The sequence below is a fragment of the Flavitalea antarctica genome (assembly GCF_054461535.1).
In genome coordinates this window covers 1-115343 of the sequence record NZ_JBTLQG010000014.1, presented here as the reverse complement: position 1 = coordinate 115343, position 115343 = coordinate 1, and the positions used below count along the sequence as shown (strand labels likewise).

At 44.6% G+C, this 115343-nt stretch carries 96 protein-coding genes (1 of these 96 running past the window's edge); 25 read left to right on the top strand and 71 right to left on the bottom strand.

Annotation, left to right across the window (positions count from 1 at the left end):
- Positions 1–598, bottom strand: partial view of a BNR-4 repeat-containing protein gene (locus tag ACX0G7_RS14695; protein WP_458924250.1) — the start only. The gene continues 788 nt to the left of window position 1, outside the view; the window shows 598 of its 1386 coding nt (coding positions 1–598); it begins with the start codon at positions 596–598; its stop codon lies beyond the left edge, outside the window.
- A gap of 14 nt (positions 599–612) precedes the next feature.
- Positions 613–2496 (bottom strand): heparinase II/III domain-containing protein, encoded by a 1884-nt coding sequence (locus ACX0G7_RS14690; protein ID WP_458924249.1) that lies wholly within the window; start codon positions 2494–2496, stop codon positions 613–615.
- A 393-nt stretch (positions 2497–2889) separates the two neighbouring features.
- Here ACX0G7_RS14690 and ACX0G7_RS14685 point away from each other — a divergent pair, with 393 nt between their 5' ends.
- Entirely contained in the window at positions 2890–3921 is a 1032-nt protein-coding gene (locus ACX0G7_RS14685) for a LacI family DNA-binding transcriptional regulator (RefSeq protein ID WP_458924248.1), read from the top strand.
- A gap of 167 nt (positions 3922–4088) precedes the next feature.
- Positions 4089–5276 (top strand): glucuronyl hydrolase, encoded by a 1188-nt coding sequence (locus tag ACX0G7_RS14680; protein ID WP_458924247.1) that lies wholly within the window; start codon positions 4089–4091, stop codon positions 5274–5276.
- A gap of 83 nt (positions 5277–5359) precedes the next feature.
- Here the strand turns inward: ACX0G7_RS14680 and ACX0G7_RS14675 are convergent, their stop codons facing one another.
- Positions 5360–6367 carry a LacI family DNA-binding transcriptional regulator gene (locus ACX0G7_RS14675; protein ID WP_458924246.1) on the bottom strand — a complete coding sequence of 336 codons (1008 nt, stop codon included), beginning with the start codon at positions 6365–6367 and terminating at the stop codon, positions 5360–5362.
- A 119-nt stretch (positions 6368–6486) separates the two neighbouring features.
- Here ACX0G7_RS14675 and ACX0G7_RS14670 point away from each other — a divergent pair, with 119 nt between their 5' ends.
- Complete coding sequence (locus tag ACX0G7_RS14670; protein ID WP_458924245.1) at positions 6487–8394, top strand: AAA domain-containing protein; 1908 nt, start codon at positions 6487–6489, stop codon at positions 8392–8394.
- 74 nt (positions 8395–8468) lie between these two features.
- Positions 8469–9818, top strand: a complete 1350-nt coding sequence (locus ACX0G7_RS14665) for an O-antigen ligase family protein (RefSeq protein ID WP_458924244.1) — start codon at positions 8469–8471, stop codon at positions 9816–9818.
- A 415-nt stretch (positions 9819–10233) separates the two neighbouring features.
- Here the strand turns inward: ACX0G7_RS14665 and ACX0G7_RS14660 are convergent, their stop codons facing one another.
- From ACX0G7_RS14660 to ACX0G7_RS14615, 10 genes are all read right to left on the bottom strand, one after another.
- Positions 10234–10974 (bottom strand): ABC transporter ATP-binding protein, encoded by a 741-nt coding sequence (locus ACX0G7_RS14660; protein ID WP_458924243.1) that lies wholly within the window; start codon positions 10972–10974, stop codon positions 10234–10236.
- Complete coding sequence (locus tag ACX0G7_RS14655) at positions 10971–11768, bottom strand: ABC transporter permease (protein WP_458924242.1); 798 nt, start codon at positions 11766–11768, stop codon at positions 10971–10973. The genes ACX0G7_RS14660 and ACX0G7_RS14655 overlap by 4 nt, the downstream gene beginning before the upstream one ends.
- Before the next feature lie 12 nt (positions 11769–11780).
- On the bottom strand, positions 11781–13973 hold the full coding sequence (locus tag ACX0G7_RS14650) for a glycosyltransferase (RefSeq protein ID WP_458924241.1): 2193 nt from the start codon (positions 13971–13973) through the stop codon (positions 11781–11783).
- The gene (locus ACX0G7_RS14645; RefSeq protein WP_458924240.1) at positions 13970–14869 is read right to left on the bottom strand and encodes an FHA domain-containing protein; all 900 of its coding nucleotides are present in this window, start codon (positions 14867–14869) and stop codon (positions 13970–13972) included. The genes ACX0G7_RS14650 and ACX0G7_RS14645 overlap by 4 nt, the downstream gene beginning before the upstream one ends.
- A gap of 2 nt (positions 14870–14871) precedes the next feature.
- A complete protein-coding gene (locus ACX0G7_RS14640; protein ID WP_458924239.1) occupies positions 14872–15579 on the bottom strand; it encodes a rhamnan synthesis F family protein in 708 nt (235 codons plus the stop codon).
- 2 nt (positions 15580–15581) lie between these two features.
- Positions 15582–21137, bottom strand: coding sequence for a glycosyltransferase (locus ACX0G7_RS14635; RefSeq protein ID WP_458924238.1), 5556 nt, complete (start codon positions 21135–21137; stop codon positions 15582–15584).
- Between the two features lie 5 nt (positions 21138–21142).
- Complete coding sequence (locus ACX0G7_RS14630) at positions 21143–21529, bottom strand: hypothetical protein (RefSeq protein WP_458924237.1); 387 nt, start codon at positions 21527–21529, stop codon at positions 21143–21145.
- A gap of 37 nt (positions 21530–21566) precedes the next feature.
- Positions 21567–22676 (bottom strand): glycosyltransferase, encoded by a 1110-nt coding sequence (locus ACX0G7_RS14625; RefSeq protein WP_458924236.1) that lies wholly within the window; start codon positions 22674–22676, stop codon positions 21567–21569.
- Positions 22677–22704: 28 nt separating this feature from the next.
- Positions 22705–23541, bottom strand: a complete 837-nt coding sequence (locus ACX0G7_RS14620) for a glycosyltransferase family 2 protein (protein ID WP_458924235.1) — start codon at positions 23539–23541, stop codon at positions 22705–22707.
- 393 nt (positions 23542–23934) lie between these two features.
- Positions 23935–24192 (bottom strand): hypothetical protein, encoded by a 258-nt coding sequence (locus ACX0G7_RS14615; RefSeq protein WP_458924234.1) that lies wholly within the window; start codon positions 24190–24192, stop codon positions 23935–23937.
- Between the two features lie 226 nt (positions 24193–24418).
- Between ACX0G7_RS14615 and ACX0G7_RS14610 the strand changes: the two genes are divergently transcribed.
- Entirely contained in the window at positions 24419–26818 is a 2400-nt protein-coding gene (locus ACX0G7_RS14610; protein ID WP_458924233.1) for a PAS domain-containing sensor histidine kinase, read from the top strand.
- Here the strand turns inward: ACX0G7_RS14610 and ACX0G7_RS14605 are convergent.
- The 9 genes from ACX0G7_RS14605 to ACX0G7_RS14565 all read right to left on the bottom strand — a co-directional run bounded on the left by ACX0G7_RS14605 (position 26813) and on the right by ACX0G7_RS14565 (position 35826).
- A complete protein-coding gene (locus tag ACX0G7_RS14605) occupies positions 26813–27304 on the bottom strand; it encodes an RrF2 family transcriptional regulator (protein WP_458924232.1) in 492 nt (163 codons plus the stop codon). The two genes, ACX0G7_RS14610 and ACX0G7_RS14605, sit on opposite strands and share 6 nt — an antisense overlap.
- A gap of 9 nt (positions 27305–27313) precedes the next feature.
- Positions 27314–27625: a DUF59 domain-containing protein gene (locus ACX0G7_RS14600; RefSeq protein WP_458924231.1), complete on the bottom strand. Its 312-nt coding sequence runs from the start codon at positions 27623–27625 to the stop codon at positions 27314–27316.
- Between the two features lie 4 nt (positions 27626–27629).
- Positions 27630–28067 carry a SufE family protein gene (locus ACX0G7_RS14595; protein WP_458924230.1) on the bottom strand — a complete coding sequence of 146 codons (438 nt, stop codon included), beginning with the start codon at positions 28065–28067 and terminating at the stop codon, positions 27630–27632.
- 9 nt (positions 28068–28076) lie between these two features.
- Positions 28077–29321, bottom strand: coding sequence for a SufS family cysteine desulfurase (locus ACX0G7_RS14590; RefSeq protein WP_458924229.1), 1245 nt, complete (start codon positions 29319–29321; stop codon positions 28077–28079).
- The gene (gene sufD, locus ACX0G7_RS14585; RefSeq protein ID WP_458924228.1) at positions 29318–30622 is read right to left on the bottom strand and encodes a Fe-S cluster assembly protein SufD; all 1305 of its coding nucleotides are present in this window, start codon (positions 30620–30622) and stop codon (positions 29318–29320) included. The genes ACX0G7_RS14590 and sufD overlap by 4 nt, the downstream gene beginning before the upstream one ends.
- 14 nt (positions 30623–30636) lie before the next feature.
- Complete coding sequence (sufC, locus tag ACX0G7_RS14580; protein WP_458924227.1) at positions 30637–31404, bottom strand: Fe-S cluster assembly ATPase SufC; 768 nt, start codon at positions 31402–31404, stop codon at positions 30637–30639.
- A 28-nt stretch (positions 31405–31432) separates the two neighbouring features.
- Positions 31433–32875, bottom strand: coding sequence for a Fe-S cluster assembly protein SufB (gene sufB / locus ACX0G7_RS14575; protein ID WP_458924226.1), 1443 nt, complete (start codon positions 32873–32875; stop codon positions 31433–31435).
- Between the two features lie 283 nt (positions 32876–33158).
- On the bottom strand, positions 33159–34061 hold the full coding sequence (locus tag ACX0G7_RS14570) for a magnesium transporter CorA family protein (RefSeq protein ID WP_458924225.1): 903 nt from the start codon (positions 34059–34061) through the stop codon (positions 33159–33161).
- Between the two features lie 49 nt (positions 34062–34110).
- On the bottom strand, positions 34111–35826 hold the full coding sequence (locus tag ACX0G7_RS14565) for a GH39 family glycosyl hydrolase (RefSeq protein WP_458924224.1): 1716 nt from the start codon (positions 35824–35826) through the stop codon (positions 34111–34113).
- Positions 35827–35887: 61 nt separating this feature from the next.
- Between ACX0G7_RS14565 and ACX0G7_RS14560 the strand changes: the two genes are divergently transcribed.
- The 3 genes from ACX0G7_RS14560 to ACX0G7_RS14550 all read left to right on the top strand — a co-directional run bounded on the left by ACX0G7_RS14560 (position 35888) and on the right by ACX0G7_RS14550 (position 40817).
- On the top strand, positions 35888–36394 hold the full coding sequence (locus ACX0G7_RS14560; protein ID WP_458924223.1) for an ArsR/SmtB family transcription factor: 507 nt from the start codon (positions 35888–35890) through the stop codon (positions 36392–36394).
- Between the two features lie 10 nt (positions 36395–36404).
- On the top strand, positions 36405–37244 hold the full coding sequence (locus ACX0G7_RS14555; protein ID WP_458924222.1) for an SRPBCC family protein: 840 nt from the start codon (positions 36405–36407) through the stop codon (positions 37242–37244).
- Between the two features lie 153 nt (positions 37245–37397).
- Complete coding sequence (locus ACX0G7_RS14550; RefSeq protein WP_458924221.1) at positions 37398–40817, top strand: HEAT repeat domain-containing protein; 3420 nt, start codon at positions 37398–37400, stop codon at positions 40815–40817.
- A gap of 82 nt (positions 40818–40899) precedes the next feature.
- On the opposite strand, the gene ACX0G7_RS14545 is transcribed toward ACX0G7_RS14550, so the two are convergent.
- From ACX0G7_RS14545 to ACX0G7_RS14460, 18 genes are all read right to left on the bottom strand, one after another.
- Positions 40900–41985: a porin gene (locus ACX0G7_RS14545; RefSeq protein ID WP_458924220.1), complete on the bottom strand. Its 1086-nt coding sequence runs from the start codon at positions 41983–41985 to the stop codon at positions 40900–40902.
- Between the two features lie 408 nt (positions 41986–42393).
- A complete protein-coding gene (gene dinB, locus ACX0G7_RS14540; RefSeq protein WP_458924219.1) occupies positions 42394–43737 on the bottom strand; it encodes a DNA polymerase IV in 1344 nt (447 codons plus the stop codon).
- 75 nt (positions 43738–43812) lie between these two features.
- On the bottom strand, positions 43813–46785 hold the full coding sequence (locus tag ACX0G7_RS14535) for a DNA polymerase III subunit alpha (RefSeq protein ID WP_458924218.1): 2973 nt from the start codon (positions 46783–46785) through the stop codon (positions 43813–43815).
- A gap of 257 nt (positions 46786–47042) precedes the next feature.
- Positions 47043–48332: a sensor histidine kinase gene (locus ACX0G7_RS14530; RefSeq protein ID WP_458924217.1), complete on the bottom strand. Its 1290-nt coding sequence runs from the start codon at positions 48330–48332 to the stop codon at positions 47043–47045.
- Between the two features lie 3 nt (positions 48333–48335).
- Complete coding sequence (locus ACX0G7_RS14525) at positions 48336–48659, bottom strand: circadian clock KaiB family protein (RefSeq protein WP_458924216.1); 324 nt, start codon at positions 48657–48659, stop codon at positions 48336–48338.
- A gap of 1 nt (position 48660) precedes the next feature.
- Positions 48661–48996 (bottom strand): circadian clock KaiB family protein, encoded by a 336-nt coding sequence (locus ACX0G7_RS14520; protein ID WP_458924215.1) that lies wholly within the window; start codon positions 48994–48996, stop codon positions 48661–48663.
- Positions 48965–50710, bottom strand: coding sequence for a circadian clock protein KaiC (gene kaiC / locus ACX0G7_RS14515; RefSeq protein ID WP_458924214.1), 1746 nt, complete (start codon positions 50708–50710; stop codon positions 48965–48967). Before kaiC ends, ACX0G7_RS14520 begins: the two co-directional genes overlap by 32 nt.
- A 121-nt stretch (positions 50711–50831) precedes the next feature.
- Positions 50832–52718, bottom strand: coding sequence for an ABC transporter ATP-binding protein (locus ACX0G7_RS14510; protein ID WP_458924213.1), 1887 nt, complete (start codon positions 52716–52718; stop codon positions 50832–50834).
- Between the two features lie 223 nt (positions 52719–52941).
- Positions 52942–53982 (bottom strand): ABC transporter ATP-binding protein, encoded by a 1041-nt coding sequence (locus ACX0G7_RS14505; protein ID WP_458924212.1) that lies wholly within the window; start codon positions 53980–53982, stop codon positions 52942–52944.
- 5 nt (positions 53983–53987) lie between these two features.
- Positions 53988–54821 carry a sialate O-acetylesterase gene (locus ACX0G7_RS14500; RefSeq protein ID WP_458924211.1) on the bottom strand — a complete coding sequence of 278 codons (834 nt, stop codon included), beginning with the start codon at positions 54819–54821 and terminating at the stop codon, positions 53988–53990.
- Between the two features lie 12 nt (positions 54822–54833).
- Positions 54834–55289 (bottom strand): cold-shock protein, encoded by a 456-nt coding sequence (locus tag ACX0G7_RS14495; RefSeq protein ID WP_458924210.1) that lies wholly within the window; start codon positions 55287–55289, stop codon positions 54834–54836.
- Positions 55290–55456: 167 nt separating this feature from the next.
- Complete coding sequence (locus tag ACX0G7_RS14490; RefSeq protein ID WP_458924209.1) at positions 55457–55993, bottom strand: dihydrofolate reductase family protein; 537 nt, start codon at positions 55991–55993, stop codon at positions 55457–55459.
- A gap of 94 nt (positions 55994–56087) precedes the next feature.
- On the bottom strand, positions 56088–57842 hold the full coding sequence (locus ACX0G7_RS14485; RefSeq protein WP_458924208.1) for a GMC family oxidoreductase: 1755 nt from the start codon (positions 57840–57842) through the stop codon (positions 56088–56090).
- Between the two features lie 216 nt (positions 57843–58058).
- The gene (locus tag ACX0G7_RS14480) at positions 58059–59306 is read right to left on the bottom strand and encodes an MFS transporter (protein ID WP_458924207.1); all 1248 of its coding nucleotides are present in this window, start codon (positions 59304–59306) and stop codon (positions 58059–58061) included.
- Between the two features lie 25 nt (positions 59307–59331).
- The gene (locus tag ACX0G7_RS14475) at positions 59332–60102 is read right to left on the bottom strand and encodes a 3-ketoacyl-ACP reductase (RefSeq protein WP_458924206.1); all 771 of its coding nucleotides are present in this window, start codon (positions 60100–60102) and stop codon (positions 59332–59334) included.
- A 29-nt stretch (positions 60103–60131) separates the two neighbouring features.
- Positions 60132–61289 carry a Gfo/Idh/MocA family protein gene (locus tag ACX0G7_RS14470; protein WP_458924205.1) on the bottom strand — a complete coding sequence of 386 codons (1158 nt, stop codon included), beginning with the start codon at positions 61287–61289 and terminating at the stop codon, positions 60132–60134.
- 44 nt (positions 61290–61333) lie between these two features.
- On the bottom strand, positions 61334–62128 hold the full coding sequence (locus ACX0G7_RS14465) for a sugar phosphate isomerase/epimerase family protein (protein ID WP_458924204.1): 795 nt from the start codon (positions 62126–62128) through the stop codon (positions 61334–61336).
- A gap of 32 nt (positions 62129–62160) precedes the next feature.
- Positions 62161–63543 (bottom strand): glycosyl hydrolase, encoded by a 1383-nt coding sequence (locus ACX0G7_RS14460; RefSeq protein ID WP_458924203.1) that lies wholly within the window; start codon positions 63541–63543, stop codon positions 62161–62163.
- A gap of 163 nt (positions 63544–63706) precedes the next feature.
- Between ACX0G7_RS14460 and gloA2 the strand changes: the two genes are divergently transcribed.
- Positions 63707–64138 carry an SMU1112c/YaeR family gloxylase I-like metalloprotein gene (gene gloA2, locus ACX0G7_RS14455; protein ID WP_458924202.1) on the top strand — a complete coding sequence of 144 codons (432 nt, stop codon included), beginning with the start codon at positions 63707–63709 and terminating at the stop codon, positions 64136–64138.
- Between the two features lie 131 nt (positions 64139–64269).
- Here gloA2 and ACX0G7_RS14450 read toward each other — a convergent pair whose 3' ends face one another.
- From ACX0G7_RS14450 to ACX0G7_RS14430, 5 genes are all read right to left on the bottom strand, one after another.
- Positions 64270–64944: a YciE/YciF ferroxidase family protein gene (locus ACX0G7_RS14450; RefSeq protein WP_458924201.1), complete on the bottom strand. Its 675-nt coding sequence runs from the start codon at positions 64942–64944 to the stop codon at positions 64270–64272.
- A gap of 50 nt (positions 64945–64994) precedes the next feature.
- A complete protein-coding gene (locus ACX0G7_RS14445; protein WP_458924200.1) occupies positions 64995–66020 on the bottom strand; it encodes a hypothetical protein in 1026 nt (341 codons plus the stop codon).
- 662 nt (positions 66021–66682) lie between these two features.
- On the bottom strand, positions 66683–68809 hold the full coding sequence (locus ACX0G7_RS14440; RefSeq protein ID WP_458924199.1) for a xanthine dehydrogenase family protein molybdopterin-binding subunit: 2127 nt from the start codon (positions 68807–68809) through the stop codon (positions 66683–66685).
- A gap of 99 nt (positions 68810–68908) precedes the next feature.
- Positions 68909–69922 (bottom strand): FAD binding domain-containing protein, encoded by a 1014-nt coding sequence (locus tag ACX0G7_RS14435; RefSeq protein ID WP_458924198.1) that lies wholly within the window; start codon positions 69920–69922, stop codon positions 68909–68911.
- Positions 69923–69944: 22 nt separating this feature from the next.
- On the bottom strand, positions 69945–70733 hold the full coding sequence (locus ACX0G7_RS14430; protein ID WP_458924197.1) for a 2Fe-2S iron-sulfur cluster-binding protein: 789 nt from the start codon (positions 70731–70733) through the stop codon (positions 69945–69947).
- 463 nt (positions 70734–71196) lie between these two features.
- Between ACX0G7_RS14430 and rhaM the strand changes: the two genes are divergently transcribed.
- Positions 71197–71511: an L-rhamnose mutarotase gene (gene rhaM, locus ACX0G7_RS14425; RefSeq protein WP_458924196.1), complete on the top strand. Its 315-nt coding sequence runs from the start codon at positions 71197–71199 to the stop codon at positions 71509–71511.
- Between the two features lie 83 nt (positions 71512–71594).
- Here the strand turns inward: rhaM and ACX0G7_RS14420 are convergent, their stop codons facing one another.
- The gene (locus tag ACX0G7_RS14420) at positions 71595–72521 is read right to left on the bottom strand and encodes a glycoside hydrolase family 43 protein (protein WP_458924195.1); all 927 of its coding nucleotides are present in this window, start codon (positions 72519–72521) and stop codon (positions 71595–71597) included.
- A 485-nt stretch (positions 72522–73006) separates the two neighbouring features.
- On the bottom strand, positions 73007–74158 hold the full coding sequence (locus ACX0G7_RS14415; RefSeq protein WP_458924194.1) for an AI-2E family transporter: 1152 nt from the start codon (positions 74156–74158) through the stop codon (positions 73007–73009).
- 78 nt (positions 74159–74236) lie between these two features.
- Between ACX0G7_RS14415 and ACX0G7_RS14410 the strand changes: the two genes are divergently transcribed.
- Positions 74237–75022, top strand: a complete 786-nt coding sequence (locus tag ACX0G7_RS14410) for an endonuclease/exonuclease/phosphatase family protein (RefSeq protein ID WP_458924193.1) — start codon at positions 74237–74239, stop codon at positions 75020–75022.
- 7 nt (positions 75023–75029) lie between these two features.
- On the opposite strand, the gene ACX0G7_RS14405 is transcribed toward ACX0G7_RS14410, so the two are convergent.
- Positions 75030–75332: a hypothetical protein gene (locus ACX0G7_RS14405; RefSeq protein WP_458924192.1), complete on the bottom strand. Its 303-nt coding sequence runs from the start codon at positions 75330–75332 to the stop codon at positions 75030–75032.
- Between the two features lie 149 nt (positions 75333–75481).
- Between ACX0G7_RS14405 and ACX0G7_RS14400 the strand changes: the two genes are divergently transcribed.
- Positions 75482–75868: a response regulator gene (locus ACX0G7_RS14400; RefSeq protein WP_458924191.1), complete on the top strand. Its 387-nt coding sequence runs from the start codon at positions 75482–75484 to the stop codon at positions 75866–75868.
- Positions 75869–75897: 29 nt separating this feature from the next.
- Here the strand turns inward: ACX0G7_RS14400 and ACX0G7_RS14395 are convergent, their stop codons facing one another.
- From ACX0G7_RS14395 to ACX0G7_RS14355, 9 genes are all read right to left on the bottom strand, one after another.
- Positions 75898–76839 carry a D-2-hydroxyacid dehydrogenase gene (locus ACX0G7_RS14395; protein WP_458924190.1) on the bottom strand — a complete coding sequence of 314 codons (942 nt, stop codon included), beginning with the start codon at positions 76837–76839 and terminating at the stop codon, positions 75898–75900.
- A gap of 244 nt (positions 76840–77083) precedes the next feature.
- Positions 77084–77449, bottom strand: a complete 366-nt coding sequence (locus ACX0G7_RS14390) for a hypothetical protein (protein WP_458924189.1) — start codon at positions 77447–77449, stop codon at positions 77084–77086.
- Positions 77450–77549: 100 nt separating this feature from the next.
- Positions 77550–79964, bottom strand: coding sequence for a hypothetical protein (locus ACX0G7_RS14385; RefSeq protein ID WP_458924188.1), 2415 nt, complete (start codon positions 79962–79964; stop codon positions 77550–77552).
- 122 nt (positions 79965–80086) lie between these two features.
- Positions 80087–81025, bottom strand: a complete 939-nt coding sequence (locus ACX0G7_RS14380; RefSeq protein WP_458924187.1) for a DMT family transporter — start codon at positions 81023–81025, stop codon at positions 80087–80089.
- Between the two features lie 55 nt (positions 81026–81080).
- Positions 81081–82100 (bottom strand): glycoside hydrolase family 43 protein, encoded by a 1020-nt coding sequence (locus ACX0G7_RS14375; RefSeq protein WP_458924186.1) that lies wholly within the window; start codon positions 82098–82100, stop codon positions 81081–81083.
- Positions 82101–82113: 13 nt separating this feature from the next.
- Positions 82114–83262 carry a glycoside hydrolase family 172 protein gene (locus tag ACX0G7_RS14370; protein ID WP_458924185.1) on the bottom strand — a complete coding sequence of 383 codons (1149 nt, stop codon included), beginning with the start codon at positions 83260–83262 and terminating at the stop codon, positions 82114–82116.
- 113 nt (positions 83263–83375) lie between these two features.
- Entirely contained in the window at positions 83376–84206 is an 831-nt protein-coding gene (kduI, locus tag ACX0G7_RS14365; protein WP_458924184.1) for a 5-dehydro-4-deoxy-D-glucuronate isomerase, read from the bottom strand.
- Positions 84207–84221: 15 nt separating this feature from the next.
- Complete coding sequence (locus tag ACX0G7_RS14360) at positions 84222–84995, bottom strand: SDR family NAD(P)-dependent oxidoreductase (protein WP_458924183.1); 774 nt, start codon at positions 84993–84995, stop codon at positions 84222–84224.
- A gap of 7 nt (positions 84996–85002) precedes the next feature.
- Positions 85003–85437, bottom strand: coding sequence for a nuclear transport factor 2 family protein (locus ACX0G7_RS14355; protein ID WP_458924182.1), 435 nt, complete (start codon positions 85435–85437; stop codon positions 85003–85005).
- 184 nt (positions 85438–85621) lie between these two features.
- On the opposite strand from ACX0G7_RS14355, the gene ACX0G7_RS14350 reads away from it, so the two are divergent.
- Entirely contained in the window at positions 85622–86653 is a 1032-nt protein-coding gene (locus ACX0G7_RS14350; RefSeq protein WP_458924181.1) for a LacI family DNA-binding transcriptional regulator, read from the top strand.
- 12 nt (positions 86654–86665) lie between these two features.
- Here ACX0G7_RS14350 and ACX0G7_RS14345 read toward each other — a convergent pair whose 3' ends face one another.
- Together ACX0G7_RS14345 and ACX0G7_RS14340 are read right to left on the bottom strand one after the other, a co-directional pair.
- Positions 86666–88549: a hypothetical protein gene (locus ACX0G7_RS14345; RefSeq protein WP_458924180.1), complete on the bottom strand. Its 1884-nt coding sequence runs from the start codon at positions 88547–88549 to the stop codon at positions 86666–86668.
- Positions 88550–88649: 100 nt separating this feature from the next.
- Complete coding sequence (locus tag ACX0G7_RS14340) at positions 88650–89045, bottom strand: hypothetical protein (RefSeq protein WP_458924179.1); 396 nt, start codon at positions 89043–89045, stop codon at positions 88650–88652.
- 172 nt (positions 89046–89217) lie between these two features.
- On the opposite strand from ACX0G7_RS14340, the gene ACX0G7_RS14335 reads away from it, so the two are divergent.
- Entirely contained in the window at positions 89218–89511 is a 294-nt protein-coding gene (locus ACX0G7_RS14335; protein ID WP_458924178.1) for a hypothetical protein, read from the top strand.
- A 291-nt stretch (positions 89512–89802) separates the two neighbouring features.
- Here the strand turns inward: ACX0G7_RS14335 and ACX0G7_RS14330 are convergent, their stop codons facing one another.
- Positions 89803–89949, bottom strand: a complete 147-nt coding sequence (locus tag ACX0G7_RS14330) for a lmo0937 family membrane protein (RefSeq protein WP_458924177.1) — start codon at positions 89947–89949, stop codon at positions 89803–89805.
- Between the two features lie 134 nt (positions 89950–90083).
- On the opposite strand from ACX0G7_RS14330, the gene ACX0G7_RS14325 reads away from it, so the two are divergent.
- Positions 90084–91013, top strand: coding sequence for a YihY/virulence factor BrkB family protein (locus ACX0G7_RS14325; RefSeq protein ID WP_458924176.1), 930 nt, complete (start codon positions 90084–90086; stop codon positions 91011–91013).
- Positions 91014–91147: 134 nt separating this feature from the next.
- Complete coding sequence (locus ACX0G7_RS14320; RefSeq protein ID WP_458924175.1) at positions 91148–91822, top strand: porin family protein; 675 nt, start codon at positions 91148–91150, stop codon at positions 91820–91822.
- Between the two features lie 175 nt (positions 91823–91997).
- On the opposite strand, the gene ACX0G7_RS14315 is transcribed toward ACX0G7_RS14320, so the two are convergent.
- The 4 genes from ACX0G7_RS14315 to rpoN all read right to left on the bottom strand — a co-directional run bounded on the left by ACX0G7_RS14315 (position 91998) and on the right by rpoN (position 98520).
- On the bottom strand, positions 91998–93488 hold the full coding sequence (locus ACX0G7_RS14315) for a two-component system sensor histidine kinase NtrB (RefSeq protein ID WP_458924174.1): 1491 nt from the start codon (positions 93486–93488) through the stop codon (positions 91998–92000).
- Positions 93489–93520: 32 nt separating this feature from the next.
- Positions 93521–95506, bottom strand: coding sequence for a PAS domain-containing sensor histidine kinase (locus tag ACX0G7_RS14310; protein ID WP_458924173.1), 1986 nt, complete (start codon positions 95504–95506; stop codon positions 93521–93523).
- 6 nt (positions 95507–95512) lie between these two features.
- Complete coding sequence (locus ACX0G7_RS14305; protein WP_458924172.1) at positions 95513–96997, bottom strand: sigma-54-dependent transcriptional regulator; 1485 nt, start codon at positions 96995–96997, stop codon at positions 95513–95515.
- Between the two features lie 107 nt (positions 96998–97104).
- On the bottom strand, positions 97105–98520 hold the full coding sequence (gene rpoN / locus ACX0G7_RS14300; protein WP_458924171.1) for an RNA polymerase factor sigma-54: 1416 nt from the start codon (positions 98518–98520) through the stop codon (positions 97105–97107).
- A gap of 380 nt (positions 98521–98900) precedes the next feature.
- Here rpoN and ACX0G7_RS14295 point away from each other — a divergent pair, with 380 nt between their 5' ends.
- On the top strand, positions 98901–99332 hold the full coding sequence (locus tag ACX0G7_RS14295) for a response regulator (RefSeq protein ID WP_458924170.1): 432 nt from the start codon (positions 98901–98903) through the stop codon (positions 99330–99332).
- Between the two features lie 196 nt (positions 99333–99528).
- On the opposite strand, the gene ACX0G7_RS14290 is transcribed toward ACX0G7_RS14295, so the two are convergent.
- The 3 genes from ACX0G7_RS14290 to ACX0G7_RS14280 all read right to left on the bottom strand — a co-directional run bounded on the left by ACX0G7_RS14290 (position 99529) and on the right by ACX0G7_RS14280 (position 100557).
- Positions 99529–99891 carry a hypothetical protein gene (locus ACX0G7_RS14290; RefSeq protein WP_458924169.1) on the bottom strand — a complete coding sequence of 121 codons (363 nt, stop codon included), beginning with the start codon at positions 99889–99891 and terminating at the stop codon, positions 99529–99531.
- Positions 99884–100225, bottom strand: a complete 342-nt coding sequence (locus tag ACX0G7_RS14285; RefSeq protein ID WP_458924168.1) for a phage holin family protein — start codon at positions 100223–100225, stop codon at positions 99884–99886. Before ACX0G7_RS14285 ends, ACX0G7_RS14290 begins: the two co-directional genes overlap by 8 nt.
- 62 nt (positions 100226–100287) lie before the next feature.
- Positions 100288–100557, bottom strand: a complete 270-nt coding sequence (locus tag ACX0G7_RS14280; RefSeq protein WP_458924167.1) for a YtxH domain-containing protein — start codon at positions 100555–100557, stop codon at positions 100288–100290.
- A 188-nt stretch (positions 100558–100745) separates the two neighbouring features.
- On the opposite strand from ACX0G7_RS14280, the gene ACX0G7_RS14275 reads away from it, so the two are divergent.
- The 3 genes from ACX0G7_RS14275 (at position 100746) to ACX0G7_RS14265 (ending at position 103557) form a co-directional block, all read left to right on the top strand.
- Positions 100746–101099, top strand: a complete 354-nt coding sequence (locus tag ACX0G7_RS14275; protein WP_458924166.1) for a response regulator — start codon at positions 100746–100748, stop codon at positions 101097–101099.
- 77 nt (positions 101100–101176) lie between these two features.
- Positions 101177–102490 carry a gluconate:H+ symporter gene (locus ACX0G7_RS14270; protein WP_458924165.1) on the top strand — a complete coding sequence of 438 codons (1314 nt, stop codon included), beginning with the start codon at positions 101177–101179 and terminating at the stop codon, positions 102488–102490.
- A 26-nt stretch (positions 102491–102516) separates the two neighbouring features.
- On the top strand, positions 102517–103557 hold the full coding sequence (locus ACX0G7_RS14265; protein WP_458924164.1) for an oxidoreductase: 1041 nt from the start codon (positions 102517–102519) through the stop codon (positions 103555–103557).
- Here the strand turns inward: ACX0G7_RS14265 and ACX0G7_RS14260 are convergent, their stop codons facing one another.
- On the bottom strand, positions 103558–104553 hold the full coding sequence (locus tag ACX0G7_RS14260) for a LuxE/PaaK family acyltransferase (RefSeq protein WP_458924163.1): 996 nt from the start codon (positions 104551–104553) through the stop codon (positions 103558–103560). It lies immediately after the preceding gene.
- A gap of 51 nt (positions 104554–104604) precedes the next feature.
- On the opposite strand from ACX0G7_RS14260, the gene ACX0G7_RS14255 reads away from it, so the two are divergent.
- From ACX0G7_RS14255 to ACX0G7_RS14245, 3 genes are all read left to right on the top strand, one after another.
- On the top strand, positions 104605–105072 hold the full coding sequence (locus tag ACX0G7_RS14255; RefSeq protein WP_458924162.1) for a hypothetical protein: 468 nt from the start codon (positions 104605–104607) through the stop codon (positions 105070–105072).
- Positions 105073–105139: 67 nt separating this feature from the next.
- Positions 105140–105976: a UbiA family prenyltransferase gene (locus ACX0G7_RS14250; RefSeq protein ID WP_458924161.1), complete on the top strand. Its 837-nt coding sequence runs from the start codon at positions 105140–105142 to the stop codon at positions 105974–105976.
- Between the two features lie 32 nt (positions 105977–106008).
- Positions 106009–107127 carry a M42 family metallopeptidase gene (locus ACX0G7_RS14245; protein ID WP_458924160.1) on the top strand — a complete coding sequence of 373 codons (1119 nt, stop codon included), beginning with the start codon at positions 106009–106011 and terminating at the stop codon, positions 107125–107127.
- Between the two features lie 199 nt (positions 107128–107326).
- Here the strand turns inward: ACX0G7_RS14245 and ACX0G7_RS14240 are convergent, their stop codons facing one another.
- Complete coding sequence (locus tag ACX0G7_RS14240; RefSeq protein ID WP_458924159.1) at positions 107327–109207, bottom strand: glycoside hydrolase family 127 protein; 1881 nt, start codon at positions 109205–109207, stop codon at positions 107327–107329.
- A gap of 143 nt (positions 109208–109350) precedes the next feature.
- Between ACX0G7_RS14240 and ACX0G7_RS14235 the strand changes: the two genes are divergently transcribed.
- On the top strand, positions 109351–110718 hold the full coding sequence (locus ACX0G7_RS14235) for a methyltransferase domain-containing protein (RefSeq protein ID WP_458924158.1): 1368 nt from the start codon (positions 109351–109353) through the stop codon (positions 110716–110718).
- Between the two features lie 96 nt (positions 110719–110814).
- Positions 110815–111798, top strand: coding sequence for a biotin synthase BioB (gene bioB, locus ACX0G7_RS14230; protein ID WP_458924157.1), 984 nt, complete (start codon positions 110815–110817; stop codon positions 111796–111798).
- Between the two features lie 43 nt (positions 111799–111841).
- Here bioB and porQ read toward each other — a convergent pair whose 3' ends face one another.
- Together porQ and lon are read right to left on the bottom strand one after the other, a co-directional pair.
- Positions 111842–112885 (bottom strand): type IX secretion system protein PorQ, encoded by a 1044-nt coding sequence (porQ, locus tag ACX0G7_RS14225; protein WP_458924156.1) that lies wholly within the window; start codon positions 112883–112885, stop codon positions 111842–111844.
- Between the two features lie 199 nt (positions 112886–113084).
- Positions 113085–115343 (bottom strand): endopeptidase La (gene lon, locus ACX0G7_RS14220; protein WP_458924155.1); only part of this gene is annotated, 2259 nt, incomplete at its 5' end.

The following is a 115343-nucleotide window of genomic DNA, read 5'->3' as shown; positions in this document are numbered from 1 at the left end:
CATCGGCGCTGGTTGACCAATAGAGTTCTCTTCCGTTGGTATATTTAGTAAAAAGATAAAAAAAGCCTTTACCCTCCACCCACCATGGCTGGGGATAAGTCATATCCGCTTCCCGGATCTTTTCGAAAGCATCAATCTCATACGGCTTACGGCTTTTGAATAATAATCCAGGCCTGCTTGTGTTGCGGCCACTGACAAAAATCCATATGAATCCTTTCTCGTCAATGGAAATGGAAGCGTTATCATGGGGATCATCCACACCCATCTTGTCATAAACGATCACGGGTTTAGGTACCTGTTTTTTTGAATGATCAAAATATGACAACATAATCAACAAATGCTTTGCATCTGCTTTGGTGGTACCACCATAAACAAAAAAAGTCTTGTTCGCTTGCGGTGAATAAACCGCAATGGGAATATGGCTGGATGTATAGGTTCCCAGTCCCCCGGAATACTTATCTCCATATTGAGAAAACTGACCGAGTGTAAACCAAATGCCTCTATAACCATTTACGGTTGGCAGTTGTGCGTAAGCCCGCGTAAAGAGAACGATTGCGAAAAATGCAAAGAAAGTCCTTATCAATATGCTTTTTATCATCTTATCTCTGCATGTTACTTCCACGACTTAAGAGCAGGTAATTTTTTTGTTGCAACCGCCTTCGAACCTTGCGGTACCAGGGTCACTTCCAGGGCATTTTCGCTGTTAGCCGGAAGCATCACTTCAAAGCCAACGAGGATAGTGCCGGGATTTGGGGCATCATAACTGTTCGGCGGATCTGTTGACCAGGTTTTCATTGTTACTTTGACGGGTGACCTGACCTCTAGTATCAGCTTTTTACCATCCTTTGTGAGTTCAAGTGAATTGTCGGAGATTATCTTTACTTCGGCGGGTGTAAGCATCGTCCACCGCACCTTTGCAGATTTATCACCGGTTTTAATTTCATCCCTTACAACCACATATGATTTGTCAACGATCGCGATACCCCTGACTGATTTGGCCACCATACCCTTATAAACTTCGGACATATCGGTAACCGCATTCATATTTGCGGGGGATGTTCCTGCGCTCACAATCGGTGCATATCCTTCCACCAGCTGATGCTGGCTGTCGATAGCAAGCGTATTGTGAACGAGGTTCGTGTACCGAAACACGGTCCAGCGCTGAGCGTCCTGTGTTCTGCCGAATAACTTGATGCCCTTTGATTCGAGTGACTCATAATTCTGCATACCGAAATCCATCGCCCATCTCACTCCGTTTGCATCCATCACGAATGAGCCGATATCCATATGTGCATGATTAACACCTACAGATCCGCCCTTAAAGCCTACATAGATGGCATTGGTATCCGTCCAGGAAGTACGCATCAGGGCAACGGGATTTTTTCCCTTACCCACCCACATTGTTTCCTTTGGTGGTTTGATATTGTTTATTGAGATGCCATTACTCCAGATCAGGGCCGCCGGAAGCAGGCGATTGTTTACAAATCTTGTCGCTGAGCCCGTCAGGAGGTGACTGCGTTCGACCCATAACAGCGATGGATCCTTTACTTTGGATGCGAACCAAAACATGGCGGGTTGGAAACCACCCTCGTTCCCTGCATCAGAATAATTAAACGGTTTGCCTGAAGGGCCTGTCATATTCTGCAGAAAACCTGCCGTGCGAAGAAACCCGGGCCTGGCTGAGAGGCCAAAATCCTTTCCAAACAATTTTTCAATAGCACTTACGAACATTACATTAAAGCTTGTTCCGTATCCCCAATAGCCATAACCCTCAGGGTATGCACCATCAGGTCCATAATCGGCCATTGATATCACAATAGTCTCCAGGGCGCGGTTGATTATTTTACGGGCGAGTTCCGGATTATCCTCATAAATGGCCATGGCTCCATAAGTCATGCCGGCATTGCACACCTGGTTCCAGTTGTGTTCAGCCCTCAGGAATGAATTGTTTTTGGGATCAAGCGAAGGTTCGATTCCTTTCTTGATAATTGCTGCCTTTATTATGGTTTTTGTTGCTTCAGGCAGGTCTGCATACAACCAATCGTATCCTATAGCCGCAGCCATAGTCATCTCCGCTACATCCAGGAAATGCGAAGGGTTCCAGTCGCTGAATTTTGAAATGGCAAGCAGTTCCTGCTCGGCCCTTTTTAGGAAGGCCGGATCTTTCGTCATCCGGTAACCATAAGAAAGCATGAAAATTCTCCGGAGCGCCTCACGGGATTTGTCAAGCAAACGCCTGCCTATTTGTATACGCTCAACCGGTGGCTCATTTACCAGTCGCCTGCATTCATTGACAATGCCAGATTGCATATTTTGCCAGATCTGGTCACTTTCGATAGTTCTTTTGATTACATTCTCCTCATCTTTAGCCAGCAGAATCCGCGGATGTTGGGGTAATTTGAAATTTTGGCCTATAAAATCGGTTTGACCGGTAGCTTTACCTACACAACAAATCATTGCGAGGACTAACACGGGTAAAGTGCAGCGTAGTTTCATATAGCAAATGTTTCTTCCTGATGCAGGATCGCAATCTGAATTAAAAAAGAGCCTTAACCAAGGCAAAGCAGTGATTAGCACCACATAAAAAAGGAAATTAGCAATTAACAATCACAATAAACAGAAGCCGGATTATTTGACAACGAAATTTCTACGAAAACGTTTCAGTAAATAAATCAAGAATTTCTGAAAACGTTTCCAGCTTTTTTTACCAAGTTTGACCCTGCTGTATTTAAAACCTAAAAACGAATTGCTTATGCCTGCACAAGCTGCCTGCGGCCTTGTCCCACCTCGTTGTTATGTTTCCGTAATCCGAACCATATAACAAAAATGACTTAATTGAAATCGATTTCAGCAACAATCGCAGAAATCACCGGGACAATAAAGCACCACATGAAAAAAAAGATCGAGAAGAAAAATGGTATACAGGATATAGCCGAAGCACTGCATTTATCACCCGCAACTATATCGCGTGTTCTGAATAAACACCCCCACGTACACGAGGCTACGCGCACAAAGGTGATGGCTATGGTAGAACAGATCGGGTATCGTCGCAATGTCATGGCATCGGGTCTGAGGACCAATAAGACGCATACCGTTGGCCTCATCGTGCCAAGGATCTCCATGTTCGTTCATGCTGAGATTATTACCACCATCCAGAATGGGCTGCACGGTCATGGTTACAACCTTATTATCTGCCAGTCTAATGATTCAGTTGAAATGGAAAAGGATCTTGCAGAAACTTTATATGCAAGCCGTGTTGACGCCGTAATCGTTGCCTGCACATTATATACATCAGATTTCAGCCACTTCGATATCCTGATGAAAAATGATATCCCGGTAATTTTTTACGACCGGGTGCCGGTTAAACCATACCCTGGTTGTATCATAAAGGGCGACGACTTCAGGGGAGCCTATCTCGGCACTTCTCATCTGATTGAGCTTGGATGCAAACGTATCGCTTATATATCTGGTCCATTGATCTGCAGTATATATGTGGACCGTTATTCAGGTTTCAAAAAAGCCATGGCGCAGCATGACTTACAGGTCGATAAAGACATGGTCTTTTACCAGGAGCTGAATGCAGATAATGCCCGCAAAGCAATGCACATGTTGTTTGCAAAAAAGCCATATCCTGAAGCCATCTTTGCCGCTAACGATGTGACCGCGCTGGCTGCTTTAGGTTTTGCCAAGGAGATCGGGATCCAGGTACCGAAAGAACTTAAGATCGTGGGATATTCAAATGATCCGCGTTCCGCTATAGTATCACCCTCCATTACCACCATTGAACAGTTCCCGACCCAGATAGGGAAAATAATCGTGCAGGAACTACTCAAAATTTTGAAAAATGGAACGGGCGGAATTGCCATAGACCCAAGCCCGATTATAACACCGGTTGAGCTGATCCGGAGAATGTCAACGTAATTGATGTGATGAAAGCATTATTGGGTGATGAGTTTTGAGTGATGAGTTATGAGTGATAATATTGAAAGATGCACTTTGAGAGACAAATACAGATTCGTTTTTGACGACAAACTGTAATGGGGGCGAGGAAATAATGAGAATTGAAAACAACTGAAATACTATAAATGATGAAAAAACTAATCGTAAGTGCATTCGCGTTGTTCATTGCTGTTGCAGTATCAGCGCAGCCGTCGAAAAAGGTGATGAAGAAACTTATAGATGAAAATATGCAGTTTGCGGCCCAGCAATATAAGTTGCTGATGAAAAATACGCCGGACACTGTTATGCCAAGATCATATAATGCAGAAAAACAGCAGTTGATTACCAGCAACACAAAGTGGTGGTGCAGCGGCTTCTACCCTGGCACCCTATGGATGATCTATGATGAAACGAAAGACCTCGCAATAAGAACAGAGGCGTTAAAAAGACTTGCCCTGCTGGAACCCACAAAAAATTATACAGGCAACCATGACCTTGGGTTTATGATGTACTGCAGCTTCGGAACTGCTTATGCTATAACTAAGGAACCGGCATATAAAGATGTAATTTTTACTGCCGCATCTTCACTTTCCACGAGGTACCGCCCCTCCATCAAGGCCATCCAAAGCTGGAACACCAGTGAAAAATTTAAATGCCCGGTGATCATTGATAACATGATGAATCTCGAGTTACTCGAGTGGGTCACCCAGAATGGTGGCGATAAAAAATTCCATGAGATAGCCGTGAATCATGCCAATACAACGATGAAAAATCAGTTTCGTCCTGATTTCAGTTCCTGGCATGTTATTGATTACGATCTTCAGAAAGGAGAGGTATACAAGAAGCTGACCCACCAGGGCTATTCAGACGAATCTGCCTGGGCAAGGGGCCAGGTCTGGGGACTGTACGGGTACATTGTAATGTATCGTTTCACAAAAGATCCCGCATATCTTTCCCTGGCAAGAAATATTGCAAAGTTCGTGTTGAAGCACCCGAATCTTCCGGCAGATAAGGTTCCATACTGGGATTTTAATGCACCTGATATTCCAAATGCAAAACGCGATGTATCCTCTGCCTCTGTGCTGGCTTCGGCATTGCTTGAATTATCGCTGTACACCAATGGCAGGGAAAGCAAGGACTATGTTTCAACTGCAGGTGATATCTTACAGGTATTATCAACCCCCGCATACCGTGCCAAAGCCGGTACGAACGGAGGGTTCATCCTTGAGCATAGTGTTGGACATCTGCCCGGCAAATCAGAAATTGACGTGCCCCTGACCTATGCTGATTACTATTTCATCGAAGCGCTCCAACGCTATAAGAAATGGGCGTTATAGGGAGTGATGAGTTATGAGTTATGAGTGATGAGTTATGGGTGTTAGTGTTGTCAACTCATAACTCATCACTCATAACTCATAACTCATCTCGTGCTTTCCCTTTGAATTAGTGTGGACTGAAGAACGATGTTTTCATCTTTTAGCTGGAACATCTTTTTATCCAGCGCCTTGAACAGCATGGTGGCAGCTTCACGTCCCATCTCATATGCGGGTTGTGTAATAGTGGATAGCGAAGGGTTCAGGAAGTCAACCGTCTCAAGATTCGAAAAGCCAATGATTTTTACATCATTAGGGATATTCAATTTCAGTTCCCGGCAAACAGCATATGCTGTCATAGCATACTTTTCAACTGAAGCAAAAATTCCATCCGGCTGGTGCTCGTTAAGAAGTGATTTTATCAGGTTGAAATCAATGCCATGCTCATTTGTACATTCAATGATGAGAGACTCGTCGACCGGTATATTAAGATCGTTCAGCGCCTTAAGATAACCACGTAATCTCTTGCTGCCGATCGACAGATTCTTTGAAATTCCAAGGTGGGCTATCCTTTTACAGCCCTGTTCAACAAGGTGCCTGGTGGCGAGTTGGCCGCTTTCAAAGTCGTCTGTGGTAACCTTTACAGTATCGAAGTCTTCGCATACCCTGTCAAAAAAAATGATCGGAAGTCCTTTTTTCTTGAGGTCATGGAGATGGAGAAAATCTTTGTCATTATGTGCCACCGAAATCAGTACCCCGTCCACTCTCCCACTATTAAGATGGCGGGTAAACGCTATCTCATTTGCAAAATCATCATGGGTCAGATAGATCAGAACGTGATATCCCTTTTCACGGGCCACAAACTCGATCCCATTGATGGCCAGGGCAAAGTAGTTGTTGGCTATCTCGGGAACTATCACCGCGATGGTTTTGCTTTTGTGCTTTCTTAAACTGCTTGCATGGGGATTAGGCTGATAGTTCAGTTCATTGGCCAGATGTAGAACCTTTTCCTTTGTCTCCTTGCCAATATCATGGCTATCCCGCAAGGCTTTGGACACGGTTGAAATAGAGAGATTGAGAAGTTGAGCAAGTTTCTTGATATTTACTGATTCCATAAATGGGCCTTAACGGCTTCAATATAATTAAATTTCAGGCAAGTAGAAATGTTTTTGTAAGGTTACACCTGTGGTGGTTAAGAGTTGGCATGCATCGGGGGGAACGTTATTTTTGTACGATGGATTATTTCAAAAAGCTGGAGGAGTTATTAAAGATTGAACGGAATGAAGACCAGCAACAATTCAGCAGGCAATCTCAAACCTTATCGATAGCTGAAAAACGGGCAAACGGTGTCGCCTGGTTCCCCGTGGCGATCAGGGATACCGAAATAGGTCGCGGCGATTATATTACGGTTGAAGTAGAGCGTACTACACATCATGAGCTACCTCACCAATTGCGATTTGGTTCCGCAGCAGTATTATTTTCCAATCATAACCCGGCTGAATACAAGGTTGAGGGTGTGATTACTTTCCAGGGGGGCAACCGGCTAAAGATTTCATTAAGGACCGATGAGTTGCCGGATTGGACGCGGGATGGGAAGCTCGGTATAGACCTGTTATTCGACAATAACAGCTATGAAGAAATGCAACAGGCGATACGCGAGTGTGCTTCACGTGTTGAAAAAAACCAGGATGCTTCCCTTATCAGGATTCTTATCGGAGAAAAAGAACCGGAATTTTCTGATGTGAATCCCGGGCATGATCTCGCTTCATTGAATACCTCTCAACAGCAGGCTGTAAAAAAGATAGTTGATGCAAACGAAATTGCAATTGTTCATGGTCCGCCGGGAACCGGCAAAACCACAACGCTTGTGCAAGCGATAAAATCGATGTACCGGCTAAACCCGGAACAAATACTTGTAACTGCGCCAAGTAATACTGCAGTTGATCTGCTCAGTGAAAAATTGTCCGAACAGGGATTGAACGTGTTGCGGGTCGGTAATCCCAGCCGGGTCTCGGAACGGCTTACTTCCTTAACACTGGATAGCAAGATGCAGGCGCACAGCAGCATGAAGGAGATGAAGAAGTTAAAAAAGCAGGCGAGCGAGTTTCGTAACATGGCCCACAAGTATAAACGGAACTTCGGCAAAGCAGAGCGGGATCAGCGAAAGGCTCTTTTTGATGAGGCCCGTAACATCATGAAAACAGTTGAAAGAACTGAACAATACATTGTGGAGGACCTGATATCCCGCGCCCAGATCATTACGGCTACGCTGGTTGGTACAAATCACTATACTGTAAGGCATCTTAAATATAACACGGTGGTTATCGACGAAGCGGGCCAGGCGCTGGAACCAGCTTGTTGGATACCAATACTCAAAGCAAAAAAAGTTGTCCTTGCAGGCGATCACTACCAGTTATCTCCCACGATCAAATCGGATGAAGCTGCCAAACGTGGCCTGCGTCATACCCTGCTCGAAAAAAACGCAGCGCTGCATCCGAAAGCAGTTAGCCTGCTGGAGGTTCAGTACCGGATGCATGAAATGATAATGTCTTATTCGTCAAGGGTTTTTTACGAGGATAAACTAAAAGCAGCCGACCCGGTGGCGGGCCATCTGTTATTTCCCGGGGATCAACCTTTTCAGTTCATAGATACAGCGGGATGCGGCTTCGATGAAAAGTCTTCCGGGACCAGTGTTACGAACCCCGAAGAGGCCACTTTTATGCTCAGGCACCTGGCAAACTTTGTTACAAAACTGCATGAAATATATCCCCTTGCTTCATTCCCTACCATTGCCGTGATATCCCCGTACAAGCAGCAGATCGAAATATTGAAAGAGCAGGCACTCGGCATACCAGTCCTGGTGGAACACCTTGACAATATCTCTGTGAATACCATTGATAGTTTCCAGGGGCAGGAAAGAGATATTGTGTATATCAGTATGACCAGGAGCAATACGGAAAATATCATCGGTTTCCTTAGTGACGTCCGGAGAATGAATGTGGCTATGACCCGGGCCCGGAAAAAATTGGTTATTGTCGGGGACAGCAGTACGCTCGGTCAGTCGGCCTTTTACGGGGGTCTTATAGACTATGCAGCAGGAATTGAGAGCCACCTGAGTGCCTGGGAATTCATGGAAACATAACATTCTGTTAATAGCAATAGCATTCATGTTGCAGGGTAAGAACCTTTGCGGGGTTGCATGGTTATTGTAATGGTATGGTTGCAAAGACTATGACCACCGAATTATTTTATCCAGGTGCGGGAACTATAGGCCGTGGGAAAGAAACGGCTCTCGTGATGCTGACCGGTATTTTCTTTTTTACATTTTATCTGCCTGCACCTCCCATAGTAAATAACCTGGCGATCGTGTCACTGGCAATGTTTTGTGGGTTCTATAATAGTGGTGCTGAAAAATTGCGGCTGCTGAAGCAAAGACCAGCTATCCTATTCATTGTGCTGTTTTATATTTTACAGATCCTGAGCCTGTACTTATCAGAAGACAGGAACAAGGCCTGGTTATACCTGCAGGTAAGAATACCTTTGTTGCTTTTCCCCATCTCACTGGGCCTCATCTACATAAGGCATTCGGTGAAACTAAGGATCTATTTTATATATGCTTTGATAACAACACTGGCCGCATTGTTTAGCATGGTTTCTGCCATGGTGATATATTATCGGACCGGCGATTCAGGTTTTATATATAATGATAGCCTTACAGATGCGATCGGCAAGCAATCTGTGTATTTCGCACTGATGGTAAACATCGCGATCTTTAGTTACGCTTACCTCCTGCTAAACAATTACATCGCAAGGCGCTACAGGATCATTGTAATATTTTTCATTGCGTTCCTTGTCATTTTCCATTTTATGCTTGCAAGCCGAATGGAGATTTTGTTTTTATATACTACGGTTGTAGTTTACGGACTGCATTATTTTCTTATAAAAACGAAAAACCGGAAAGCGGGATTTATCCTGATCGGTGCTATCTCGCTTTGCGCAGTTGCGTTTGTACAGGTGTTTCCAAAAACCCTGAATCGGTTTAATGAACTGTTATATCCAGGCTACGATTTTAAAAGCGATGCTGCCGAAAGCCATTATAACATGCGCCTCACCCCGGAGCAATGGAACGGTCTTAACATCAGGCTGGCCATCTGGAATTGCGGATCAGAGATCGTAAAAAAATACCCGGCTCTGGGCGTTTCACTGGGCGACAAGGACCAGGCTTTGCTCGATGTATTCGAAGAGAAGGAATTCAGGTTTGGGATCAGAACCAACAAAAACATGCACAGTACCTATCTCGATATATTGTCAAGCATGGGAGCGATAGGATTATCTGTTTTTTTGGTGGGATTTATTATACTGCCCCTGATCTCGGGTGCCAGGGCAGGCGATATCATCGGTACCCTCGTAATCATAAATTTTATGCTCTCATTCATAACCGAAACCTATCCAGACAGAAGCATGGGATGTGTAATTTTCGGTTTCTTTATTGCCTTTATTATCAGCTATAAAAACAATGATTCTAAATATCTGAAGTTCCAACGCAAGCACAACATCGATCTGTAAAGCGGGCAGGCCTTCGTTTTACGATCTCGTAATCCACCTTATCCGGTCAAATGTAATTACAGCATATATCCCATTTCTTATAACTATATGACGTCACCGAATCACGTTTGACTACATTACTTAATCGCATCGCGTGTAACTACATTTCATCATACACGTGTATCAAACGTCATTATACCCGTGTCTTCAAATTTGATTATATCCGTCTATTCAAATTTGATTATACCCGTCTATTCAAATTTGATTATACCCGTCTATTCAAATTTGATTATACCCGTCTATTCAAATTTCATTATACCCGTGTATTCAAATTTGATTATACCCTTGTCTTCAAATTTCATCATACCCTTGTATTCAAATTTCATCATTGCGTTGCGTGTTATTACATCATAGTATCGCATCACTGATAATCAGATTATATGTTATCATTCATATAATGCTCAATCGCCTGCTTTGTTTCACCAAAAAATACCAACCGGCCCTGTTTCATATACGCCGTTTTCGGACAGTATTTCTGAACAACATCAAGGGTATGGCTCACCAGTATAACTGTTTTACCGTTGATCCAGCTTGATTCAAAAACAGCCACTGCCTTTTGCTGGAACTTCATATCTCCCACTGCAAAGATCTCGTCTAGGAACATGATATCTGCTCCGCCGTTTACGGCAATGGAAAACCCAAGACGGGCAACCATACCGGAAGAAAAGTATTTTATCTTGGTATCAACGAAATCGCGCAGTTCAGCGAAGTCAATGATCTTATCGAAGATCTCATCGATCTCTTTGATCTTTAGACCGAGGATCGATCCTGATATATATACATTCTCCCTGGCGGTGAGCTGGTGGCTCATCCCAATGCCCAGGTTCATTAATAAGGTTGAACCATAGATGTCGATAGTGCCGGTATCGACAGGATAAACGCCGGCAAGCAAGCGGATAAGTGACGATTTACCGCTGCCGTTTCTACCGATAAGTCCAATGCATTCTCCCTTCTGCACATCAAAATCCATTGGTTTGATCGCTTCTACTTTCTTCGCACGCGGAGGATTAAAGAGGTTGAATAACCGGTGTTTTACTGTATTATGGCTATCCTCGGCGATAGTAAATGTTTTACTTATGTTTCTTGCCCTGATGGCTAATGAATGTTGTTCGGTCATAACTTTTCAGCTGCTTTAGCTCCCAGTTTGTTTAATAAGAAAACGCCAAGAATCAAAAAGGCGAAACTATACACAAGATCAAAACCCAGCAAAGTAGGATCAGGACCCTTTCCTTCCATCATTACACGACGGACATTAATGATGATGCCGGCAATCGGGTTGAGGTAATCGAAAAATGGCAAAGCTTCTTTGAAAGTGCTCAGCTTATAAAATATCGGGGAAAGGAAAAATAAAAACGCTGTAAATACCTGCCAGATCTGGGTTATATCTTTAGCAACCGTATAAATGGTTGACAGGATCAGTGAAAATGCAAGTGATAACACAAACAGGTTGATAAAGAGTACAATGATCCATAAGTTATTCCAGGATAATCCGCCGGAGTCCTTTTCTACCAGGTTGTAAAAAATAACAAACATTACAAAGTTGAAAAAGAAACCAATGGAATTACTCATCAGCGTGGAGATATAAATCTCCATCTTGTTCATATTGCTGTACTCATACAGGTACTTTTTTGTCTGAAGTATCTGCACCGTTCCCGTCGTGGATTCCAGGAAAAAATTCCAGCAGATCAAACCGGTAAAGAGATAAGATGCAAATGCCGGGATATTCTGATTCAATATCACTTTAAAAGCTATGTAGTATATGCAGATATCAAGCACAGGTTTTAAAAGCGCCCAGAGAAGGCCAAGCCTGTTCTCGTAGTAACGCATTTTAAATTCGATCTTCGCAAGCAACCAAAGGCGTTCGAACTTGTTCGATGTCGGGCCCCAGTCTGCTAATAGTTTTGTAAACATATTTGGTTATTACTATAGTTTCATCATTGCCTTTGCCTGTAACAGCATTTTCTTGAGGGCCGGATTTCTTTTAACAAACATTTTAAGGTTATTAATCATACCACTGTTCCCTATAACGGTGCTTGTAACACGCATTCCAAATGAGGGATTATCATAAGCAAAGGACGGGCCATTTGCATTCATCAGGCTGAATATATCAGTTGCATATCGTTGGTAGAGTGACGGATAAGTGCCGGCAAGATACTGGTGAGAGTACATCGCTTTATAACGCGTAAGGGAACGGTACATCGAATCTGGACGGATGCGATAGTTAAATAAAGTCTCAGGCAGCACTACCCCACGAAAGCCGGCATTCAGAAGACTTATGATGCTACCGTAATCCTCCAGGCCATAATCTACCTTTTTATCATTCAAACCTGCTTCCAGGAAGGCCTGTTTTTTATATACAAGCGAACTGCTGTTCATTGTATTATGAAGCAGAATATAAGGTGGTTCAGGATTCCAGGTTGGCCAGATATCAGATTTTGTTCCGAAAAACTGCACCCAGCATCCTACAAAACTAACGTTTTCATATGCATTAAGCACTTTCAGTGCCTTACTGTAATATTCCGGGGCAACTGTATCATCGGCATCAAGGAAGGCAAGGTAGTTGCCTTTAGCCTTCGAAGCACCATAGTTGCGCGTGTGAGCCAGTCCGCCATTAGCCTTTGTTTCAACAATAACGCGGGAATGCTTCCGCCATTTTTCAAGTGCGGTTTTGCTTGCGTGGTCAGTACTTCCATCATCAACAATAATGATCTCTGTGTTTGGATGCGTTCCTTCAAGGACCGACGCAACACAGGCATCTATAAAATTGCCCATATTGTAATAAGGGATCACTACCGACAGGAGATCATCCCCATTTTCTACGGCCAGGGTCTTGTCAGCAACGGCCAGTGGTCTTGTAAATGGGAACTGCTTACGCGACTGATCCTTGTTGAGACCCTTTAGCAGATCAGATTTCAACTCATATATTCTTTTATAAGCAAGCTGTTCCCTGATCGACTTTGCAGCTGCAAGACCGATGTCATTCAACCGGTTGTTGTCGAGTGACAATATTAGTTTAAGCTTTTCAGCAAAGGTTTCCGGATGTTCGTGATCAAACAAAAATCCATTCTCATGATCAGTAAGTAACTCCGACTGGCCACCCTGCAAAGATGCCAGGATCACTTTTCCCAGGCCCATAGCTTCGATCGCAGCATAGGGCAGGTTATCGTTCAGACTCGGAATCAACACGACATGCGCATCAGCAAGTACCAGATCTTTTTGAGCAGGAGAAACTTTACCAGTGAATTTAACAAGACCCTTGCGGATATAAGTAGAGTACCGGTCTTCAATCAGTTGCCCCATGGTTTTCATTTCAGGATAATACACTTTTTCAGTACCTCCCACAACGTTTAAAATGTAGTCCTCCCCTGCGTCCCAAAGACGGCTGAAGTATTCAAACATTTCAAAAACGCCTTTCTGTGGCGACAACTTACCGTAAAATACTATCCTGCCTCGTTTGATATTACCCGTAACCAGTTCAGCGGTCCCAGCTTTTGATACAGGAAGTTGAGACCCGGATTCAAACTGGTATGGGTTACGTATAACCCTTACGTTTATGCCTTCCAGGGATATGTGTTTTTTTATCTCATCCACGATGTATTGGGAGGGCGCAATCAGCTGATCCGCTGCTCTTATGCAACTGATCTCCAACTCGCCGGTCCAGTAATTAGGGAACTCATAGATTCCTTCCCGGTTATAATACAGGTACAAAAATGCCGGGGAATGCAATACAAGAATAACAGGAATACCCTCAAAAGACGAATACTTAAGTAGCTTGAATTGAAGGGTGTAATAGGCAATGGCGAGATATTCCTGCGCCTCTATATAATCAGGTTTGCCTTCAGCCTCTATGATTTGCTTAACCATCGTTGCAAATTCAAAACTTAGCCTTGGAACATAACCCATATAATTAGCCAGTTTCGACCGGTTGGAATTGAAAGCGATGACTCGTACACCTTCGAACTGCCTGATTTCATGATCAGCTACCTTATCATCCGGTATGAACACGGTAACCTCATCACCAAAGGCGGTATGCATCCTGGATGCTTCGTAGCAATAAGTACTGATGCCCCCGCCAAAAAGCGGCGGGTATTCAGTAGTAAGTATCCAATACTTCAATTCTTATATTTTTTTACATCATCAGAAAATAGCGATCTGAAAGAACGCTTGCCCATGATCACCTTCAGGATATGCCCGAATCTTTTATACCACAGGGGCAGGATCTCGTATTCGTTATGGTACCATTTAAACAGATTTTCATAGTCGTCTTTATACTTGGTTCTGATAACCCCTATGGTCTTTTCTGCTCCTGTAAAACGTTCGGCCAGCTGGTGATGTTCAGAACTGAGTTGAGCGAAACGGTGCTGCAGGGTAAGGTATTCATTCAGGCTGTTTGCTATGAGCGGTTGTTTTGCCAGAAAGGTCCGGCAGGCACTGTCAAGCAAATGTTGCGTTTCAAAAGATTGCTCACTCGTATCGAGGTCCAGGATAAAGTGACCCGTCAATGAACCCAGATCGTTGAACATATGAGCCTGGAACCAATCTTTATCCAGTAAAGTATTATGATTGATAAAAGCCGGTTGAACAGAACCGTCCTTGACGCTTTCCCTTGTATTATCCTGCCAGACAAGTAAACATGGAATTCCCTGTAAAGCGACTTCATTTTCCAGTCTTCTGATAATCGCAGTAGCGCCTGGGGATGAGAAGCCTGCACGAAACACCACGACCGGCCGGCCGTTTATATGAAGATAGCCGGGTGTGAATATGGAATGAATAAGGAGTTCGCACAGCCCGTCATTATACTGAGCTTCATCCCAACAAATGAGAAAGCCTTCAGACCCGGCAGTTATACTGGTAAACTCTTTGCGAAAAGAACCGGAAGTAGCGACTGACAGCTTTATACAAGGAATAACGCCAGGGCGCAGACCAACACCGTCACCCGGCAAAAGTATCATCACCGATTTGAACGGTGACTGATAAGAAGTAATGATATCGTCTGAAACATTAGCGAGCATAATTAAACACCAGCAAGTTTATAGCCGTTAGCCTGCGGAATAAAACAAAGCAGCCGCTCCCATGAATGCGTATAGGTACCGTGTTCAAGATCGAGCACATTTCCACCCTCCAGCTTCTGCCGGATTTGCAGGGGGCGATGTTCTTTAAAAAACCCACTCATTGCATCACTCCTCGCAACGAAAATCGTACCCCCGATATAATCATAGGTTTCCGGATTCAGTGCATAGGTATTCATCAGTTCAAACAAAATTTCATTGTTTGTAGTATCAAACTGCTTTTTGGATTTTGAATACTCGTTTTTCAAAAATGCCTTTGAACCGGCAATGCCAACATTCTTTTTTGATGCCAGCAGATCCATAATCACAGCAAATTTTTCAACACTGAATATATCATACAACTGGTTGAACCAATACTCCGCATTCAAAGTCTGCGGACTTATTTTATCATGAAGGAAAGCAAAATAAGTGGTCGGCTCGCAAAAGTTATAATAGTATGACAAGGAAGCCAGTTTGCCCCCGATATCTTTTCCCTTATTAGTCACTTTCAAGATAACCGCTTCCGGGTTCAGGGTCCTGATCTCCTTGATTACCTCATCATGGCAGGCACTCACAATAAGCCGCGTCGCCTCCTTAAAAAGGTGACCGCATTTGCCGGCGATCAGTTTCCAGGAACCGGGATAATAGACATGTATAAAAAATGTCAGACTCATTATCATGATATCTGGAAGGTCGTACCCGTTTTTTTATAGGTAACCTTACCTCTTCTTGTTTGTTTCAATGACGGCTCAGGTAAAGCTTCCATATAAGGTAACAGTCGCTGCTCAAGCACAGGTATGCTCAGTTCCCGCAAATAAACTTCTCTTGCATTGCGACCGATCGGATCCAGTTCAGAAGAGCGCATTACGATATTGCGCATGATATCTGCAAGCTCCTCGGTATCTTCTGAAGCGAATACGAACCCGTTTTCGCCATGTTCAATCAGCTCGGCAAAACCGGTGGCATCGGAAACAAGACAGGTTTTTGCCATACAAAATCCTTCTACCAATACAACAGGAAAGGGATCATCCCTGGAGGGACAAACAATAACATCCGCGCCCGCCACAAGCTGCACCGCCTCAGCATTTGAGATCTCACCGGTGAAAGTTACCAAAGCTTTTGAGGGTATCTGTTGCCTGATCATAGCATCAAAGTTAGGATCAAGTACTCTCCCGACCACTTTCACTGACATTCGTTCCAGGATCTCGTCTTCAATCAGACCCAGTGCCTTGAATAGCACATCATGACCTTTGCGGCTTTCGATGGAACCCACAATGGTAAAATTAATCCTCGCTGTCAGGTCCTTGTCATGTTTTGAAGGTTCGTAAAAATCATAACAGGCATTATAGATCTTACGATAGTGACTGTTGTATTTGCGTATCATGCCAAGGGAGTAATCGCTCACCCCGACAATATTATATGCTGAGCTGAGGGTGGGTATAAATTCAGGCTCATTAATGAAATGGTCGATAACTTTTGCTTCCTGCAGCCACCAGATCGTTTTCACCTTATCCTGCATTTGCCTCACGATCGGCCAGTTGACAACGGTATTACAGAGGATGTAGTCAAAGTTGATCGCAAACTTTTCAAACGACTGGTGATTGGCCAGGATCAGCGGATCAATAATTACTGTTACTCCCAATTCATTATACATGGATTTCAGCGGGCCATCTTTCGCACAAAAAACCACTACGAAGTACCCATGCCTCAACAGCACTGTACATATGTTATACAACATGATCGGCGCGCCGCTACGGGTAAGATCATGACAAACAAGTATCACGTCTTTTCCTGATGGCTTGTAATCACTTTGCCGGCCCGGATAGATTTTCAGGGGTACAGGCGAATCGTGATAAAGCAGATCACGCATGGGATAAGGAAAATAAGGATCGGACGCAACATAAGCCGGCCACCTGTTTAACAGGAAAATATCTGCCTTGTCTTTTTTATGCTTTGTATTTTCTTCCTCATATGATTTAAGAGACAGATGACCGATGTGCCTCAATTCGGCGTAAGGAGTGTAAATACATCTGTAACCAGCTTCTATGATCTTAAATGAAAGGTCAACATCGGAGTGTGCACTGGGAGTATTGACAGCGTCAAAGCCACCAACTGATAAAAACAATTCCTTCCTCATGGCCAGGCAGGCACCTGATAAGATGGATACTTCCCGGGTGAGTTGGGGGAAATTTATGTATGCGGTTGAATTTGACGGATAACAATGGAATGAAGTACCCGTCAGGTTCCGGACACCCGTCACCATGCCGGCATATTGTATACTGTCGTCCTCGTAGATAAGTTTGGGTGATACGCCACCGACTCCGGGCAATAACAGGTACTCGATCGTATTCTCAATCCAGTCATCCTGTAACGGCCTTACGTCGTCATTCAAAAAAATGATTATGGGTGAGTTTGAACCAGCTGCACCTGCATTGCATTTATCCGAAAAATTATAAGGCTTGTCATAACGCACATAGTTTATGTTCAGATCCCGGTACTTTTCCGACAATTCCGCGATAACTCCTGAATTGGTAACAGGTACAATTTCATAGTTGCTGTATTTTGTGATGGCAACAATGCTGTTTATGGTAGCTGAAAGGTTAGGAATTGAATCTGTCGGAATTACGATGGATACACCGGGCTGTTCTTCCATCTTAAGCCGGACGCGGTTTGCTCCGGGAAGTTCAATGATGTCTGCATCGATATTCCTTCGTTTAATGGCATCTGCCAGGGCCTTGATATTGCTTTCCCTGGCATATGGTTTATCACCCTGGGAAGCAGAACCTGCTGTCTGGCGCCAGTAATATAACACCCGTGGGATGTGCCTTATTGAACTGGTTTGTTCTGTTGCGCGAAGTATAAGGTCGTAGTCTTGTGAAAAATCGAAAGCTGTCCTGAATATGCCGACTTTGTCAAGCAGGAATGACCTCCTGTAGACAGTAAGATGCCCCACATACATCATATTCAACAACAATTGCGGACTCCAGTCTGGTTTTAAGAAATAGTCACTTGTTGCTCCTTTCTCATCTTTTTTGCATTCATCCGAATAAATAATATCAGTATCGGGATATTCGTTCAGTTCACGGCAAAACCAGAATAAGGCATCAGGTGTCAGTTCGTCATCATGATCGAACAGAGCGATAAAATCGCCACTACTCATTTTTATTGCCTGGTTGGAGGCTTCAGAAATTCCCGCATTTTTTTCAAGCAACTTAATTTTTATGCGGGAATCACTTTCGTAATTAAGTAAAAATTCCTTTGTCTCCTGTGAAGTAGAACCATCATCAACTATACAAAGTTCCCAGTTTTTGTAGACCTGGCTCTTAATTGAATCGATAGCCAGTTTAAGAAGCGCCGGCTTCGTATTATAGGTAGGCATGATGACGGAAATCAGCGGCTTTAGTTTAAAACCCTGGATGTCTTTTTTCATTTTCTCCGGAGGATAGATTTCTTCCACCGAAGGTTCAGCAGGTCTCGGTGCTTTCGCGGCAGCCGCTTTATTCATTGCCTCAAGCGCAAGGCGCCTGGCATCTGAAAAAGTTTTGAAACCATGCTCCCGGAAATTCTGCTTTACAGCAGACAACGCATTGCGCAGGCCGTTGTCCCGGGTATATTCAAGCATATAATTTAAGGCATACCTGTTCTTCACAAAATCTTTCCTCAACAGAAAATGTATGAGCCACATGTAGGCCCTTTGCAGGAACTCTTTAAACCTGGTGAAGATAATCCCGGCAAGCGACCGTTTTTCATAAGTGTCCCGGTACCATTCAATTGTTTTCATAAGCCGTGCATTATCTTCTTCCATAGAACGCGTAGCCGCGATATTTCCTTTGAGTGTTTCATTCATTGAGTGCTCATCGGTAATTTCGGACTGGAGATTTTCCAACTGGAATTCCATTGATGTTAGCCGCTTTTCCAGGTCCGCTCTCGCGTCCTTCGAGAGTCGCTGTGTTATAGAGATCAGTTGATTCCTGAGCGGTTCCTTAGCCTTAGCGCCGGCAGCAACATATCTGTCAAGGGATAACAGGTTGGATAAAGAACGCCGTATTTCGGTATGCTGCATTTCAGTCGCCTGGCTCAGTTCAATGATCACATCGAGATACGATTGCGGGCCTTCAAATGTAAATGAAGGGAGACTGATCTCTACGGCCGGTTCTCCCGCGAACATAATAAAAGCGAAGTGCGGATGATCATTGTTACCTTCTACGGAAATGATATCCCTGATCTGCAGGGGTGCAGGACTATCTCCCTTGCTTGAAGCAAGTTTGTTGCCCTTATTATCTTTTACCTGGTAAGAATAAAAATTTATTAGTCCAGGTTTATCAGACAAACAAATCCTCACTTTATTAAATGAAGGTGTTAAATGCCTGCCTGAATCACCAGGAAGGCTATGGACAGTATATGATTTTGAGTTGGTGGTTAGTCCTGGTGACTGCCTGAACCGGAAAGTGTAACTAACTTTTTCTTCAACAAGTTCAAGCAGGGAACTGATTGAATTTACTTCAGAAAATTCTTCGCCATCGGTCCCAAAATAACACTTTACTGCCACCTCTGTCAATGCCGGCATAGGCAGAGCTGTCAGTTGATCTGAAGGAAGACTTGAATCGCCAAAAAGATTTACCTGGAAATTCACGGGAACATAATTCGGATCAACACTCACCGGCCCGAAGTATTTGTATTCCAGTTGCCGGAACTCATCAGAAACATCTGCACTATCAGGTTCAAAGGCTGAAATGATTTTTGTAATCAGCTCAAAGGCATTCAATGGTGTTCCCGGTACGGGAGGCATGAAGTATAAAGGACGTGAAAAGCAGAAATAAAGACCCCGGAAAATAACATAACGGAGCGGTAACTGATCACCCGCTACCCATTCCTGGTCAAAATGTTTCAGTCCTCCGTCCGAAGTTTTGATAAGATTAAATGGAGTAAGATCCAGGTACGAACCATCGATCATTATTGTACGCCCGTTTCGTGTACCCAGCTTCATCGCATATTTATAATATGGCGCGCACCATTCAACCAATTGTTCTATTGTCCAACCTGCTTTTGAAATAATATCGAGGAAGCCCAGGAAATAAACGGACCCCGGTATATATTTTTCATCTGTAATTAACTGTTGTAGTTGAGCGGTTTCTCTAACCGGGTAACCGGGGTTGATAAGTGCCCGTTTAATTATGGTTCCGTTTTCAGACTGCGTAAAAGTATTTGCTTTCCTGTAGGCCGGGTATCTGCCGGAGCTGTAGATGTACGCAAGGGTGTCAGTCGGTAACAGGCTGACGCCCGGCTCTTCCGAAGCAACGACAAGGAAAGAATTGGCCATGTCCGGAGTCAGTGAATTATTTATCACTTCTTTCCAGGCCCTGTCTGTTACAAAATTTGGATGATATGGTTTGAACTGCGGATGATCAGTGGCAGGTATGATCAGGTTTGATGGATCAGGTAAGGCAGCCTGCATTGATTTCTCACGAAGAATGATCGATGGAAGTTTATAATCCGGAAAGGGGTAAAGGAACTCCGTATGACCAAGCCCGGCTGAATGCAACAGGTTTTCCAGTTCCACACGACCATAAGTCTGTGGTGTATCATCATCATATCGGTTTTCAATTCCGAAATAAGGCTTACCGACATGGTCCTCCGGCGCTCCGGCCCAGTATTTCAATCCAAGTTTATTCTCGATACCAATGATGATAGAACCACCTGGATTCAGCATGGTCCTGGCTATTGTTAATAACGCTTTGGCAGAATGAACGCCATCGATAAACATGTTGCTGTATTCAAGCACGCCAATTAAAACAATAAGGTCATATTTATCGTTTGTATGGAAGTCGCCAAAGTTATCACAGACAACACGTACGTTGGCGAGGTCACGGCAACGCGCAGCCGTAATTTTGCAGCGTCGTGTACTACCTTCCAGGGCCGTAACCATCGCACCGGCTTCTCCAAGAAACCTTGTGATGGCGCCACAACCGCAACCAATCTCCAAAACCGATTTGTTTCTTAAACTTTCCCTGAATGGTCTTAATAAGTCTGCCCGCTGTGCGGAAAGGTGGTATTTTGAGGGCCAGTCTATGATATGCTGACTCCAATGTGGAGACGAAATGGATAGGTCTTCCGCCTCTTCGATGATCCTTAGCAGATAATTTTCCGTCTCATCGCCATCATTATAGTTAAATGGATCTATTTTATCACTTCGCTGAAAAACGCGGTTTTTTTTTGTATAAATTTCATTCATCAGCATCATTCAGGTTTTTCTGGTGGGAGGTTGACCTTTGCAAGTTTTTCCTTCATTACACCCCACAGACTCCTTTTTTCGTAGGTACGCTTGTACCATTCAATATCTTTTTGGTAGTGACTGATATCGCCAAGTAGTTTATTGATAAGCTGGCGATTGCTTTCTGCCTTTTGTTCTACTTCAGCCACACGTTGCTGCATAGCCTGTACAAGGTCTGTCTTTTCCTCAATTACCCCCCGCATTCTCAGGATCTCTGCCGCCTGGGCATCAATTACTTTTTGCTTACCCTGCAGTTCATTGCGGAGGTAGAGCAATATGTCATCAAGCTTCTCAGTGATCTCACCAAGACCTTCTGTTTCTGAATGAAAACCGAGGTCAGTATCAGTTTTCATAAATCCGTTTAATAACATCTCGTTTTCCATAGATTATTTAAGAACTTTGATAGCTGTAATGGAAATTGCCACTGTAAAGATTTCTATACATCAGGCTCGTTGAATTGATATTGAAATCATTCCGGCAAAATTCACTTGAATACTCTCCCATCAATGGCAACATATCGGGATTGTTGGCATACTGCATTATTTTAACAACCGCACCGTCAGCAGTATCAAAAAGGTCGCCATTTAAACCACTTTTCACCATATCCTTATTTCCAACACAATTCTTCAGCAACACTGGTTTTTTAAGTGCCAGTGCTTCAAGGACAGAAAAGGAAAGTCCTTCAAAATTTGAAGTGGACAGATAAACATCCGCATTACTGATCAGCTTTTTAGAAGTCACCGGGGCTACCCAGCCAGTAACCGTGATGTTGGATGAGGTTAGCTTGGCACGATCCTCACCGTCTCCTATCCAGATGAAACGAAACTGTTTCATATGTTCAAACTGTTTCGCTATCTCGTTAAATAAGGCCGGATTTTTTTGGTTAGAGATCCTGGCGGAGGTTACGACCTGGAACACTCCCTCTTCCTTCGTAATTTCAGGAACAGCGTTAGTGGTCTTAAGTGAAACACCATTATTAATATTGATAGCCTTAATTCCAAGCTTCCGGTAGGCACTCATTTCAGACAACGAACAACAAACCACTTTTCCACCGAACAGATCACCTACTTTTTCAAAAACCCGGTAAAAGAAATTCTTCACTTTTTTAGTACTCACCAGGAATGGTGCACCATTAGGTGTATAAACAACATTGTCAATATCTGCCAGTTTGCAGGCAAGTCTTCCCAGAAAACCGCTTTTAGATGAATGCAAATGCACTGCATCCACGTTTCCCTCTCCTTTCAGCTTCTTGAGGATCCTGTACAATTCGAAAAAAGCACGAAAATCCTTAGTGGGGCTGATCTCACGTTGAGCATGATTCCACCTTATGAAACGTACGTTCGCCCCCGTGAAAGTTTTTTTCACCTCAACGGCTTTCATCACCGATTCCCGCTCCCCATGAACAATAATATGAAAGTCATCCTTCATATTATCTACCAATGATTTTACGAACACCGCGATTCCTGACGCAAATGGTTCAACTACATGTACAATCTTCATAGCCCTTCTTTTATCTTTTACCCTTAAATTAATTTTTGCCAAGCAACATTTTTTTCATCTGGAATACAAGCGAGTATGGTAACGCCAGCAAAGCCCACAATTTCAAAACTCCAAGGGTTTTCAGGACCTTGTTCCTCCCATAGGCCCTGATAACGTTAATCCTGCTTTTCAACTGGCCCTTCCTGTTTGCAAGCGATAATCCTTTTGTGTTGATGCGGCAGGTTACCAGTTTTTCGGGTAGCACTGCCGTTTTTATATCTGCATCCATCCATTTATAAAATAGTCCATAATCTTCAGCGTGCGGAAAAACTTCCGGATAACCATTGCTGGTCCTTAAGATCCCTGCCCTCCACATCACGGTCGGATGAATAAATATGTTCCTGAAGTACATTGCCCTTTTAATCTTCTTATCTTCCGTCGGTGTTCTATAAACAAATTTGTCGCCAGTTTCAAAATTTTCGAACACACACCAGGTTCCAAGGAGATCTATACTGTTATTTTCTTCTAAAAATCTTACCTGCTTGATAAACCTTGTCTCGTCACATAAATCACCACAGTCTAGTCTCGCCACATATTTATATTCCACTTTATTGAGGGCAGGATCAAGTATCCAGCTTAAACCTGCATTCAGCGCTTTTGTAATTCCAACATTAGGTGACAAACGGATTAATTCAATCGTTGTGGATGGACGGAGGACTGGCATGAGATCTTCCCTTTTGATGGGCACTGAGCTTCCATCATCAATAACCAAAATCGAAAACTGGCCGTCATACTTTACAGTTGACAGCGCTTTTATCAGGCCGGTTAAATCGTTATAACATGGAATGACCACGATAAAATCCCTTGAAGTGGTCTTTGTAGTCATGGTTTGATCAACTGGTTGTCATAGTATATACTATTATTGTGCCTTGAATTGTAAATGGGGAAAAAAAATGAAAGATCAACAGTGATTTTTGAAAATATTAAGAAAGTTTAGGAGAGAGAAACAATCAAATTTGCAGCAACGACCCAGGAATTTTCTTGGCAACTTGTTAATATATAGCAGTTTACCTAAAATCGGCGGGCCTGGTTAGGCTTGTCCAAAAGTTTCCACAATGATCCTGCCAATTTCAAAAAAGTTGTCAACAAAGCTCCTGCCGCCGGGATGGAAGCATGAAAAGATCCACCAGGTCATTCCGATATCTTATAAATATCAAAACATATACAAATTTAACATATGATTGAAATGCGGGAAAGGTAGGTGGCTGTCGCTACTCTACTACCCTGGAAGTGAACGGTCAAAATTCCCGACTGCTACGATTTCGTCTGGCAAAACGGTTGCCTGGTATCCGAAACCCCTTACAATCGAAAGAATTTGTTGAATATCGATGACACCCGGAGACTGAACCCGGAGAATACGATCGCAGTCAGTAAGATCAAAGTTTGCCAGGTAAAATGGAAAACGTGCGTGGATCTTGGTCAATAACAGTTTGGCGTAATAGGAATCAGAAACTGTCGTCTTAAACACTTCAACCATAAAAAGCTGTTTTCTTTTTTCGGCATCACACCGGTCAACAAATTTAGTTACGAAAAAAAAAATGCAGGAGGGGTTTAAGCGTCAATCTGCAGGGCAGCTTGCGCCACTTTAAGACTTGTTTTCCGCCATAGTATCTTGTTTCTTTTATTGAACTTATTTCGGCAACTGTTATATTTGCCGCTCGGAAAATCCTGCCCGTTTCCTATGAAAATGGCAGTCACTCTATATGCAAAATACCCCCCCTGAAAAAATAGCCCAGATTGCCCTTGAAAATTCCGGCCTGGGATATTTTCATGTGTTGCTTCAGACCGGCGAGATGAGCTATTCGCCTATGTATTCCATTATTATTACGGGTGAACATAAAATAGCTTATACCAGGTCAGATTTTGTTTCTTATTTACATCCGGAGGACAAAAGCATCCGTGACAAAGCCTACGCAAATGCAGAACAATCGGGGAAACTCGAATACCAGGTAAGAACGATCTGGAATAATGGATCGCAACACTGGATACATGTCAGGGGCACCTATCTCACCAACGAAGATGGCAAACGTTATATCTTAACCGGTACTATCGATGATATCACGGACCGCGTGAATGATAGCCTACGTGTCCGCGAAAGCGAAAAACAACTTAGATCACTCATAAAAGAGGCACCCTTTGCAACCGCGCTTTACCGCGGACGGGAACTGATTATTGATACCGCCAATGCCGAAATGATAAAGCTTTGGGGAAAGGACGAAACCGTTATTAATAAACCACTTCACTTAGCGCTACCTGAACTTGAGGGACAGGATTTCCTGGAGATATTGGACGAAGTCTATACTACAGGAAACGCATATCACACCCAGGAAGCACTTGTGAACCTCGAAATCGGGGGCATTTTACGCGGCAACTACTACAGCTTTACTTACAAACCATTAAACGATAGTAGCGGTGAAGTATATGCGATAATAAATATGGCGGTCGACGTAACTGACCAGGTGATGGATCGCCGGCAGATAGAAGAAAGTGAACTCTTTTCAAAGAGCATTTTTTATAACTCACCGGTCGCTAAAGTTGTATTTACCGGTGCGGAGATGATCGTAAAAACGATCAATGAGAAAATGCTGCTGATGATCGGGCGCGATGAAACCATCATCAATAAACCTTTGCTTGAAGCTATTCCTGAATTGGGCTCAACGGAATTACTCCACCGCCTGAGACATGTTTATGCCACCGGGGACACCTATTATCAGCCTGAAGAGAAAATCATACTATCCAAAAACGGATCAAATTATACCGGTTACTATAACTATATCTACAAGCCTCTCTATAATACCGCCAATGATATCTACGGCATCATGGTTACGGCCACGGAAGTAACTGAACAGGTTTTGTCGAGGCAAAAAGTGGAAATAGCTGAATACAATTTGCGCAGTGCGATTGAACTCGCCGAACTCGCCACCTGGAGCATAAATCTCATAACAAACGAGGTTGAGTATTCTGAACGCATGAGAGAATGGTGCGGCATAGAACCAAATGAACCACTGGACATTAATAGTATTTACAAATCCGTAATCGAACAGGACCGGAACAAGATTGATACATTCATTACGCAGGCCATTCTCACCAAAGGCAGAACGGCTACGGAAATGGAGTTTACCGTAAGACCCCTGAATGGTGGTCTTGAACGTATCATACAGTCACAGGGCAAATGTTTCGTGGATGAAAACGGAGAGCCGTATAAGATAACCGGTACTTCCCAGGATGTTACTGTTCAGCGGAAACTAAGAATGGCATTGGAACAACAGGTGTTGGCGAGGACCGAAGAACTTCAGGCAGTGAATGAGAAACTTACCGCTGCCAATGAGGAACTTTTTGAAAGCAATAGTCACCTGATGCATTCAAATGAAGAGCTTGCGCAGTATGCCTATGTGGCCAGTCATGATCTGCAGGAGCCACTGAGAAAGATCAGGATGTTCACGGACATCCTACGCAAGAATCAAACTTCCCGGGTTGACAACAGGGAGATTGTTCAAAAAATCAATAAGTCAGCTGAACGCATGTCACTGTTGATTGAAGGGCTGCTTGAATTTTCAAGACTGTTGAAGTCAGATATCCTGTTCGAACCGGTCGATCTTAATTACGTTGTATCCCAGGTGAAATCAGATTTCGAATTGATTATCCAGGAAAAAGAAGCTGTGATAAATATTCAAAGCCTGACAATCATCGAAGCGATCAGCCTGCAAATGAACCAGCTTTTTTATAACCTCATAGGTAATGCCCTGAAGTTTACCAGGCCCGGCGTTCGACCTCAAATAAGCATTCGTGCGGAGATATTAGATAGCCGCACCGCCCAGAAAATTGTACCGACTGCGGTACAGTTCCCCGAGTATTATCATGTTATGGTCGAAGATAATGGTATCGGCATTGAACCTCAATATGCGGATCAGATATTTGATGTGTTTAAACGACTGCATCCGAGAGACCTGTACCCCGGCTCGGGAATCGGGTTGGCACTTTGCCGTCGGATAGTCTCAAATCACAATGGTTATGTCTTTATGGAATCTATTGTGGGACAAGGTACAACCTGCCATGTACTGCTACCCCTTAAACGAGGGAAACACAGCCAGCAAAGCCTATGATTTTAATTCGGGTTCAGGCAATTCGTTGTTCGCGATGCTAAGTATTTGTTCCAGCATACGCGACGATTGAGACTCTGGATTAACAAGGTGATGCAAGGTAACCTGGTTAAGGAGTTTATCCATGGTGTACTGTATCATTTGCCATAGGGAGCGGGCCGAACAATCCACTGAATTGTTACATAATTTGACACTACCCGAATGTGATTTGCAAAATGCCTGGTCGAACAAGGCACCGCCGAGCGCTTTCAGCACATCATTAATAATAATCTCCTGTGCGGGACGAGCCAGTACATAACCGCCTTTTAAGCCGGGTGTTGAATTGATAAATCCGGCCATCCGCAGATGACGCGTCAGTTTAGCCACATAATGGCTGGTGAGACCTTCCGCTTCACTTAACTGTGGAATGCTCATACCTTCACTGTTCCTGCATCCTGCGATGCGGATAAGCACACGTAAACCATATTCTTCCTGAGCGGTAATTTTCATGTTAAGCTTTTATAGCATTCCTAATTCAAGTTGTGCCGCTTCCGACATTTTTGATTTATCCCAGGCAGGTGTCCAGGTTACAGAAACGTGTACATCATTCACACCTTCGATTTCCCTCACCTTCTGATCCACTTCGATCGGCAGTGACTGCGCAGCCGGACAATTGGGAGCGGTCAAAGTCATCACTATCTGAACATTATTGATAGGCAGAATATCCACCTCATAAATCAATCCGAGTTCATAGATGTTTACCGGGATCTCGGGATCAAAGATCGTATGAAGGGTGTCTATTACTTTTTGTTTCAATTCAGCTGTTTCCATGATTTCAATTTTCAGTTTTTGCCTTGAACGCCAGTGCATAATTTTTCATCTGCCTGACCATAGAAAGTAGTCCGTTCGACCGCGTTTGTGCAAGGTGTGAGGTCATGCCTATCTTCTGAATGAAGTCCAGCCTGGCATCAAGAATATCGTCGGGTGTATGACCTGACAAAACCCTGATAAGCATACTGATCAAACCTTTAACAATCACTGCATCACTATCCGCTTTATAGGTGATGATTCCGTTCTTATAAAATGCGGCCAGCCATACGGTAGACTGGCAACCCTTTACTTTGTTATTGTCTGTTTTGTATTCATCTTCGAGTACGGCCAGTTTTTTTCCCAGGTCAATAATGTATTCGTATTTATCATCCCATGAATCAAAAAGGGCGAACTCCTCAATAATCTCCTGTTCAGTTTGCTGTATGTTGGTTGATCCACTCATTTTTAAAAGTTATAGAAGCACGCGTAGTGCCTTGTTGATGCCTGCTATCAGTGCATCGACTTCTTCGAAGGTGTTGTAAACGGCAAATGACGCACGAATAGTTCCCGGTATTTTATAACAACTCATGAGAGGCTGCGCACAATGATGACCGGTTCTTACTGCTATCCCGTTATTATCAAGCATGATACCCATGTCCTGCGGATGCACGCCCTTGATAACAAAAGAAAGCACACCTGCTTTATGAGCGGCCCTTCCGATCACGGTAACGCCGGGGATCTCCTTAAGTTTTTCCGTTGCATAAACAAGCAAAGCATCTTCATGTTTTGCAATATTTTTCTTGCCGAGGTTAGTTACAAAATCAAGAGCCGCCTTAAAAGCAACTATATCAGCGATATTAGGAGTTCCCGCCTCATATTTATAAGGAAGCTCGTTATAAGTGGTATTCTCAAAACTTACTTCTTTGATCATTTCGCCACCACCCATATAAACCGGCATGGCTTCGAGAATATCTTTTTTACCATAAAGAACCCCAACACCGGTTGGACCATATACCTTATGCGCAGAAAAACCGAAGAAATCGCAATCCAGATCCTGGACATCGATGTCGAGATGTACACTTGACTGGGCACCATCAACAAAAACAACTGCACCTGCCTTATGAGCGATCTCAATCATTTCTTTGACTGGGTTGATTGTTCCCAATGCATTTGAAACATGGACTATCGAAACAATCTTTGTTCTTGAATTTACAAGCTTAGTGAAATCATCCAGGGAAATTTCACCTTCATCATTTACAGGTATCACTTTTAACAAGGCACCTTTTTCCTGGCAAAGCAGTTGCCACGGAACTATGTTGGAATGATGTTCCATACCCGAAATGATGATCTCATCACCCTGTCTCACATTTGCCCTTCCCCAGGTAGCCGCGACGAGGTTTATACTTTCAGTAGTGCCTTTAGTAAATATGATCTCTTCCCTTTTAGCAGCCCCGATGAATCTTTGAACGGTGTCACGGGTTGCTTCGAAAGCAGCAGTCGCCTCTTCTGCCAGCGAGTGTATACCGCGATGTATGTTTGCATTGAAACCGGAATAATAATCGACAAGCGCATCAATTACCACCTGCGGCTTCTGGGATGTAGCGGCATTATCAAAATATACAAGCGGTTTCCCTTTAACGGTCCGGCTCAAAACGGGAAACTGTTTCCTGATAGATTCGATATCTAAAGCGGGTATTGTCTTCTGCGCGGTAATCATAATACATCTGCAATTAAACGTTGTGCGATTAAATCTTCAACATATGCACGGATAGGGGCAGGTTTGATTTTCTCGAGTATATCAAGTGCAAAACCCTGGAGCAACAGCGCCATGGCCTGGCTCTTCGGTACACCTCTCGACTGAAGATAAAAAAGTCCTTCCTCATCAAGGCTACCAATAGTGCAACCATGAGAACATTTTACATCATCCGCATAAATTTCCAGCTGTGGTTTAGTATTGACATTTGCATTTTCAGATAGCAGCACGTTTTTGTTTGACTGGAATGCATTTGTTTTCTGCGCGTCTTTGCGGACAAATATCTTACCATTGAAAACACCGGTAGCATTATTATCCAGGATGCCTTTATATAGTTCATTGCTCTGGCAATCCGGCATCACGTTGTCAACTATCGTATGGTTGTCGATATGGCTCTGACCGCGCTGGAAATACAGACCGTATAAATGAGCTTCAGCAAAACGGGCCCCAAGCACGGCGTGAAGGTTGTTCCTGACAATTCCACCATTTAATGACACCGTAACGGTATGAACGACACTTTTGCCTACCTGCCGGATATGTGTTGTACTTACCTGGCTGGCATGACTCTGATCATTCTGTATCTTATAGTATTCAAGTATTGCATCCTGCTCAACAATGATCTCCATCACCTCATTTGTCATACTCTCTGACGAGCCGAGCGTGATATAGGTTTCTACCAGCTGTACCTGAGCGCCCTGCCCGATATGTATAAGGCTGCGGGGTTGGGACAGAACAGGCGCTGTTCTTGCATCAGTAATATTGTAAATATAGACGGGATGTTTTACAAATTTTCTTGGCTGCACATTCATGAAAACAGCACCGTCAATAAATGCAGTATTCAAAGCCTGGATGCCGTCTTTGAGGTATTTGCTGCTATGGTTAAAATGTTCGCTGACAACTTCATGATATTGATTGGTTGCCCCATCTTCAAGAGGCATGATCCCAAAAGAGGGTGTCCTGAGATTGGAAAGACAAGCTACATATATGCCATTCACAAAAACAAGTTCGCTGGCATCTTCGTAACCAGGCAATCTCAATGCCGCAAATTCTTCAGCAGTGAGGGCAGCCGGCGTTTGAAATGAAACCTGGAATTCTTTATTAAACAAACTGCTGATCCTGGTATACTTCCACTCTTCGTGACGAACAGTCGGCAGGCCCATTGCGTCAAATGATTTAAAAGCTGCTTTCCTGATAGAGGAAAGCGGGCTGTTAACGGGCAGGTTAAGCCTGTCAAATGATTCTTTGAGATAGGTATTGTTATTCATGCGTAATTACCGGTTTAAGAAACTTCTTCTGCCTGATGCATTTCGTTCCTGATAAAATCATATCCTTTTTCTTCCAGTTCAAGTGCCAGTTCTTTCGTACCCGATTTCACAATGCGGCCATTGTACAATACGTGAACAAAATCAGGAACCAGGTAATCCAGCAGACGCTGATAGTGAGTGATGGCCAATACAGCATTGTCTTTATTACGCAGTTTGTTTACACCATTGGCCACAATTCTGATGGCATCTATATCCAGTCCTGAATCAGTTTCGTCAAGAATGGCAAGCCTTGGCTGGAGCATGGCCATCTGGAAGATCTCATTTCTCTTTTTCTCGCCACCGGAAAATCCTTCATTTAAAGAACGGCTCAGCATGGTCTGTTCCATTTCCATCAGGCCCATCTTCTCCTTCATCATCTTCAGAAATGCTACGGCATCCAGGGGCTCAAGGCCTCTGTATTTTCTAACTTCGTTTACTGCAGTTTTTATAAAGTTGGTAGTACTGAGACCTGGAATTTCAACAGGGTACTGAAAGCCGAGAAAAAGTCCTTCACCTGCCCTGTCTTCAGGAGACAGTTCCAAAAGATCTTTACCGAGAAACTCCACAGATCCACCGGTAACTGTGTAATCCTGCCTGCCCGCAAGAACTGAAGCGAGAGTGCTTTTACCGGATCCGTTAGGTCCCATAATAGCATGCACTTCCCCTGGCTTAATATCCAGGTTAATGCCTTTTAAGATCTCTCTTCCTTCTATGCCTGCCTGCAAATTTTGAATGCGCAACATATTATCTACTTGTTTTATTTTTTTATGATTAACCTACACTACCCTCCAGGCTGATTGCTAATAATTTTTGAGCCTCAATGGCAAATTCCATCGGCAACTGGTTCATTACTTCCTTCGCAAAACCATTAATGATCAGTGCAACCGCCGTTTCAGTGTCCATACCACGTTGATTGCAGTAAAATATCTGGTCCTCACCCACCTTGGAGGTGGTAGCTTCATGTTCTACTACTGAACTGTTATTTTTTACTTCTATATACGGAAAAGTGTGAGCGCCGCATTTATCCCCGAGCAACAAAGAGTCACACTGCGAAAAGTTCCTGGCATTGGTTGCCTTACGACTAACGTGCACGAGCCCGCGATAACTGTTATTACTGAACCCTGCTGAAATACCTTTGGAAACAATACGGCTGCGGGTATGTTTACCCAAATGCTGCATCTTGGTTCCGGTATCTGCCTGCTGGCGGTTATTGGTTACGGCAATCGAATAAAATTCGCCGGTCGAATAATCGCCTTTAAGAATTACGCTGGGATATTTCCAGGTGATTGATGATCCTGTCTCAACCTGCGTCCAGGAGATTTTGGCATGCGCCTGGCAAATACCTCTTTTTGTTACAAAGTTGTAGATACCACCCTTCCCTTCTTTATCTCCCGGGTACCAGTTCTGAACTGTTGAATATTTTATTTCGGCATGATCCTGGGCTATCAGTTCAACTACCGCGGCGTGTAATTGATTTTCGTCGCGCATCGGTGCCGTACATCCTTCGAGGTAACTTACATAACTACCAGGCTCGGCAACAATCAGGGTGCGTTCAAACTGCCCGGTGTTTTCAGCGTTTATCCTGAAATAAGTTGAAAGCTCCATCGGGCAGCGGACCCCGGTTGGGATATAACAAAACGAACCATCGCTGAATACTGCGGCGTTCAGGGCAGCAAAGTAATTGTCTGTTGCGGGAACCACAGAACCAAGATATTTCTTCACCAGCTCCGGATGTTCCCGGATCGCTTCGCTCATAGAACAAAAAATGATTCCCTGCTCTGCCAGCTGGGTTTTGAAAGTGGTAGCTATGGAAACACTATCGATAACTGCATCAATCGCAACACCGCTCAACCTTTTTTGCTCATTCAGGGAGATACCTAACTTTTCAAAGGTTGCCCTCAGCTCAGGGTCGATATCATCAAGGCTATCAACGGAGACCTTCTGTTTTGGTGCAGAATAATAAATGATGTCCTGGTAGTTTATCGGCGGATAGTCGATATTTGCCCAATCAGGTTCTTTCATATTCAACCACTGCTGATAAGCCTTAAGTCTCCACTGCAGCATCCATTCGGGTTCATTCTTTTTAGCAGAAATAAATCTTACGGTGCTCTCGTCAAGTCCTTTTGGGGCCTCATCCGACTCAATATTGGTTACAAAGCCGTATTTATAATCGCTGAGAACGGTTTGTTCAATACTACTGAGCTTTTCATCCATATATTCGACTTTTTAAGATACTTGTTTTACTGCCGCAAAGGTACAAATGTATTTATACAAAAAAGTATAAATACCGCAATTTCTTCTAATTTTCAGCGCCCAGACCGCTAGATGTTTAAAAAGAGTGTATGATTATCAACAACTTATATTTGGTAGCAATTCCCGGGCGGGTTTTTTAACATTTTCATGCTCCGTGTGGACGTATGCAAGGCAAGTATGAGCACAAAATTACGAAATTGTTGGTAAGAGGAGGGAATCCCGGGAAAAAAGAGGCCGGTGTGGGTTACAACCAGTTCTTCCTTTTAAACCAGGTATAGATAGCCAGTACTATTACAAGCATCAGTACCATCACCCCGGGGTATCCCCATTTCTGCCTGAGTTCGGGCATAAATTCGAAGTTCATGCCATAAATACCCACGATAAAAGTCAGTGGCATAAAGAAAACCGAGAATATGGTCAGCACGCGGATAGTCTCATTCGTCCGCTGGGAAGAAATATTGAAATATATACCCACCAGGTGGTTAGTATTTTCTGCAAGTGAATCAAAGATACTCTGCTGTTTCACATAGAGATCCCTGATATCCCTGGTATATTCATCAGAGGTGCCAGGGGGGTCAATATGGTCGATGATGTCGTTCGATAGAAGCAATACCCTCCGGATCACGTCAACCTTCCTTTTCAGAAAATACATGCTTTTCAGCAAGGGGGCATTCTTATTTTTTAGAAATACCTTTTCTTCCAGGTAGTCGATTGTTCTGTTCAGTTTCGCCCCGGGTTCATCGAAGGTCAGCAGTCCATACCTCACAATTTCGTTGAACAGGTGAAAGGCATTTTTGCAATCGCCGGTTCTTAAAAATTCTTCGTTTACCGCTTCGAGATCTTTCCATTCGTGTTTGTGCACCGTAACAATAAATTTTTCCGAAAAAAATATGGCGAGTTTATCTGTGAGTTCCTGCACCGTATCGGCCTGTGATTCCCTATACACAGAATAGATACGCATGATCACAAAACTATAGGTCCGTAGCTTTTCGAATTTTGGCAGATGGTCGGGCTGCAGTGCATCTTCTACAGATGCTTCATGAAGTCCGAACCTTCCGGCAACCTGCTGGACTTCGGCGCGGTCCGGCGACACCAGGTCGATCCATTCAAATCCTGACTCAGAATCGGTAGTGTAACTTTTAATCATAACGGATCTAATAATTCGAATTTTTGATAATATGTACCCCTGACTTTTATTACCAATTTAGAACCAGCAACGAAACGCCCTGCCTGGCTAAAGTGACCGGGATAGTTGTATGCCCTTTTTTTGCCTGAAGTTTTTGTGAACTTCCTGCAGTTTTCAACATACCCGCTGCTTCCAGGGTTTTTATCTGCCCTGAATCGGGCGTCTGCGGCGATCCCATTTTTTTCCAGGCTTCGTAAGAATTGCTGTGTTCCTTGTCAATCCGGTATTCGGTCATCCGGAACGATTTTGCCGGGATATTATCGATAGTAACGGTTATCGCCTCAGGGGGCGCTTGCCTGTCCTCATCATGATAATTCCAGATCAAGATTGCAGCAGATCGTTGATCTCTGGACGCAATGGCACCAATATCGGTGCCGTTGCGGATACTCGAATCTAGCACCTGGCGGAGGGGATACATTCTGTTCCCAGTGGCATGGACAAGATTTCCTTTCATCATTCCAAACATCCTGAATACATTCAATACGGGCTTGTCAACCCCATTGGTGGCGAGGTCACGGAAACCATAAAACCAGGGTTGATTCTCAAATTCAAATGACCATGACACAGCACCGGTGAGATTTCCATTATATAATTGCGCCAGTTCATACTTCCTTGCAAAACTCGCTGCTGTATAACTTGAATACATCGTGCCATTCCGGTATGCATTTGATGGATTGGTCGCCATCCCGCATGCGGCACAACCTTCAGGATCAGACTCTCCTACAATCAAAGGTATTGACTGGGTTTCGGGATAAGTTTTTGCGATTTTGATCCCGGCTTCTATATCCCGTAGCTGGGGCGCCATATTCATCCAGACAACGCCGTCTTTTAAGGTGGGGTTACCCTTGGCATGAAACAACAGGACTTCAAGCGGCGACCCTGTTTTCCCGGTGGCAAAGTTCCTTTCATATAAACAGTGTTTAATGAATGCATGCATAAACTTCGTGGCACCTGCACTGGAGGTGCCGGCGATGTCCGGTCCTCCGATCCTGGCCGAAGGCAAAGCCCGTTTCAAACCATCAGCTGCATAATCATATAACTTGAAGAATTCTTCCTGTGTCCCCTTCCAGTATAAGTTTGGTTCATTCCATACTTCCCAATACCAGCTCTCGACTTCTTTCTGGCCATACCTCGCAACACAATGTTTTACCCATTGATAAATTAGTTCGCTCCATTTATTATAATCTTTGGGAGGATATGCCCAGCCAGTGTAAATTTTATTGTAAGGATCCCCGGGTTTCCAGTCATGCTGATATGGTTGCGGCTTAGTTGATAAGGCCTCAGGCATAAAGCCGATCTGCGCCAGGGGCTTAATCCCACGCTGTATATAGGTATCAAAAATACTATCGGTTATGCGCCAGTCGTATACCGGCTTCCCCTCAGCATCTTCTGTATATGCGTTTGACGATCCCCATTTCAATGCCGGCTTACCATCACCACTGCACAACAGGCAATGTGTTCTTACATACACCGGTACGGGACTTAAGGCAGCAATTTCAGACAGCAGTTTTCTACCATCCTTCATGTAAGTATAGTTTGGCTCATCATAACCAAACCAGGCCCAGATCGGCACCATCTTCCCTTTCTCTTTCGCAAGATCAACTGTAATTGTGGCCGGGGGCGCCGCTGCGTTTCCTGGAGCGGTACCTTGCCCCGTCGTGCTTTGCACCAGGCTGGCTGACAATAGCAATAACAAATAGTTTCTGAACATGCAGGCAAACGGCATAAATGGCAATTCTGCAGACTAATATAACTACAATTCACCTAAAAAAAATTTGCGAAACCGTATGGTTACGCTTATATTTGTAACCACATTGTTACATATGCAGGAAACCAGGAGGGATGTATTCCAGGCAATTGCTGACCCGACAAGGAGGGCGATTATAAACCTGGTATCAAAGAAATCATTAAATGTAAATGCCGTAGCCGATCATTTTGAGATAAGCCGTCCGGCTGTTTCGAAACACCTGAGGATACTGACAGAATGCGGGGTAATCCTCATTGAGGACCAGGGACGTGAAAGGCTCTGTCGTATTAACCTGAACAAACTAAAGGAAGTTGACCGCTGGCTGGATCATTACCGGAAATTCTGGAACCATAAACTCGATGCTTTGGGTAACTTTCTGGAAAGACCGGAAAAACCGGGAAAAGACGAGTTGCCGCGAAAGCAGGCAACAACAGTGAAGGCGGAAGACCAACAGATGCGGGGAAAGGCAGCAAAAGAAACACAGCCGGCAAGGCAGAAAATTACCACTAAAGTGAAGAAAAATAATAAAACAGGCAATCACCAATAATAAATTACCTATGTCTCAGCTCGTTTTCGAACGCACTTACAATGCACCCATCAAGAAAGTCTGGAAGGCAATCACTGATAAAAATCAGATGAAGGAATGGTATTTTGAACTCGAAGAGTTTAAACCTCAACCGGGCTTTGAATTTAGTTTCTATGGTGGCAAGGATGATAGAAAATATCTTCATAAATGCAAAGTCATAGAAGCACGGCCGGTCAACAGGTTATCTTATAGCTGGAGCTACGACGGATATCCGGGCACATCTGTCGTCACTTTCGACCTGGCAGAATTGTCAGCTGATAAAACAAAACTTACATTGACGCATTCGGGACTCGACAGTTTCCCATCCAGCGAGCCCGATCTTTCTATCGATAATTTCTCAGAAGGCTGGAATTTTATCACCGGCACTTCATTGCCGAATTTTGTGGAGACGGATACTATCCGCAAGACAGCCACGATCAGGGCATCGGCGGAAGCAGTCTGGAAAGTATTACTTGATCCCAATCACAAATGGGCAATAGCATTCGGAGAAGGTACACTCGCTCAAACAGACTGGAACGAAGGTTCACCGATCATCTGGACCGATCTGACCGGCGCCATTGGAGCCAGGGGTATCGTGAAGAAAAGGGTGGAGAACAAGGAGCTTGTATTAAGTTATTATGATGATGTTGAACCAGGGCCCGGGGAAGATACTGGTGAATACATGGAATCTTTTACTATAGAGGATGCACCCGGTGGCGTCACTCTCATTGCATCGTCCGGCCCGCTGGCAAAAAAATATATAGAGATGCATGGACCGATGTGGGATAAAGCGATGTCCGCGATTCAATCTGGTTCAGAGAGCAACACTTAATTCAATTTTATTCTGACGAAGCCCGATTGTTGACAGTCGGGCTTTTTGTTTGAAATAAGTGCCTATATTCATATCTTTTCATCCGGGATCGCGGGAAATCAATCATGTCTCTGTGATACCATCACTCATAACTAAAAAGCTTAACCATAAGAAATGAGAATACCGAAACTGCCTGCTCAACAATTTTCCATTGCTTTTGCTGTACTGACAGCGTTGACAACTGCCACCGGTTGTAAACAAACAGAAGTTACTGATTTAAGGATCAGGCAACTTGATACTTTGCAAGCTGCCCGGCTCGCTGCAAAGATTGATTCCAACTTCAAACCCCAGCTTGCAGATGGCCTCTCGCTCGAAGTCTGGGGAGTCGATTCACTTGTTATCTCACCAATAGCCATTGATATTGACGACCAGGGAAAAATTTATTATACCACAACCAACCGTCAGAAGAATTCCGAATTTGATATCCGGGGACATCGCGACTGGGAAATAGAATCTATCAGTCTTCAAACCATCGAAGACAAAAGAGCATTTCTGCGTAAAACACTTTCACCTGAAAACAGCAAGCAAAATACATGGCTTGCCGACCTTAATGGTGACAGTTCACACGACTGGCGCGATATGACGATTGAAAAGGAAAATGTTTATCGTCTCGAAGACGTGAATGGAGATGGTGTAGCTGACAAATCGCAGTTGGTTGTAGACGATTTTAATGACGAAGTAACGGATGTCGCCGGCGGTGTTTTATCTGATGGTGATGACCTGTTTGTCGCGGTCGGTCCCGATCTGTGGCGCATGAAAGATAAAAACAAGGATGGTATCGCCGATGAAAAAACTTCCATCTCTCATGGCTATGGAATTCATATCGGCTTTGGCGGGCATGGGATGTCTGGCGTTGAGATGGGTCCTGATGGCCGGATCTACTGGCAGATCGGTGATATCGGATTTAATGGAAAAGGACCGGATGGCCAGGTTTGGTCCCATCCGAACAGCGGTGTTGTAGCAAGGTCAAATCCCGATGGCAGCGATTTCGAAATCTTTGCATACGGTAACCGCAACACACACGAGTTTGTTTTTGATGAATACGGTAACCTGATCAGTGAAGACAACGATGGCGACCATCCGGGTGAGAAAGAGAGACTGGTATACATTGTAAACGGGTCTGACCAGGGATGGCGCAGCAACTGGCAATATGGCAAATACCGGGATCCGAACAATAACACGTACAAGGTATGGATGGACGAAAAAATGTATTTGCCGAGATGGGAAGGACAGGCAGCTTATATCACGCCCTGTATCAGCAATTTCGTGAGCGGCCCCGCAGGCATGGTCTATAACCCCGGTACTGCACTGGGACCTGAATATAAGAACAGCTTCTTTGTTGCGGAATTTGTTGGTAACCCGGCAAGTTCAGGCATTCATAGTTTCAAATTAAATCCAAAGGGAGCCACATTCGAACTGGGAGCACAAAAAAAAGTACTCGGGGGCGTGCTCGCCACTGGTCTTGATTTCGGGCCGGACGGTGCACTTTACGTAGCTGACTGGATAGATGGCTGGGAAACCATGAACCGTGGCCGTATCTGGAAGCTTGACGATAAAGCAAATGCCACAAGCGCCGCAAGAGTTGAAACAAAAAAATTACTCGGCGCTGATTTCACAAAACTCAGCGAGGAGGAGGTTGGAGCCCAATTGAAAAATGCGGATATGCGCGTCCGTTTGAAAGCTCAGTTCGAACTGGTAAAGAGGGGAAATGATGGATTAACCATTTTTAAACAGGCCCTGGCTTCGAATTCCAATCAGCTGGCTAGAGTACATGCCATATGGGGAATCAGCCAAATGGCGCGTGCAGATAAAAAACATGCGGACCTGCTGATCCCGTTACTCAAAGATGCAGATCCTGAGATCCGTGCCCAGGCAGCAAAATGGCTCGGGGATCTTCGTTATGCAAGCGCCGGCAATCAATTGATCCCGGTGTTGAAGGATCCAAACAGCCGCGCGAGGTTTTTTGCCGCAGAGGCGTTGGGCCGCATGAAATTTGAAGCTGCCATAAATCCGATCATTGAATTGCTGGCCGCAAACAATGATGAAGATGCGTATATCAGGCATGCAGGCACTCTTGCTTTGGCACGTATAGGAAAAGCTGAACCGATAATTGCTTTAGCTGGCAACCCTTCAAGGGCTTTGCGTATTGCAGCGGTGGTGGCTTTGCGTAGAATGAGCCATCCCGGCATAGCTGTGTTTTTAAAGGACAGCGATGAATTTGTTGTTACCGAATGTGCAAGGGCAATCAATGATGATCTTTCAATAAAAGATGCTCTGCCGGCTCTTGGTGACGTTTTAAAAACAACTGGTTTTAAAAATGAACCGCTGATCAGGAGATCTATCAATGCAAATCTCAGGGTGGGCACCGACAGTGCTATGCAGAACCTGATTGCTTATGCAAACAATAATGCGAACCCACCTGCAATGCGTGCTGAAGCGGTAGATGCATTGAGCACCTGGGCAAAGCCGTCTGTGCTGGATCGCGTGGATGGAAGATTAAGAGGACCAGTGACCAGGGATCCGGCTATGGTCAGGGGCCATGTTGCCAAATCGTTTCTTCAACTTCTTAATGATAAGGATTCTGCAGTACGGATAGGAGCAGTAAAGGCAATAACAAGGTTAGAAATAAAAGAAGCCGGACCGTCGTTACTGGCGATTGTCAAAACCGACAGGGAACCAGCCATCAGGGTGCAGGCATTAAGGGGCCTGGTTGAACTCCAGGACAAAGATGTTGAAGCCGCAGTTAAATCTGCATTGACAGATAAGGAAAAAACAGTGCGTGTAGCCGGTCTTGACCTGCTTCAGAAAATGAACATCGGAAAAGACCTCATGGTAAATCTCCTGACTAATGTGATCAGCACAAAAACTATGGAAGAGAAACAGGCCGCACTGTTAACCATGGGTAAACTACCGTTGCAGTACTCAGGCAAACCACTCAACGACCTGGTTACAAAAATGCAAACCGGTTCTCTCTCTCCCGATCTGTATCTCGAATTAGGTGAGGCTATCGACAGCACGGGATCTGCAGACTTGAAGACCAGGTTTAAAGAAGTAAGTTCAAAACTGTCTCCTGATGAACTGACAGCCTCCTATGCAGGAAGTTTAACGGGCGGTGATGCAAATCGTGGACGGATGATATTTTTCCGGAATCAGCAGGCGCAGTGTATGAAATGTCATGCTTATGACGATCGTGGTGGAAACGCCGGACCCAGGTTGAATGGTGTTGCTATGCGGCTTTCAAGAGAGCAGTTACTCGAAGCGCTGATCTCGCCAGGCGCCAGACTTGCACCTGGTTTTGGAATGGTTTCCATAGAAAAGAAAGATGGTAAGACGGTCTCCGGATTGCTGATGGAAGATACCAAGACAACGCTTGTCCTGAAACTTGGTGATCAGCCAAACCAGGTGATTCCAAAGGACCAGGTAGTAAAAAGAACCAACTCTCCTTCCAGTATGCCTGATATGAAGGCAGTACTTTCGAAAAAGGAGATCCGTGATGTTGTAAGCTTTCTCAGTACTTTGAAAGAGAACAACTAACTAACATTTTAAAACAGAACAACTAACTAACATAAAGAAAAGTGATAAGTCATAAAACACTCATCACTTTTCTTTATAACATTTAGAACGAAACTGCCGTCGACAGGGTTATAGCAGCATTTGAGCTTTGCGGGTTCCCATCCTTGTCAATAAAGATCTTGTCCCCATTATGGAGATGCCGGAATTCGAGTCTTAGCATTGCGTTAGGAACGGGTATAAAATCGATGTTTGCTGACAACCCTATCGTTTCGAAACCATTAGGCGTTCCTGTAGGTATGATGACTCCGTATTTATCTCTGAAGTATTCACCGCGGATTGACAAAGCCCATTTTCTAAATGGCGTAAGCCTGGTAATAAAAACAGGAGTGTACCATATATTTACCGAATTGCCGGCCACCGGCTTTTCTTCGGTTCCGATGTCGAAACCAGCCGTAAATCCAAATATGGTCGTCACCTGCAAGGTGCCATAGATATTGTGATATGTTCTGAACAACCTGGCAGAGTCCGGTTTATCGGTACCAAAAAACGTACTGTAATTTAATGTAAGATTATTCGCCGGCTTTACCGCCACCTGACTGCCCCAACTGATCATGGTATTACCTTCCAGCTTTGCTATCCTTTGCCAGCCATTCAATGCGAGCGCACTCACAAACCATTTACCATTATCGGAAGTATAGGAGATCCTGGCGCCACTTTCAAAATAAGGTGAGTTCTCAGCCACCAGGCTCCTGGTAAGCGCCCAGTTGTCTTTGCCCACGGCACTTTCAAATCCGATATGAGAAGGTAAGATGCCTATATCAAACCAGATGTTTTTTCTGTCGCTCAATTTATAACCTGCGTTTGCCTCGAAAACATTTTTAAGCACACCGGGTTCGGCGGAATAGTTGGCATTTACATAAGTTCCTGCCGCAATCGCAAAGTTGGCGCGAACCCTATTCTCATTATAAGCCGCCTTGATAAAACCAAGGTTCAGATTGAATTCGTTATGACGATTATAGTTGTATAAAAAAGAGGGCCTTTTATTGGACTCCGGGTTACCGAAATCATAGCCATAGTATGCTTCTACGTAACCGGAAATGGTAAGTGGGTTTGACTTGGGCTTGATTGAATCCTGGCCCGGGCTATTCAAAGAAATGCAAACGAATAATATACTGGTTATTGTCCTCATGATTATCCATAATCAATTTTCTTACGGCCATGTTTTGAGATCTGTCAATTTCTTCCAGTTGATATTTTGTGTACTGTCAGTATCCTCCCGGTCATATTTTGTGTACTGTCAGTTTCCTCCCGGCTATATTTTGTGTACTGTCAGTTTCATCCCGGTCATATTTGTGTACTGCCAGTTTCTTCACGGCCATATTTTATGTACTGCCAGTTTCTTCCCGATCATATTTTGGGTACTGTCAGTTTCGTCCCGGTCATATTTTGTGTACTCTCAATTTTTTCACTTGTGCAAGCAGGTCTTTGAACAGGAGGCAAGTTAATTGAGTTTAGATATATCGAAGCGTTTTGCGTCGACCAGCGTAATAGTGATCTTAGCAGCCAGGAATTGGGCAGCTGCTTAGTCAGCCCGGGACTAGTCAGCCGGGGACGGATCTATCTGTGCCCTGGTAGCGCCGGCAAGCCTTGCAAAATTTTTTGCTTTATCAATATCATAGTTTTTACCGGGATACCTGTCTTTGGAAAAAGCAGATTTGTAAATCGCCGCGGACACGGATTGAGGTACACTTTTTTTTGAACTGCCTCCCGCAGGAGAACCTGGCTCTTTTCGTTGAATTGCCGCCGCACTTGAAAGCACTCCCTCTCCGAACTGGTTTTTAATACTGTCAACCGCATGGTAAAGCTGGATGAGCTCCGAAGTATCCTGGAACATGTTTATCTGGTATGTTCCGGCGATCAGATGAGTAAACCTTACTCCAATCAGTCGGATAAGTAAACGCCTTTCATACAACTTTTTAAATAGCTCCCTTACTGTTCTAACGAGCATAAGGTCCGCGTTTGTATAGGGCACCGTTTTCTGAATGGTATGGGTTTCAAAATCTGAATACCTGATCTTAACCGTGATACAACCGGTGAGCCGGTTCTGGTTCCTCAGATCAAAGGCGATTTTTTCTGTCATCCTGACGAGTTCTGCATCCAGGAAATTAATGTCTATCGTATCCTGTTGAAATGTATTTTCAGTTGATATAGATTTTTGTTCATGATAGGGTATCACCGGAGATTCATCAATTCCACGTGATCTGCGCCATAATTCCTCGCCCGTCTTGCCCATCAGATTTTGTAACATAATAACAGGAATCTCACTGAGCATGCGGACTGTTTCAACACCCATCTTCAGAAATTTATATCCTGTTTCCTTTCCGATGCCGGGGATCTTCATAATGCTGAGCGGTGCAAGAAAAGAACGTTCATCACCAAATGGAATCTCAATCCTTCCATCAGGTTTCACTTCATTTGTTGCAACCTTACTAATCAGTTTATTGCTTGCGAGGCCATAGGAAACCGGCAGGCCGCTTTCCTTTATCACCTTTGATTTGAGCTCTTCTGTAAACTTCGCACAACCGTGAAATTTATCCATGCCCGTAAGATCAATGTAGAATTCGTCAATGCTTGATTTCTCAAATACAGGTACTGAGTCATTGATCACTTCGGTAACCATGCCTGAAAATTTACTGTACTCTTCGAAGTCACTTTTTACAACAATTGCTTCACGACACAAACGCAGGGCGGCCCGCATTGGCATGGCACTGTGAATTCCGAACTTCCTGGCCTCATAACTACAAGCTGCAACCACTCCCCTGTCGCTGCTTCCGCCAATCAACAGTGGCTTCCCGATCAACCTGGGATTTCGAAGCCGCTCCACTGATACAAAAAAAGTGTCGAGGTCAAAATGTGCAATGTGCCTGTTGTATGTCAGCATAAAAAATAATTATAGATGACCTTTGGTATTTTTATTGAACGTTTAGCATTACAGCAGCCCCGTTATAGTATTGCTCTAAAGCTCACCGGCCACCGTTCGTTTTTCGTAAGATCTCGGCTTATAACCCACCCTGGCCATTTTGGTTGCTTCCAGTGTATATACCCCGAAGTCTTCGGTTACCCGGCCGGTAATGCGATAGAAACCACCGGTATGCAATGGATAATCCCTTGCCGAATCAGGAAAGTGAACGGTGTCTATCCAATCCAGGTTCGAGTCAACGAACGTTCCGAAAAACATCTGATCACGGTTTTTTGTCACCACTCCCTTCCGGGCAATATAATAGGCAAGCACGGTGATCGACTTGCCTGCAAAGTCGCGGATTCCTGAAGCGGCAACATAGTTTGACGGATCATCATCAACCATTTCAAACGGATTAGATAAAGTGAATCCCAGGATTTCCATCTGGTCGAACAGATCGTCCAGCCTGTAATCCTGCAAAGCCGGTAACCGGATCTCTACCGGTTCTTCGCTGAACAACGCAGGTGACGCATGATTTGCAGGCTGGTTTCTTTTCTGCAAAAAGTTTGCTTCCCACAATAAGTGCTTCTTTCCCTTCCCGGTGAACCGGAATGCGCCAATGCTTACCAGCGTGTTCAGCTGCTCGAGCCCTATATTGGTTCTTTCAATAAAATCCTGCATATGCTTAAAGGGACCGTTAACCTTTCGCTCATCCAGCAGGGTCTCTATCAACACGGTTTGCAGTCCTTTGATATGTACAAATCCTGCGAATACCTCATTGCCATGGATATTCGTGTACATATCACTGTTATTAACGCAGGGAGCCTTGATATCACCACCAATTTTAAGCAGTTCGAGAAAATAAAGCTCGCGCGAATAAAAGCCGCCGAAGTTATTGATCACCGCCACCATGAATTCTTTCGGGTAATAAGTTTTGAGGTATAGGCTCATATAACTTTCAACTGCGAAACTTGCCGAATGGGCTTTGTTAAAACTATATCCTGCAAAACTTTCCATCTGCCGCCATACTTCCCTTGCCAGTTCATCCGGATGCCCCATTTTTTTGCATCCCTCATAAAAATTATCCTGTATGATCTTGAATTGATTGTTCGAACGGTACTTTCCGCTCATTGCCCTGCGTAAAATATCAGCTTCACCAAGATCGAGACCCGCGAAATAATGTGCAATCTTTATTACATCTTCCTGGAAAACCATCACACCGTAGGTCTCTTTCATATGTTCTTCAAAAAGCGGATGCAGATAAACGGTTTTTTCGGGGTGGTGAAAGCGGTAAATATATTCGCGCATCATTCCTGATTGGGCCACACCGGGCCTGATGATTGAACTCGCCGCTACCAGGGTCAGGTAATCATCACAACGCAATTTTTTCAGGAGCTGTCTCATAGCCGGGGATTCGATGTAAAAACATCCGATGGTATTCGCCTCCCTGATCTGGCCGGCCACAAGTTTATCCTGCTTAAATTTTTCGACGTCGTGGATGTCTATGTCTGTTTTTTTATTTTGTTTGATGAGCGACAGGGCTTCACGGATATGACCGAGTCCACGCTGGCTGAGAATATCAAATTTGTTGAGCCCTATATCTTCAGCAACGAACATATCCATCTGTGTTGTTGGAAATCCTTTGGGTGGCATGAACAAGGAAACATGATTCAGAATAGGTTCTTCAGAGATCAGCATTCCACAAGGATGTATAGAAAGATTGCTCGGAAAGTTCCGCATCAGTGCCCCATACTGTATGATCAGTTGTTGAATGTGATCAGATGGTCTGTTTGTCAGTTGCAACGTTTTGATATCGCTGACCGGGAGACCAAATACTTTTCCAAGCTGCAGTATGATGGCGTCATGTTGAAAGGTGGGATAAGAGCCGAGTAATGCAACGTGTTTTTTTCCATATCGCTTGAAGATATAGTCGATCACTTCGTCCCGGTCAGTATAAGAAAAATCAATATCAAAATCAGGTGGCGACGTGCGATGCGGATTAAGGAACCTTTCAAAATAAAGATTAAGTTCTATCGGATCCACATCGGTTATCCGGAGGCAATAGGCAACTATGGAGTTGGCGCCGCTACCACGACCTACATAATAAAACCCGCGTGACTGGGCATAACGGATGATATCCCAGTTGATCAGGAAATAAGAAGTGAAGCCGAGTTCGTAAATGATCTTTAATTCTTTAGCCATCCGTTCCGAAGCAACCTTGTTGCGCCTTCCATACCGGGATATAAGTCCATCCTTTGCAAGTTTTTCAAGCAACACACGATCGTCTTCAACCGATGCACTGAAGGTTTTCTTTGTTTTATCAACCTTGAAATCCATTTCAAGATGACAACTATCAATCAGGCGGTAAGTATTTGTAACGATGAACGGGTATTGTTTGAACTCATTGAGAAGCTCCGAGGGAGATCTGAACGTTTCATCAGGTTCGCACTGCACATTTACCGGAAGCTTGGACAACAATAAATTCTTGTCGATGGCACGTAACAGGCGATGAAGGTTGAACCGCTTTTTGTCCTGTACTGTAACTGGTTGCCTGATTACAAAGTGCTGATGATACGTCCCGAAATCGATGTTATAAAGTTTTGATATCTCCGAGGGTAATACACCGATCTTTTCGTTACGTGCCAGGGAAAGATGAGATTTTTTACCGAATGGATATATCACATATCCATCATCGGCGGCACTGAAAAATACGGGGTTGTCACTGACGGCGGGGAAAGGTTTTTTGGCCATCAGGTGTTCCGTCAGAAAACTGTTGATCCAGGCAAGGCCCTTGTTATTTGCAGCAAGCAGAATGTACAGTAATTCATCTTCGTTCCTGATCTCAACACCAAGTATGGGCTTCATGCCCTGTTCACGGCAAAGCTTTACAAATTCCCAGCTATTACAGGTAGAGTTGATATTTGTAAGGGCAAGTGCAGTTATTCCAAGTGCTGTCGCGGTGTCGACGAGTTCTTTGGTCGAAAACGTACCATACCGGAAACTAAAAAAGGTCTTGCAATTCAGATACATAACAATGCAAGATTACTAAATTTTTTAGTAAATCTGGAACTAAGATAATTGGCGCCGGCGGGAAAAAATAACGAGCGCCGCTGGTGGCGTATCCTGAAGAAAATATCAGACCTTAAGAATCAGATTTTTCTTCGTTACCGGATAAGTAACCGTAAAAAAAATATATGCAGGAATAGCTCGGGTAAATCAGACCTCTGAGTAAGCCAGTGAACAGGATCAATTCACATGCAGAAGCACCTGTGAATAACCATAGAACTTTAAGCTGGCTGTTCGAGCGGCAGTATGAACAGGAACGTGGATCCTTCCCCGGAGACACTTTTAGCGGTGATCAGGCCATTGTGTTTCTCGATGATTTTTTTACTTATCGCGAGCCCTATTCCCGTGCCCTCGTATGCATCCTTGGAATGAAGCCTTTCAAACAATACGAATATGTTATCGAGATACCTGGATTCGAAGCCGATCCCGTTGTCTGAAATCGTGAAGAGGCAATAAGCGCCGCCGGGTGTTTCGTGACTGTCGAACGACTTATAAGCGATCGTCTTCGCGGAAATATGTATTACCGGCGGTACGTTTTCCCTGGAAAATTTGATGGCATTCGAGATGATATTCTGGAACACCTGCCTGATCTGTCCCCTGTTGACACCTATAACAGGTAAGGGGTCAACGGTGATCGATGCCTGTTTCTCTACGAAGATCAATTCGAGGTCCTCAAGCAATTCTTTGATCAGGATATTCAGATCAACTTTTTCAATATGATTTTTTTTGGATGAAAGCTTTGAATAATTCAGGATGTCAAGAACGAGCCGCTTCATGCGATCGGCTGAAACGGTGATCTTGCTCAGGTATTTTTGTGATTCCTCAGTAAGCTGATCTGCCGCCCTCGCTTTCAGCAATTCAGAAAACAGCTGGATCTTCCTGAGTGGTTCCTGCAAATCATGTGAAGCAACAGAAGCAAATTGCTGAAGATCGTGGTTGCTTGATTCAAGCGCATGATTTGATTCCGCAAGACGGGTGTTTTTTTCTCTGAGTGTTTCCTGGCTCTGTTTCAGGCTGGTGAGATCGGTCACAATTATACTCAGGGAAACACCGTCTTCCAGTTCAAGTGCGGTCAGGGATACAAGCACCGGTTTCTCATGCCCGTCTGACTTCAGCGAGATCTCTCCCTTGCAGTCTTCCCTCCAGCATCTTTCAAAATGTTCCCTGAAATAACCAAGGGTAGCATCAGTAACAAATTCTTCGAAATGACAGCCGATCACAGTGGAGATGGTCCGGTTAACCATTGAAGCAAACTGTGAATTACAATACAGTATCAAACCATCGTTACTGAGGGTGACGGCACCTTCCGTCATCTTTTCAATAAAAACCCGGTAGGTTACATCCGCTGACTTTAAGGTATAAAGCTGGTGCCCCCCTGCACCTTCAACCACCAGCGCGTCTACCTGGCCGGTACGAATTGCTTCAATTGTTTCATTAGCTTCGTAAAGTTGTCGCTTTACTTCTTCGAGCTCATTTAACAGATCATGATATGTGTTCGATCTCAATTCCATTGTTTAAGGTTGCAGACCAAGACCTCTCAAAACTTTTGCTGTTTCTGACATATCTCCTATCAATCTTCTTTCAGGTCCCGGAGTTTTTTTTATAAGTAAAGGCAGTGCAATGATCTGTTCTTCTTTTGCCAGGACTGCCTGCTGATACACATCAATTATTTCCAGTGAATACCGGCCCTTAAGATAATTCTCACAGATTTCCCGCACATTTTTTATTGCGCGCACCGAGTTAGGTGAAGTACCCGTGATGAACAACCTGAGCGTATATTCAGGTTCTTTCGCCGAAGGATCGTTGACATCAGAATTATGTCCTTGTTTTGTTACCATTCTAATTTTTTACCGGGCGGAGATCCAGCCCTACAAGCACCTTCTCTTCGTTCGAAAGATCACCAATTATTTTTCGTATTGGCACCGGTACCTTTCTTACCAGTGTCGGAATTGCAAGTATCTGATCCCCCGCGGCCAACTGGGGATGCAAAAGAAGATCAATGACTTCAAGACGATATTCATCACTAAGGTGCTGCTCACAATACTTTTGAAGATTTGCAAGCGCGGTCATCGACTTAGCAGTATTACCGGCGATATATAAACGCAGTTCATACTTGTAAGTTTTCTCCTTAACGGGTGACTTTTTACTCGGCTTTTTTGTCGTTCTCTTTGTCATTATCTTTTGTATTCGATCTTAGTTGACTTAATTTTCTCCGGTTCCTTTCCATGATCTGTTTTCGGAGATCTTCCTCCATGAAGGACCGGTTCAGTTCTTCCTGTACACCCTCAAACTCTTCTCTAAGCGAGCTTATCTTAGCCTCGAGCACAAGTCTTTTCCGCTCAATTTCTTTGTCTTTCCTGGTGATGGCATAAGTTTTCAATTCAACACCAGCGGCTTCATTCATCTGCTGTGCCTCGCGGGCAGAACCGGTGAGCACTCCATCAGGGCTCAGGTATACATCCAGCAGGTCAAGGCCTTTATCAGTGATAACAAATTCCCGTACCTGGTTCGAATGTTTCATACCACGGGATTTCATGATATACATGCCACGGTTCCTCTCCCCGTTTGATTCAATATCGCGAACCAGCAGCCAGGCATCCACCAGCGATGAAACACCCTCATCAGTTTGTTCATTTACGATATTATTCAGTGTGAGTGCAGTGAACATGACCGTGATGTTTTCTGATTGCAGGTAATCTATCAACCGGATCAAGATCGATTTTACCTCGGCAACGGAACCGACAGTGATAAGATTGGTTATCGGATCGAGAATTACTGTGGAAGGTTTAAACTTTTTGATCTTCTTATGGATAGCTACCAGGTGCATTTCCAGGCCAAACAGTGTTGGTCTTGAAGCGTGCATCTGCAGCAAGCCAGATGATATATGTTTACGAAGATCAACCCCGATCGAACTCATGTTTCGTACAATCTGTTGTGGCGATTCCTCAAAGGCAAAATATATACACTTCTCCTTTTTTTTGCAGGTGGCATCAGCAAACAGGGTTGCAATGCTTGTTTTGCCTGTACCGGCGGTTCCTGAAACAAGAATCGAGCTACCACGGAAAAATCCCTTCCCACCAAGCATTTTGTCAAGAGCCGGGATACCTGAAGGTACCCGCTCTGAAGAAACTTCATTATTAAGTAATAACGAAGTCACCGGTAACACGGAGATTCCATCTTCATCAATCAGAAAAGGATATTCATTTGTACCATGCATGGAGCCACGGTATTTCACAACTCTCAGCAGTCGGGTGGAAATCTGGTTTACCACGCGATGTTCCAACAAGATCACACAATCGGAAACATATTCTTCAAGACCCTGGCGCGTAAGAGATTTTTCACCCTGCTCCCCGGTGATTACTGCCGTGACACCTTTCTCTTTCAGCCAGCCAAATAACCGCCTTAATTCTGCGCGAAGGATGGCCTCATTGTTTAATCCTGAAAATAAATTCTCTATGGTGTCGAGCATCACACGTTTGGCGCCGATGCTATCTATGGCATAGCCTAAACGAATAAAAAGTCCATCAAGGTCATATTCCCCCGTCTCCTCTATCTCGCTCCTTTCTACCCTTACATGATCTATTCTGAGAAGATTATCTTTTTGAAGCTTTTTCAAATCGAAGCCAAGAGAAGCCACATTCAATTCGAGCTCACTGGCGGTTTCTTCAAAGGCCATTATAACGCCCGGCTCGTTAAATTCAATTGCACCACGCATGATGAATTCAATGCAAAATAACGTCTTGCCAGCGCCGGCTGCACCGCAAACCAATGTCGGCCTGCCTGCTGGCAAACCGCCACCGGTTATCTCGTCCATGCCGGTGATCCCTGTGGGAATTTTATTTATGGGCTGCACTTGCCTGGCAGTTCCTTTTTTGGAATTTGAAGCCATACGATTACATGGTTTACAGGTGTATGATCACGTTAGCCATTCAGGCTAATAATCGCTCCATGCGCTTCAAATCTAATGCCTTAACTAATTTATTGATTATCAAAACTTTCTTAAAATGAAATTATTCCACAACCTGTAGATCGTTTTTTCCGGATTGAGTAATCATGCCAAAATCAAACTGCATTTCATTCAGTTTCCTGTATAGGCCATTCATGTTCATGAGTTCTGCGTGGGTGCCGGCCTCGGACACTACACCCTTATCAATTACAACAATTTTATCTGCATTGCGGATAGTAGATAAGCGGTGAGCAATCACAAAAGACGTTCTTCCCTTCATGAGGTTTTCCAACGCTTCCTGCACCAGTTGTTCGCTATGGCTATCAAGCGAGGACGTGGCTTCATCCAGGATCAGTATGGCCGGGTCATTCAGGATCGCCCGGGCAATAGCGATACGCTGTCTCTGGCCCCCACTTAATTTTATGCCACGCTCGCCTACTACGGTGTCATATAGTTCCGGGAATCGTTCGATAAATTCATGAGCGTTTGCCTGCCTGGCAGCAGCTTTAATGGAAGCATCATCAGCATCGGGCTTGCCATAGGCGATATTGTCCCTGATTGTTCCGCCAAACAACTGAACCTCTTGTGGAACAAATGCCATTTGCTTCCGGAGCTGGGTGAGCGGAAAATCCTTTGCCTTCCGCTCATCAAAATATATTTCACCATGATCCGGCTCATAAAACCTCAGCAACATGGCTGCTATCGTAGTTTTTCCCGCACCACTTGGTCCTACAATGGCGATCTGCTGACCGCTCTCTGCGCTCATACTAAGATCCCGGAGCACAGTTACATCTTTTCTTGAGGGATAACTGAAAGCAACCTTGCTGAGCCTTACATTACCATTGATCTTAAATTGCGGGTCGATGGTTACAGGGGTCAGGCTCACCGGCTCACCTTCCCCACGCATAATTTCTCTTACACTCTGGGTGGCTCCAAGTGTTCTCTGCAACTGCGAGAACATGTCGGCGAAACCTGCAAATGTGCCACCAACGAACATGGAAAAGATGACAAACATCGTAAGTGATCCAATGGTCAGTTCGCCCGACTGGATCAGGTTCACACCATACCACATTACAAATGCGATGGTTCCGAATACACTAAAGATCATAAAGGAAACAAACGCGCCCCGATAACGCGCATTTGTTATTGCTGTATCAACCACCGCGTAAATACTTTTTACATATCGGGCAACTTCGTAAAACTCACCGGTAAAAGCTTTAACAACAGTGATGCCCTGGAAAGTCTCCTGTACGATGGTGCCGCTTTCTGCCAGTTGATCCTGTGCCCGTTTTGCCATTTTCCGGATCTTTTTGCCGAAAACAACCGCCAGCACTGCTATTACGGGAACTACAGATAACATCACCAGGGCAAGCTTTGCACTTATCCAGAATATAAATACAAGCCCGATTATCAAAGTAAAGATCCCTCTCAAAAACTCAGCAAGTGTAAACGAGATAGCATCCTGGATCTGGGAAAGATCGGATGAAATGCGGTTGCTTAATTCACCAACACGTTTTTCGGAGAAAAAGTGCATGGGCATTGTCAGCAGCTTGCTATATACATCCCGGCGCATACCCGCGAGTGATCGTTCGCCTACTTCAGTGAGCAGGTAAATACGCATAAAAGAAAAAATGGTCTGAATGGCGAGCTGAACAAAAATAAGTATCAGGGTCGTGTTGACACTCCAGTGTATATCTTTCAGGTTGAAGCCAAACGACGAAACCGGGCTGGTGGTCGCAAGCCCTGCCCCCGGTGAGGCGGCATCAATCATCTTACCCAAGAACAAAGGGAACAAACTGGTTGTAAACGCGGAAAGTGCTATAAATACAAGGGCCCAGAAAAATTTCACACGATACGGTTTCACATAGGTGAATAGTACCAATGCCTCTCTTAAACTCTCTTTTGTGATCTTAACCTTTGGTTTATCGTCATTACTTTTACCTCTTGCCATAGCCTTGCAAGTTAGGAATTTTAGTATCAATCTACCCCGCTCATCTCTCCGGATGCGGTTATCATTAAGTGATCTTCTATTTGAATGGCCGGGAAAAAGATGAACAGTATAACGGTTATAAGTAACCGAAGTCAGGAGCCGGCTTTTAAATGTTTAAGCTGAGATGTGCGAGGCTGCGGGCGGGGTGCTTGCATTTTCACGGGTTCGGTGGCCAACCAGCGATTCAGGCCAGGGATACCAGGTGAACATCCTGCCCGGAAATTTGAATAACTACTTCCTTTCCCGGCTGCGTTGATGAATGCCACGACCGGCTTGTAATTTTGTGTTCGCCTACCAGGAAGTCGGTTTCAAAATAATGACCGAAGTGCCTGGCAGCTATTGCCCTTCCGGTAAAGCGGATCTGCGATTGACCTGTTTGCCCTATTTGACGCGCAGCAATACTGTCACCGGTTACCAATGAATCAACAACTAAACATTTCTCCGGTCTTACTATGGCCCTTAGCCCTGGTGGTACCTTAAGATCCATGCCTGCTAAATGCAGTGACTCTTCCGGCAAGAGATTGTATTTCCCGAACAAAGCCGCTGTATAGGTCGATACTGGTTTCGAATAAATCAGTCCAGGTGAATTTTTTTCAACGATCTGACCATCTTTCATCACGATGATTTCATGAGCCCAGGGAAGGGTATCGACCGGGTCATGAGAGATCATGATAAACGACATGTTTAGTTCATTACCGATATCTTCAATAATGTGTTTCAGCAGTTCCTTGTTTGCAGGATCCATATTCGAAAATGGTTCGTCAAGCAAAAACAGCTTTGGATCCATGATCAGTAATCTTGCAATGGCTATTCTTTGTTGTTCACCACCTGAAAGTTCATCCGTTCTTCTTTTGAACAGATGCCTGATGCGACAAAGGCTATATAATCTGTCAGCCTTCTCAACCGGCCATTCATTTGCATATTCAAGTATCTGTTCAACGCGGAGGAAATGCGGCAGCCTGAAATCCTGCGACAAGTACGCAATTCCCTGATGGCCGGGAATTAACTTATCGGCGGGTCCTATAACTTTCTGATCCCTGAAGATCACTTCACCGCGATCAGGCTGAGCCAGCCCGGCGATGATCTTCAATAAGGTCGTTTTTCCTGAACCCGTTTCACCGGCAACTGCGATATTGCATCTTTCTGATTGCCTGAAGCTGATATTGGTGAGATGAAATCCCCGTTCGTCTTTTTTGCTGACACCGTTAACCTGTAGAAGATCCATGAATACTATTGTAACGTTTTGGTCCCGGTTTGCAAGGCCTTCATGGCTTCGGCCATTCTTTTTCCTAACAGGTCAGCTGAAGGTGAATCAAAATGCGTGGTGTCACCTTTGTGGCGGAGATCTGTGCTGACGGCTAATAATGAATGTGGGATTGTTTCCCCGAGCTTTCTTAATTCGAGATTGATCAACTGGTAACCCGGCCGGAATGTTCCAAGTTCACCTGCAACAAAGGGTAATGCCTGTACGCCGGTGGCTGTGCGCAGACGTTGAACTAGTACCTGGAGGTTTTGGATATATTGGGGAGCTTCCGATGGCTTCGAGTCTGACTCGCCCTGGTGCCACAAAATGCCTTTAAAAACACCGGCTTTTTTCGCTTCGTTAATTCTGATCAGGGCATCATCGAAAGGATGAGTTTTGGTAGCGCTGTCATACCCACCGGGGACCCAGGATCGGATGGAGGTCCCGCCTACGGCACAGGGAACAAGGCCTATCCTGACTTCCGACGTTGATGCATGCTGACGACTGGAATCCGGCGAAGCTGCCCGGCGTTTGATTGAATCTGCTTCGGCCATGGTTTTCGCGAAAGCGAATCCCGGACCGACGCCAACTATGGCGGGTTTGTCAAAATGCAGGGGATGGCGGGCAGGAACCCATTTGCCCGATTTGTCAAGCATAAAAATATTGTTGTATTGCAGGTCGCGATATGAGGCGGTGATTTCACCTCTTCCCGCCATATTAGATTGACCAACCAGGAGGTAGAGATGAAAACTACTGTCTGGCTGGGCCTGGCTCCCAAATACGGTACACATTGCGAGTGCAATACAAACAAACTTTTGCATGAAGGATCAGGACTAACCGCCCTTCTTTACGTTAACTGCGTTTGGTCCTTTGGGGCCCATCATTACTTCAAATACAACCTTGTCATTTTCACCGATGCGCTCAGAGATCTGGTTCACATGCACAAAAATGCTTTCCTGTGATTTCAGATCCTTGATGAAGCCAAAGCCTTTGGCATCATTGAAAAATGTAACAACGCCCGTTCTTACAGGGTCTTCCTGTACACGATCCTCTTGCCGGAGGGTTCCAATCTGCATGTCTTCCAGATTGAATACTTTCTTTTTCTTGGGATCCGGCGGAGTAGATGAAATATTGCCGTTTTCGTCCAGGTAGGCCATCATTTCGTCGAGAGACTTGCCTTTTTTAGCATTAGCCTTACGCTCGTCCATTTTTTCCTGTTTCTCCTGGCGTAATTTTAATCTTTTCTTTTCTTTTTCTTTTTTTCCAAATGTTTCCTGAGATTTTCCCATATTTCTTTTCTGATTTGTTTGTATAAAGTTCGTGAATTATTCCCGAAGCATCTAAATAAACAAAAGTTATTAACATCCGCCCTGCGGATAAACACCGCAACAATAAGAAAAAACGGCGTTTGAAGTCAATCCCTTTATAACCAATGAAATGAAGTACGGACGTCCAACTAACTGACAGGTTTGGATGGCCTGTTATACCAGAGTTGAACAAGACCTGAAGGGTAAGTGACGCATTTTTTGAATTCGAGAGCCTGCGAGGGCCTGCCATCACGGAACAGCCTGATCCCGTCACCGACCAGGTATGGTATTACCGAAACTATCAATGTATCAATCAACGAGCGCTGAAGAAGCTCAAATACGAGTTCTCCGCCACCGTCACAATAAATATTCTTCCCTTCCTGTTTATGAAGCTCCTTAATTAATCCGTCAAGGTCACCAAAATAAGTAACATTTTCATCGCTCCCTGTTCTCGACCTGGAGAATACGTAGCATTTCTTATCCTTGTGTGGAAATTCAATACCGAACGACAATAATTTGTCATAAGTCCTCCTGCCCCAGATCAGCGTATCTATATCTTTTTGAAACGAAAGATAACCATAGTCCTCCCCCGGAACATCGACCGATGACAAAAAATCAATATTGTCATCCTTGCCAGCTATATATCCGTCAAGGCTCATCGCAATATATAAAATGATTTTTCTCATCACCAGGGGCCATCAAATCATGATGTACTTTTATATATGAATTAAGCCCAGGCATTTTATCAGCCGTTTTATCAGCCTGACATGTTGCACATGTCTAACCTGTTGGAAGATTATTCTTTTTCAGTCCGTCAATAATATATTCAGAAGCCCTCATACTTAATGCGAGGATCGTCCAGGTGATATTTTTATCGGCCTGGGAAGTGAAAGCAGCTCCATCCACCACAAACAAATTTTTACAGTCATGAGCCTGGTTCCATTGATTCAGCACCGAAGTTGCCGGATTGCTTCCCATCCTTGCAGTACCACCTTCATGAATAATTTTACCGGGAGAATTCAAGCCCCAGTCATTCTGTTCGTTATCCTTATCGCCTCCCGTGATAACCGCACCCATCGAGTGCATGATCTCACGAAACGTTTCCTTCATATGTTTGGCCTGTTTGATCTCGTATTCACTCCATTTCACATTAAATCTCAAAACAGGAATTCCATATTTATCAACGGTATTCGGATCGATCTCACAATAATTGTCTTTGCGGGGCACAGCTTCACCACGGCCCGCCATACTGATGTTTGCGCCATAAAAAAATCTTGCATCTTTTTTCAACTGCGCGCCATAACCACCTGCTTCATGACTTACACCGTTCACAGGATAACTGCCATTAAGGTTTTGTGAGTTGAACCCAAACCCATACATTGGCATGTTCATTCCACCACCATATTCAATGTGATAACCACGGGGAAAATCAAGTTTTTTATTATCCAGCCACCATGGAGTGTAAACATGCATGCCCCCGACTCCGTCTTCATTGTATCGTTTTCTGCCAAATAACGAAGGGATGTATCCACTCATACTTGCCCCGGTCGAATCATGGAGGTACTTACCAACTACCTCGGAGCTGTTTGCCAGTCCGTTTGAATGACGGGCAGATTTTGAGTTAAGCAGGATCCTTGAACTTTCGCAGGAACTGGCGGCAAGTATCACCACTTTGCCGGTTACCTGGTATTCCTGCAAGTCTGTTTTATTTACATATGACACGCCGGTTGCCAGCCCCTCTTTATTGGTAAGAACCTCACGTGCCATGGCGTTGGTGACCAGGTCAACATTGCCGGTGGCAACTGCTGGTTTAACAAGGACCGAAGACGAAGAAAAATCGGCATAAACCTGGCAGCCCCTGTTACACTGGCGGCAATAAAAACATGCGCCACGGTCTTTATTATCTGGCAATTGTTTGGTAAGTATAGATAACCTTGAAGGTATAACGGGAAGGCCTACCCCAGTTGCACCCTTCTTTATCAGCAGTTCGTGCAATCTTGGTTTTGGGGGAGGAAGGAAGACCCCATCCGGGTCATTGGGTAATCCTTCATTAGTGCCAAACACCCCTATCATCTTATCAACAACATCGTAATATGGCTTGATGTCGTCATAGCCTATCGGCCAGTCATCCCCGAGACCATCGATACTTTTTCTTTTGAAATCCCTGGGTCCAAAACGAAGCGAGATCCTACCCCAGTGGTTCGTTCTGCCACCAAGCATCCGGGACCGGAACCAGTCCCATTGTGTGCCTGGACTTTTGGTATAAGGTTCGCCATCAATTTCCCACCCCCAGTAAGCAGCGTCGAAATCACCAAACGGTCTGAACTTAGTACTTGCACCCCTTCGGGCACTTTCCCAGGGGTTCTTGAGCTGCGTAACGTTTTTGGCAGGATCATACATCGGGCCGGCCTCAAGTAAACAGACCTTTAATCCCGCTTTTGACAAAATATAGGCTGCCATTCCGCCGCCGGCACCGCTACCCACGATCACAACGTCATACTGTTTCGATTCTTTTTTTATCTGAAAGATTCCCATATCCGAAAATATTTAAAAAATTGATCGTCCCCAATCTTGATTTAAATCAACAATTGCGGTAACTACCTATAGATTAAGGGTGGTTATACCGGTGTTTATACAAGGGTTTACTGCTTACTTGCAGCCAGTTCATACCAATCGATGGCTGTACTAGTCAACCAACCATTTCCATTAAACCTTCCTGATTGCCCCTGCGACCGCGGGGGCAGTCCTTTTTCAGGACTCTTCGTAATCCAGGTCCTTTGAAAAAGTTTCCGGCAGTTTCCATAGAAAAAGGAGCGCAATTCCTACTACTATGGTACCGACAATGACCGCGCTGGTTGTTATTCCAAAAGAGTTCTTCAGGTATAGAAAAAGTCCCGATATCGGAATTACAGAGGCCCTCACAAAATTGGGAACAGTGGTCGCAACGGTTGCCCGGAGATTACTACCGAAGAGCTCAGCAGCAATCGTCACAAACAGTGTCCAATAACCGTTGAAGAATCCGAGGCATGCACAGAGAATATAAAATGTGGTCAGACTCTGTGTTTGTGTCAGGAGATATGCCAGCATGAGGGCATAGGAACCCAATAAAAATACAAGCATACCTTTTTTACGGCTTTTCCATTGCTGACTCATCGAACCACTTACTATGTCACCCAGCACTTGTCCCGCAAAGGCGAGCATTACAGCTTTGCCTGCAACGATAGGTTCAGTAACTCCAAGGGCCTGTCCGAATTCAGGTGAAAAGAAGATCAGTACTCCTGACACAAACCAGATAGGTGTGCCGATCAGGATGGCAGATATGTACTTGAAGAAACGCCTTTTGCTGGAAAATAACATCAGGAAATTACCGCGCTGAACATTCTTGTTGGCTATTTTCAGGAACATTCCTGATTCAAATACACCCACTCTCATGGCCAGTAGCAGCAATCCCAGTCCGCCGCCAACAAAATACGAAGTTCTCCAACTAAATGTATCAGCAATAAAAAATGCCAGTATCGCACCCAGTACACCCACCGTTGCTACTAACGTTGTACCATAACCGCGGATATGTTTTGGAAGGATCTCTGCCACCAGTGTTATGCCCGCGCCAAGTTCGCCGGCAAGGCCCACGCCTGCAATAAATCTCAGGACGACATACTGATCGTATGAATTAATAAAACCGTTTGCAACATTAGCAAGGGAATACATCAGTATAGATCCAAAAAGCACAGAGCGGCGACCTTTTTTGTCCCCGATCACTCCCCAAAGTATTCCTCCGATCAGCATTCCTGCCATTTGTATGTCAAGGATATAAAGCCCTTTGGTAAACAGCTCTTCTTGTGTCAACCCGAGATCCCTGAGACTGGGCACACGTACTATATTAAAAAGAAACAGATCATACATGTCTACCATATAGCCGAGGGCGGCCACGATAACAGGCACTTTCAGCAGATAGCTAAAAGGAGAAGGTTCGGAAGATGCTGCTTTTGTCAAAGACATAGTCAATCATTAACGGAAATAAAAATTAAAGTCTCGGGATAGCCATTCCGCCATCAACCATAATTACCTGGCCTGTAGAATAGGGGAAATTTCCTGCAGCCAGGGCGGCTACAGCACGACCCACATCAGCAGGCTCACCCCATCTTTTCTGCGCAGTCAATCCTCCTGCAATCAGCTTATCATATTTTTCGGTTACTCCCGCCGTCATGTCACTGCGGATTATGCCCGGCCTCACTTCATAAACAGGGATGTTGTATTCGGCGAGCCTCGTAGCAAAAAGTTGTGTCGCCATAGTGATCCCTGCCTTGGAAACACAGTATTCGCCCCTGTTGACAGAAGCAAACGTTGCTGATACCGACGAGACATTTACTATACATCCGTTGAAACCTTTTTCATTTTTTATCTGGGCGATCATCCAGTTTGCAACTGCCTGCGTAAGAAAATAAGGACCCTTCAGATTTGTAGAGATCAACCGGTCAAAACTTTCTTCGTTAGCTTCCAGGATATCTTTACGCTCCAGCGGTGCTATGCCTGCGTTGTTAACGAGTACATGAAGCGACCCAAAATGAGCATTGATTTCGCTGAGCATCACAGCACGCTGTTCGGCCGAAGAAACATCAGCCCTGCAATAGATCACTTCTGCACCCAGCGCCTTAAGTAATTGCAGGTTATCTGCTACGGCATCTACCGGCCTTACCCCGTTAATGGCAAGATCAAATCCCTGCATGGCCAGTTCAGTGGCAATCCCAAGACCGATGCCGCGGCTTCCGCCTGTTACCAGTGCAACTCTTTTCACAATAATATTTTTTAGTGATAAATGTCAGACTATCCCTTAAGCTCAGGAATATCAACCCAGCATCTTTTTTCCCAGCTTTCCAAACCCTTCTCTGCAAGCTGTACTCCTTTTGCCCCTTCCCTGAGATCCCATGGGAACGGAGTATCCTTTACGATATGTTTGAGAAAAAGTTCCCACTGAACTTTGAAAGCATTGTCAAAGTTCTCCTGTTCGGGCACTTTCGACCAGCCTTCAAAAAAGTTTATCGGCTGCACTATGTCCGGGTTCCATACAGGTTTCGGAGTGTTTCCATAATGCTGAATGTAACACTCACGGAGACCCGCAACCGCAGATCCTTTCGTTCCATCCACCTGGAGAGTTAGCAGGTCATCGCGACGGACACGTACGGTCCAGGATGAGTTGAATTGCGCAACGATTCCATTTTCAAGTTCAAAACTGGCATACGCTGCATCATCGGCTGTGCACTTATACGGTTTTCCATTCTCATCAATCCTCTCTTTGATATGCGTGGCGCCAAGGCAGGATACCGCTTTGACCTTTCCGAAAATATGGTCAAGGACGTATCTCCAGTGACACAACATATCGACTATGATTCCACCATCGTCTTCTTTACGATAGTTCCATGACGGTCTTTGTGCGGGTATGGAATGACCTTCAAATACCCAGTAACCAAATTCACCACGCACAGAAAGTATATCGCCAAAAAACCCATTCTCGATAAGTCTTTTAATTTTTAACAGCCCCGGCAACCAGAGTTTATCCTGAACCACGCCGTTTTTCAGACCCGCATTTTTGCATAATGTAAATAATTCAAGCGCAACATCGGTACTGACTGCAGTTGGCTTTTCACAATATATATGCTTCCCTGCCTTTACAGCCTTCCGTACACCATCTGCTCTCCTGCCTGTTGTTTGAGAATCAAAATACACCTGGTATTTTGGATCCCCTAACACCGAGTCCAGATCCGTTGTGAAAGCAGTAACACCAGATTGTTCAGCGAGCTTCTGCAACTTTATGGCATCACGGCCGACAAGTACGGGATCGGGCATGATGAATTCAGATGGACTGATCTTAACCCCGCCTTCTTTCATGATCGCAGCAATAGACCGCAACAGGTGTTGGTTAGTTCCCATCCTGCCGGTAACTCCATTCATGATTATACCTACGGTGTGTATGGTCGGTTTCATTTTTATTTTTTTGAAATGATGGAAGAATTTAATCTTGAAACAAGCTATGAATACTTAAGATAGGCGTCCTTTATCTTACCAAGATAAAGGTCCTGATCCTGCTGCCAGTATATGTTCGAAAATATTTCTGCTTCATGGAACCCTTTGAACCCGGCTCTTTCCACCCAGCCCCTGATCTTTTTAATGTCTATACAACCCTCTCCCATCAGTCCCCGGTCGTTCAACATATCGAGGGTCGGCGTTTTCCAGTCACAAATATGAAATGCTGAAAGGTTGCCATTGGTACCACATCTTTCGATTTGTCTTTCCAGGTCACTATCCCACCATAGGTGATACACGTCGAGCGCTATGCCTACCCAGGGTGAATCGATTTCTTCAGCCATATCATTAGCCTGTCCCAATGTATTGATAGCAGAGCGGTCACCGGCATACATAGGATGTAAGGGTTCGATCGTTAGCTGAACCCCTGCCGCGGAGGCGTGATCGAGGCAGGCCATTATACCTTCGGCTATCTGTTTCCGTGAGTCCTCAAGGGATTGGCGGGGATCGGCCCCGCAAACCATAACCATCATCGGCGCGCCGATAGCATTGGCCTGGTCGATGGCACGGAGGTTATCTTCGATAGCGAGTTTTCGCTGCTGCGGATCCACCGAAGGAAAAAATCCGCCACGGCAAAGAGACACTACCTCGATGCCTGCATCAGCGATCATTGATCTGACCTCTGCCAGGTTCCTGTTTAACAGAGCATCCCTCCATATAGTGATCCCCCCGATCCCTGATGCGGCAAATTTTTGAACAGCGGTAACAATATCCCAGGGTTTGGTTGTGATCGTATGCACACACAATTTTGACAAGTCCGTGATCTCAGTCATCAGATAACACCGTTATAAAATGTGTAATAGGGTTCTTCTTTGATTATTTTCTGAATGTATAAAGCCACTTCACGGATATGATAATCTCCCCACATACATGACTCGCCATAAGGAATTTTAGCTCCCTCCGGCACGTAGTCCCAACGGTTGGGCCAATGATATACTGTGTGCAGCAGCAAACCCTGGTGTCCGGGATCTGTACTGATATATGGCTCTTCCAGTAAACTTTTTAAGACAGTAAGACCGGCCTGCCAGTATTTTTTTCCGTTTACGATCTCACCTTTATTTGTGAGATATCTGCCAAAACGGAGCAGGCCCTGGCAGGCTATCGCGGCAGCAGAACTATCTACCGGCTCAAATTCATTAAAGGGATCAGAAGGCTTATTGAGATAATCAGGTATTTTATGAAGCTGTGGCGCACCTGTATCCCAATAGGGAACTCCATCTGAAGGAGTATGATCAATATAAAAGTCACAGGTAGCATGCGCCGCCTTCAACATATAGTTTTCAATTGTCTCACGATTGTCAAGGGCCTCCAGTTCACCATCGGAGATAGTCTGCAGGTATTCCAGCTGTTCAGCAAAACCACAGATAGCCCAAGCAAGACCTCTTGTCCATGTAGTGAATCCTGTATATCCCTGTTGTGAATTTGGTGCACGGAAACGTCCGTCATTGGTATTAAAAAGACTTTCATGCGCGGTTCTCCCCCAGAGATCATAAGAATCCCTGCCTTCTCCATAAAACACGGAGTACATCGCCGTTGCTTTACAATGCAGCATGGCTCTTTCGAGCAGGTTAATACGGACATCGTTTTCCGCCTGGTAAATATGTCCGAGACTATGGGATAATGCCAAAGCACGGCACGACCTTATCGTATCAACAAACAATGAATGTGGGCCGTTGAAGGAATAGATGAATCCGCCGTTGCTGATTTTGGTCCACCTGCCCGCCTGAACGGCTCCTGAAACTTTTAACGCAAGTTCATAGAAGTTCTTCTCCCATTCATTGAACTCAATCTTACCTTCTTTCATCAACCTGAGAAGGTTTCCATAAGTACTTACATTGTTAAATCCATGATCGTGAACGCCGGTATGGGTAAGATGTGGCGCCATCACGGCCAGCGTCCGCCCCCGCCCCGACTCGAGATATGAAACATCACCGGTTGCATCAAATTGCAACAAGGAAGATCCGAACTGGAAACCCTGTGTCCATTCGGTCCATCCACGGGTAGTATAATGACCCTTTACTGTGAAAACCGGTGAGCCCTTCGAACTATCATAATGCCTCTCTATATTGCTGATTTTTTCGCCGGAAATTTCCCAGAATCGTTTTATCTGGTTTGCGAGATCATTTATACTTATTTCGAAGTCAATATTTATCATACGGAAAGCTGATCGTTTTAATAGTTTAACCTGGGATCGATAGTGCTATCGTTTCACGACAGACGAACGTCTAATCTACAGTTAATTTTTTAAATAAGGTTTGGATTATCCATGATATTTAGGAGGCTGCCGGATAACGGGCAACGCAATCGATTCCGAAAGTATGAATACAGTGTTTGATACATATCTTGCAAGTATGAAAAGCATACCTGAACTGCTGGGCGTTCATCATATCGCCATTATCTGCTCCGATTATAATCGCTCAAAGAAATTTTATACAGAGATATTAGGCTTGCAAGTAGTGAGAGAAGTTTACCGGGAATCAAGGCAGTCATTTAAACTTGACCTGGCCATCGGAGATCAGTATGTGATCGAATTATTTTCCTTTCCATCCCCCCCTCCCCGGCCCTCAACGCCCGAGTCATGTGGACTGCGACATCTCGCTTTCCGTGTTGAGGACGTTGAAGCGGCAAAAGCAGCATTGGAAGAGAAAGGGGTGTTTGTTGAGCCGGTGAGAACAGATGAGTTTACAGGGAAACGATTTACATTTTTTGCCGACCCTGACGGTCTTCCATTGGAATTGTATTCATTGTGAGACCTGCAATGTTATTTATCGTGACGACTGGAATTGTATATATCGTGACGACAAAAAAAATGATCCGGACCTAAGCCCGGATCACCACGGAGCAGCTACATATATGTCAACTGCTCAGGCACCACATTAATTTACATAGTCAGATTATTTTTATTCTTTTGGCGCTGGTTCCAGGAGTAGTTCCCTTCGTCTTCAGCCTCCATGTTTATATGACCCTCCGCGATATTTGTAAGTAACAGGTCAGTTTGTTCTTCTTCATTAAGTGTTTTGTCGAGCAGGTCTGCGGCACGGCGCAGGTCCATGGTTACCGCAAGCTGAACCAATCCGCCATAACTGGCTATTTCATAGTGTTCCACTTTTTGCGCAGCGATGATCAATGCTGCATCCCTGGTCATAGATCCTTTCTTGGTTTCATCGATGATGCTTTTCGCTTCTTTGATCAAACCGTCCATTGCCTCACATTTTCTTCCTTCGGGTTCCTGCCCGATTATGTTGAACACTTTTTCAAGCCTTTTTACATGCCTTTCGGTTTGAGCAAGATGGTTGTTAAAAGCATCCTCGAGTTCTTCCGTTGTACATGCCTTTGCAATTTCAGGCAAAGACTTCACCAACTGCTGCTCGGCATAATAAATATCCTGTAGTTGGCTGACGAAAAACTTCTCAAGCAATGATTCTTTGCCTTCCTCAATCTTTTCATTGCCTTCACCTTTTTCGGTATTTCTCATTTCCTGCTGCTCGTCTTTATTCATCATCCCACGTTTTGATGGTGACTGAACATCTGTTTGATTTTCTTCTTTCTCTTTCATATGTCAAGTTTTTAAAGTGGTTATGATAAAAGTTTATGAGTGATCCGGGTTTAGATAAACGGATCGTTATCTCTTGTTCTTGAATAATACCGGCTGGTGGAATTATAATCGGTACCACCCTGGTTTCTGCTCGGCATATTGCTGTAATTGCCTGTGCCATAGTTTCCCTTCATATTGGGATTCCGGTCACCGCTTCCCCTGTTCCAGTCTTCGCGGTCCTGGTTCCATTGTCCGCGATTTCCTTCATTGCGCCATGGTTCGGACTCACCCCGGTTCATCCCCCAGTCCCGGCCCTGGTTCCAATCCTGCCGGCCGCGGTTCATATCATCGTTTCCCTGGTTCCAGGCTCCACGTCCCTGGTTTCCTTCATTACGGCCCTGCCACCCTTCCTGTCTTCCATGCTGCCCCTGGCCCCAACCCTGGCTACGCATATTCCTGTCATCATCCTGCCAATTCCTCCGTTCGTTATCCTGCATCCAGCCCTGGTTCTCAGATTCTCCATAAAAACCCTGGCCATAATTGCTTCCATAACGGTTGCGCCAGTCCTGGCTTCCTTCATTACGCGCACTGCGGTTATCATATTGATTGAAGTCAGTACCACCGCTGTTTCGCTGATCATACTCTGTTGAGCCTCTGCCCCCCTGTTCATATCCATATCTTCCCTGGTTACCCTGCACAGTTCCGGAGCCATAACGCTGCTGACCAAGGCTGTTCTGCTGGCCCCGCTCCTGCTCTTCGTTACGACGGTTCATGCCGCCAAATCCTCTTTTCATGCGACGCTGTTGCTCATTCCCGGTTTGGCCACGGTCGGGGGGCCATCCCATTTTGTCAGAAGACCTGTTACCCTCCCTCTCATATCGTTGACGGTAATCGGCTGCATCGCCTTCCTGGTAATTTTGCCGGTTGGCATCGCTGTTTTTATTTGACCCGGATTCTTCCGGCCAGCGCCTGCTTCCACTATTATAATCGCTTCCTTTATCTTTCTCTCCCTGTGAAAAACGCTTGTATTGTTGTCCTTTGTCTCGTTGCTGATCATCGTCATAGTACCTACGCTGATCTGAATTTTGAGATCTCATAATAAAAATTTTTAGTCTTTATTAAAATAAGTCTATCACAATTTCAGGCACAAAGTATATGCCTGTTAAGCCCCCGCCTGATTAACGGAATTCTCTCCACAATGCAGATGAATTTGATCAACAGGTTGCGAACTTCCTACCTCATAATACCGGTAAGACCTATTGACAAATTATGAGCGTAAGTGTAAACGATTAGTGTTGCATCCTCAATCTGTGACAGGTAGTTATAGTGTATCTGGGAAGATGCTTGTCATGATAGCCCCAGGGATAATGCACTTCGTTATATAGGACGCTGATGATTGTTATGATCGCGCAGGGAGGATGCTCTTCATTATGCAGGAGCATGAGGTTTGCCATGATCTCGTCAGGGACGATGCTCTTCATTATGCAGGTGCATGAGGTTTGCCATGATCGCGCCAGGGACGATGCTCTTCATTATGCAGGTGCATGAGGTTTGCCATGATCGCGTCAGGGACGATGCTCTTCATTATGCAGGAGCATGAGGCTTATTCTGATCGCGCCGGGATGACACTCTTCATTATGCAATAGCTTGAGGTTTGCCATGATCGCGCCGGAATGATGCTGACGTTATAACGCCCGGGCAGGTTGAATCTGCCCTTAACATCGCGTGTCCTGATTTGTCGGTTGGTTCTTCTCTGAACCTATAATAGTTTATCCGGAGTAATTGGTAATTGCCGGACCCGTTTCCCGGTTGCATTGAACACGGCATTAGCTACGGCCGCAGCAACCCCGACTATGCCAACTTCCCCTATTCCCTTTACTCCCATTTTGTTGGAGCGCTGATCGTCCTCATTTATGAAAATGGTATCGAGCTGACCAATATCCAGGTTAGAGGGAACATGATAATCTGCAAAGGAATGGGTGATGAAGTTTCCATAACGTTCATCAACAACCGATTCTTCAGTAAGTGCCATTCCAATGCCCCAGATATTACCACCAATGATCTGTGAACGTGCAGTCTTCGGATTAAGAATTTTTCCCGCAGCAGTAACCGCAAGAAACCTGTTTATCCTGACAGTGCCAGTGTACTTATTAACACGTACTTCGGCAAAGTTTGCATTGAAACTATGGGCTGAATATTGATCTGCCTCCGCTAAAGGTTTGGCATCAACACGTGATTCAAATGACTGTATGTTCTCCGAAACCATTAGCTGGGCAGCTGTTGGCCTGGCAACAAATTGTTTTCCGGACTTTGCAAGCAATTCATCCGTGATTTTCGTGCAGCCATCGTTAACAGCATTGGCGAAGCTCGCAGCACCTACCGAACCAACAGAACCTGCAGCAGGTGGAAGATCCGAATCACCAATCATGATCTTGATTTTTGATACCGGGATACCAAGACCATCCGAGGCTGTCTGTGCGATTATCGTATGGGTGCCAGTGCCAAGATCAGAAGCAGCCAGCTGAACGACTGCATTAACTTCATTACCGGATCTTGCAAGTTTAATCATGGCTGAACTGTCGCGCTGCCTCGCGGGATAGGTTCCGCAGGCAACGCCGTAACCAACCCAATGATCACCATCGGAAACTGAACGCGGTTGAGCTTTTCTTTTGTTCCATCCGAATGCCTTGGCACCTTCATTAAGACATTCAACCAGTTTTCGGGAGGACCATGGTTTACCATTTGAGGGATCTTTCGCCGGTTCATTTTTTAACCTTAATTCCACCGGGTCAATTCCAAGTTTGAAAGCCAGTTCGTCTATGGCAGATTCAAGTGCGAAGCTACCGGTCGACTTACCAGGTCCGCGTGTATAGGTTGGCAAAATCATATGCATCGGAACAACGCGATATGTTATCAGGGAATTTGGCACATCATACATTAGTTTGGAACAATCCCCGCAAGGTTCTATAAACTCGTTGTTAATAGCGGTATGTGTTGTTGTTTCATGTATAAGTGAAACGAGTTTACCATCTTTTGTTGCAGACAACCTGAGCCTTTGATCATTGCGTTGACGCAGGCCCACAGAATTAAACATTTGTTGCCTGGTCAGGGCCAGTTTTACCGGGCGTTGAACTGCCTTGGCAGCAATAGCTGCCAGTACCATATTTGCCCACTGTCCCCCTTTGGAGCCAAAGCCACCACCGATATGAGTGGAAATGATACGCACATTTTCAGGCTTTAATTTGAGCGTGGCAGCAGCTGCCATCTGCGCACCATTGATGATTTGTGCACTGTTATATAAAGTAAGATTTTCTCCTTCCCACACAGCTATTGTGGCATGAGGTTCCATCGGGTGATGATGTTCAACCGGCGTTTCATATACCTCGTCTACCTTAACCGCTGCCTGTTCGAAAGTGCTTTCGGGGTTGCCACGACGCATGTCTGCTTTATCTTTTTCCTTAGACGGAACGGCGGCACTTTTTACTTTTTTAAAATCTGTTACGCCTTCGTCCTGCTTGTATTGCACTTTGATTAACCTTGACGCAGATCTTGCCTGCTCAAAAGTTTCCGCGACGACTACCCCGATATGCTGGCCCTGGAAAAAAATGTTTGCATTCTGCAACAATGCTCCTCCACGGATACCCCCATTTTCATTCAGCTCCGGAGCATTTTTATGTGTGATGATCTTTAAAACTCCAACAGCTTTTTCCGCTTCTGCAGTATCAATTTCACTGATGACCCCTGAAGCAATGGTACTTTTAATGATGATGGCATGTGCAACATTTTTTACAGGGTGATCTGTTGAATAAGTTGCTTTACCAGTCACTTTTAAGATTCCATCGATCCGGTCAACTGCGGTGCCGGTCACGTTTTTCTTGTTATCCATATCAGGAATGATTAATCAGATGTTTGTTTGATCCGTTGAGATGTTTGATTCACCTGTTCAGATGTTTGGTTGTCCCCTGGAGATGTTTGATTCACCTGTTCAGATGTTTGTTTGCCCCGTTTTAGCTGCCATGTTAAGCGCTCTTACAATCCCTTGTTTTCCCAGTTCTATTTTAAACTTGTTATGCGAGAGTGGCCTGGCAGGTTGCATGGCAGCCTCTGCTGCTTCAACAAATAAAGCTTCACTTATTTCGCGACCAACCAGGATCTTTTCAGCTTCATACACCCTCCATGGTTTGTGAGCCACACCGCCCAGTGCGAGACTTGCTGATACTATCCTGTTCCCTTCGACCTGTAATCCTGCAGCTACAGACACCAGTGCAAAGGCATAAGATGCCCTGTCCCTCACCTTCAGATAATATGATGACCCGGAAAATTTAGCCGGAGGCAATTCGATTTCGGTTATTATCTCGCCCCGTTCAACGCAGGTTTCTTTTTCCGGTGTATCTCCCGGCAACAGGTGGAAATCTTTGAATAAAATGCTTCGTTGTTTCCCCCCGGTGCCAGTCACTTTTACTACCGCGTCGAGTGCAGCCAGGGCCACGGCCATATCTGACGGGTATACGGCCACACATGATTCCGACCATCCGAAGATCGCATGCATACGATTAAAGCCCTCCAGCGCACCGCACCCCGAACCTTTTTCCCGTTTATTGCATGGCATGGCAACATCATAAAAATAAGGACATCGGGTTCGCTGCAAAAGGTTCCCGCCATTGCTCGCCATATTACGGATCTGGGCGGAAGCACCCGCGAGTATGGCAGCAGATAACAATGGATAACGTTCGCGAACCAGGGGATGATTTGCCGTATCACTGTTTTTACCTGCGGCACCAATGGATAATCCGCCTGCATTTTCGCCTTTCGTGATGGCCCGGACATGGGTAAGTTTTACGCCCGAAATATCAACCAGTTCTGTCGGGCGCTCAACATCTTCTTTCATAAGATCAAGAATGTTGGTGCCCCCGGCAAGGAACCTGGCATTGGGTTTTTCGCTGACCAGTTTCACCGCAGCATTTATATCTGTTGACCTGGTATATTTAAATGGCCTCATATTGTTGGGGTATTTAAGATGATTAACCGGCGAACTGCCAGTTTTCTGCATTCGCTTTTTTTCCACCGTGCACTTCCCTGATAGCAGCAACGATGTTTGGATAAGCACCGCAACGGCAAATATTTCCTGACATTCTTTCCCTGATCTCTTCGTCTGATAACTGAAGGCTGCCTGCAGGTTTTCTAAGGTCCGGGGTTACATAACTTGCATCACCCTGTTTCGCTTCCGCAAGCAATGCAACCGCGGAGCAAATCTGACCCGGCGTACAAAACCCACACTGGAATCCATCATGTTTAATGAAGGCCTGTTGGAGCGGGTGTAATGTATTCCCTTTTGCCAGTCCCTCAATGGTGACTACTGCACTGGCCTCACAACTAGCTGCAAGGGTAAGACACGACAATACCCGGCGATCATTAACCAACACAGTACAGGCGCCGCACTGGCCGTGATCACAACCTTTTTTAGAGCCTGTCAGCTGTAGTCGTTCACGAACGGCATCGAGCAAAGTCATCCGCGGATCAACCATCAGTGATTTTGGCGATCCGTTTACCTTGAAGCTCACCCGAACCGCATTTTCGAGAGACAACGGGTCGGTACCTTCAGGTTCCGGCGCAATGGTTCTTGCAGACAGCTGTTCAATTCCCAATAAATGAGTAGCCATGACCGTGCTTCCGGTCAGTGCCATTAGTTTCAGAAAATGACGTCGGTGCAATCCGGTGTCTAAGATTTCCTGGAGGTCCTCCGGCATAATTTTATTGAACAGGGCCTTCTCATCGTCAGTGAGATCCGGCTTATTATCTTTGTCTGACATAGTCTACATTATTTACAGTACAGTCCCTATGGTTTATAAAATGATCCTGGAAGTTCAACACATAACTCTCGTAAAGGTTAACAGATAACTCCCGCTTGGTTGACAAATAAATCTCCAAAAGGTTAACAGATACACCTGCAAAAGTCAGCTGATACTCTGGCAAAAACTAACAACCAATGCCAGTGATCGGGTAACACCTGATCTTTGTGCTGGCGGCTCATCATCAATTTACTGAAATTCATATTAATTCACTTACGTGATTTTTGAATTCATTTCATCATACAATGCCTGACAGTACTGCAATTTGCGCACCGCATGAAATCCAGCTCATGCTCAGGATTTGCTCCAAGGTTTCGTAACCTCACAAAATATTATCCAACCCGCAGCTCAGGCGAAGAGTAATGAGCGCCGGCTGGAAAAAAATCTTTATGTTTATCACCGGCAGTTTTAAACGCTGATACTTATGAAACGAGTTGCTTTCACAATGAAACTGAATCCAGGGCAGGAAGCTGTCTACAGGAAAAGGCATGACGAGATCTGGCCGGAACTTGTTAAGCTTCTTAAAGATGCGGGAATTTCCGGGTATTCGATATTCCTGGATCCATCCACCTTAACATTGACCGGGTTCCTGACCACTAATAATCCGGCAGCATATGATTTGCTCCCGCAATCCCCCATTATGCAGAAGTGGTGGCAGTATATGAAAGACATTATGGAAACCAACGCTGATGGTTCACCGGTTGCGATCAGGTTAGAGGAAGTTTTTCACCTGCCATGATCTATGGTGTTGCTGTAAATTCCTATTGCTATTGAAATGACTGCCGTTTTCACCTGTTGTTATCAACGGTTCGAAACCAAACTCTAGCTGGTCATGATGATCTTCTGTATGGTGCCGTCTTCATTGAAATTTAAGTCATCTATACAAACAGAGCGACGGTGACTTCCTCCACCCTCCAGCGCGCCATTGTGGTAAACAAAGTATGAACGCCCGCGAAAGTCGAGTATAGCGGGTGAGTTGGTTTCGCAGTTATATAAAGCATCATTGATGATGCCTTTAAATTCCCAGGGACCGTCAATATTTCTGCTCATGGCATAGGCAACCGCTTCAGGCATTCCGTACCCGTATAACAGGTAATACCAACCACTACGTTTGTAAATAAAAGCACCTTCACTGAACCCGGGTAAGGGCACGGTCCGGATCTCGCCATCCAGTTCCAGCATGTTGTTTTTCAGCTTCACATAATAACAGACACTGTTACCCCAGAACAAATAGGCCTGGCCATCATCATCAATGAGCACAGTGGGATCAATATCATCTTTGTCAATGGTTGTGGCCGTGGTCATATCATTGGTGATCAGAGCAGCGCCGATTGCATCCCGAAAAGGACCCGCCGGTTTGTCTGACACCGCAACTCCAATAGCTTTTCCTTTTATGTGTGCATGTGAAACTGCTACGTACCAAAAAAACTGGTTACTGCGCCAGGTAACCTCAGAAGCATATGCATCTCCTTTGGCCCATTTAAAATCCAATGCTTTCAGTGGCACAGGGTGTTCGGTCCAGTTCACTAAATCATCAGATGAAAAACAAAGCCAGTCGTTCATAAGATAATTGTCAGAACCAGGAGGAGCTTCATCATGTCCCGTGTATAGATAGACCTTGTCATCATGAACCAATGCCACGGGGTCGGCAGTGAATTTATGCCTGATGACGGGGTTGCGGTGAATACCTGTGGGCCAGGTTACTGAGTTTTTATTTTGCTGAGCTGGTCTGTGACGTTGGATACTCATGGTACAAATTTCGGGTAAATGAAATTTTAACGGACCGGACTTACAGGTAGTCTTTCCTCCAAAGAAAAACCGGTTCAAATTCTTGAACCGGCTTGATTATCTTGTTGGCAAAAACAATCAATGGTTTTATCACAGGTCAATGCTGTAGGAAGGATTAGGGCATTAATTAAATAAATATACGTAACCTGGAGCAAATTTAGGATGTCGGTCCGGAAAATATTTTTTTACACAACATTTCCCCCACTAACGGTAACAGCACTAAAGCTGAATAGGGCCGGGTCAAAATAAAGCGGTTTGTTCGTCTTTATAAAATCCCGGGACCAAAACCTGGACCTGACTAACGGAAATGCCTATTCGAAGACGGCAATTAATTTCTAAGATTTCTTTTGATCACCGGCCATTCGTTTCCACGGTTTTCTTTGAATTTCCCAGCCGTCATCACTGTTATAAAACTTTGCGATAGTGCACTGAATGAGCGCGGGCCGTCAGGTGGTTCCTTTTGATTCGGGCGGATTTTCTGTCTCCGCTTCGGGTGTCTTCGGAGATTTGACCATTTTTTTTCTGAATACGGGGAAACTCATCGGGTTGCGGGCCGGCCTTTCGTCACCGAATAAAACACCCCATTGTTTGAATGATTCCGCCCGGTCAAAAATGATCTTCAGAACTGCTATCACCGGTAGTGACAGGAACATACCAGACACGCCAGCCACAGCACCACCTATAATTACACCCACGATACTTGCAAGGGCATTAATCCTCACTTTGCTACCAACAATCTTTGGCATCAGGATATTATTATCCAGGAACTGGACAGCCGCAATAACAATCAGAACGGTCCATACCGGGGCCATCTCATCTGAAGACGTAATCGTGAGTAAGACCCCGATGATGTTACCGATCAGGGCACCGACATAAGGGATCAGGTTGAGGATTGCAAAGATCACCCCGATCAGCAGTGCGTGTTTGTTGCCAAACAGCATAAGCACTCCACCCAACAAAATGGTTATATAAGTGATTTGGATAAGAAGGCCGATCAAATAGCTTTTCACGATGATCTGGGTTTCTTCCATTGCGTCCTTAAGACTGTCATGACTGGATGGTGGGAACCAGAGAAAAATAAAACGGAGCAACAGGTTCTTATAAAACATGATCAGGAAAATATAGATGGGTACCAGTCCCAGCAACACAAAAATGGACGTTACCGATGTTGCTGCGCCGCCGAGCATGGAACCAGCGTTATTGATGATTTTACTGCTCTGCTCCCTGATTATATTCAACTGACGCTCGGTAGAAAAGTTTGTCTTTTTATTCACCCACGTGCTTAGTTCGTTAAGGTGATGCATTACATTTTTTTCAAGTTGCGGAAAGTCCTGGATCAGCTTCCCGATCTGGGCTGAAAAAAACCAGACGATGAGACCCAGGAGAATAAACAGTATGAGAATACAGATGGAGATCGAAAGGATTTCCGGCACTTTTTTATTCATAAGCCTCCGGTGCAAAGGGAGGAAAACAACGCTCAGAAAAAATGCAAGCAGTAAGGGAGTAATAACTCCATTTCCGGCGACGAGGATCATTCCCAGTACGAATAATCCAATCAATTCTATCGATCGCCGCACAGTCAGGGGGAACTCCTTCATAAAAGAATTTAATGGTGTTGCGGAATGTTATCAATAAGTGGGCCGGCACGGCTATTATTTCATAATTTCGCCCGCTCTATGAATTATCAGTTCAGACTTGCTACATACAATTTACGATATGCAAATAATAAAGACATCGGGAATTTATGGATCGACCGCTCACCCGTTGTCATTAACCTGATCAGGTTTCATGAGTTTGATATTCTTGCAACGCAGGAGGGACTGAAAGCACCACTCGATGAAATAAGTAACGCATTACCTTATTATGAGCGCTTTGGAATTGCCAGGGATGACGGTCAGGAAGCCGGAGAACACTGCGCCATTTTTGTCAGGAAGGAAAAGTTTAGTCTCCTCGAAGGCGGAAACTTCTGGCTTTCCCAGACACCGGAAAAACCTGGATTTGGGTGGGATGCAAGGCATAACCGGCTCTGCACGTGGGTGAAACTGCTTTTGAAAGAAACCGGCCAGGTATTTTTTGTGTTCAACGCACATTTTGACCATTATGGGATTGAGGCAAGAAATGCAAGCAGCAAACTACTGTTGGAAATGATCCCGAAGATAGCCCGCGAAGTTCCCTGCATTGTAACAGGTGATTTTAACAGTGACCCCCAGTCGCAATCTTACCTCGCGCTGGCCCATTCAGCGATCCTAAAGGATGCATCTTCACTGGTCGATCATCCATACATAAATAATCCGTCATTCAATAGCTGGGGAAACGAAAGCGAAGATAATAAAATGATCGATCACATTTTTGTGAGCCGGGAATTCAGCGTAAAAAAATATGGGGTGTTAACCGATACCTATTTTTCAAAAACCCCCTCGGACCATTTCCCCGTAATGGCGGATCTTGAACTGGAGTTATAGAATCGTTTCAGCCTTCATAATTCTTTTCAGCCTGCGAGTTGAGTACCGCGGCAATAGGAAAGTGCTCATCAAGGTTTACAAACTCCCGGATGATGTGCCCTTCTTCGTAAATCGCAATGATTGATTTCTTTTCCGGATCAGTAATCCGGCGGAGGGTCAATAAGCGTGCAATCATATCAGCCTTTGAAACCCAGGCAAACCGGTCCTCGACCAGTTGAAATTCCTGTAGGGAACCAACGATTTGTCCATTGCCGAGAATATGCACCGTAGTGACTTTACTGGGAGAAGAGGGTGCAAAAGATTCCGACATAGTACAATGATTTATAAATAACGGCAATCTAATTTTTTTTGGCGAGAAATAAAAAAGAAGTATCCTTCCCCGGGAGCTGAAAAACCCCTTCAACCGCTATCTTCGCAAAAAAAAAACAAAGACACTCTGAAAAGTTTATGGATAGTTTCATGAAACACATCCTGCTGATAGAAGACGACCTGGATGACCAGGAAATCTTTCTTACGGCCCTTGGAAATCTCGAGGTATTAATCGCGTGTGAAACGGCGATTAGTGCTGCAGAGGCGCTTGAACGGTTAAAGTCTGATGAGATAAAGCCTGACCTGATATTTCTCGACCTGAAGATGTCCGGCATGCATGGCTTCCAGTTTATGAACCAGTTAAAGCTCCAACCCGCTTTCAGGGAAATCCCGGTGATTATTCTTTCCGATTCTTCCGATCCCCTCGATATAGAGATGGCGAAAATAGCAGGTGCCAAAAGATTTATCACCAAACCAGAGGATGCAGCTGAGCTTGAAAAGGCTATCAAAGAATCAGTTCAGGCGTTTAGCCGATAAAAAATGCCTGGTCACTGCAGCGCACGCATTCAGTATCCCCTTTCCAAACGGACAGTATTCATCAATGACCTGTTATTCTCAAAATTTTTGAAGTTTGTAATAAACATTGCTACAATACCCTCCAGCTCGGTAAGATTTCCACCGCCGGAATGTTGGGTAAGAATGGTTTGTGGACAGTCCCACAGCGGATGAGACGCAGGCAATGGTTCCTGGGCCGTTACGTCCAGTACCGCGCCTGCAATCCGGTTACTCATCAGGGCATCTACCAGGTGTGATTCATCCGCCACCAGGTTTCCGCGGCCGACATTGCAAAAGATAGCATTCGGCTTCATCGCGTCGATCATTTCGTTGGTGAACAAACCGGCCGTTTCCGCGGTACCTGGCAGAGCGCCGATAATTATATCCGCGCCAGGAATAGCCTGTAGTAACTCATCAGGCGTATTAATGATTGCGACACTGGTGCTGCGGGCATAGTAAGCGACCTGGCAATCAAAACCGCTTAACAATTTTCCAATCCGCTGTCCGATATTTCCGGCACCAAGGATAATAACCTGTCGCTTCGACAGCAGATATAAATTTGTCCTGATCGTATGACCGACCCATTTTTTTTCTTTCTTAAGGATCGCAAACTCATCAATGCCACGATACAAAGCCAGTATTCCGGCAAGCATCGTTTCTGCACAGGGACCCGAAAAATAGTCACGCATATTGGTAACGATCGCTGTGGTTTTTAGTTTCCTGTATCCATCAAAGCCAGCAGATGAAAGCTGTATCCATTTCAAAGATGAGGCTTCGTCTAACCAACTCACAGGTTTAACATTCCCAAAAACAATTTCAGCACTGGTCACGGCATCGTGTTTTTCTTCTTCACTCCCCAGTTCGTCTTCAAAAATACAGGTGTAAGTATCAGCGGTTTCCCGGATCGCATTTTTTAAAGAATCTGTCAGCCTGATCTCAATATAAATTATCATAACTATTAATTACAATGTCATAAGCCGAAACTTAAGAGTCGACGGCAAAGATTGTAAATCTAAGGATACATTCATAAACCACACAGAGAAAAACAGCAGCCTGAACATCTGAATACGCGGTCAATGTGCCGTATTCCACAGTTTCCCGGTGACAAAAGTTGCGTGTAAAAGAAAGGCTGTCCCGTAAGACAGCCTTTCTGAAGAAAATATGTTTTGCCGGAGACGGGCATCAGATCCACCAATCTTAGTTACTGATATCATCGAGGATGTACATCGCCTCGGACCAGGTCAACCATGACTCAATTACCCTGTCCTCAGTAAAATAGCCTGCGTCCCGGTTATAGATCGTTTGAATCCCACGGTTAGAAAAATTTCCGTAGAGTCGATCATATTCTCTTGGAACAACGTTTCCCCACGCTTCTACCACAGCATAACCGTTATTGGTATCCAGGATATAATTTCCGCTGTAGTAGTCAACAAAGGCAACAACGCCTTTTTCATGGGTACGCATCCAGTAATCCGGATCTATAGTATCGTCGTAATGAACCCTTTTAGAACATCCGGCAAGGACCAGGCCGGAAAGAATGAGCAACAGGTATAATTTTTTCATGATGATGTGCTTTTATACCTATTGGAACGTTTCAGTTAATTAAAGTTTGTTAACGGGTAGTTATTGTCTGTAGTTAAAAAGTGTTAAAATAAGTTGCCTGTTATTCGATCATTTTTTCGATCCTTGTAAGTTTTCCCTCCATGTTCACTCCCTCAACCACAACCCGCAGTTTTTTCGAAATGTCATTGTTATAAAAAGTAAAAATGATGCGTCGGTTATTAGCATCGGTCATTACAAATGGATTCCAGTATAATGTGGTCCTGAAATCCCCCGCGCTGTTTGCAGGGTCCAGTTTTGAGTAATCCGGTGAAAAGAATTGCTTTGGTGGAGTATAACCCGGGATCTTGGCAAAATCAAGTCCCTTGATATTGTCATTGGATGCTTTTCCTTTTTTGGTATACACTGCAATCGCACCGCCGGATCCGCCGCCAAATCCACCCATGAAGGGTGGTCTGAAAACTTTGATCATCGCAACATCCGTCATGGGCGTATTTTGAACAAGGGCCAGGTCCCCCATCATCTCGTTAAGATACAGGGATGGCGTTCCCCCGCGCCATGACATGCTCATCTGTTGTCCTGACCCGGTTATCTGCAAACCTGCAACTTTTCCCTGTAGATACTGCAACACCGATTGTGCACTGTTTGCAAACGGATCATCTTCAGTAATAAAAGTATAACCATCTCCTCCCCTGAATAGACCACCGGTGTACTCTTCATCCATCTTCTCCTTTTTTGTTTTTTGCTTGGCCACAACTTCTACGCTGGCCAATGTCTGCACCTTCCGGTCCTCTTCAATCTTTTCAATGTTTTTTTCAGCCATCATTTTATTTTTACCGAGCGTCGTGGCGTCATATTTTATGACGCGCGACGCCATATCCGGTATTGGCTTGAATGCCGCAGCTTTGGGTAAAAAGTTATTCCTGATATCGATAAGGGCTTTGCTCGACAAAACCTTGTTTTTGTCGTTGTTGAACTGGTAATACAATTTTGCAGTATCATAAAAAAATAAACCAGGTACATTGAAACGGCCGTCATTGCTCACAGGTATGCTCAGCAATTGCTGGTTCCCGTTATCCAGTGTAAGGATACCCGTTAGTTCCTTCTGGGTCAGCTCTGATTTTGTAAGCCCGGTTACCTTTCCTTCTATACCCAGGTAATCTTCCGGACCATGCTCCAGCTTCGGGAACTTATTGGCCAGCACGTCCTCCCAGCGGAACCGCCTCCAACCATTGGTCATCATTACCAGGTCAAGATGCTGGATCACAGAATCAACATCGCTTGAGAAATAATACATGGGGTTATGTACATATCCCTTGATATCGCTGGTGAGTAATACCTGGGAGAAGATATCGTTCTCACCCGGCTCTGATGGATTTGCTGAGGCATCGGTAACGGAAAGTGAAAGATTACATGCAATAGTATCAGGAACATCTATCTGGATCACATTGCGGCCCCGTTTATCTACTCCCTTCAAAGGCACATTCAGATCGGTTATGAAATAATAATCAGGCGTATTGACAAACACTATCCGTTCTGCCAGTGGTTTTTCGTCTTCAGTAAAAATGGTGACCTGTACAATACCGGCCGGAATATTTTGTAACGGGATAAGCCCGCTCACAACCGGGCTTTTCTGAAGACTTGCCTTTGCACGATACAGTAATTGTTGCTGCATCTGGGCAACGATATAAACCGCGGAAATATCGCGGGCAGCTTCGTCGGTGCGCCGGATAGCGAATGTTATTCCATTAGGCAATTTTTTTGTTTCCAGTACGATGCCTGATTTTTTTGCAACGGGAAGGTTGGTCTGTTGCAGTTTGCCAGCCTGGTCCTTCCACACCGCTTTATACTGCTCACCTGTTTCAGGCGTCATAACGAACACACCCATTCCATCATGCGCACTGGTGAATGAACTCAGCTTCGTTCCTTTGCTGTTAACAATATCTCCCTTCACATTGTAAGGTATCCCGGCACCATCTGTAGCCTTAAAGGCGATACGGGACTCCAGGCCCTGCACGAGGTCGCCCCCTTCAGGAAAAAAATTAAGATAGTTTTTCACCTCGGCAGGTGCCTGTTTTGGAGGCGCTTTGGTACTTAAAATGGGAATGGCTTTGACGAAAAGAAAGGATGTATCAAAGTTGAGCATCCATCTTGTATAGGCCCTTACATAAAGCACTCCGGCATTGAGATCAGTTGGCAGGTCGAATGCCGCTGCTCCGCCGGAGCTGATGATGGGCGTCACCTTGCGCTGCAGTACTTTGCCCTGCTCATCCAGCAGCTCCGCATACAGATTCCGGCTGATATCAGATAATACATTGTTTGAGAAAAGATAGGCTTTGAACCAGATTGTTTCTCCCGGATTGTAAGCGGCTTTATCAAAGTGCAGATGCAGTTTTTCCTGGGGATATTCTCTATCAAGCTTAATAAGCAGGGAATCAAATCGCTGGGCTTTCAGACCGGTTGAAGATATCAATACCAGCACCGCTATCCCAGCCTTTAGCAAACCATATAGTTTCATAGTTAGTCAATCACATTTACGTGGGAAGTTCCACTCATTTCGGCTCTTTTACCGTCAATTAATTGTTAAAGGCGAAAATTACAAATTTCCAACGCTTAAATGCCCCCGGCGGAAAAAATATATCACTCCCTGGCAGCTACCCTTGCCTTCGGTCGCTGGACAAGATACAGTCCAATGATCACCAGGATCATTCCTGATACCGTGTAAATAGTGATGGGTTCATTGACCATGATTTTGGCGATGACGAAGCCGGAAATAGGACAAAGAAAAAGCCAGAATGAAGCTTTCACGGGGCTTTCCTTAAGCAGGTAAAGCCACAGCTGGATAGCAAATATTGACACAGGTATGGCAAGCCACAGTACAGATGAAAGAAAGGGCCAGGTCATTTGATTTTCGTCGGGCCGCCATGTAAAGGCCATAGCCGGCAACAGGAAAGTGCCGCCAATCAGCGTTTGCCACCCATTCAGTGTCAGGATGTGTAAATCGTTCCATTTGTGTTCAGAAAAATAAATAACGCCGAGCGAATAAAGCAGCATGCTACCCATCAGCATTCCCAATCCACCGGGTGTTGCATGAGAAGTTACAAAGAGCGGCCAGGCAGCAAGCAGCACTCCGCCCGCACACAGAATAAGGCTGTAGATCACTTTCCGTTTGACAGGTTTCCTTAAAATAAAAGTATTGATGAGAGTGATCAGCACAGGGTTCGTCGCGATTGATAAAGAACCAAGACCGGGAGAAATAAACTGCATGGCTACTATAAACAGCCCAAGATAAAGCGTAATATTCAGCAGGCCGTAAACGGAAAGTTGCCTCCACTCTTTCATGGTCGGTAGCCGGTTTCGCAGAACAATATGCGATATAAAGATCATAATGGAACCGGCAATAAAAAACCGGAACACAGCTATTACAAAAGGCTGTGCATAAACCAGGGCAATTTTGGAAGCAGTTGCAGCTGAAGGCCACAAAATAGCAAATGCTATCCCGGCAATAAAAAGACCTATGGGATTGGTATCTTTTTGTTGTGGCGTTAACCGGTCTGGTGCCTGCTCCAACCTGCTCATAGATGGGCTTTGATACCCGAAGTTAAGTTACCCACGGTTATGAATGACCCACGCTCTATTGCCCTGGCGCCGGCAGCGCTAACCCGGTTTTTACCGGTTCGCCGAAATATGGTGTACCGTCTTTTTTAAAGGAGAATTTTTGTGCGCGTGGTGACCGGAACCCACCGCAGCCCTGACCCGGAGCGGAATTGGCATGATACAGTATCCAGTTTTCTTTTTTATTGGGAGACTTAAAAAACGAATTGTGACCGGGAGCGAAAACTCCGTTTTTTTCTGAAGCTGTAAACAATGGCTCTTTGTGTTTCACCCATGAAGCAGAATCCAGGAGGTTTTTTCCTTTAAGCTCCAGCATGCCCAAAGAATAATAGTCAGTCCAGCAACCACTGGCAGAGAAGATAATAAATAATTTCTTTTTATTCTTCAGCATCTGTGGCCCTTCATTCACGTTCACATGCGGGGGATTACGTGCATCATTGTGGTCCCCGTGTTGCTCCCATGCGTAGACGGGACTTCCGATCCTGACCCTTTCCCCTTCAATGGTCCAGGGATTTTTCAGCTTGGCTATATAGATGTCCTGCTCGCCGTTCTGATCGCTCTCCCAGCCGGACCAGATCATATACATCTGCTTCCTGTGCTCAAATACAGAACCGTCTATCGCCCATTTATCTGAAGGATCAGCAACCTTGCCTTTGAAAACCCACTCACCTTCCATCGGATCAGCGGAAGTGTTTTCCAGCACATACATCCGGTGATTTTCATTTTTTCCATCGTCAGCCGCAAAATACACATACCATTTCCTGTTGATCAAATGTATCTCGGGTGCCCAGATCTGCTTCGAATACATGGTTCCTGCAGGCGGTGTCCAGATGGTTTTACTTGGCGCGATCTTCAGATCCGCCAGGTTTTCTGTTTTCCAGATCACCAGCTTATTGCCAACTGTATGTGTATAGTAATAATATCCATTGTGATAAATGCTCCACGGATCTGCACCTGCAGGAAGCAACGGATTGGAAAAACTATCAACCTGCGCCCGCAGGCTGGTGCAAAACAGCAGCAGTACGAAAATGATTCTCATATTTCTCAGGGTATTAGTTTACCTCAAGATCATTAGCTGAAGGCAGCTTCTGGAATGTGCCATGCGGTTCTGCCTGGTACCAGTAGACTACCGAACTGATATCTGATTGTTGGGGCAGGTAGCGGCCTCCACTTCTCCAACCCAGGTCCTGGATAGTGATTTTTAAACCATTATTGAACCTGACGGGATCCATGATGTGCCAGCGATACATACCGAACCGTTGCTGCGAAGTATAAAGACCATCAGGTCTGATAACCTGGTGAAGGCCGGCATATGCAGTTGAAAACTCCTGGTACTGCCTTGTCTTTTTGTTTTCAAAATTATATGAACCGCAGAAGTAATCTTCGGTACCCGTTCCGATTATGGTGGGGAACTTATCGTCTCCATCCATAAAAAACTTAATCTCACCTTCACCCCACCAACCATTATTATTTACACCCCAGGCGATATAAGTGCCCACATAATGGCCCTTGCCTTTTATGCCATCAACCAGCGTATGTATTGCACCTTTTGTGGGATTTGATCTGCGATACTGTGCATGAAAATAGGCAGCATCCTCAGGCACCTGCGTAAGCGTATAGTCGACCTGGTAGTACAGCGTCATTCGTTCGGCACCAACATTTTCCATCGTTATCCTGCATTTTTTCCGGAAGGGCATTGTCCAGTAACAATTAAATGCGCTGCCCGGGTTTACGGTTACTGCCATCGAATTCAGCGGGGCAAACTCGTTCCATCCCATTCCGAAAAAATCTCCCACCGGCACTTCGACAGATGGTTCCTTTTCATCGTCCCAATAAAATCTGAGAATGGAATATTTCCAGTTTCCCGTGGGGGTCATCCAGATATGTTGAATCGCACCGGAGCCGTCTATTTCTGCGAGTGTAAAGGTTTTGCCTGGTTCGATATGAACAAAGGGGTTAACCTTCCAGCCTTGCCCCAACTCGCGGGCAGCATTACGCGCGTTGCCTTGTTCGAGTGTGGTCATCCCGCCCTTTCCGGGTTCGCCGGTAAAGTTTTCAGGACTTATGGACCGTGATTTCGCATCGGACATCCGGAAGAGGTTGCCCATATTCATTTCGAGTCCGTTGAATGTTCCGCTTTTCTGGGCGTGTAGTTGCAATGTGGCAAGCACTGACAAAATCAAAAACAGTTTGTTTTTCATGATTTGATTTTTGTTTGTAGTTATCGTTCAGGATGTAAAGCTATCGTCAAAGATCAATGTACTGATCTTTTTTCAATCACTGAACGCAAAACCTGCGCATTGCAATAATCAGCCTACCGTAGCTCAGGAATAGGAACCGCGTCCATGTCAGTGAAGGTATAATTTTCACCCGCCATACCCCAGATGAAAGCGTAGTTTGTAGTACCGCATCCTGAATGAATCGACCAGGGAGGAGAAAGTACTGCCTGGTGATTTGCGACAAGCAGGTGGCGTGTTTCTGTTGGTTCGCCCATAAAATGAAATACGCGGTGTTGTTCGGGAACATCGAAATAAAAGTATGCCTCCATGCGTCTTGTATGGGTGTGCGCCGGCATAGTGTTCCAAACGCTGCCTGCCTCAAGCACCGTCAGACCCATAACCAACTGGCAACTTTGTATTCCCGCAGCATGAATATATTTATAGATGGTTCTTTTGTTGGCCGTTTCTGCTTCACCCATATTTGCCGGGCTCGCCTCTTCCTTGCTCATTTTGCGGGTCGGGTAAGCCTGATGTGCCGGTGCGGACATCAGGAAAAAACACGCAGGGTCAGTTTTATCGGCAGAAGAAAACGTGACCTCGCGAACCCCTTTGCCGACATACAGGGTATCCAGCTTGTTGAGTTCGTAACGTGTACCATCAACCGAAACAGTACCTGTGCCACCCACATTGATGATACCGATCTCCCTGCGTTCAAGGAAATACTCTGCCCGTAACTCCGGGTCATTCTCAAGCCTGAGTTCCAGCGACAACGGTTTCGCCCCCCCAATTATAACCCGGTCATAATGCGAATACAAAAACCCGATATGCTCATCCTGCATCAGCTCTTCTGCGAGAAAATTTGTTCTTAGTTCATCGGTATCCATCATGGTTACCTCCGTCGGACTGTTCTGAAATCTTATCTCCATAAATTATTGTATTTATTATCGGCCCATCCAGCCACCATCAACAGTTAAAATTGTTCCATGCACATAATCGGCCGCGGCAGAAGAAAGGAAAACGGCAGGGCCTTTGAAATCCTCCGGATCTCCCCACCGTGCTGCCGGTATGCGGTCAAGGATCGATCTGCTGCGAACCGGATCGTTTCGCAGGGCTTCGGTATTATCGGTTGAAATATAGCCGGGTGCTATGCCATTCACATTAACCCCGGAGGCCGCCCATTCATTGGCAAGGCCCTTTACCAGGCTGCCCAGGGCACCTTTACTGGCGGCATAACCGGGCACATTCACGCCTCCCTGGAAAGTCAATAATGAACAGGTGAAAATAATTTTGCCTGAACGTCTTTCCAGCATTTTTTTTCCAAGCTCACGGGCAAGTATAAACGGCGCATCGAGATTTATTGATAGGACCTTGTCCCAATATTCATCCGGGTGTTCTGCAGCAGGTTTTCGCATGATCGTTCCTGCGTTGTTAAGCAGGATGTCAATTTCATGCTGCTGGTTTAACGATGCAATAAATGCGTACAGAGAAACGCGGTCAGACAGATCTGCCCGGTAAGGATAAAACTTGCGGCCGGTGGCGGAAACAAGTTGTGAAATTTCACTGCCCTCAGCTTCGAGGGACCCGGAAACGCCAACGATATCGGCCCCTGCCTCAGCAAGTCCGACAGCCATAGCTTTACCTATGCCTTTATTGCATCCTGTTACAAGGGCTTTCTTTCCAGTCAGGCTGAAAAGTTGAATGGTATTAGTACTCATGTTTCATCTATTGCGCGAGTTTTACAGCCTGCCTGCCGAGCAATTGCCAGCTGGTACCCTTCTGGTTCCAGACAAGCATTACATGCAACTTTACAGTGGCGGGTTTTCCTCCGTCTATCGTGGCGCCATCGAGGTTGTGCCTCACTATCGCCGTGTTCCCGGATATAAGTATGGTTTGATTGCTCAGCGTTATGGACTCGAAGTCAGAGGTTTTCGAAATAAGAGCATTTATGAATGATGCTTTATCTTCTACTTTACCGGAAGAGTGGCCGTAGGTCAGTTTGACTGATGTGAGCCTGTCAAGGGTTGCTTTATCCGGATCCACCATCGTTTTCCGCAGCGTCTCGACTGCTTCGGCTACTGCCTTTTCATCTTTAGTTTGGGCATTTAATGAAAGGGAACCAAGCATAATACAGCTTAAAAAAAGGTTTCGTATGTGCATAACAATCGTTTTAGTTTGATACTCAGGTTCAAGGTTACGCCCTTATTCACGTTTTTACCACAAATTCTTTTATTATTTTTATGCAATCGTTTCCGTCTTGCTGTTTGAATGATTCTGCAGTAGATTTTTTAAGGGAAATGGCCAAAGACCGGATGAATTCCCCGGGCAAACAAAAGCAAAACGGATGAAATATGAAGCGATCACGATCAAAGATATAGCAAAGGCATTAGGGCTGGCGACTTCAACAGTGTCGAGGGCGCTAAAAGACAGTCATGAAATAAGTGTTGAGACACGAAAACTTGTGATGGAATATGCTGAAAAGATCAACTACAAACCCAATCCTATTGCCCTTAGCCTGAAAGAAAAACGAAGTCGTGCTATTGGCGTAGTGGTATGTGAGTTTGCCAACACATTTTTTTCGCAGGTGATCAATGGTATAGAGTCGATCGCTTATGATCGTGGCTATCACGTAATCATCTCCCAGAGTCATGAATCTTACGAACGGGAAGTGCTGAACACCCGGCAACTTGCTTCCCGGTCCGTTGACGGGCTCCTGGTGTCGCTTTCCACGGAAACAACCGACATGTCCCATTTCCATTATTTACACGACAAGGGTCTGCCCATTGTATTTTTTGACCGGGTATGCGAAACGATCGAAACCCACAAGGTTATTGTCGATAATTTCAAAGGCGCATATGATGCGACCTGTCATCTTATCGGTTCCGGTTTCAAACGAATAGCCCATATCACAAGTTCACCCAATATTTCTATCACCATTGAACGCCTCGCAGGCTACCGGAAAGCACTGGAGGACAACAACCTGGTTTATGATGAACGTATTGTGATGTATTGTGCCCATGGTGGAATGGACCAAACGGAAATCGAATCAGCTGTTACAAATATCCTGCAGCATCCTTCTGCTCCGGATGCTATACTTGCTGCCAGCGATCGTATCTCACTGGGTGCATTGGCCTTTCTGAAAGAAAAAAATATCAGTATTCCGGAAAAGATTGCCCTTGTTGGATTTACCAACTCGCAACAGGCAGGATTATTTTCACCGTCACTAACTTCCGTATTTCAGCCCGCATTTGAGATGGGACGGATAGCCACTGAAAAACTTATTGAAATTATTGAAAGTAAAACGCCATTACCTGGATTCGATACGATGGTTCTGAAAACAAAGCTGGTAATAAGAGACAGCTCGGTCAGCATCTGACCGCATGCTTGGTTATTGTTCTTCATTTTGCGAATCATCCTTTTGCCGGACTTTCGGCTCGTCCTTTTTTTTGTTTTCAGTAGCATCTTTTTTGTTTGCAGCCGCATCCTTTTTGTTTCGGGTATCATTCTTCCCCTTTTCTTTATTTTCTTTGGACGAAGCCTCTTTTTTGCTGCCAGCAGCATCATCTTTTTCACCTTCTGTCTTTTCTCCGGCCTGATCCCCTTTTCCCATTATGTCCATACCAGTTGTCTCTTTGATACCAGTGAATATGGATTTCCAGATCAGGTTAAAAAATGAGCGGTTGGTGTTCCTGTCATTGCTCATTTCCGCAGTACGGGTGTTGTTACCGGTAGGGTTCTGATTTTTTAAGATTGCATTGGCAAACAAGCTTACCAATCCCTTCTTTTTATAGGTTTTGTTATCATCCTCCAGCTTAAGGGTCGAAACCTTCAGGTCATCATATAGCATGATGAGTTCCCCGCCTGCCCGATAGTTATCGCCGGACATATTAAAGTTGATGCTCTTAATCGTCCCCTTCTCAACGCGGGCCATGCCCAACGGCTCGATTAACACATTAAGACGTTTGGCATCAAAACCTTTCAGGTTACCCTTTACGGTAAATCTGCCTTGTTTGTCACCGATCTTAAGCGTCATGCGAACATCTGCTTTCGCCATGTTCAGGAACCAGGCGCTATAATCTATGGTGAGGTTGTCATTTTTTTTGATAGCCGAACGCTGGTTTGTTATATTGGTCATATTGGCCTGAACCCGGTTAAATTGAACACGTCCTGCCTTGCCGGTCTTTGCGTTTACTTCTTTGTATTCCACAAAAGAATTGTTGAAGAATCCTTTTTCGATATTAACAGGAAATGGAATCTTCATGATCATCTGGTGGGGATATTGGCCAACGCGGTTTACTTTATCCCTTGGCATCCTGGCATCGCGGTAGATATTAAACCTGCTTGAGGATACGGTGAGAGAATCGGCATGCAGTTCCCCGTAGGCCAGACCAACCGGATCGATCCCGTTAAGCCTGATGTCTGACAAGGCAAAATCGAACCTGTCTCTCTGGTATTTAAACTGCTTCATGAATGCCACCTCACCTGCCAATGGTTTTATCACGGCAGACTTCAGCGTGAGTAGCTTTGATGCGGTATTAACCTGCAAACCTGCGAACTTGAAATCATAATGTCCTTTATCATCTCTCAGATGAATGCTATCTGCTACGACCTCTACTTTCTTGGAGAAAAATATCCTGCTCCTGTCGTTTAAGCTGTTTGTATCTATCTGAAGGTTCAAAAGCAGTAAAGAAACGTTTGTACTTCTGAGTATGAGTTTTTTTGTCTTAAAGTCCTTGTAAGAGATATCTATGTTCCGAAGCAGGATCGTATCCATTTTTACCAGCTTCAATTCCCTCAATACATCGTAATAAATATTTTCGACCAGGTCACCCTTTCTCGAATTACCGTCATCTTCGTCTTTTTCCTTTTTGGCGATACGGAACAACTCAATAGAAGCATTTTGGATCAGCACCTTTGTGCCGGTTATTTCATTTTGGAGAAGAGCACGTGGTGTCTGAACACCCGTAACGGTAAGTGAATCGGCATGCAGGTTTATGATCACTGATGGACTGCCGGGTGGCAGTGAATCCGCTGAAAAGGACGCAGTATCTACGTTAACATTCAGATTACTCACAGACAATGATCCACCGATCTCGTCGACTTTTATGGTATCATAACTGATCTTATATAAACCGCGTGACTCCTTACTAACAGTATATGGAAGTGTTGAATCAAGAAACCTTGACTTGTAAAACTTGTAGACACCAATGGCTATCAGAACGATTGCTGTCAGGATACCTATGATCCAAAGTCCTTTTTTAGGAATAGCCATATTTAAATATAAATGATCACAACTTATAAATGACAGACAAGCCTGTAGTAAAAACCAACAGATGTCACTTATCCGCGATCATTTGCTCTTTTAAAAACTGTTAGACGGCACTACTCAACGCAACCATCTGATCCGCTTTGTTCTTTTTAAAAATATTAAAGCGGGTTATTGCGCCTTTCAGATATGACTTGTTGAACAAGCCATTTTTAACAGCCGGCGAAATTTTGACATCAGCCACCAGGTAGATGTTCTTTTCTTTGTTACAAAGCTTAAGTGATACATCACCCTGGCACAGCTCTTCAATCATTACTTTGTAGTTGTGGGCGATCCGGAAAGAAAGGCCATTCGATTCAGAATAAGATACCTTAACCAGTACAGCCAGCTTACCTCCCGTAGCGTCATCCTTCAAATGCAGAATGCCATACGGACAATCCTTTACTACATCATGGAACCTTGCAGGCTCTGAGGTTGAGAGATTATAATTAGCATAAAACATATTGAGATCGTTTAGACACTATTAACTTAAAATCCCGTGCCATATAGCGGATAAAAGATCCCCTTTTGTAGATGCATATCTACACTAATCAATGTCATGATTTGAATGCGGTGCTTTATCCTGTTAAATAAAACTGGCAGGATATTTTAACCACTGTCAGTGAATCTAAACTATGAATTTCACCTCAATCATTACCATGAATAATAACAACAGAAATAAAAGCAGACCTTACCTGAAGAGCCTGGATACGCTGAAGAAAGGAGTTTTGAACAACGGGTATACTGAAAACTTCGTTTATAAAAACTCCGGTTGCATTTCAGCATCCAACAGTACTGAATACGATATTAACAACATTAAAGTCATATCAACCATAACATTTCAGGGAAGCAGTGATACCGGTGACCACGTTGAGCTATATATAATAGAAACACCGGACGGTACGAAGGGGAGCCTTGAGAAAAAATAAGATATAGAAGAAAAGAAAAAGCACAGATTGCATCAGCAACTGTGCTTTTTAGAAACAATTACAATCATAACTCCGCGATCGGTAATGAGTATTGTCCGTCATCTGAATATTGTGTGGTGCAACCTTCAAACTTGTTTGTTGAGGAACATATGATACCTTTTAAACAAACACAGAGAATGATCGTTAAATTCCAAATACAATTATTGGAGATAATATGGATGATGATTTAAAAAGGTAACAGATAAAAGTGAAACAGTGGAGCCCTTCAGTAATACATGGTATAGGAGTATGTTATACTCTTCTGATCAATCCAAGTATCAATGAAATTACTGCCAAAACAATTAAAACGTGAATAAGACCGGAGGCGCTGTAAACAAAAACTCCTAACAGCCATCCAATTACCAGTATTACTGCAATAACATAAAGTATACTTCTCATGATTCAAAAAATTTAGTTACTTATGATGATAAAAAACCTTTGCCAGCCAAACAACGTATGTTTAGCCCTGAAAACAGGTTTTGATAACCCTTAAGTTCATTTAGTGCGGAAGAAATTCTACAAAGCATATAATTATGGTAAAGATAAAATCGTTCTGGAAGGTGCTCAAAAAAGCGGGAGCGTCGTTTATTGAAGACAATGGGATGAAATTAAGTGCATCGCTTTCTTATTACACGGTGTTTTCATTATGTCCTATACTAATCATTGTAATGTCGTTGGCTGGGGTTGTATTTGGCAAAGATGCCGTGCAGGGGAGAATTTATGACCAGATCTCGGGGCTGGTGGGTAGCGATGCTGCCATTCAGATCCAGGAGATCATCATCAATATCGAGAAGTCGCAAAAAGGCACAGTCGGTGCAATTGTAGGAGTTGTACTCCTGGTTTTCGGAGCCACAGGGGTCTTCACTGAAATTCAGGATTCCATCAATTATATCTGGTCGGTAAAGGCGAAGCCAAAAAAAGGTTGGTTGAAATATCTTTCGAACCGGGCTATCTCCTTTTCATTACTTATAGGTATTGGGTTCGTATTACTGGTTGCCCTGGTTGTCAATGCGCTCATGGATCTGTTAAATGACCGTCTTGAAAAAATACTTCCAACTTATAGCGTCTATCTCTTCCATACACTTAGCCTTGCACTAATCCTGATAATTATCAGCCTGCTGTTTACCATAATTTATAAGGTATTGCCGGATGCCATCATTGCCTGGAAAGATGCAATGGTCGGCGCGATCTTTACTACCGTACTATTCCTGATAGGAAAATTTCTCATCGGGTATTACCTGGGAAGTTCAGATATTGGAATCACTTATGGAACGGCAGCTTCCATCGTGATCATTCTATTATGGGTTTATTATTCTTCTATCATACTTTATTTCGGCGCAGAATTCACCCGCATGTATGCAATTCATATCGGCAAGGGTATAAAACCCAATGAAACGGCGGTATTTATCATTAAACAGGAAGCAAAAGAGATCTCAACTCCCGAAGTTCCAACAAAGTCTTAACATATAGTAATAATCTCATAATCAAGGGGGTATGTAGACCGAGTTCCCCTTTTTGGCAGGGACCTTATCATGCTTAACGCGGTATTACGCAGGAATAAAAATTGAAATCCCCGTAGTAAATAAACTGTGTAAACATGAAAACGAGAAAAGTAAATGTGAGAAATCTTATCGCCGTACTAGCAGTATCAGTGGTAACAATGGTTGGTGGTTCAGCTTCGGCCCAGCAACAACAAACATCAGCTGAAAGCGGACTCCGTCCGAAGTTCGGTATTAAAGGAGGATTGAATCTTGCAAACCTCTATGCCGATGAGGTAAAGGATGAAAATTTTAAAGCAGGCTTTAATGGTGGTTTCTATGCCAAACTTCCTGTATCAAAAGGCTTTTCAATTCAGCCCGAGCTGTTGTATAGTAACAAGGGAGCCAAGTTATCTTATGATGCCGGAATTTTTGGTGAAGGCGAATATCGGTTCAACCTGCACTACATTGAATTACCAGTACTGGCAGTTGTTAATGTAGTAAAAAACTTCAACATCCATGCAGGTCCTTACGTCTCTTATCTTGCCGGAGCAAATATTACAAGGCTTGATGATGAAGACAATGTTAACAGCATTACTGACCTGAAAGCCGACAATTTCAATCGGATCGACTACGGTCTGGCTGGTGGAGTTGCTCTTGATTTCCAGAATCTTACTATCGGAGCACGTTACAACTATGGTCTTCAGGATATCGGGGAGTCAGGCATATCCGGTGAACTCACAAAAAATGCGAAGAACAGCGTAATCAATTTTTACCTGGGATTTGCATTCTGATAATTGTTAATGATTTCTCACTAACAGAAGTAAAAAGGCTGTCCTCTTACATGAGACAGCCTTTTTGTTATTTGGAGAGTTTGTTAACCTAAGTACTTCAGCCTTTCGTCATCAGCAAAAAAATTGGCTGTCACTTACAACGGGACAGCCTTTATTATCAAGATGATTATGCAACCTACTTTCCTTGTTTCGCAGCCATAGGAATTTCATCGCTTGTGCTGATCTCTGAAAGCTTTTGTGCGGGGAACTGTATGGTGAATACGGTGCCTTCGTTGATGACAGAACTGACCTCTACCTTAGCTTTATGGGATTGCAAAATATTAAGTGTGCTGGCAAGTCCCAAACCTACGCCGTTTCGCTTGGATGTGAAATATGGCTCAAATAACCTGGATATATTTTCAGGTGGAATGCCACAACCGTTGTCCTTTATGATTACTTCATGTATGTTGTCATGACTGATCACACTGATCAGCAATTTTCCCTTTTCTGATTCCATAGCCTCGATGGCATTGATGATCAGATTGAGAAAAGCGATTTTAATTTTTTCTTTATCGACCATTACTTTCAACGGCTCGTCGGCATACCTGATGTCCAGGCTGATACGTCTCAGTGAAATACGATCAATAGCTGCGGCAACACTTTCATCAACTACCGACTGAAGCGTATGCATTGCAAACTGCAATTCGGTTGGCCTTGACGAATCGAGGAGTTCAGTGATCAGGTCCCCGATCCTTCCACCGTTTCTATGGATAATGTCAAGGTAAATGGCTGCATCTCCCTGCATCGTTTCCTGTTGCATGAGATGTTCGATAGACATATTGATATTGTTCAACGGGTTGCGGACCTCATGTGCCAGTGTCCTGACCAGTCGACCCGCTACCGCCAGCTTTTCAACCTGTAAATTGGCTTTTTCAGCCTTTTTCATGTTTGTAATATCATGGATAATGCCCTGCACATATTCCTTCTCTTCATGATCCCGGTAAGTCGACAATGAAAGAATACAATTTCTTCTTTCCCCCGACTTCATGGACAACTCCATTTCGAAATCGGTTATTTCTCCTGTTCCGGCGAGTAGGTTGCGTATATACCTGCTATCGAGTTCTTCCGGCACCAGGTCATACAGACACATATTCTGCAGTTCCTCCCTTTCATAACCGAAAAGGACATACGACATCTGATTGAAGTCGCGGAAATAAAGGTTTTTATCGGCTATAAAGATGGCATCCTTGGACCTTTCAAAGATATTTCTGAATTTCTGCTCATTGTTCCGCAGTGCCTTCAGGTGGATTGAACGTTCGATGGCATACCGGATACACCTTTCCAGCTTTTCACTGTTGAGTTCCGATTTTACGAGGTAGTCGGTGGCCCCCAGGCGCATCGCTTCGATATCGATGGCCTTGTTTCCCTTACCTGTTAATAGAATAATAGGTTCCTCACAATTATGCTCCAGCGCCTCTTTCAACAGATCAACACCAGTTTTGGCACCAAGACGGTAGTCAACGAAGTAAATATCATAAGCTTTGTTTATGATAAGCTCCATTGCTTTCTTATAGTTATAGCACCAGTCTATAGTGAAATGGCTATCACTGATATCTTTTATATATTCAGAGGTAATAAAAAAATCGTCCTCATCATCATCAATCACAAGAATTCTGGAATTGTACATAAGTCAGATTCAGCCTGGGTGAAATTTATTAGTTAATGTTTTTCGGGCAAAATGATCGTGAATACCGAGCCTCTGTCCGGCTCGCTGTTTGCAAAAATAACTCCGCGGTGATTTTCTGCGATCTTTTTGCAGATTGCAAGTCCGACACCAGATCCGGGATATTCAACCTTCCCATGAAGCCTTTGAAAGATCTGGAAAATCTTGTTTGCATATTCCTGTTCGAATCCTATACCATTATCCTTCACCGCGATCCGGTAATAATTCATGTTCTCTTCGAAATTGTAATCTTTTTTTTCGGCGTTGCTTAGCAGATCGACAGTGATATCAATCTTAGGGATCTCATTTTCTTTCCTGAATTTCAAAGCATTTCCGATGAGGTTGCTGAATAATTGCTGGATCTGGGAGGGGATGGCATCGATTACCGGCAGCCGGTCGGAGTTGATAATTGCACCCGTTTGATCAATCAGGATCTCGAGATCGGACAGGGCCTGTTCCAGAACGATATTCAGATCCACCAGGCCAAATGGTATCGAAGATCTTGCGGTTCTTGAAAACTCAAGCAGGTTTTCAATCAGTATCCTCATATTATCAGTGGCCGCCAGTATACGTTCTGCATATCGCCTGCCCTCTGGTCCCATCTCAGCACTGTGCCGGGTAACCAGTCTCTCAGAAAATGTTGAAAGTTTTCGCAATGGCTCCTGCAGGTCATGCGAAGCAATGTACGCGAACTCTTCCAGGTCCTTATTCGACCTGTTCAGATCGTTGACGATTGACTCCAGATTCCGCTCATATGACCGTAACTGGGTTATGTCCCGCGAAGTACCAATTATCCTGATTGCTTTATTCTCCTCATTCCTGATCACACGTGCAAAAGTCTGGAGGCGCCTGGTTATGCCGTCAAGGGTCACGACGTTTACCTCGTAGCTAAAATCGTTTTTATGCTTTATCGCTTCGTGTTTCTGATTATTGGTCCTCATCCAGTCTTCATGGTGAAGATGAAGCATATAAAGTCCGTCGTTAATGATCAAACGACCGGCATGTTCCCTGGGGTCATATCCAAAGAGCCGATACATTCCGTCGCTCCACGAAATAACACCTGTTTCAATATCCTCTTCCCATGAACCAAAACCAAGAAACTGCTCTTTTTCTACCATGTTCTGCTTGTACTCTTCGAGCATCTGCTGGCGCGCAACCTCCTGGGTTATGTCGAGCATACTACCCACAACTTTCTGTATAACGCCGTCATCGCCAATCACAAGCTTACCACGGGTTGAGATCATTTTTCGGTTGCCCTTGTTAGTTATGACCGGGTAAGTGACAGTAAATACCGACTTCGCCTCGATAGATTTTTCGATTACCGTTTTCAGCATTTCCTGCTCCGGTTGAGGTACATGAGCAAGATAAACGGGGAAGTTTATGATAGGCGCATCCTTATCTTTGTCATATTCAAGGATATTATGAATTCCATCGCTCCATTTTACATCTCCACTTGCCAGGTCATAATTAAAAACTCCGAAGCCAAGTAAATTTTCAGTTTCAAGTTGTAATTGCTTTAACTGCTTTATTTCCTCGCTGCTCTTGAACTGCTCAGTTATATCTTCTGCTATAAATAGCAATGAGCCGGGTTTCCCCTGCTCATTACGGCCCAATATGGTACCACGGGTCCTGAAGTAGCGCCAGTCACCTTGTTTATCGTTCAACCGGCATTCATAGAGATGGCTGGACTCATCTTCCAGTTCATTAAACTTTTTGATTTCTTCTTTTACTCTTTCCTTGTCCTCTTCAAACACCAGTTGGAGTATACCGTTATCCCAGGTAGATATGTCCTCATAAGTGTACCCGAGAACGTCAGTTACTTTCTTATTTATATACCGCAGTTTCTGATTTTCTACATCATATACATAAACAATTGCCGGAAAAAAATCATTAATTTTTTGTTGAAAATCATCCTCGACAAGTCCGTCACCGAATAATCTTTTCAAATGAAAAAGATCTTCGTTTTTCTCCGTTTGTTGCATACGCTTTTATAAATTATTAAGCTCCTGGTACTGCTTCATCTTGTTGTAAAGCGTTTTCCGGTCAATATTCAGAATTCTTGCAGCCTTGCTTTTATTATAATTTGCTTTTTTCAAAGCTTCAAGAATCATTTCATACTCTGCATCCAGGCTAGCTTCCTTAAGGGACAGATCACCATGATACGGACGTTGTGGTTCTGTATGAACGTACACCGGTGGCGCTGGTGTGGGTTGTACGGCAGCAGTTTCCGGTGATACATCAAACTGCAATTTGCTATGATTGGAGATTTCAAAGGGCAGGGTCCTGACATCAACATATTCTCCGTCTGTCAACAGAACCGCACGTTTCACCACATTTTTCATTTCCCGCAGATTGCCGTGCCAGACATAATTATGGAAGATCATTTCGACTTCTTTGGAAAATCCTTTAACCGACTTCTGAAGTTCCCGGTTTGTCTGCTGAAGAAAATGCCGTGCAAACAACATGATGTCCTCTTTTCTTTCACGGAGCGGTGGTACATCAATACTGAACTCATTGAAGCGGTGGTAAAGATCTTCTCTGAATATGCCTTTTCTTGCAGCATCCCAAAGACGCTCATTGCTGGCAATGATTATTCTTACGTCAAGCTCGATATCCCTTACTCCCCCAACTCTTCTCATCTTTCTTTCCTGTACTACCCTTAACAGGGAGACCTGGATATCATAAGAAAGGTTGGCAATTTCATCGAGGAAAATGGTTCCGCCGTTTGCAATTTCGAAGCTGCCCTGTTTCTGGTTAAGGGCGCCGGTGAACGAACCTTTTTCATGCCCGAATAATTCGGATCCCGCAAGTTCTTTCGATAATGCTCCGCAGTCAATGGCCACAAATGCCTTATCTTTTCTCTTACTTCTCTTGTGAATCTCCTGGGCGATAGCTTCTTTACCACTACCACTTTCCCCGTAAATAATTACGCTGTAATTGGTAGGAGCCACAAGGTCTATCTGTTTTAAGATCGTCTGGAAAACGGGGCTATTGTCAAATATGTATTCGCTACCGCCGGAATTATTTTGTTTCTTCTGTGAACTGTCACCGGGCCGCACGATAACAACCGCCGGGCCGGAACCGTTTTCCGCCTGTGGTCGGACTGGTTCCACAGGTGCATTGAGTGCCTTCCTGATCGTCATCAATATCTCGTCGGGTATCAAAGGCTTGGTAACATAATCATATGCCCCGAGTTTCATCACTTCGACGGCCGTCTTGATATCGCTATAACCGGTGATTATAATAAAAGGTACTGATGGAAATTTTTCTTTCATTTTGATGAGTACCGTGTTTCCATCCATGTCTTCCAGCCTGAAATCGCACATGACCAGGTCAGGCTTGAATTCTTCGGCCATCTCGAGAGCTTTCTTTCCACTGTAAACCTCCGAAACATCATACCCGTGTTTAGATAAAAATCTTTTGAGTAACAAACACATGTCGCGGTCATCATCAATTATCAGGATTTTCTGCATAGAGTGTTTTGTTTATTTGTATTTAATAGATCAGGATTGGTTAAGTGTGATAGTATTTGAAACGTTATTGGTTTTAAACTTTGTTTTATTGATTCCCCTGCCCGATCTTAACCCCAGATGCCTCTCAAATGCGCGACCGGGATCTGCAACAACTCACGATATTTTGCAACGGTTCTCCTGGCTATTGAATATCCCTTATCAGCCAGTATGGCAACCAGTTGCTGATCAGTCAACGGATGTTTTTTATCTTCCTGCCCGATTACTTCTTCGATCGTTGACTGGATCACCCGGTTACTTGTCGATTCACCCTTTTCGTTTACAAGCCCTTCAGTGAACAGATCTTTCAACAGCAAGGTGCCGAAACTTGTTTCAGCATATTTATTACTCGTGATCCGCGATATTGTCGAAATATCCAGCGACACCATATCTGCCACGTTTTTGAGGATCATCGGCTTCAGCAGGCGGATGTCTCCTTCTTTGAAATATTCATATTGCAGCTTAACGATTGTTTTCATCACCTGCAACATATTCGTTTCACGCTGACGGATTGCGTCTATGAACCACTGGGCTGACTGGAGTTTGTTACGGAGATACACCTTTGCTTCCTTCTGTTGCTTTCCTTCGCATTGTGCCTCAACGGATTCTTTCCAGGAGGTATTAATATGAAGCATTGCTGAGCGGCTATTGTATAGTTCCACTTCAAGTTTATCACCTTCCATCCTGACAATAAAATCAGGTATAATTTTCTGCCTGTCTGTTGCTGTCCGGTTATTGTCAGTCACCGGGCGCATTTTCAGGGTTGATATCAACTGCAGAACGATCTTAAGCTCTTCTTCTTCGAGTTGAAGGCGCTGACAGATCTTTTCCATATTGGCGCCCTTCATCTCATCATAAAAATCTTTAAGCAGTGCTATCGCCATTTTGACGTCCGGCCTCTTTGTATTCATCCTTTCCAACTGGATTAAGAGGCACTGCCGGGTATCCGCTGAACCGAGTCCATAAGGTTCCAGCTGATGCACCTTCACAAGCACTTTCTCAATGACTTCCGGTTCTATCCAAACGCCGTTCTTAAAAGAATAATTTTCGGCAATCTGCTCCAGGTTCTGTTCCAGCATCCCGTAATCATTCAGGGAATCAATAATATAGTCGGCCAGTTTCCACTCCTCTTCTTCGGTCCACAAAAGCCGGAACTGTTGTTTCGCCTCTTCCCGGAAATCAACACTGTCGGCCAGAGAGCTTTGAAAAGTGGTATCCTCCGGCAAATAATTCGCATATTCAAGTTTATAGTCGGGTATATCATCGTACACAAACTCGTCATAATCTTTATAGTCTTCCACCGTCCCGGCGTCCGCAGAGTCAGCGCTCTCCACATCATCTGCCTTCTCTAACAGGGGATTTTCCTCGAGTTCCTGTTGGATGCGGTGTTCCAGTTCGAGCTGGTTGAGACGAAAGAAGTTGAGCAGCTGAATTTGCTGAGGCAATATTTTTAGCCCTTGTTTCTGAGTGAGATTTTGTTGAATCATAAGCTTGGGATGTTTTGTGGGTATGATCTTCCAACAAAAGCACCAAAAACAGTCATTTACCAGATTTTTTCCCCGAAATCATAAACCGCTGATTTTCAAAGATCTACGGGTTGGTCTAGGTTGAGCACACAGTAACGGATAATATGTTCTACAATTATACCATTATATTTGCGGAAGAAATTACCCATATTGGGATGCCCAGGAAAAAGTTTTATCCCAGGACCACTAGATTTGCCCTCCTATGGGTAGAATAATCCACATCTTATGCTGCGAGATCAGAGCCAGGTGGGCGTATCAAGTAAGCAATAAGGTTGCACCTAGCCTATGTAATTTCCATCTTACACAATTATTTCTTTATTTTCGCTCACTAACCTAAGATGATGAGCACGACTTCGATTTTGATTGCGGACGATGATGCAGATGACCGTTACCTGTTGCAGACTGCCTTTTTTGAAAAGGGGTACAAGGAGAAGATTGAGTTTGTGGAGAATGGAGTGGAAGTGCTGAACTTCCTGCTAAACGTGAAACCGGGGGAGGATAACAAGAAATACTTTCCCAAATTTGTGTTGCTGGATCTCAACATGCCTAAAAAGGATGGCAGGGAAGTATTGAAAGAAATGAAGGAAAATCCTGAGCTCAAGAGTATCCCGGTGATCGTCTTTACTACAACAAAAAATGAAAACGAGATCAGGCGCTGCTACGAGCTCGGTGCTAACACTTATATTATTAAACCAGTCAGTTTTGACGCCCTGCTCAACGTGGTAGAAAATATCCGGAGTTATTGGCTGAATACTGCTTCAATCCCTGTTTAAGGTCCACCCGGTACCTGGTTAAGATTACAAACAAGTACACTTTCAGGATTATTACTGCTTCCAGGGTTTGGCAAGGTTCACTCCCGGACAGAAAAATCCCGCCAGATGGCAATATACCATATGCGGTCGTCAGGATGAGCACCGGGATGCGGGATCCATAATCCTGATTTCACTCAGGGATACAAGCGTTGGCTACTCAGGTAAACTTCTTAACCATCTTGGTGAGAAGACCAGGTTTAGCCGAATTTGATACCAGGTTTGTAGTTACCCTGCGCATGACAAAAGGCAGCACCGTTTTTACTGCCCATCCTGCGCGCTTTAACAGAAGTTTTCGCATAAGGATGTCCGTGGTAAGACCAACGGCAATCCCCAGCAATGGATTACTGGCTGCCTTATTTTTGAAACTTCCGACAAAGGCGATTGCTTTAGAGGCAGGCTTCAGATCCGACTTCAATCCTTTGAGGTCGAGTTCAATCAGTTCTTTCTGCGCTTCAAGCAGAGCCTCAAGACGTTTCTTTTCAAGCATCATCTCCTCGTGGGTCGTTATATTTTTACTCATAAATCTTTTTCACTAAATAGTTCCTCAAAAATGGATCTATGATTTTTTTCCGCATCATTAATACGCAGATCATGATCAGCAGGTAGATACCGGCAACTATGAAATACCCGGCGATGATACTCTCAAGCATACTCCCTATCCACCAGGCCAGGCCAAGTCCCACAAATAATATGAAGAAAATAGATAAAATTGCCAGCAGGAAGCCAGCGATCACGGCAGACCCTGCTGCTGTAGATTTTTCAGTAACTTTTAATAACCCGAGCTTGTAATAAGTGTGGATATAATCGCCGGCATGTTCAATCAGATCGTCTGCTCTTTCCTTTAATTCCGCCATAGTTCTTAATTGTTCGGAGTAATTAAAAAAGTCAGGCAGGAGTGAACCTGCCTGAACTTTTATTAGCTAAGGCCTTGTTTAAGTTTGTTAACCCGATTTTCAGCTTCTGTCCTGAGATTTTTTGCTTCTTCAGTAGCACTATCTTTCATAACCCCCAACTTCTCTTTTCCTGTCGCAACGAGGTCAGCAATTTCACCAGCGAAATCACCAGCTTTTGCCTTGATACGCTCCCTGAGCTCGGAGCCTTTTTCAGGCGCTAATAATAAACCTATGACAGCTCCCGCGGCTGCTGCGCCTACTATACCTAAAATAATCTTTGTGTTGGTAGTCATAACTGTTTTTTTAAATTTAGTAATACCGAACAGAGCAAAAAATCATGCCGTTCGTTGGTACAGGTAATTACAATTCAATATGTTTTACTTGGGAAATTTAATCCCCACAACCATCAAAAGAGCCTGCCGGGGCCTGAGAATCGATCCGGCATCCAATTTATATAGGTATGCTGACGTTAATTAGTTTCATGGAAAAAGTTTTAATTATAGATGATGAGGTTGATTTATGTCTGCTCATGAAGACTTTTTTTAAACAAAAAAATCAATATGATGTCGAACTGGCCCACACCCTGAATGAGGGCCTTAATAAATTAGATCAGTTTTCGCCGGATATCGTCTTTCTCGACAATAATCTGCCGGATGGTCTCGGATGGGATCATGCGAGGGAGATATTGGAAAGGCACCCCTCCGTGCGTTTGAATCTCATCAGTGCCTATCATCCTAATCTTCCTTCCGTAAAAATTACTCCAAATCTAAAAATCTGGGAGAAACCTATTTCTTTAAAAGCAATAGACACTTATCTCCACGCGATTCAAACTTAATGTAATGACTCCTTAGTGTGCAGGCGTTGGGTATTTACGGGTTTACCATATATTCGTAACTATAACCCACGAACGCTATGACGCTACTTACGATTGTGTTGTGTATCCTGTCCCTGGTTATACTTATATCATGGGGTAAGATAAACGCCTTCCTTGCCTTTCTGCTGGTGTCCATTGCAACAGGGCTTTTGCTGGGTATCCCCTTGCGAACAATAACAGCGTCCGTCCAGAAAGGTATCGGCGACACCCTCGGAAGCCTGGTCATCGTGATCAGTCTTGGTGCCATGCTTGGAAAGCTGGTAGCAGAAAGTGGTGCTGCACAGCAGATTGCCTCTACGATGATGGGGATCTTTGGTGTGAAATATATTCAATGGGCATTAATGGCCACCGGGTTCATCGTAGGCATCCCCTTGTTTTACAACGTTGGATTTGTATTGATGATCCCCCTTATCTTTTCGGTTGTTTATCAATACAAATTACCCGCTGTATACATTGGCTTACCGATGCTCGCCTCGCTTTCGGTAACTCATGGTTTTCTGCCACCCCATCCTGCCCCTACCGCGCTCGTCGCCCAGTTCCAGGCGAATATGGGACTTACCTTATTATACGGAATGATGGTAGCTATACCTGCCATCATTGTCGCAGGCCCCATCTTTTCAAAGACACTGAAGGGTATTGTGTCCGTACCGCTCAAGACCTTCGAAGTTCAAACCTTACCCGCTGATATGTTACCTGGCAGAGCAAATAGTTTCTTGTCTTCCCTGCTGCCGGTAATTCTACTGATGGCCACTACCATCATCCCCTTCTTTCTTCCGCCAGCAGGCCTGGCCCGCGACGTGGCTGTTTTTATCAGCGAACCAACGACCGTAATGCTGATTGCGCTGATCGTAGCAACCTATACTTTAGGGATATTGATGGGCAAAAAAATGAGCACCATCATGAATCTTTACAGTGATGCCGTTAAAGACATTGCCATGATCATTTTTATAGTTGCAGGAGCCGGGGCATTAAAACAGGTCTTCATTGATAGTGGTGTGAGCAACCAGATCGCTTCGGTTCTACAGACCTGGAACATTCATCCGTTGTTACTCGGCTGGTTGATCGCATGTATCATCAGGGTCTGCATCGGGTCTGCAACAGTTGCGGGACTGACTACTGCAGGCATCATGGCCCCAATACTCATCCAATCCAATGCAAATCCGAACCTGATGGTACTTGCCATAGGCGCCGGCAGCCTGATGTTTTCCCATGTTAACGACGGGGGATTCTGGATGTTTAAAGAGTACTTTAATCTCAGTATGAAGGATACCCTGCGCTCCTGGTCACTGATGGAATCAATTGTAGCGATTGTTGGTATCATGGGAGTGATGGTACTTAACGCCTTTATATAATTAATAAATCTATCAACTTTCCTGACATGATCATACGCACTGGTATAGTTGGTTTTGGCATATCGGCCAAAGTTTTTCACGCCCCGTTTATTGTAACAAACCCTGGATTTAAACTGGTGAGCGTGCTGGAAAGAACAAAATCCGAATCAGCTGAAAAGTATCCCGGGGTTCGGATTGTCAGGTCTATAGATGAAATGATCAATGACCCTGAAATTGATCTCATCGTTATAACAACACCGAATGAAACACATTTCCCTTACACAAAGCGGGCACTAGAAGCCGGCAAAAACGTAGTGTTGGAAAAGCCCTTTGCGAATTCAACAGCCGAAGCAAAAGAATTGGTTCAGATAGCAGCCGCGAGCGGCAAAATGCTCAGTGTTTACCAGAACCGGCGGTATGTGAGCGACTATCTGACCATCAGGGAAATACTGGCTAAAAAGTTACTCGGCGACCTGCATGCGTTTGAAGCTCATTATGATCGCTACCGGATCGAGGAAAGACCGCAGGCCTGGAGAGAAAAGCCGGAGCCGGGAAGCGGGATACTATTTGACCTGGGTGCCCATCTCATCGATCAGTCTCTTACTTTGTTCGGGTGGCCCACCGCAATCACTGCTGATGTCAGGATGCAGCGCTCCCACGCCAAAACGGATGATTACTTCGATCTGAGACTCGATTACGGGTTTCTTCACGTCCGGTTAACTGCGGGTATGCTGGTCCGTGAACCGGGTCCGCGCTACATGATCCATGGCACAAAGGGTTCATTCATAAAATATGGTGAAGATGTACAGGAAGCGAAGCTGAGAGCAGGTGAGTTGCCGGTTGGAGATGACTGGGGCGCTGAACCGGAGTCCATTTATGGCCTGCTGCATACCGAAATCGACGGAAAGCTGGTAAGGGAAAAATATCCTTCCCTCAAAGGTCACTACGGAGAATACTACAATAGCATCTACCAGACAATGGTCAATGGGAAGCCGCTTTCGGAAACCCCGGAAGATGGCTATAACACCATCCGGATCATTGAGGCAGCCTTTGAGAGTAACAAAAAGAAGTGCACCCTACCCCTGTAATCACTTCTCCTGAAAATCACTTACCATTAAACTACAGCCTCTGACATCGCTGTTATCCATCCTGCCCTGCACTTCGAATCTCAGATCTTCGCGAACGATCCCGATATCATCTGTTGCAATGAAGGCGCAGGAATAGAGGTTGGCCAGATCAATGATGTTTAAGATCCCTTTGCCTGTTTGATTGACGGAAAGCGGATCATCGTCATCTCTCACCATCACCCGCATCCAGGGGGGACAGCTGAACAATCCATCAGACAAAGCATAAGCCTGCGATAGCAGCTCAGTCATCCCATATTCGGAATGAATTCCGGCCAGACCAAAATGGGTCTTCAACGTTTCATGCAATTCGACCCGCGTGATTTCCCTCCGCCGCCCTTTCATGCCACCGGTTTCCATGACTACGCAATGTTTAAGCGGCATACCGGCTTGTTCACCAAAATCAAGCAGCGCAAAACTTACCCCGATCAGGAGTGTACGCTGGCCGGCCAGTTGCAATTCCTGGAGATTAGCCTTTAATTGCTCATGTTCATACAGGAAAAATCCACTTAGCGGATGTTTAGACTCTTTGATTAACTGGTCGACCATCATCACCAGGGATGATGAAGACCTTTCAAGATACGACGGTAACAGTCCTATCACGCACCATTGCTGCGGCTCTCCATAGAATTTCCGGAATGCCTCCATAAAACTTCGCCGGTACAGATTGGTATTTTTTACGAAATGCCGGCTATTTACCGAGCCGGTGGTTCCGCTGCTCTCAAAGATCACTTCAGGCTCAAAATTACCGGTAATCACTTTTTGTGTCTTAAAAAAGGAAATAGGCAGGAAGGGCACTTGATCGAGGCTTTGAACCTTTGCCGGATCTACATTTAACGCGGAAAGATAATCCCGGTAAACCAGGTTGCCGGTCGCCTGTAAGCGGAATACGGAGAGCGCCAGCGACTCAAAAGTCCCGGCATTCACCTGGAAAATTTTATCTTCGTATTCACAATTCATATACTTATATTCACTCTCCGGCCGTTAATTTTGTGATCAATAATTTTTATTATGCGGTATAGTTTACCTGCTTTGGTGTTAATACTTGCTATGGTAGTCGTTTCGTGCAGCAAAGATAAGGTAGAGACCAAACCATCAATTAATGTAAAGTCTCTCAGTTCCAAGCTCATCCCGGTTAACGGCGATCTCAGTATTAATCTCGAGTTCCGGGACAAGGAGGCTGATCTTGAATCGATTTTTGTTCAGAAGATCAGGCAGAACATCCGCAAGACCACCACTATCCGCGATACCTTTTCGTTATCTGTAGCGGATTTTCCAAAGAAAACGGATGGCGACATTGAAATGAGATTGTTTTATCAGTTACAACTGATCTCTGCCGAAAGGGCTCCGGCAAATCCTAATTCGTCTACAGGTTTTGAAAGCGATAGTATAGTGATAAGGCTTGCACTACGTGACAAGGCTAAAAATGTAAGTGATACGGTTACCACTGAACAGATAGTGGTTCAACGTATAAACTAAACCAGGCACTATCCTGTTTCCACCACTATCTCTCCTGACAGCTATGGATGGCACTTATCCCAGAGACTTGCGGGGCTTAATCAGATCGTCCATTCATTTCTTCGTATTCAGCAGCCTTTATATAGCAGGTTGTGCGCTGATGATGATTCATCAGACAAACGATCTGCTGGATCTTCAGTATGACATCTTTCATTACTACTGTTTCGTTACATTCTCTACAATCTGTAGTTACAATTTTCACTGGGGACTAACCCCATCAATTGACACCAAACTCGTCAGGCTTGGCTGGACCGTTAGAAATAAACACCTGCATATTATATTGTTCGTGATTGGTGCTGCAGGTGCAACCTGGTATTTTTTCTACTTCACAGAACATTGGTTTTGGTTGAGTATCGGCGTTATCCTGACGTTTTTGTATTCTGCGCCTAAAGTGCCGGGACTTAGAAATCTGAAAAACATCGCTGTGGCTAAAACGCTATTCCTGGCTTCGGTGTGGATGTATGTCACAACAGCCCTGCCCATATTCCTTTCGGGTAAAAACTGGGGGACCCCGGAAATATTATTCTGCACTTCCCGTTTTCTGTTTATCTACAGCATTTGCATCCTGTTCGATTATCGTGATCGTGACTATGACAGAAGTGAAGGAATAAAAAGCATGATTACCATTCTTAATGACAAAGGCGTGGACAAGCTCTTTTATCTGACATTAATATTATTTGCCTGTTCAACCAGCGCACTTGCCTGGAATGGGTTCTCAATAACAGATGTTGTATTGATACTTTTGCCGGGCGTTATCATGATACCATTGTACTATCTGGCGAAGAAAAATTTTTCCGACTATCTTTACTACATAATACTTGACGGAATGATGATGTTACCGGCAATACTTACATCAGTTTTTTAACCATTGTTCAAATAAATCAATTATAAGAAAACATGGCAAAACAGTTATCCAGGGCTAAGCCCATCCAGCGAATACCTGGCAAATCCTATGAATTTTTAAAGAGTTACCTTAATAATCCATCCCCTGTTGGCTTCGAAAGCAGCGGTCAGAAACTTTGGCTCGATTATATCAAACCGTACGTTGACACCCATTTTACAGATCCATACGGAACAGCGGTAGGTGTTGTGAATCCAAAAGCCACCTTCAAAGTGGTGATTGAAGGACATGCGGATGAAATCAGCTGGTTCGTTAATTATATTACTCCCGAGGGTCTTATTTACCTGAAAAGAAATGGTGGTGTTGATCACCAGATCGCACCGGCGCAACGGGTATTGATACATGGCAGAAAAGGACCGGTGAAAGCTGTATTCGGTTGGCCGGCGATACATACGCGCCTTAGCAATAATGATTCTAAAGAACCACAGCCCCGCGTAGATAACCTTTTTCTTGACTGTGGTGCCAGAAATAAAAAAGAGATCGAGGAACTGGGCATACATATAGGTGCAGTGGTTACCTACCAGGACGGCTTTGAAGAAATGGCTTATGATTATTATATCGCCAGGGCATTTGATAACCGCATAGGTGGTTATATGATTGCTGAAGTAGCACGTCTGATAAAAGAGAACAATAAAAAACTTCCTTATGGTTTGTATGTGGTAAACGCGGTGCAGGAAGAAATTGGGTTGAGGGGAGCAGAAATGATTGCGCGCCGGATCAAACCGGATGTAGCCATCATTACTGACGTTACGCATGATACACATACGCCAATGATCAATAAGATCATTGAAGGAGATGTTCTATGTGGTAAAGGACCATCACTCGCGTACGGGCCCGCAGTGCACAACAAACTGTTGAGTTTTGTTGAAGACATCGCCGCGCAGAAAAAAATTCCCGTACAGATGCGTACCGTATCGAGAAGTACCGGAACAGATACTGATTCGTTTGCTTATGCCAATGACGGATGTCCCTCTGTGCTGATCTCAATTCCTTTGCGTTACATGCATACAACTGTTGAGATGCTGCATAAGAAGGATATCGAACAAACCATAGAGCTTATGTACGAAACGCTGCTGGCACTTACGCCATCAACCAATCTCAGTTATTTCCAATGATAAACTGGTATTTGCTATATATCGACCCGGGCAGCGGTAGTTACCTTATACAGGCAATTATCGCTGCCGTTTTGGGCGCACTGTTTTATTTTAAAACGATATGGTGGAAATTGAAATCCTTTTTCAACAGGTCGAAAAAACACAAGGAAACTCCGGACAAACTCACTGACAACCCATAATCACCCGACCTGCTCCCGGGCTATTTGAATCTTGCATCAACAAGCTGGGGCATCCATACAACAAAATACGAGGCGTCTGTTCCGTTACCTGCTGAAGCATAATCACAGAGCGAAACCTGGATTGGCTTTTCACGATTTTCGGGATAGGATTCCGGGGCGAAAAGCCCCTTCACTTCCATCCAAACATCTTTTTTACCCGAAGTGGTATCTCTCAAAATGAATCCGCCTTCTTTAGTTTTAACAGGTTTGAGTACCGCGGCGAGTTCCGGTCCGCCGAGCCTGGTGTCCCTGGCAAATAACACCGGGCCACGCATAAACGCAACATAGGATGGATTTTTTCCAAGCGTTTGCAACCTGGTGTTCATGTCGAAGACCACTTCGATTTCGTCCCCGCTTTTCCAGGTCCTTGAAATTTTCCTGAACTCCCCTGCGGTTATTGCGGCTACCGGCTCCCCGTTCACTTTCATGGTCGTGTTCACACTCCATTGAGGTACCCTTATTTTTATTTCAAACTGCTCTGCTTCGGGTAAGTTTATTTTAGCAATAACATTACCGTTGCGTGGATACTGAGTTTGCTGGTTAATTGTCACCTTCTGTCTTTTCGGAGTTGAAGATTCGTATACCCCATCAACAAAAAAGTTGATAGAAATTCCGTTTGCAGCAGACATCACCGTGGTGTGAGGAAGCGTAAACAAACCTCTCGGTCCACTTGCAATACAACAGTTAAGTCCCATATTACAATGCTCCTCCCCTTCCATTCTTCTTCCTGCAAGAGGCGTGTACTGCGCCCAATGGCGGCCATCCGGGCTCATTGCACCGAGTAAAGCATTATAGTAAGCTATCTCGATGGCATCAGCATATTTTGATTCGCCGGTAAGTCTTAGCAATTGCTGGCTCAGTTTTATCCAGGTTACGGTAACACAGGTTTCCTGGTATTTATATATCGGGTTGACCTGTAATTGCCTGCCCCCGAACCAACATTCGATAGCAGAGCCCGAGCCCGCAGCATTGATCTCGGTATCGAGAATATTCTGCCATGTTTTTTCTACTGCCTGCTTATATAACGGATTAGCCGTTATCCTGTAAAGTTCCAGTAGTCCCTCGTAACAAGACATCATTTCATATGACTTCTGCCCCTGTAGTGAGCTGAACCATTTTTCCGGCGCGGGTCTTGGAAACCTTGACGCGACATCAACTGAAGCCTTGCTGATCAGTTGTGGTCCGGCCGGAGTTTCCCACTGTGCCACAATTTTTTCTGCAGCATCCAGGTATTTCTTGTTTTTTGTGCGGGTATATAAAAGGCACATCGGTTCGAGTACTGATGAAGCCGCCATGCCCCGGTGATTACCTTTTGTAACGATGGTATCGCCACGCGCCGCCAGGTCGCTTAGCAGGTTATCAGCAAGCCTTGACGCTGCGGCTAACGTGATTTTGTCTTTTGTGATATCATAATAATCGAGCAGACCAAGCAGGCAATATTTCCTTCCCCATATATCCCACTGGTCCAGCAGGTTTGCAGGTTTATAATTTCCGATATATCCGTCCGGAGTCTGGGTTTTGATGAGGTCAGCAACAGCCTTATCGAGCACGGCCCTGGAAGCAGGATTGGGCTGATAGCGATATGCAAGAACCGCAGATGTGAACCATTTGCCCCAGAATTCAGTTTGCCAGCAACGTGCTTCATCCCTGTGCCTGAAAGGTTCGATCAGGCGATTTACATCCTGCGCAAACACGCGGTTAGCTGCAGCGTTTGCAAGCTTTTCGCCGACAAATCCATTGATCTTAACTGCGGAGCCGCGCACGAGATGATCGACCTGTGCAACAGCGCTACCATTACCCGCAAAAAAAATAACTGTGATGAATAAAAGATAAGTTCCTGATTTACGAAGAGAACAACACATGGCGAAAGAATTTTTTCTGAGCTTTCAAATGAAACCGTTCTCGCTAATCTACTAAATTTCAAGTGCATGAATGATTAATTCTCCATACACAAGCAATAAATTGTTTTTCTTTGACGCTATCTAATCATGTATAATCATCTGGCGTGAAAACAAACCGGCATCCATCATCTTATCGGGATCCTTCAGGGCATATTTTCGAGCAGGAAGGAACAATCTACCGTCAGATCAATGCATGTTATGCTGATGATTTCATACAATTGAAAAATTCCGGTCTGCTTGCAAAACTGATAGCCAACAAACAAATGATCGTTCATGATGAACTGCAGGCGGATGAAGCTACTGCCAGTGATGCATGGCTGGTCATTAAACCGGAAAGGATACCGGTGATCAGCTATCCTGCTGAATGGAGCTTTGATGCGTTGAAGGATGCCGCCTTGCTGCATCTCGATATTATGGAGCTATCAGTAAAGCATAACATGATATTGAAAGATGCAAGTCCATATAACGTACAATTTGTAAAGGGAAGGGCTATTTTTATTGACACACTTTCTTTTGAACGTTATAACCCTGACCTGCCATGGATTGCTTACCGTCAATTCTGCGAATGTTTTTTGTACCCCCTCTTGCTTGAACATTATAAAAAGTTTTACGTCAACCAGGTTTATAAAAGTTTTGCGGATGGTATCAGCGCTGCGGAAACAGCCGGCTTGCTGCCGTTTAGAAGTCGCTTCAGCCTTGGTTGCTGGCTGCATGTTTTCCTGCCTGCGTCAGTCGCGGGATCCAGACATAAATCAGGAAGAACAATAGTATTCAACAAAAATAAAATGATTAACCTGGTGAGTCATCTGCAGAGCCTTATCCGGGGATTGAGATCTAATGACAAGTCTGCCGCAGCCTGGAACACTTATTACGCTGAAACTATTTTGAGTGAGAGTTATTTGCAGAACAAGAAAGCAATTTTTAATGAGCTTACAGGCAACCTGAAGATATCATCGGCAATTGATATCGGTTCGAATGATGGTTACTTTTCAGGTCTGATGGCGAGTAAAGGTGCGAGTATTATTGCTATTGATAACGATGCCCCGTCAGTGAACCGGCTATTTCTGAAGGTCAGAAAAGAATCGCTCAACATACTACCTCTTGTTGTGGACATCAGCAGTCCCACACCTGCTGTTGGTTTTCAAAATTTGGAACGCAGCAGCTTTTTGCAAAGGCTGAATTGCGAACTGATAGTGGCGCTTGCTCTTGTTCATCATCTTGTGATCGGAAAAAATATTAAATTGGAAATGCTTGCTTCATTTTTTTGTGAGCATACAAAATGGTTGTTGATTGAATTCGTTCCAAAACAAGATCCTAAGGTAGCGGCTATGCTGGCTGCAAGGACAGATATATTCCCGGATTATAACCAGGAAGGCTTCGAATCAACCTTGTCTGTTTATTTTACGCTGGTTAATAAACAACCGGTTCCGGGCACGGAGAGAGTAATTTATTTGTATAAAAAAAATACCTGAAATAAGCAACGGGCAGAATAGCATTTCACCGTTCCATTTCATTTTCATGATTCATATTTGACAACTTTCATGTACGTTTGTCTGCAAATTAATCGTATGAAGGATATGCTGAGAAACGATTGGACCAAAGAAGAGATTCAGGAAATTTATAATACACCGTTGCTCGATCTTATTTTTAAGGCAGCCACTGTTCATCGCCAATACGAAGGCACAGGTGAAGTGCAGGTTTGTACATTGTTATCCATCAAAACCGGGGGATGCAGTGAAGACTGTGCGTATTGTCCACAGGCAGCGAGGTACAACACTGACGTCAAGGTACATGCGCTGATGAAAAAAGAGGAAGTACTTAATTATGCCTTACAGGCAAAGGAAGCCGGATCCACAAGATTTTGTATGGGTGCAGCCTGGCGCGAAGTAAGAGATAACCGCGATTTTGACCGGGTACTTGATATGGTGAAAGGAGTTAATTCATTGGGTATGGAAGTCTGCTGCACACTGGGGATGCTGACCCCCGACCAGGCACAGAAGCTCGCAGATGCAGGTTTATATGCCTACAATCATAACCTGGATACTTCTTCAGAATATTATGAAGAGATCATTACTACAAGAACATACGAGGATCGTTTACAAACACTGGATAACGTGCGCAAAGCCGGGGTAAGTGTATGTTGTGGTGGCATCATAGGACTTGGTGAAAACCACGATGACCGCATCACAATGCTTCATACCCTGGCTACGCTGCCTGAACATCCCGAAAGCGTTCCCATCAATGCCCTGGTTCCGGTTAAAGGCACTCCGCTGGAAAACAACGCGCGTGTGGATGTGTGGGATATGGTAAGGATGATAGCAACCGCAAGGATACTTATGCCGCGCACCATGGTGAGGTTAAGTGCAGGACGCGCCACCATGACGGTAGCCGAACAGGCACTTTGTTTCATGGCCGGTGCGAATTCCATTTTTGCCGGTGAAAAATTACTGACCACCCCGAACCCGAGTTTTGGAGAAGATAAGATCATGTTTGATCTGTTGGGCCTGACGCCGAGGGAGGCTTTCAAAAATGAAAAAGCCGCCGTTTGTTAATCCGGTGAGGTGGCCCTTGGAAACGTTGGCCAAAAACCGGGCATTAAAGCTTTCCAAAGGCTGAAAATTCGTTGAATTTTACATTGATACCGATCTGGTGATATGGACGGCTGCCCTGGTAATAAGCCTGCCCATACCTAAGCTGCATCTTTTTAAACAAAACCCCGGCACCGGCTGAAAACCCGTTCAGCCCGTTGCCGGACTCGCCAATATTCAACTCCTTTCTCCGGAGGTAATTGTAACCCAGCGACACCTCTACCTTATCAGTAATGTAAACCTGGGTAGCGAGGATAATATGCCTGAAGATATTGTCGAGGCTGAAGCTTTTTGTTTGCTGCTCAAGCCCGTTCTCATTATTGTAAACGCTATCATTATAGGTAACATCAAACCGGTGGAGCCTGTTAACCGTTAAGGAGAACTGGAGTGGAGCATTTTTCAATCTTTTTGATATCCCTACCTGGAGATCGAAAGGCAACTCTTCCTTTGAAGTTCCGGCATAAGTGGATAGCTGGGTTCCTATATTTTTGATCGCAAACGAAGACTGAATGCCATTGGCGGTATCGAAATAAGATAATCCAAGGTCGACAGCAAGGCCGGAGGAACTATATGCGCCGTACACTGATCCTATGTATTTTATACTGGCTCCGTATACCCATCTTGATAAGTAGTTACGGCTCATGCTCAGTTGAGCCACATAATCCCTGGGACGGAAATCCCCCATAAGGTTACCGGAAGCATCTGCCTGGTTAACGTTACCATAATCAAAATACATCACACCCAGTGCAAAATTGGTCTTCCACCTTTCACTGCGGTATCCTGCCTGTAAATGATAATTTTTTATCCCACCATAAAAAGAATTAAAAACGAAAGAGGCCTGTGTGTGCATGGTTTCCCGCAACAAAGAGGGGCTATGGAAGGCCATCCCGATATCATCCGTTTGATTGGTGATGTTCTCCCCGCCGAGAGCCGTAAGCTGCGGAGTATTTGAAAGACGGAGAAAATTAAATACACTGTTCCCACCCAGCGTTTGTGCATCAAGAGCTATACTTCTTACCAGGAAGAAAATGATGAATAAGCCCTGTTTCATTGTTAAAACGAATATACCCAATTTGAGTATGAGGGACCGGTCCTAAACAAAAATTCCTCCATGGACATGGAGGAATTTCTTTAACCCTTAAAACAACCAACATGAAAAATTCTTATTGATTATTTAAATATAACAGGGTTTCTAATACAATGTTTGGATGCTAATAATATAAATTATTAAAATGCCATTAAAAACCCTTTCAACTAAGTGCAATGTCTAAGACCTGTGTCATGGTTTTTACATAATGGAACTTCAGACCTTTAAGAAACGCAGAGTCTATCTCCTGTATATCTTTTTCGTTCAGCCAACACAAAACAATCTCCTTGATCCCCGCCCGCTTCGCTGCCAGGATCTTCTCCTTTATGCCGCCAACCGGTAAAACCTGGCCCCTGAGGGTGATCTCCCCGGTCATGGCAAGATAGCTTTTTACTTTACGGCCGCTAAGCGCCGAGGCGATCGCCGTCATCATCGTGATACCCGCGCTGGGTCCGTCCTTTGGAACGGCACCTTCCGGTACATGCACATGGATTGTTTTAGTATTGAAAAGTTCCGGAGCGAGATCGACCTTTTTCGCATTTGAATGCAAGAAAGTGAGTGCCGTGATAGCGCTTTCCTTCATTACGTTACCGAGATTACCAGTCAGTTTCAACTCTCCTTTGCCTTCACTTACACTCGTTTCAATAAACAAAATGTCTCCCCCCACGTAGGTCCAGGCCAGGCCCACCGCAACGCCCGGCATATTCGCCACCTTATATAGTTCATTACTGTACCTGGGCTTACCGAGGATCTTATCGATGTCCTTTAAGTTTAACCCGGCCTTGATCTTATCTTTCATGGCGTATTCCCTGGCCTCATAACGCATCACCGAAGCCAGGTAACGGTCAAGTTCGCGTACGCCGCTCTCACGGGTATAGTCCTGGATAATCTTTTCAAGAACCTTATCCGGGATATTGAAGGTCATATCCTTAAGACCATGCGCTTCTTTCTGCTTTGGAACCAGGTGCCTGCGGGCGATCTCTACCTTCTCCTCAACGGCGTATCCGCTCAGGTCTATGATCTCGAGCCTGTCGCGCAGCGCCGGCTGAATATGATTGATGTCATTGGCCGTTGCTATAAACAACACCTTACTCAGATCATACTCAAGTTCCAGGTAGTTATCATAGAATGTATGGTTCTGTTCAGGATCCAGCACCTCCAGCAAAGAAGAGGAAGGATCGCCGCGGCCATCACTGCCCACCTTATCGATCTCATCGAGGATAATTACAGGGTTACTGGATTTCACCTTGCGTATTGATTGAATAATACGACCGGGCATGGCCCCGATGTAGGTTTTACGGTGTCCGCGGATTTCGCTTTCATCATGCAAACCTCCCAGGCTTATCCTGGCGTATTTTCTTCCGATAGCGCTGGCTATACTTCTGCCGAGAGAAGTTTTTCCAACCCCGGGAGGGCCAAGGAAACAAAGGATGGGGCTTTTCATGTCACCCTTTAGTTTTAATACTGCGAGGTATTCAAGAATGCGGTCCTTTACTTTGTTCATGCCATAGTGATCCTTATCCAGGATCTTTTTGGACCTTTTCAGATCATAGAGATCCTGTGTGTAATCGGCCCAGGGCAGATCAAGCATCAGGTCAAGATGGTTATAGACCACGGAATAATCAGGCGTACTTGCGTGCATTCTTTCCAGCTTCTCTATACCTTTCTTAAACATTTCAGCGGCAGCCACCGACCATTTTTTGGCCTCTGCCTTTTTCTGCATGTCCTTTAATTCACGCTCATTGGTATCTCCCCCGAGTTCGTCTTTGATACTTTTAAGCTGCTGCTGAAGAAAATAATCCCGCTGCTGCTTATCCAGTTCCGTCTTTGTTTTTGTTGTTACCTTGTTTTTCAACTCAGCAAACTGGAGTTCTTTCTGCAACAGTTGCATGAGCAGATCAGCCCTTTCCTGTATGTGATTAAGTTCGAGCAACTTCTGCTTTTCTGTAAGGTCAGTATTAAGATTACTCGAAATGAAATGGATCAGAAAAGACGGATTCTCAATATTCTTCAAAATGATCCCGGCCTCGGATGGCAGGTTCGGGGATAATAAGATGATCTGCGAAGCCAGGTCCTTGATATTGGCAACATAGGCTTCAAAATCTTCATTCTTCGAGATCGTTTCATCCTCCAGCACGGTAACTTTCGCCCTGAAATAAGGATCCTCGGAAAGTATGGTCTGAACCTTGAACCTCTTTTTGCCCTGGATGATAACGGTTGTGCCGCCATCGGGCATTTTGATAAGTTTGATAATTTTTGCGACGGTACCGATATCTTCAAGATCCGCAACGACAGGATCTTCTACCGAACTGTCTTTTTGCGCAACGACCCCTACCAATTTGTCAGCCTTATATGCGTCATTGACTGCCTTGATACTTTTGTCGCGACCCACCGTTATCGGCAGCACCACTCCGGGAAAAAG

Excerpts from the sequence above, each read along its gene's own strand:
- ACX0G7_RS14665 (WP_458924244.1), top strand. The coding sequence starts at position 8,469 with ATGGTTGCAAAGACTATGACCACCGAATTATTTTATCCAGGTGCGGGA.
- ACX0G7_RS14355 (WP_458924182.1), bottom strand. The coding sequence starts at position 85,437 with ATGCACATACGAAACCTTTTTTTAAGCTGTATTATGCTTGGTTCCCTT.
- ACX0G7_RS14295 (WP_458924170.1), top strand. The coding sequence starts at position 98,901 with ATGAGCACGACTTCGATTTTGATTGCGGACGATGATGCAGATGACCGT.
- ACX0G7_RS14570 (WP_458924225.1), bottom strand. The coding sequence starts at position 34,061 with ATGATTAAAAGTTACACTACCGATTCTGAGTCAGGATTTGAATGGATC.
- ACX0G7_RS14480 (WP_458924207.1), bottom strand. The coding sequence starts at position 59,306 with ATGTCTTTGACAAAAGCAGCATCTTCCGAACCTTCTCCTTTTAGCTAT.
- ACX0G7_RS14470 (WP_458924205.1), bottom strand. The coding sequence starts at position 61,289 with ATGAAACCGACCATACACACCGTAGGTATAATCATGAATGGAGTTACC.
- ACX0G7_RS14640 (WP_458924239.1), bottom strand. The coding sequence starts at position 15,579 with ATGAGTCTGACATTTTTTATACATGTCTATTATCCCGGTTCCTGGAAA.
- ACX0G7_RS14655 (WP_458924242.1), bottom strand. The coding sequence starts at position 11,768 with ATGTTTACAAAACTATTAGCAGACTGGGGCCCGACATCGAACAAGTTC.
- ACX0G7_RS14505 (WP_458924212.1), bottom strand. The coding sequence starts at position 53,982 with ATGGATCTTCTACAGGTTAACGGTGTCAGCAAAAAAGACGAACGGGGA.
- ACX0G7_RS14625 (WP_458924236.1), bottom strand. The coding sequence starts at position 22,676 with ATGAAGATTGTACATGTAGTTGAACCATTTGCGTCAGGAATCGCGGTG.
- ACX0G7_RS14380 (WP_458924187.1), bottom strand. The coding sequence starts at position 81,025 with ATGAGCAGGTTGGAGCAGGCACCAGACCGGTTAACGCCACAACAAAAA.
- kaiC (WP_458924214.1), bottom strand. The coding sequence starts at position 50,710 with ATGGCTTCAAATTCCAAAAAAGGAACTGCCAGGCAAGTGCAGCCCATA.
- ACX0G7_RS14350 (WP_458924181.1), top strand. The coding sequence starts at position 85,622 with ATGAAATATGAAGCGATCACGATCAAAGATATAGCAAAGGCATTAGGG.
- ACX0G7_RS14375 (WP_458924186.1), bottom strand. The coding sequence starts at position 82,100 with ATGAGAATCATTTTCGTACTGCTGCTGTTTTGCACCAGCCTGCGGGCG.
- ACX0G7_RS14260 (WP_458924163.1), bottom strand. The coding sequence starts at position 104,553 with ATGAATTGTGAATACGAAGATAAAATTTTCCAGGTGAATGCCGGGACT.
- rhaM (WP_458924196.1), top strand. The coding sequence starts at position 71,197 with ATGAAACGAGTTGCTTTCACAATGAAACTGAATCCAGGGCAGGAAGCT.
- ACX0G7_RS14405 (WP_458924192.1), bottom strand. The coding sequence starts at position 75,332 with ATGTCGGAATCTTTTGCACCCTCTTCTCCCAGTAAAGTCACTACGGTG.
- porQ (WP_458924156.1), bottom strand. The coding sequence starts at position 112,885 with ATGAAACAGGGCTTATTCATCATTTTCTTCCTGGTAAGAAGTATAGCT.
- ACX0G7_RS14310 (WP_458924173.1), bottom strand. The coding sequence starts at position 95,506 with ATGCAACAAACGGAGAAAAACGAAGATCTTTTTCATTTGAAAAGATTA.
- ACX0G7_RS14520 (WP_458924215.1), bottom strand. The coding sequence starts at position 48,996 with ATGACAAAGAGAACGACAAAAAAGCCGAGTAAAAAGTCACCCGTTAAG.
- ACX0G7_RS14330 (WP_458924177.1), bottom strand. The coding sequence starts at position 89,949 with ATGAGAAGTATACTTTATGTTATTGCAGTAATACTGGTAATTGGATGG.
- ACX0G7_RS14680 (WP_458924247.1), top strand. The coding sequence starts at position 4,089 with ATGAAAAAACTAATCGTAAGTGCATTCGCGTTGTTCATTGCTGTTGCA.
- ACX0G7_RS14305 (WP_458924172.1), bottom strand. The coding sequence starts at position 96,997 with ATGCAGAAAATCCTGATAATTGATGATGACCGCGACATGTGTTTGTTA.
- ACX0G7_RS14370 (WP_458924185.1), bottom strand. The coding sequence starts at position 83,262 with ATGAAAAACAAACTGTTTTTGATTTTGTCAGTGCTTGCCACATTGCAA.
- ACX0G7_RS14345 (WP_458924180.1), bottom strand. The coding sequence starts at position 88,549 with ATGGCTATTCCTAAAAAAGGACTTTGGATCATAGGTATCCTGACAGCA.
- ACX0G7_RS14385 (WP_458924188.1), bottom strand. The coding sequence starts at position 79,964 with ATGAAACTATATGGTTTGCTAAAGGCTGGGATAGCGGTGCTGGTATTG.
- dinB (WP_458924219.1), bottom strand. The coding sequence starts at position 43,737 with ATGCTGACATACAACAGGCACATTGCACATTTTGACCTCGACACTTTT.
- ACX0G7_RS14335 (WP_458924178.1), top strand. The coding sequence starts at position 89,218 with ATGAATTTCACCTCAATCATTACCATGAATAATAACAACAGAAATAAA.
- ACX0G7_RS14590 (WP_458924229.1), bottom strand. The coding sequence starts at position 29,321 with ATGATTACCGCGCAGAAGACAATACCCGCTTTAGATATCGAATCTATC.
- ACX0G7_RS14360 (WP_458924183.1), bottom strand. The coding sequence starts at position 84,995 with ATGAGTACTAATACCATTCAACTTTTCAGCCTGACTGGAAAGAAAGCC.
- sufD (WP_458924228.1), bottom strand. The coding sequence starts at position 30,622 with ATGAATAACAATACCTATCTCAAAGAATCATTTGACAGGCTTAACCTG.
- ACX0G7_RS14545 (WP_458924220.1), bottom strand. The coding sequence starts at position 41,985 with ATGAGGACAATAACCAGTATATTATTCGTTTGCATTTCTTTGAATAGC.
- ACX0G7_RS14500 (WP_458924211.1), bottom strand. The coding sequence starts at position 54,821 with ATGCAAAAGTTTGTTTGTATTGCACTCGCAATGTGTACCGTATTTGGG.
- ACX0G7_RS14595 (WP_458924230.1), bottom strand. The coding sequence starts at position 28,067 with ATGAGTGGATCAACCAACATACAGCAAACTGAACAGGAGATTATTGAG.
- sufB (WP_458924226.1), bottom strand. The coding sequence starts at position 32,875 with ATGGATGAAAAGCTCAGTAGTATTGAACAAACCGTTCTCAGCGATTAT.
- ACX0G7_RS14265 (WP_458924164.1), top strand. The coding sequence starts at position 102,517 with ATGATCATACGCACTGGTATAGTTGGTTTTGGCATATCGGCCAAAGTT.
- ACX0G7_RS14460 (WP_458924203.1), bottom strand. The coding sequence starts at position 63,543 with ATGATAAATATTGACTTCGAAATAAGTATAAATGATCTCGCAAACCAG.
- gloA2 (WP_458924202.1), top strand. The coding sequence starts at position 63,707 with ATGAATACAGTGTTTGATACATATCTTGCAAGTATGAAAAGCATACCT.
- ACX0G7_RS14600 (WP_458924231.1), bottom strand. The coding sequence starts at position 27,625 with ATGGAAACAGCTGAATTGAAACAAAAAGTAATAGACACCCTTCATACG.
- ACX0G7_RS14560 (WP_458924223.1), top strand. The coding sequence starts at position 35,888 with ATGGTTACGCTTATATTTGTAACCACATTGTTACATATGCAGGAAACC.
- ACX0G7_RS14690 (WP_458924249.1), bottom strand. The coding sequence starts at position 2,496 with ATGAAACTACGCTGCACTTTACCCGTGTTAGTCCTCGCAATGATTTGT.
- ACX0G7_RS14245 (WP_458924160.1), top strand. The coding sequence starts at position 106,009 with ATGGCAAAACAGTTATCCAGGGCTAAGCCCATCCAGCGAATACCTGGC.
- ACX0G7_RS14620 (WP_458924235.1), bottom strand. The coding sequence starts at position 23,541 with ATGACTACAAAGACCACTTCAAGGGATTTTATCGTGGTCATTCCATGT.
- ACX0G7_RS14430 (WP_458924197.1), bottom strand. The coding sequence starts at position 70,733 with ATGTCAGACAAAGATAATAAGCCGGATCTCACTGACGATGAGAAGGCC.
- ACX0G7_RS14285 (WP_458924168.1), bottom strand. The coding sequence starts at position 100,225 with ATGGCGGAATTAAAGGAAAGAGCAGACGATCTGATTGAACATGCCGGC.
- ACX0G7_RS14565 (WP_458924224.1), bottom strand. The coding sequence starts at position 35,826 with ATGCCGTTTGCCTGCATGTTCAGAAACTATTTGTTATTGCTATTGTCA.
- bioB (WP_458924157.1), top strand. The coding sequence starts at position 110,815 with ATGAAGGATATGCTGAGAAACGATTGGACCAAAGAAGAGATTCAGGAA.
- ACX0G7_RS14290 (WP_458924169.1), bottom strand. The coding sequence starts at position 99,891 with ATGAGTAAAAATATAACGACCCACGAGGAGATGATGCTTGAAAAGAAA.
- ACX0G7_RS14645 (WP_458924240.1), bottom strand. The coding sequence starts at position 14,869 with ATGCTCGCTAATGTTTCAGACGATATCATTACTTCTTATCAGTCACCG.
- ACX0G7_RS14615 (WP_458924234.1), bottom strand. The coding sequence starts at position 24,192 with ATGGTTGAAGTGTTTAAGACGACAGTTTCTGATTCCTATTACGCCAAA.
- ACX0G7_RS14440 (WP_458924199.1), bottom strand. The coding sequence starts at position 68,809 with ATGGATAACAAGAAAAACGTGACCGGCACCGCAGTTGACCGGATCGAT.
- ACX0G7_RS14530 (WP_458924217.1), bottom strand. The coding sequence starts at position 48,332 with ATGGAATTGAGATCGAACACATATCATGATCTGTTAAATGAGCTCGAA.
- ACX0G7_RS14325 (WP_458924176.1), top strand. The coding sequence starts at position 90,084 with ATGGTAAAGATAAAATCGTTCTGGAAGGTGCTCAAAAAAGCGGGAGCG.
- ACX0G7_RS14255 (WP_458924162.1), top strand. The coding sequence starts at position 104,605 with ATGCGGTATAGTTTACCTGCTTTGGTGTTAATACTTGCTATGGTAGTC.
- rpoN (WP_458924171.1), bottom strand. The coding sequence starts at position 98,520 with ATGATTCAACAAAATCTCACTCAGAAACAAGGGCTAAAAATATTGCCT.
- ACX0G7_RS14340 (WP_458924179.1), bottom strand. The coding sequence starts at position 89,045 with ATGTTTTATGCTAATTATAATCTCTCAACCTCAGAGCCTGCAAGGTTC.
- ACX0G7_RS14550 (WP_458924221.1), top strand. The coding sequence starts at position 37,398 with ATGAGAATACCGAAACTGCCTGCTCAACAATTTTCCATTGCTTTTGCT.
- ACX0G7_RS14390 (WP_458924189.1), bottom strand. The coding sequence starts at position 77,449 with ATGAAAAAATTATACCTGTTGCTCATTCTTTCCGGCCTGGTCCTTGCC.
- ACX0G7_RS14685 (WP_458924248.1), top strand. The coding sequence starts at position 2,890 with ATGAAAAAAAAGATCGAGAAGAAAAATGGTATACAGGATATAGCCGAA.
- ACX0G7_RS14280 (WP_458924167.1), bottom strand. The coding sequence starts at position 100,557 with ATGACTACCAACACAAAGATTATTTTAGGTATAGTAGGCGCAGCAGCC.
- ACX0G7_RS14445 (WP_458924200.1), bottom strand. The coding sequence starts at position 66,020 with ATGAGATCTCAAAATTCAGATCAGCGTAGGTACTATGACGATGATCAG.
- ACX0G7_RS14420 (WP_458924195.1), bottom strand. The coding sequence starts at position 72,521 with ATGAGTATCCAACGTCACAGACCAGCTCAGCAAAATAAAAACTCAGTA.
- ACX0G7_RS14315 (WP_458924174.1), bottom strand. The coding sequence starts at position 93,488 with ATGTACAATTCCAGAATTCTTGTGATTGATGATGATGAGGACGATTTT.
- ACX0G7_RS14240 (WP_458924159.1), bottom strand. The coding sequence starts at position 109,207 with ATGTGTTGTTCTCTTCGTAAATCAGGAACTTATCTTTTATTCATCACA.
- ACX0G7_RS14535 (WP_458924218.1), bottom strand. The coding sequence starts at position 46,785 with ATGTATCTGAATTGCAAGACCTTTTTTAGTTTCCGGTATGGTACGTTT.
- ACX0G7_RS14525 (WP_458924216.1), bottom strand. The coding sequence starts at position 48,659 with ATGGTAACAAAACAAGGACATAATTCTGATGTCAACGATCCTTCGGCG.
- ACX0G7_RS14415 (WP_458924194.1), bottom strand. The coding sequence starts at position 74,158 with ATGAAGGAGTTCCCCCTGACTGTGCGGCGATCGATAGAATTGATTGGA.
- ACX0G7_RS14450 (WP_458924201.1), bottom strand. The coding sequence starts at position 64,944 with ATGAAAGAGAAAGAAGAAAATCAAACAGATGTTCAGTCACCATCAAAA.
- sufC (WP_458924227.1), bottom strand. The coding sequence starts at position 31,404 with ATGTTGCGCATTCAAAATTTGCAGGCAGGCATAGAAGGAAGAGAGATC.
- ACX0G7_RS14510 (WP_458924213.1), bottom strand. The coding sequence starts at position 52,718 with ATGGCAAGAGGTAAAAGTAATGACGATAAACCAAAGGTTAAGATCACA.
- ACX0G7_RS14320 (WP_458924175.1), top strand. The coding sequence starts at position 91,148 with ATGAAAACGAGAAAAGTAAATGTGAGAAATCTTATCGCCGTACTAGCA.
- ACX0G7_RS14630 (WP_458924237.1), bottom strand. The coding sequence starts at position 21,529 with ATGAAAACTGATACTGACCTCGGTTTTCATTCAGAAACAGAAGGTCTT.
- ACX0G7_RS14635 (WP_458924238.1), bottom strand. The coding sequence starts at position 21,137 with ATGAATGAAATTTATACAAAAAAAAACCGCGTTTTTCAGCGAAGTGAT.
- ACX0G7_RS14495 (WP_458924210.1), bottom strand. The coding sequence starts at position 55,289 with ATGGGAAAATCTCAGGAAACATTTGGAAAAAAAGAAAAAGAAAAGAAA.
- ACX0G7_RS14270 (WP_458924165.1), top strand. The coding sequence starts at position 101,177 with ATGACGCTACTTACGATTGTGTTGTGTATCCTGTCCCTGGTTATACTT.
- ACX0G7_RS14675 (WP_458924246.1), bottom strand. The coding sequence starts at position 6,367 with ATGGAATCAGTAAATATCAAGAAACTTGCTCAACTTCTCAATCTCTCT.
- ACX0G7_RS14555 (WP_458924222.1), top strand. The coding sequence starts at position 36,405 with ATGTCTCAGCTCGTTTTCGAACGCACTTACAATGCACCCATCAAGAAA.
- ACX0G7_RS14485 (WP_458924208.1), bottom strand. The coding sequence starts at position 57,842 with ATGGGAATCTTTCAGATAAAAAAAGAATCGAAACAGTATGACGTTGTG.
- ACX0G7_RS14490 (WP_458924209.1), bottom strand. The coding sequence starts at position 55,993 with ATGAGAAAAATCATTTTATATATTGCGATGAGCCTTGACGGATATATA.
- kduI (WP_458924184.1), bottom strand. The coding sequence starts at position 84,206 with ATGGAGATAAGATTTCAGAACAGTCCGACGGAGGTAACCATGATGGAT.
- ACX0G7_RS14395 (WP_458924190.1), bottom strand. The coding sequence starts at position 76,839 with ATGATAATTTATATTGAGATCAGGCTGACAGATTCTTTAAAAAATGCG.
- ACX0G7_RS14605 (WP_458924232.1), bottom strand. The coding sequence starts at position 27,304 with ATGAAAATTACCGCTCAGGAAGAATATGGTTTACGTGTGCTTATCCGC.
- ACX0G7_RS14670 (WP_458924245.1), top strand. The coding sequence starts at position 6,487 with ATGGATTATTTCAAAAAGCTGGAGGAGTTATTAAAGATTGAACGGAAT.
- ACX0G7_RS14400 (WP_458924191.1), top strand. The coding sequence starts at position 75,482 with ATGAAACACATCCTGCTGATAGAAGACGACCTGGATGACCAGGAAATC.
- ACX0G7_RS14275 (WP_458924166.1), top strand. The coding sequence starts at position 100,746 with ATGGAAAAAGTTTTAATTATAGATGATGAGGTTGATTTATGTCTGCTC.
- ACX0G7_RS14660 (WP_458924243.1), bottom strand. The coding sequence starts at position 10,974 with ATGACCGAACAACATTCATTAGCCATCAGGGCAAGAAACATAAGTAAA.
- ACX0G7_RS14435 (WP_458924198.1), bottom strand. The coding sequence starts at position 69,922 with ATGAGGCCATTTAAATATACCAGGTCAACAGATATAAATGCTGCGGTG.
- ACX0G7_RS14610 (WP_458924233.1), top strand. The coding sequence starts at position 24,419 with ATGCAAAATACCCCCCCTGAAAAAATAGCCCAGATTGCCCTTGAAAAT.
- ACX0G7_RS14410 (WP_458924193.1), top strand. The coding sequence starts at position 74,237 with ATGAATTATCAGTTCAGACTTGCTACATACAATTTACGATATGCAAAT.